The following is a 115,343-nucleotide window of genomic DNA, read 5'->3' as shown; positions in this document are numbered from 1 at the left end:
CAGATTCCTGCTCATAAAATAAATCTTTACAATAAGGTTATGGAAGAAGTAGGAATTCATTTTGAGAAAGTGAGGTTTTTCTGTGCTAATGATGAGACAAGTAATTTGATTTTACAAGATTTGAATCAGTCATCAAAAGAACATGTGAAAGCTTTATATCATAGTCAACTTCTCCATCCTATACTTAATGATTTGTATGGAAGAGGAGAGGAAAAAGAAAACATAGTACTGAACGTTAGTGATCTTATTTATATGAGGGTTAACCTTGAAAAAATTAAAGAAGTTGAAATGGAATCTTTTGATGAAGTATGGGACTTTGTGTATGAGAGCTTTTATCCTTATAAAAGCATTTGCCTCGAGCCATGTAATTGGCAATTTACTGATAGATTAATGGATTCTATATCAATCAAATATTTTAGTAAAAAGGTTAAAGATATTATTTTAATGGTTGAATCAAATTCTCTTAAAGTAATGTATATTCAGCTCAATTTTAACTAGTATACACATTAAATATTCCTTCAAATTAAAACTTGTTACCCTTATAAGTTAACTTCTAGTGATTAATCATAGTATGGAAAGGCATATTTGAATCATTTATTTTGTAAATAATATTTTGGCATTTTACTGTAATACGGAGGTTCAAACACATGTATTTAAAAAAGCTGAAAGTATTAGAAGAAAGACTCCTTACTGAAGAATACCCCTTTAATATCCCTCTATTTAGACATCTAAAGCATATTGATTTTACTAGGAATGTTACGTTTTTCGTAGGGGAGAACGGGACTGGAAAGTCGACCTTATTAGAAGCAATAGCCTATAAAATAGGATTTAGTGAAACAGGCGGAAGTAGAAATAACATTTTGAATGAACCCGAGTCTTCACGATTAGGAGAACATCTACGTCTGTCTTGGTTTCCTAAAATTACAAATGGATTCTTTTTAAGAGCAGAAACCTTCTATAATTTCGCTACGTATATAGATGAGCTACAAATACAAAATCCTGAAATTGACGTTTATAAATCTTATGGGGGAAAATCGCTACACAAGCAATCCCACGGTGAATCTTTCATTTCATTACTTATGAATAGGTTCGGGAAAAAAGGGATTTACTTGCTTGACGAACCAGAGGCCGCTCTTTCTCCTTCTAAACAGATTAGTCTGTTAAAAATAATTAGTGACCTGGAAAGGGAAGGTAGCTCTCAATTTATTATTGCTACACATTCACCTATTTTACTTGGCTATCCCAATGCCACTCTATTCAGCTTTGATGGTGAAGCTATATCTGAAGTTGAATATGAGAATACAGACCACTATCAAATTACAAAGTATTTTCTAACTAATAAAGACAAGTTTCTTAAGCAGATATTGAAGAAGTAATATGGGTAATGTAAGTCTTATATCTTTTACAACCATTCGCCTAAACAAGTAAGCCGCCATTTCTCTCCCAAAAAAGAAATGGCGGCTTAGTACGGTCATGCCTTAAAAATCAAAGTTGTCCGGATCTGGACCGACTCGATGATTTTGATTCAAAGCATCAATGCGATCCATCTCTTCTTTTGTTAACTCGAAATCAAACACGGATGCATTTTCAACAATCCGATGCTCCTTTGTAGACTTTGGAATCGTGATAACACCATGCTGGAGATCCCAACGAAGAATGACTTGGGCAACTGTTTTGCCGTGCTTATCAGCAATTTCCTGTAATACAGGGTTATCCAACAATTGACCTTGCATTAATGGAGACCATGCTTCCATTTGAATATCATGCGCCCGGCAGAAAGTAATCAATTCCTTTTGCGTCAGGTATGGATGGAATTCCACTTGGTTTATCATTGGTTTTATTTCAGCTTCTTCCATCAAATCCTCAAGATGATGGATTTGGAAATTACTTACCCCGATTGCCTTTACACGTCCATCTTTATATAGCTTCTCTAGTGCTCTCCAAGCTTCCTTATACTTACCCTTCACAGGCCAATGAATGAGATACAAATCGAGGTACTCTAATCCGAGTTTATCTAGACTTGTTTCGAAAGCAGCGAGTGTGGCTTCGTATCCCAGATCGGCATTCCAAACCTTTGAAGTTACAAAGAGGTCTTCTCTAGGTAAGTTTGTTTCTTGAATGCCTTCGTGAATCGCCTGCCCTACACTGGTTTCATTTCCATAAATAGCAGCTGTATCGATACTGCGGTAACCATGCTTAATAGCTGATTTTACTGCTGATACCAACTCCGAACCTTCTTCTACTTTAAATACTCCGATTCCAAACCAAGGCATTTTAGTGCCGTTGTGTAGTGTTGTTGTAGCTTGTAAATTTTTTGCCATTATAATAGCCTCCTATATCATTTTTTACATATACTGTGCTGAAAAAACGCTGTACAAATGATCAATAACGGAGGCTCGGTAGCCAGTATCTAACGAGCCTCTGTCTTCTAAACAAGAACGATCATCTAAACATAGAGCTTACAAACGAGCTGGCTCATTTTTGTTGGTAGTCTTATCTTTTCTTTCTAGAGCACGAGCCAAACCTGTTAAGATAACCGCTCCCAAAACCATCAAGGCTCCTACCCAGGCTGTATGAATCAGTCCGAGTTTATCAGTAACGATTCCACCCAAGTATGCTCCGATTGCGATACCTGCGTTGAAAGCTGCGATATTCATAGCGGAAGCTACATCTACCGCTTTCGGTGCATAACGTTCAGCCAACATGACCACGTAGACCTGTAATCCGGGCACGTTCATAAAAGCTAATAAGCCCATGAAGAAGATGGTTACTAGACCGGCAGCTTTAAACGGAGCGGTGAACGTTAAGATGAAGAGTACAATGAATTGTATAGTAAACATATAGAATAAGGCGGAAATAGGGTTGCGGTTGGCTGCTTTTCCACCAATGACGTTTCCAATCGCAATAGCAATTCCATATCCAAGAAGAATGATGGCAACGGTCGTTTCCTTAAATCCAGTAATATCGTGAAGTAAAGGGGATAAATAAGTAAAGACAACAAATGTGCCCCCATAGCCAATAGCAGTAATGATGAACGCAAGGAGCAATCTCCCATTAGTAACCAGTTTAAGCTGTTCTCGCAGTGGTGTTTTGGTTCCTTTACGCAGATCGGAAGGAATTAAAATCATATTGGCTATGAAAGCTAGGATGCCAATTACGACGATTCCAATAAAAGCAGCACGCCATCCTAATTGCTGTCCAATAAATGTACCCAAGGGAACCCCAGTAACAGTCGCCACTGTAAGTCCGGAAAACATAACGGCGATAGCACTAGCCCTGCGGTTTTCTGGTACCAGATCAGCGGCGATCGTGGAACCAATTGACATAAATACACCATGTGAAAATGCGGAGATGATTCGCGCTATCAGCAATATGACAATCCCATTTGCAGTGGCGGCAAGAGTATTTCCTATAATAAAAACCAGCATAATCCAAAATAATAATGATTTGCGTGGGATGCTAGAGGTTAGGGACGTTAAAATCGGAGCCCCAAAAGTTACCCCTAGCGCATATAAAGTAACGGTTAATGCTGATGTTGAAACGGATATATTTAAGTCATCAGCGATAAGCGGAAGTAGTCCCACACTGATGAATTCTGTTGTTCCAATTGCAAATGCACTTATCGCTAACGCAAGGAGCGCCAACGTGCTTTTCTTTCGATCTAATAACATTCGCTCCACTCCTACAGTATGGTATTACCGGCCGGTAGATGCTATTATGATTTATTATAATAAAAAAGAATAGTACGCACTAAAAAGTAATATATGAACCAGAAAGTAATATACTTACTAAAAAGTAATATAGGTACTAAAAAGTTCCCATATCCATGTTTAGGAGGGATAAGCTGTGATTAAGAAAAAATATAATATTTCCGTTGAAGCGACCCTAGAAGTCATCGGCGGTAAATGGAAATGTGTGATTCTCTGCCATTTAACTCATGGGAAAAAACGCACAAGTGACTTAAAACGTATTATGCCAAGCATTACACAAAAAATGTTAACGCAACAGCTTAGAGAATTAGAACAGGACGGCATTGTAAATCGGATTATCTATAATCAGGTTCCTCCAAAGGTGGAGTATGAGCTAAGTGAGTACGGGTGGAGCTTAAAGCCGATATTGGATTCCTTATGTACATGGGGAGAGAAGCATATTGTTAAGGAATACGGAGATAAATTCGCTGTATTGGAAGATAACATATTAAATAATAGGGATAAAGACATGTAAGGCATTACCTAAATAAAGATACTCTAAAAGCCTACGAAGGAATTACTCGTAGGCTTTTTCCTAACCCCTGATTATTCTTAAGTCCCCGTTTCGCTTCTGAACGGTTAGAGGTCGAAAACCCACTTATTCCACCTTCACATGAATCCAAATTTTAAAAAGGTTGTCTTTTGTCTAGTACATGTCGTGAACTGCAACATAGAATATAGCAAGTCAGACGATGGAGGTGAGACACATGAGCAAATTCCATCATAAAAAGAAGCATGTAAAGAAGAATGTAAAGAAGAAGGTAGTATTGGTCTGTAAATGCTGGGTCAAGAAAAAAAGAAAAAAACCTGTTAGAAAGCCACATCATCCTTGCAAACATTAGTATGTAAGGGCAACAGCACAACGTGGTTTTGGGTGTAAAATGTGATAGGGTATATTGCACACTTCCAAATAAAAATCATGTGTAAAACAGCGTCTCACGTGTCAAATTACTGATTGATGACAGTATGAGCAAGGTGTTTACCTTGACTATGAGAGTTGAGGTAAACACCGTAACAAAGTCTATTCCGTAATTATAGATATCTAACCAATTGAAAAGCCTGTGATTTCCTAAAATAGATGGGGATCATGGGCTTTTAGTTTTGATAACTAGTGTATGGAATAGCCAGTTATAAATCTGGATATTTTTTATGAAAAAAGTGATTATATGTACCTTAAAATATACGAAATGTACCCACTTTCAACTAAGAATCAAACCAATAAATTCTAGTTTTACCTTTAAAATACGAATGATATAACCTTTTGTTTTTATAAAATACATAAAAACACGAACGATTTAAAGTTATAATTTGAAATAGATCGGATTCTGTGATATTTTACAGTTGTGAAAATTATTTAATATGACAGAAGGAGAAATTCAGAAATGGAATGGAAAGATATTATCGCGGCATTCAGCGTTGTACTTAACGGATTGCCACAGGGTCTACTTGCACTATCTCTGGGTTTTGCTTCCGTACCTACAGCCTTAGCGTTCTTAATTGGTGCTACTGGAAATGCCATTACTGGCTCTGTAGCCGTTGTATCTTATCAAGTGGAGACGATTGCATTAGCTGGAACGCTGGGAAAAACGATGAGGGACAGGCTATCCATGATTTTTGTCGGGGGAGCAATTATGGCCACGATCGGTCTATTTGGTTTCTTAGAGAAAATCGTTCACTTCATTGGACCTGTCATTACAAGTGGAATGATGGCTGGCGTTGGAATCATGCTGGCACGAGTTTCTTGGGATATGGCGCGCAATAATATGCCTGTTGGGGTCGTTTCGATGAGTACAGGATTACTCACCTATTTTGTAACAAGAGACCTAGTTTATACCGTTACCATTTCCGTTCTTATTTCTAGTCTCATTTCTCTACTTCTTACAAAAGGTACTACTATTAAACCACTAGAAAATGATCGTTTTGCTTTTCAGAAACTATCGTTTTCCGCGAGTATTTTACGAGGCGCTATGGCGATGGTTTGTCTCAATATTGGCGCAAATATTGCTTTTGGCCAAATTAATGGTGAAATTGCCAAGTCGGATGTGAACATCGACACGCTTAGCGTGATTAGCAGTGTTGCTGATATGGTGTCAGCCCTTTTTGGTGGTGCCCCAGTTGAAGCGATTATTTCTGCTACAGCAGGTGCTCCGCATCCTGTTGCCTCAGGTGTCTTGATGATGCTAGTAATGGCAGCCATTCTTCTAGCTGGCTTGTTGCCAAAAATCGGTCGTTATATTCCTAGTGAATCTATCTCTGGATTTCTGTTTGTTTTAGGTGCAATTGTAACTGTACCTACCAATGCTATTTCCGCATTGACTGGTGGCGAAGCTTCTTCTAGCTTGGTGGGTGGTGTAACTATGGTAGTTACTGCAATTTCCGATCCATTCTTTGGGATGATAGCAGGCTTACTTATGAGAGCATTAATCAGCTTATTTGGGATGTAGGAGGGAGTATAATGGAAAAGACTTATACGCTAAAGGTCGCAGGAATCACTCGGCATTTACCAATTATTCCGATTACAGAAAAACTCAATATTGCTAGCTTTGTCATTCTAGGGGATACAGAGCTGGTAACCGCGGCAGCACCACTTCTCGCAGCAAAGCTACCTGAAGTTGATGTGATAATTACCGCAGAAGCTAAGGGGATTCCCCTCGTTCATGAGGTTTCACGCGTACTTCAGATGAAGAAGTATTATGTTGCTCGTAAAAGCACAAAGCCTTATATGCAAACACCATTAATTAATGAAGTGGAATCAATCACTACTCAGAAAAAACAGGTTCTCTGCCTTGATGGTGCAGACGCCAGTGAGATTGCAGGTAAACGTGTTGCCATCATTGATGATGTAATTAGTACCGGTAAGTCTTTGCAGGCTATTGAGGATTTGGTCATTCAAGCTGGTGGCATTGTGGTGGCTAGGGCGGCTATTCTTGCTGAGGGCGAAGCAGCCAAGCGAAGTGACATTTTATTTTTACAAGAACTTCCGTTGTTTCCTAATAAGATAGAGTAGGTAGTAGAAAATATCAATTGCATAGCGTGAGCAGGATGTTGTTTACAACGACAAGACGAAACAAATATTTGCTTTTAACCATGCTATGAAGGTGACACAAACAGAAGTTGGCAAAGGAGATGTGCTGGAGGCCTGCATCATTGGTTATAAAGATGGAAAGCTAGTGAAGGTGAGCGACATAAAGAAATAGATAATAAAAACAGCCTATTTATTCCCCAAAAAAGGTGAAGTAGGCTGTTTTTGTGTCATATGATTTGAAGTAATAAAAATAGCAAACGTAGTAATTAAGATTTCAAGATATGTGTCACATAATCTATAGCGCTTTGTTCTACTTCTCCATCTGTAAGGTGATGTTCAGCACCATAAATAGAAAATATAGGTATAAATTTCATGCCTGTATAAATGCAGGTTGCCTGAAAAGGTCTTGTCAGTTCACTCAAAGTGAATTGATTGGCTCCTCCAGCCTGATAATCAGCTTGAAGCACACCAGTTGAGATAGCGAGACCTAATTCCTTACCTTGTAGCTTATCTCCTAGAGAACCATATGCTCATCCATGGGTAAAAACATCGTCAAGCCATTTTTTGAGTAATGGGGGTGAACTATACCAATAGAAAGGGAATTGGAAAATAACACGTTCATGCTCCATCACTAGTTTTTGCTCGTGTTCAATTTGAAATGTCCAGTCAGGATAGGTTGAATATAATTGGTGGACGGTAATGATATCTGAATGTTTTGTTAATTCCTGCACCCATCTTTTATTGATGCGAGAATCTTCAATACTGGGGTGTGCGACAATCACAAGAGTTTTCATGAGTTTATTTCTCTCCTCGAAAAAGGTGTTTAGCAGAATACAGGAATGGCCATTCCGTAGCTTTATTTCTAATGCTAGTATGTAATATATGTCACAAATTAGAAAGAACGTACTTAAAAGTGCTGTAGATACTTTAATGTAATATAGGAACTTTTTTGTATGTAAGTACCTTAAAGTAACTATGGGGGCGTATCATGAAGAAATATAATTTTCCTGTTGAAGCGACGCTTGATGTTATCGGAGGAAAGTGGAAGGTTGTTATCTTGTGCATCCTTACTGGAGAGAAAAAGAGAACCAGCGAGCTTAAACGCGCAATACCTGATATTACACAGAAAATGCTCACACAGCAGTTGCGTGAGCTTGAAAGAGATGGGATTATTATTCGAACCGTATACAATCAAGTTCCACCAAAGGTCGAGTATTCCCTGAGTGGTTATGGGAAAACACTTACCAAAGTTCTTGATTTTATGTGTGATTGGGGAGGAAGTCATATTGAAAAGAGGCAACAGGAGGGGGAATCAATTATTATTACCCGTAAAAATTAGCAATATGAAAATGGTTGTAAGATAAAACATAGTTATGAAATCAAAAGATTCTTATGATTTCATTTTTTTCTCATGTCGTTATCCAGTTCATGAACAAAGCATTGAAAAATAGTCATGAGGATATCCTATTACAACCAATACGCCGAAGCATCCAGCCTTATGTCTGTAATCCATTGGGTGAAAACAAACTATACTATTCCGCCATTGAGAGCATAGCTAACCAAGGAAGTTATTAACCCAAAATTCATTCTACTTCAATGGATATTTGTATATACGAGGTTACTAGAAGAAACTATCTTCGCAAATCTGTGCCTTTTACAGTGATCTTAATCACATAGGGTGACATTTCTCACTCTATATACTGAGGTCATACCACGCAAAACGAAAGTGAGGTAATGAAGATGCTAAGTGAAAAAACGATTAAAATCATTAAATCTACGGTACCCGTATTAGAAAAACACGGAATCGATATTACAAAACGATTTTATCAATTATTGTTTACAAAACATCCAGAGCTGTTAAACATTTTCAATCATGCCAATCAGAAGCAAGGGAGACAACAGACTGCATTAGCCAATGCAGTGTATGCTGCGGCCCAATATATAGACAAATTAGAAACGATTATTCCTGTTGTAAAGCAGATTGGTCATAAGCATCGTAGTCTTGGAATTAAAGCAGAGCACTACCCAATTGTTGGAGAAAATCTGCTTGCTGCGATTAAGGATGTACTCGGCGATCTGGCTACAGACGAGATTTTGCAAGCATGGGCAGAGGCTTATGGTGTAATTGCAGATGCTTTTATCGGTGTAGAAGCTGAATTCTATAAGCAAGCAGAGCAACAACAAGGTGGCTGGGAAGGATTTAGAGCATTTAAAGTGGACAGAAAGGTAAAAGAGAGCGACGTCATTACTTCCTTTTATCTTGTTCCTCAGGATGGAGAAGCGATCGCTTTATTTGAACCAGGCCAGTACGTTAGTGTGAAAGTGGACATTCCTGGTGAAGAGAACACCCATATTCGTCAATATAGCTTATCTGATGCTCCAGGAAAGCCTTATTATCGAATCTCTGTTAAAAGAGAGGATGGCAAGCAGGATCAGCCTGCCGGTAAGGTATCTGTCTATCTACATGAACAGGTCGAGCAAGGGGATGTGTTATTGCTTTCGGCACCGGCAGGGGATTTTGTTTTGGATCAAAAAGACGATCGTCCTGTCGTCCTCATAAGTGGAGGGGTTGGATTAACGCCTTTAGTTAGTATGCTTAACACACTTGTAGAGACGAATCCTAACCGCCAAGTAACCTTCATTCATGCGGCTCAAAACGGGCAGGTTCACGCAATGAGAGAACATGTGGAGGAACTTGCTCGCCAGCACTCGCAATTATCTGTTCATTGGTGTTATGACAATCCGACTGACCTTGACAGAGCAACAAAGGCTTTTCATAAAGAAGGCTATGTAGATCTATCTACATTAGAGCAAATGGTTCCATCTAAAGATGCCAGCTTCTATTTCTGTGGTCCGACCCCCTTCATGAAGGCTTTGAACCAGACACTGAAGGAATACCAAATTGCTGAAGAAGACATTCATTTTGAGTTTTTTGGCCCTGCTGATAGCTTGTAGGACTATCAATCGGGTTTAGAGGTAGATTGAGCTCGTAACAATCTATTTACAGTCTCACGGCGAAGTCCGATAAATTGCCCGATTTCATCCTGTGTTAGCACATCCGTCAAAGTGGTGGGAGCAATATAGAATTCAAACCAGGCTTGAAGCTTTCGTAACTTATCTGCGGCCGATACTTCCGTTAATTGATCGATCCGATGCTGCATCATGCGGAGCTTTTCCTGAAGCTGTAAGGCAATCGTCCGGCATCTGTCTGGATTGTTTTGCAGCTCCTGATACCACTCCCGTGCATTGAGAACCTCGATCTCACAAGTTACAAGTGCGACAGCGGTTCCAAAATAGGGATTCGGACTAATGAGAGAATGGTGTGGGATGATTTCATTAGGCACGATGATATTAACCAGAGTCGTCGTTCCATCCTCGTGAATTCTAATAATTTTCAGTAGGCCGCTTTTCAGATGGTACAGCGGGCCCGTTTCTCCTTGGCGAAACAGAGTTTCACCCCTATGTAATCTCATAGTAACCTCCATAAGAATAAAGCGAAAGTCGGAACCCTCTGACTTTCGCTTTACTGTTTATTAATAGAGATTATAACAGGATTAGCAGATATATGAAAAATGGATGTGACGAAAAATGTGTTTAACCTTCAATTTTTCATTGCAATACGTTAAGTAAAGCTAATTTTTTACCCGGAAACCACTAAGATACATAAGATAAGTACAATAACAGCTCGAAGTGACGTGATTGGCTTATGCTTCGCCCTAATGATATGGGCGTACAAGGCGGCAATCATAATCACAATAAAAATAGAAGCCGAAAACTTCAAAGCAGCAGGTATCCAAAAGGAGGCGATTACTCCAATGAAACCGATTAATTCGCAAGTGGCTGTGACGTACATGAGCCACATTGGATAACCATAGTCATTCCAATGCTGAACCATTGTTTTTGAACTTGAAAATTTGTTGAAAATTGAAATGGAAAACAAACCAATACATACAATTTGGAAAAGTAAAATAGTGAAATGCATGATGGTGCCCTCCTCTGATAAGATAAGATGAGATGTCATTGTAGGAGAGTATACCCGGGTTTTGATTAAAAAGATGTAGTGTAGACTACATTTACAAATTATGGGGTGGTTGTATGGAAAAGATAAAATATTTATCAAGAATACAATTATTTAGTGAGCTTGAGGTAGAGGAATTAGAAAAAATTGAACCTGTTGCGCCGATTACGATTATGAAAAAAGGAACGCTGATTACAGCTCCACATCACACTCAAAAATTCTTATATCTAATCAAATCGGGAAAGGTTCGCTTATATCAGATAACGTCAGAAGGAAGTGAGCTGACTCTTGATGTATTAGGTGTTGGGCATATATTCGGGGAGGTTGGTACGTTTACAACAGGGTCTGAAAATCTGTATGCACAGACATGGGAGGATTCTCTGATCTGTACGATCGATAAAACTGAGTTCGAAAAATTTCTGCAAAAGAAGCCTGATATTGCGTTAAGTTTATTGAAATTCTGTCTAAACGTTTACAGGAGGTAGAGGAGCTACTTGAATACATGGCATATGGAAGTGTTCGAAAACGGCTTCTATTTTTATTACATAAACTATCGGATAAATTCGGAGTTAAAATATCTATGGAAGAGAGCTTGTATCATGAAGAAGGCTGGATTCAGCTTGATATAGCTGTTACGCATCAAGAATTAGCAACAATGATGGGCAGTATTCGTGAGACAGTGACGGGATTATTACAAGATTTCACAGCAGAAGGTATTATTCGTAAAGAAGGCCATCGTAAACCTTTCCAAATCCATTACTCCCGATTAAAACAAGCATTAGCAGAAGCAAGATAAAGGTAAATAACTAAATAAAGGGTGATTTTCCTTTAATTTTCATTAATAAATTACTTATTTAACAATAATTTCACTACTAATCTTTATTTATATTTACAATAATATACAATTAAACTAGAATTATAGAGGAGTAATTGAATGGAAGAGGATACCATTGGCGAATATTGTCCTGAGAAATTATGTCCTAAGGTGGGAATATGATGGAAGGAAATGGAGCAGTACTTTACTCCTCTCTAGGTGAATTAATAAAAAATAAAAGACAACAAGCAAATTTGAGTTTATCAGAATTGGGAAGGCTATCAGGTGTCAGTAAGGGCGTGCTCTCCAAAATCGAATCATGTGAAACCAAGAGACCAGAGCTACGAACCATAAAGGCAATTACAACTGTATTAGTATTGCCATATGAAGAGATTATCGAGAATTATATAGAAATACAGCAACGCGTGGAAATTTTATATGAGCTTCTTTTAGAGATGATTGAACTATCTAATACAACGTTAATTAGTAAGGTTGCTCAAAAAATTCTTGAAAATCCCCAAGAAGATACATATACAGCTTTAGAGCGTCTTTATGATCTATGCAATAGCATTACTAGCGATGAGATTAGACTTATTCTATATAGCGCTATCATTAAGTATGCTAGAGTACATGGAATACCAAATTATATAGCCAAACCGTCCTTACAAAAATACCTAATAGAGAGACAAGATTTCAAGAATTTAGAGGAGTCATTTAAAATTGGAGAAGAAATCAGTCATTATGCAGATTTTTTGTCTGAGGAAGAAAAAATCACTTTCTATTTTAGAATGGGTCTTCATGCATTTGCGATCAAAAAATATCAGCAATGTATTGAATTAACAAAAATGGGGCTTTTACGAGATCACACAATAAACGAGTTAAAAGTTAGAGCCTACCTAGCTATGATTAATGCCCTCCTATTATCAGGTAATTATGAGGAAGTAGAAAAGCATCTTTCTATCTATAAAACTTTTAATTTCCATTTTGTCCATGAATCAGCAATGTTAACTGGTGCAATCGTAAAGGCAAAGAAGAAGGACTATGAAGTAGCCATTCCATTATTACTAGATTGCTTACAAAATACGAGTGAGGATTCAAGAATTCATGCAGTAAATGAGCTAATTGAATTATATTTGCAAATGGAAAAGTTTGATTCCATTGCAGAATTAATTGCCCAAGAAGATAATTTTTTGAAGGTTGAATCGAAAACACCTTATAAATATTATTCAATGGGATTATATTATCAATATAAAGGAAACTATCAAATTGTAATCAAATCATATGAAGAAGGATTGGATAGTTATCTTGCAAGTATGGAAATATACGGAAAAATAAATGCTTATCAAGAAATTAATGAATGTATGAAAAGTATTCTCTCTTTTTATTTCTCTATCAATAAATCTATAGATTTACAAATGGTGCAGAAGCTTCAAGACGTATATAATAGGATTATACAGAATAAAGATATTAATTAGCGTAGGAGGGATTGAGATGAAAAAGGCAATTATAACGATCTTCATGACTTTAGCAATGGTAATTTCTATAGGTTCTATTGATTCTTTCTCTCATGTCGCAGAAGCTAGTAAACCCCATGTTATTCAGTATGTATATGATCCAGGATTCTAATTTCATTTTTTTAGAACGCTCCTAGGAGCGTTCTTTTTTATGAAAAAATATTGGTGGTCTATGAAACCAAAGTCATCCATCTAACTTTTTTTACACATAAATTACAATATCGATGATATGATTATAGTGATTTATACAACTAGATTAGATTGGATGGTTTTGTCATGCAAAATTATAGAATGATTGTCCTCGATTTAGACGATACATTGCTTCAAGATGATCACACCATTTCAACACGTACAAAAAGTGCACTAATGAAGGCACAAGAAGCTGGAGTAAAAGTAGTTCTCGCATCTGGTCGTCCCACTTATGCAATGACGCATATTGCTGAAGAATTGGAGCTAGAAAAATACGGTAGCTTTATTTTATCCTTCAATGGTGCAAAAATTATAAATTGGAAAACAAAAGAAGAATTATTTAGTAGCACCCTACCAGTAGAAACTGTACATGAGCTATACGATATCAGTAAAAAAGAACAAGTTGGGATTCTCTCATATGACGGGGATGATATCGTAGCTGAAACTGTTACTGCTTATACCAAAAAAGAATCTGAAATTACGGGAATGAATATTAAAGAGGTAGAAAGCTTTACCCAAGCGATTACACGACCAGTAGTAAAAGTACTAATGGTAGACGATCCTACTAAACTAGCAATTGTGGAAAAGAAACTGCAAAAACAGCTAGAGGGTCAATTGAGTGTGATGCGGTCGAAGCCGTTTTTTTTGGAGTTCACAGAAGCGGGTGTAGATAAAGGAACCAGCCTACATCAGCTTATTAATAAATTAGGGATTGAACAAGCAGAGGTTATTGCGATCGGTGATAGCTATAATGATCTTGCTATGATTACCTTTGCAGGGCTTGGTGTCGCCATGGGCAATGCACCAGATGACATTAAGGAAGCAGCTAATTATGTGACAGATACAAATATGAATCATGGTGTGGCAAAGGTTGTTGAAACCTTTATTCTAAATAAAATGTTACAAGCATAGAAAACGGTATGAATCATTTTCATGCTTATAAAAAAGAAGCGCCAAAGAACAACCTCGTTCCTTTGACGCTTCTTTTTGTTGGTAACGTTTCTGACAAAGGTTATTTTTTGAGTAGTGTTTATAGTGAAGCAATAGTAACCAAAGATTTTTTCAAGTAAAGCGCTTGTTTTCTGACGAAACAACGGCTATAACGGAAATCTCAGAACTATGACGATTTGCCTAAGTGTCCGAATCATCAATTACTTCATTAGAAAAGAATACATAGATTGCATCAATGGCCCAAGTACTGGTTTACCAAGTGAGGGAAAAAATTTTTTTCTCTTCCGATGAACCAAAGTACGAGAACTGGTGAATAAGGAGTGAAAGGGAAAACGAGGAGGTTTTTTACGTGGAGGAAAATCATCATTTTCCAATAGCTAGAGGAGGAGGGTCAGTTGGTTTTGAAGCACTTGTTCAGCCTCACTTAACTACGGCATTTCGAGTCGCTTTTTTGATCGTCCATGATTACCATTTAGCTCAGGATGCCGTTCAAGAAGCACTGTGGGAGGCGTATCAATCACTTTATCGATATGATGAACGAAAAGGGACATCGTTTCGAGCTTGGTTTATGAAAATTGTGACACATCGGGCACTTAATCTGGTGCGTAGAAAGAAAAAAACGGAGGAATACGCAGACTCCATTGATCCTGACCAAAACCCATTGGAGAGCATTCTTCAAAAGGAGAAAGAGCAACAGATTTGGCGAGCGATCCAGACGATGACGCCGAAGCATCGCTCTGCAGTTGTTCTTTATTATTACGAAGAGTTTAGTATAGCTGAAATTGCAAAAATCCTTGGTGTGTTTGAGGGAACGGTAAAGTCAAGGCTGCATAAGGCCAGAAAGCTAATCGCAGAAAAAATACAAGCTGAAAAAGAAACACAGGTAATTAACGAGATGGGAGTGATCATGCATGACTAATCTTGACAAACAGATTACACAAACTCTAAAAAAGGTAGCTGGAGAATTGGATCAGCCTACTTTTGTGATGCCTGACCAAGCGGTAACCTATAAAAGAAAAAGGTCACGTCTACTAGGTACTTTGGTATTTCCAGTCTCAATTAGCTGCGCTCTGCTTTTAACGGTATCGGTCGGTTCATATGTATCACCTACCTTTGCTGCCTATGTAAAATCGTTATTTGAAGGCAGTTCTGATAAAGAGTTGCAATATGCAGCACAGGAGGGCTTTTCACAGAAGGTAAATGCCTCTGTTACGGATCAGGGATATACTCTTGAAATAAAGGAGATATTGGCTGACCCAATGAGAATTGTGGCCGTATATTCGATCAAGGATCAGCAGAATAACTTTATTCATCCGGATAAGCTTGATATAAGTAAAGTAGAGGTAACAGATTTGAAAGGGAATGTAATTAAAGAAACTAGAATGTTTGGGATGAGTCGTAACGATGAGAAATATGGATATCTCACTCTAAAAAACCCAGGGGAAACAAAAGAACAGAAGCTTTTATTACAGTTCCAGGGAGATCAGATCGACTCTGTTAAGGGGAATTGGTCCTTAAAGATTCCTTTTGATTTAGAAAAATCAATTACGGCTTCAAAGGTGCTACCAATGAATGGGTCGTATACCACACCACAGGGGCTGCAAATCAATTTGAACAGCATTATGTATTCACCGACTGCTGCGCGTGTCGAATATGAAACGAAATGGACGGAAGAGGCAAAGAAAAGATTAGTACAGGAAAGCAAACAAGTGAAAGGAAAAATAGCTTCAGCTGCCCCTTATGTTCGCTATGATGATTATAAGTTGAATTTTCATGTTGAAAATGAAAAGGGGGAGAAAGTAAAAGATTTAACCAGAGCGCTTGATATTCCACGCAAGGCAGTGGATGAATACGGTCATTCTATCCGGAAGTATGGATTTGCTCCTCTGTCTCCTGATCATCAATATACACTAGTATTGGATTCCTTAGTAAAAACAGAACCATATAAGCTGGACATATCATTTGAGCCAAAGCAGCTTGCTGATAAACCTGTAAGAGTAGATAAGGATGGCAAAACGATTGAGATTAAGTCAGTAACCTTTGACGAACCTTTAAATGAAGCATCTCCAAAGGATGAGAAGCATGCTACTATTACACTAGATATTTATGCAAAGGATGTAACATATATTAATATAGCAGATACGATTTTCGTGGATGATGATACAGATAAAATTATTAATCGCTTTGGATGGACGATAAAAGATGAAAAGGGCAAAATATATAAGGATACAGGTGGAGATTTTAAAATGATAGGAAAGGACGAACAAGGCAGAAACCACATCCGAATGAAATTGCAAAGTTATGAAATGAAAGAACTTCCGCAAAAGATCAGCCTTACTTCCGAACTGGCAAAAAAGAGCTATGACCTGGATTGGAGAGTACCATTGCCAATGCCAAAAGAAGATAAATGAGAAATGATGGTTGCGAGGAAAATAGTTGGGGTAAGGAAAATAATACTGAAATACGTATAAGTAAGAAAATGGACAGGAAAAATTCCCTGTCCATTTTTTGTGTGATGTTTTAGATTGAATATTTGTATAAGAGGGAATGGAAATTACTACCTCACTCCATAAAAATGACAGCACGTAGGCCTAGTAGCAAAAAAGCTATTAGGCTATAAATGTATATGCACATAGTAAGTCTCAAGAGTTACATAATTGTTGGATAGAATAAATTTTTACTATAAAAAGTTCGATAATAAAAGAGAAGGGCTGGGTATACAAATACCTAAGAAAGGAGATTCATTTTTGTTTGGGTAAAGTAAAATCATATAGTTATAATTTTTACTATTTGGATAAAAATTATAAATATCGACATTATTTTATTTTATTCGACAAAATTCATCACTTTTTTTAAATTAAGTATCGTTTTTACATTGGTGCATTATATAATTAAATTAGAAAATTCTACTAGTAAGGAGAACTCCATGCGAATATTTCAAAACTTGAAAATAAGAACGAAATTATTACTCATTATTTTAACGTCTATCTTATCTTTCGTAGCTTTATCGTCATTAGGGTACAGTGGATTAAAAAAGGGGGATGAAGCGGCTTTAGGCATGTATGAAGACTGTTTGCTTCCGATTCAGTGGTTAGGAGATTTAGAATCGAATTTCTTTAGGGTTCATATGAATGTTGTGGAATATATGATTACCACTGATGAAAAAAGGAACAACGAGATTGATAAAATCATCAAGGAATTACGCGTAGAGAATGATGATTTAATCAAAAAATTGGAAAGCACCCGTATTCCAGTGGAAGAAAAAGAATTGTACGAAGGATTTAGCGCTAGTTTTGACAAGCTACGTGATCTTACAAGCAAAGCGATCTTATTGGCTAGTCAAAATAAAAACGCAGAAGCGTATGCGTATTATTTGTCTGAGCTTCAACCTTCTAGAACAGAAGCAATTGTTTCCCTTGACAAATTGCTTACCTACCTACAAGAAAAAGCAGATAAGATCCAAACTGAAAATTATAAGGAAGCCAATTTTACGGTCATCATGTTTGCTATTGTAGCCTTACTAGTTGTTATCTTTATTAGTATTATAGGCTACATTATCAGCAAATCAATAAAGCATCCTATCGATCTACTAGAAGCAGATATGAAGCAAGTAACCCAAGGAGATCTTACCATTCGCACCTCCTACGAATCAAAAGATGAGATGGGAAGTATCGTATCCTCTTTCAATAACATGTTAGAGAACCTTCAGCAGTTGATGGGAAAAGTCCAAGCAACAACAAATACGGTAATGACTTCAACAGACAATATGCTACATGAAACACAAAATGTTTCTGCTATTTCTAGTAACGCTGTAGTAACCATTGATGAAGTGAATCAACAAGTGCAGAGACAAATGTTTAGTATACAGGAAAGTGCTAAGGCTATGGATGAAATGTCAACTGGAGTACAGAGGGTTGCCGAATCTTCGTCTACTGTTGCTGAATTAGCGATAACTACAGTGGAACAGGCAAAAGAGGGCAGTCAGGTAGTGGAACAATTCATTACACAAATGGATACGATTCATAATTCTGTAGAGGAAACATCGGCTGTTATAAGCCGTTTGCTGACTAATACACAGCAAATTGATAAAGCTTTGTTGTCCATCACTGATATTGCTGAACAGACCAATCTATTGGCGCTAAATGCGGCGATTGAGGCGGCACGTGCTGGTGAATTTGGAAGGGGCTTCTCTGTAGTTGCAGATGAGGTGAGAAAACTGGCGGAGGAATCAAAACAATCGGCAAGTGAAATCAATCATTTAATCACCTTTATCCAGCAGGATTCGAAAGATGCCGTTCATGTAATGGAGAAGGGGCAGCAAGAGGCAAAACAAGGAATCATTACGGCCAATGAAGCAGGCAAAGCCTTCTCTACTATTGTGGAAGAAATAAATGAGATTACGTATCAGATTCAAGAAGTATCTGCAACAACTGAGGAAATGTCAGCAGGTACAGAAGAAATAAATGCATCGTTAGCGGAAATATCATCTACTTCTACCCAAGTAGCTGGGTCTACCAATGAAACTGTACAATCTATTCAAGCTCAGTCAGCTTCTACAAATGAAATGGCTAATCATTCTATGAGAATGAATGAGACAGTCAAGGAACTAGAGAAGCTACTAGCTCAGTTTAAGATTAAAAACTCATAACTCCTTTTATAAAAGTAGAAACAAAAATAAGCTGGCAGAATTTTGGATATGCCAGCTTATTTCTACTAGGCTTCAATTTGCTTTTTATCTCTGGGTATCCACTTCACGCAATTGGTCAAGACGTACCCAACCAGAATTTCCGTTAAAAGAGATTTGGTACCAACCGTTTTGATCAGCTACACCCTCAATCGAGCTTCCCTTTTTTATCTCACCAATTACACCATATTCCTCGCCTGGACCGGCATAAACATTGATGGATTTTTTAGAAGAGCTATTTACTTTAGCGTTTTTGTTGGAATGTGGGGGTGAGTCATTGTCCGATGGCTCAGCCTCTTCTGTTCTTGGTTCAGCTTCCTCACTTGTTTCCGTGTCCGAATCTGTGTCAGGCTCAGCTTCAGGCGGTGACGACAGGTAGTCCCTTATCTTTTCTTCATATACAAGTCCATCAGCTTCTAGCTTGAAAACTGCAACTTCATTTTCCCCTTTGCCCTCTGCATTTTCTACTATTACGGAACCTGGAGCTTCCACTGCAAATCCATCTGCGGCTATTTCAAATCGCTTTACCCAATCTTTTTTGGATAAATCAGGAACAAATCCATAATATGTAGAGAGACGATTTTTACCTGCTGCTTCCACAATAATGATGGGGGTCTCTTTACTAATTAATACATCTGAGATAGTGAGGTTTTTTAGTTTTGTATCCGAATCAAATGATTCATCTAAATACAGAACAGAATCATCATCAGGCATTTTCGCTGCCAAATGAAGATGTTGGTCTGCCTCTGAAATACCGGCTACATAAACGAGAGAACCCCAGTGCTTCTCTCCTGTGAGGACTAATCCAAACGATTTATCTGGATATTTCTCCTTCAATAGGCGAGTTGGATCATACTTCGTCCAGTGTTCTTCTAATTCTGTTACGAGCTGGGATGTATCCTGAAGACCACTTAGCTTTTGATACAGTTCTCGTGCCTTATCAAACTGGTTTGCTTTTGTGTAACGTTCCGCTTGTTTTAGCTGAGAGGTGAGATGTTGGTCAATGAGGCTGACTGCTTCAGAATCAGTAGGTAGCAGGTCACTAATCTGACGATAAGCCTTTGCCTGTGCAATAAATGTGTCTAGGTCTTTATTGCGTATCGAGCGCCTGATCTCAGAGCTAGCATACTTTTCTAGTAGAGTGATTAACCAATCAGCTTGTATATCTACTTGTTTATAGGCACGTAAACTTCTGGAGGCTGATTCAATTATCTGTTCAAAGGTATTTCTGTTTGTTAGATCTCTATATTTCTTTTGATCATAGGAACGAAATAGGGTAATGAGCTCCTGTCTCTTCTGCTTTTCCCCACCAAAAAATTCATCTGGAATGGCGACAAGGGAATGAACAAAACGTTCATCACGATAAATCTTTTTGGTTAGGTTTTCCTGCATAGATGTGGTATAGGTCTTTTTGATAGTAAGGAAATAATTTTTTACAGTAGCTTCGATTGCATGACCATCTGAAATCTGCGTGAAAAAATGTACTAGTAACTGCTCTTCTTGCAGGGATTGCTGTTTAAACGTGTGATAGGTCGTATATAACTCTAGCATATTCTCTACATTGTTATCCCCTATGGCAGAATGAATCTGTTGGGAAATGGATTCTAGTTTCAGACGAATCGAGCGTAGTGCTGACAATGGCTTACTCCATACTTCATCGCCATACGTAATAGTAGTAATAGCTTCCGCTTTAGCGAAGCTTTCTTCCGCCGCGAGTAGATTTTTCTCCTGATAGTACTTCTTTGCTTGTTCATATAAATCAATTTTTTTCAGGCTATATCTAATCTTTACACCCATGGCTACTAAAGCTAGTAGGAATAGAACTAGTAGGATATTCCGTATCCAAAGTGACCGTTGATAGACAGGGAGTAGTTTGCTAATAAATTTCTTCATAGCAATCCTTTCAGTTCGGGATCAAACGAGTAATGCTGATCCACTTGTTTCCTGGTAGCTTCATATAATTTGGCCCAATGACCATCTTGATGCGCACTAACCATTTTAGCTAAACGAATCAAACGCTCCTTAGGCAAGTATTCTATGAACTCAATAATAAAATCCTGATAGTGCTCTATATGAGCTCGTACTCGTAGGGATGCACCTGCGACCTGACCAAGGATTTGTGTACCATTACTTTCCTGAAGAATATACGACTTATTTGAAATAACATAATCTAGTACGGCTTGTTTTACTAGCCATGGCTGGACTTTTAGTACCTCATGAAGATAGGCAATAAAATGATGGTTGTAATCAGATGGAATCAGCGTATCTAACTCTAGCTCCATGTCCTTGCGCAGCACAAAGTGATTAAGATATTTAACCTTGAGAATTTTTACTAAATCAGAGTCGATAAAGTAGCCAACCTCTCGGATTTTTTCATAGGCATCCTTATATTTTTTTGCCTTTACATCAGCATCAATATCCTCTAGATGTTGATATAGAGCATTTTTTATATTCTCCTGCTCCGTGTTGATGAATTGTTCAAAATGAACATTTTGTTCGTAGGAGCCGTAACGCTTCTGCATGAGCCAAAAGAGTACAAAGAAAAGAACACCTCCACTACAGGCGAGTATCAAATTCGTCGTTGTATCAGCAAAAATGGCTCCGAGACAGACAAATAGACCAATCCAAAGAAAGCTAATTTGAACGTTTCGTCTAGTAGTGGCAGCAGAGACAGCACGGATCGGAAGGAGTGTTACCGTTTTTTCGCAAAATGGGCATTCTGTATCCCATAAGACAGAATAGGAACGACATTTTGGACAATATTTTAAACGTTCAAAGGCATGGGTTGTTTTGATCGTCTTCCTGAATTGAACACCAGTTTTTGTCTTCATTTTTGTTCACCTTCATTGTTTAACATGGCATGAAGATACTGATCCATCTCAGCTTCTGTTTTACTTTTTCGTTTAAATAGCCATAGTTGAGTGAAACGATAGCCCAGTAGTACCAAAGCAATAGCCAAAAAGATATAAGTTATCATCTATCATTCTCCAAATCTTCAATGTCGAAATATGTAACATAATAGTACATACGTCCGTATAACGTTATATGGATCTTACATTGCTTTTCTCTTTTTTATTGTAAAATATAGTGGTAATCTTGTCATATAGTCACATTCTTTGCAATAGTTGTTCAAAAATATGGGTATTTTTTACAAAAAATTAGGTAGCGGAGGTTCAATAACATGCTTCAATGTAAGAGAGTCTTTCAACATATATTGTGCGTGGGACTTCTGTTGGCTTCTCTAACCACAGGTGCCACGTTTGGTTTTGCACAGACTGGTGGAGACAAAATGGACGCTGTGTTGGTTGTAGACGTCAGCAATTCCATGACTCAAAGTGATAAAAACAAAGTAAGTAACGAAGCGATGAAAATGTTTGTGGATATGACCTCTATTCAGGGGAATAAGATCGGGGTCATCGCCTATACGGATAAAATCGAGCGGGAAAAGGCACTAGTTGAGGTTAAGTCCGATCAAGATAAGCAACAAATCAAAGCTTTTATTGATAGTTTACAAAAAGGGGCTTATACGGATATCTCTGTAGGGGTCGATGAAGCGGTAAAAATCCTAGATGCAGGACATGACCCAGCGCATTCTCCTATCGTTGTGTTGTTAGCAGATGGGAACAATTTTCTAAATAAAGATTCCAACCGTACGCAACAGATGTCAGATCAAAAATTGCAAGATGCGGTAAAAGTGGCGAAAAGCAAAGGGTACCCAATCTATACGATTGGACTTAATGCAGATGGTCAATTGAACAGAACAACTCTGCAACAGATCGCGGCAGATACGAATGGTAAATTTTTTGAAACAAGTACAGCTGACAAATTACCACAAATTTTAAGCGAGATATTTGCTAATCATTTGAAGCTGAAGGTTGTTCCTGTTAAAAGCCTTACCTCAAATGGAGCCTTTCAGGACGTAACGATCTCTATTCCTAATACCAATGTATTGGAAGCAAATATTTCTATCATGTCGAAGAATGCCGTACAGGTAAACTTGTTTGATCCATCTGGTAAGGCGGTACCAATTCCGTCTAACCAAGTCCATTTCTCGAAATCAAATGCGTATTCCATGGTTAAAATGTTAAAACCCCAGCAAGGTGATTGGAAGCTACAGGTCAAAGGAGTAGCTAAGGACAAGATTGATATTAACATGATCTTTAACTATGACTTGCAGCTCGCAATGGAGCCAATCCCTACCAAGACATATAAAGCTGGTGATGACATCCAAATCAAAGCGGAGCTAGTTAGTAATGGACAAAAAATGACTAGCACTGACCTTTACAAAAGCATGAAAGCAAAGCTGCTGGTTAACGATTTAACCGACAACAAAACAAATGAAATTGAACTAACGAATACTGGTAGTGGATTTACTGGAAAATTTACTATTCCATCCTCCCATCAATACGAGATTAAGGTTAAAGCGGAGGATAGCAGTTTTTATCGAGAAACGCAGCCTGTTACTGTGGATGCAACAAATACAGGGGCAACGGGAGCACAGCAACCTACAACTAATCCAACAGTGGAAGAAAAGCCATTCCCGTGGTTGATGACGGTTGGTGGTACACTTGGTCTGATTTTACTTATTGCGATCGTTTTATATGTACTGTCCATGTGGAAGAAGGCAAACAAAGGATTTATGGGGCAAATGGCTATCGAAATTATCAATGAAGATACAGGCGAAAAGTCGAGTCCGCAGTATAAAAAACTAAATGGTTTTAAAGGAAAGGTCAAATTGCATCAATTGTTGCAGCTTGCTCCAGAGTTTCAGGAGACAGACAAAATCATTTTTGTACCAGGCAAAAATGACACGCTTATCATTCAAAACAAATCTGAATGTCAGATTGAAAAGGCTGGAAGAGTACTAGATGCAAGTAAAGGAAGGGAATTAAAAAAGAACGATCGAATCAAGGTAACCCTTTCTGGTGTAAACAAATCAGTCTTTATTGACTACATCATCTAGGAGAGGATCGATTATATGAGAGCAGTTGTGAGAGAACATATTCAGCAGTTGGATGTATCATTAGGCGGGGGTATCGTTAGTGAGAAGATTCGTGTAGATACGATTGATAACCCTATGCTTGTTATTGGTTTAGGTGGAACGGGGATTGATGCTTTGCTCCGTTTAAAATATCAGGTTAATAGACGCTTTAAGCTACCAGTTGATTCTTTATCGAAAAAGCGGAAGGAAAAACCGGACAATATTGAATTTGTAGCCTTTGAAACGAATGAGCATGATCGTAACAAGCGCTACAAGGGTATTGGACTTGATCCCATTTCGGAGTTTGTTTTGCTTTCCAATCCAGAGATTGGTGGAGTATTACAGAACAGAAGCATTTTAGAACCGTACATTACGGATTGGCTCTCGCCTGAGCTGACGATCACAGATGGGATTAGTGGAGCATCAGGAGTTAGACAGGCAGGTCGTTTACTATTATTCACCAAAATTACACAGGTAGTCCAAACCCTTGAGAAAAAGATCAAGATGCTTACCGAGGGCACTAACAAGAAGTTGATCGTATTTATTTTAACTGGTATATCGGGTGGAACCGGTAGTGGTTGCTTCATGGATATTGCCTATATTGTTCGTGGTATTTTGGAACGGGAATTTGGCAGTGCGGGAGTAGATAAGGTTAACTCACTTGGCTATTTGTTTACACCAGATGTTAACCTGTCTAATAAGAGCCTTAGCTCGCATACGCGCGATTACATTATGAAAAATGGTTATGCAGCGTTAAAAGAGCTGGATTATTGGATGAATGCAGACGAACGTATGGATCGCTTTAAACAACAATACGGCAATGTATTAAACGTCTCTTCTCCAATGCCTCCGTTCAATCTGTGCCATCTTATTTCGGCAACAAATCTTGAAGGTAAAGCATTAGAAAATGCCTACGATTACTGCATGAATGTTACGGCAGAGAATATTACCAACTTCATGGCTAGTGAAGAAAAACGGTCAGGCGAAGAGTTTGCGATTCATGATTATATTAGTAATATTCGCACCAACATTAATCAGATGCCAAAAGCATATGCGGCCAACTACCAATACAACGTAATTGGTGCTTCATCTGCGGTACTACCGATTGAAGAGATGACTACTTATTTGGCGTATCGATTATTTAAAAAGATGGAGAATATGTTTACCGCTGCTCCTACACAGGAGGATGCAGAAAAATTTGCTCGCAAATTAGGCATTGATATCGACTCGATTTCCAAAAGGTTTGAAGAGCGAGTTCCTGAACCTATTCCAGGCTACGAAAATAGTGAGCGTCTCAGCTATACCAATGTCATTAGCCAACAGGTTGTAAGTATCGATCATGAGCTGGAGCAGGGCTATCTGGCTAAAGCGAGAGAGGAATACATCAAGTGTAAGAAACAGCTACCAGGTGAGCTGACCACTACATTTGGTGAGCTGATTACAAGAGTATTTTTACATGCACAACAAGGACCATTTTATGCATCGCGTCTGATTCATTCCGATAAAGGCTTTTCCTTACTTAAAATGGTCCTGTCTTATATCGAAAGCTTAAAATTGAATCTAGAAGGTTTCCCAAGAGAGATTGAGGGAGCGCGTGAAACAGCTAATGAGAAGCTAGGTGATGCTCGTAGTGCATTCATCTCAAAAGAAAGAAAGAAAAATAGCTATTTGGAAGCAAAAATCACCGAATACCAGCTCCTTGCTGATCATGAAAAGCTAGAGCAAATGATCGAGTTCTACGAGGAGCTATATCGTCGATTAAGTGATGAAAATAATCGGATTTATAGTGTATTTACGGAGATTTTAAATACGCTCAATCAAATCTTTGAAAAGAACGGTGACATCCTCATTAACGGTGGGGAGGAGCTGGATCGCACCGGGAATAAAACCTATTACTGGAATATTGTGAGTGTGCCTGACATTGCGAAGGTTATAGCTACTACTATTGATGAGAAGGATACAGATGATTTAATACGTGATTTCACTGCTGAATTGCTGAAACGCTCCGATAATTGGATCAAGGAAACGGAAGTGGATATCGTCGGTGCTATTTCTGACTTCTTATCTGATAAGTTCAGTGAGTTGATTACAACTTCTATGGAAGAGTTTTTGCTGATGAAATACGGGCAAGACGAAACCCTAGATCGTATCGTAGAAAGAAAAATAGCTAGCAAATTAGATGAAGAGGCCATTCCGGTTTTCCATCTCAGTAATAATCTAGGTAATATGGATTTCCCTTCGTGGGGCTTTGTTTCTGTACCACTTCAGGCTCCTTCTATTTTGAAGGGGATCAAGAACTATCAGAATACGTCAATTAGTGGCTCCCGCTTTACCGTTAAGGAGAGCGGAGTTAAAAACCGTATTTTCTGGTTGAACACGAAAAATGGTGTCCCTTTGTTTGCTTATACTCCACTAAAAGTGTATGAGGAGAGCTATGAGCGAACCATTCTTGAAAAAGAGGGGGTTGGTCGTCACTTAGTCCAATCAGAAAAGCATAACTGGGCGTACCTACCATCTCCTATTCCAGAAAAATCTTGGGGAGAAACGTATCTGAATGCTCGCGTAAAAGAGTACAATGCTAGAGTTCGTGAGCTATTTGACAGAGCTGTTCGTTTCGGATGCATCGTCGAAAAAGACAGTGAAAATAAAACAAGTAACCGATACGACTGTATCATTACAAAGCCTTTTGAAATCACTGCCTTTTTAGCTAAATACCAACTAGACAAAGATCCTTCTAAAGGTAGCCCGGGAGAGATCAAGAGATGTCTGGCTGAATTGAAGGGCTTTATGGAGCAGGGATTGGAGCAGGAGTATACAAAGGATCTGTTTGGTAGCATCAACGAAGAGATGGCCAAAGAAAATTTAATTCGCTCTCCAGAACTTATTCGTCTACTTCAGCAGGAAGTGCGTAAATATGAAGAAATCGAGAGTAAAATCAGTGAACTACAACAGATCATCCAATCAATCCAAGGTGAGGAAGAGCTGATCAATCGATTCATTGAAGCATTATACACTGGTACCATTTGTAAAAAAGGTGCGCTGTACGTGTATGATAAAGATGAAGAAGAAGAGGCTTGGGAGCCTTTCGTCAATTTGATGAAGGTGAACAAGCATGTAGAGTTTGCTATCTACAATCAGTACCGTAGCTTGGAGGGCAAACAAATGACGGCTCTTCAACGTAAAGCGAGTAAACGAAGCGACCAAATGACATCAGCGATTGATACCCAGGAATTGATTACGAAGCTGGAGGAAATCACTGCTGCTTTTCAGGAAGCGAAGAACGAGCTTGAGTACGATCGGGATGACTATGTAAATGGGGAAGACATGTATCGTTTTTATAAAAAGGTGTGGGCTAAAGTAAACGATATGCGCAAAACATTACAATAATTAATTAGGGGAGAAAAGCATGAGGGATTTGATTGAACAGTTCGCAACTCACTATGTTTCGGATTTAGAAAAACAACTGGATAGTGAGAACGGACAGCGTAGCATTCAGAACCCTGTGCTTTTTCTCTTTCTAGGGGATAAGAGCTTAGAGGCACTCCAGGCGATTTATGCTACCAATGAACAGAAGTGGCAAAATAGCGAAGGAGTGCTCTATGTTCACGCCTATTCGGAAGAAACTCTACATCTTTCGAATGTGTATAGTTGCCGATTACCACAGCCTTCTACTAATAAAAAAACAATGCGGGCTTCTCTGCATGAAATGTTTTATCAGGATGAATCATTGCTAATCGAATTAAATAAAATGATGAAGATGATAAGTGTTCGTGTAGCCGAAATGGGTAAGCTATTCACTTATCATCAACAAATTAATATCGCAGTAGTCACAAGAGCAGATGATATTGCCAATGTACTATTACCGGAATTTACGTTGCTTGTTAAAAGTTATCTTAATGAATTGTTTAAAAATGTCTCATTGGATTTGTATGTTTTGATACAGGAAAAGAACAATGGTCAGGAATTTGGATTTTCTACGTCGATAGGTGTTAGCTTCCTAGACGAATTAAATGAATACCAACAGAGTGATTACCAATTCTGTGCCGATCTTCAGATGACTGAGGATCGAGTGAAACTAGCTGTGGAGCACATTCGTTCTCCGCTCTATTCGCTTGTGTATATCCTAAGTGATAAAAATGAGCAGGGAATGTTTATAGATAACGGTAAGGAAGATAATTATGAGTTGATTAGCGATATCGTGCTGCTAAACAACAAACGAGTTGAATCGGAAGTACATGAAGGCAGTGAAAGCTATAATCGCACCCAATTTATACACAATATTACTGGAGTTACTGGACGACCTACATTTGCTTCGGCTGGACTCTCTAAAGTGAAGCGACCTACTCGCGCTATTGCACATACTGTACTTGCAAAAGTGTATGATCACTTTCTAGAACGATTAAAGCGAAATTGGACGTATGATATCTCAGAAGTACTAGAGAGACTAGAGATCACAGATTCCCACATTCTACGAAAAGTAAAGTCGATTTTACCAGATGAAAGCAAGCTGGAAGAAATGACAGGTTTGATGACTTCGGGCGTTAGCTACAAAGAACTTACAAGCATGACTCTTAAAGAGGCAGAGGTAGCACTGTTCGAAGATAGTAGTCAGACCTTTTTTGCAACGAATTTTCTGCTCGATGCTCGGTCTAAACGAGATTCGCTTCAAGACAACAATAAGCTCACTCAGCTTATTAAAGAGAGGATTCTTGAAAATCCAAAATACGGATTATATGCTGCCTATCAATTAACCTCGGGACATGACGCAGAGAAGAGCCTTGCTGGTGTGTTGCGTTCCAGAATCAAAGAAACAATTCGACAGCTAGAGTATAGCAAGGATCAGCTAGAGGATATTTATCGTCAGAGGGTTGACCGACAAGAGATCAAAACGGGTGGCCTTTTCACCCGAGATAAAGAGCGTGTACGGAATTTTATACGCCATTTTTTCCCGATGATTTATGGAAAGAAGTATGAGATTTTGGGTTTGGAAATGGAAGTAGAGCTTCTTACAGATTATGAAAAACAATTGGAAGACATGCATCAGAAACTAAAACAACAGGTCATGCAGCTAGAAGAACTCAAGGTACAAGTCAATGAAATGTCGCGACAAAGCATCCGTGAGGCGGTAGACTATCTAGATAAAAACATAGAAGAATACTACGGAGCTGTGGTACAGGAATCGATTAAAATAGTAGAAGCCAAACGTGGTGCAGGCTTTTACTTTGAGGATAGATACATGGGGAGCATCTCTCTACTATTAGATAAAGGAGTTACTGAAATGATCCAGCGGCTATGTGACATGTGCCGTAAGGAGATTATGACCAGTGAGACGTTCTCTCTTTCCTTTGAGGATGAACTCCTAGCCAGAGCGAATGTGACGGCTGCTTACGACAACAAGACTGTTTTAACCAGAGAGCAGTTATATAGAGATTTGGCTTTAGAATTGGAAAGTGGATCATCTGTCCATATAGAAGTCTTTCAATTTATGCAAAAGTATAGATATGAGGAAAAATACTTTTTTGCTGATTATACGAATGATTTTGTTCAATATGTATTTCGTACAGAGCAGGGAATACGGACTTATAAGCAAGGCTGTGTTCATGAAGCAAATAAAAGTGGAATTGAGAAAATCAAGCTCATGGGTGGTTTCGGTATTGAAGACCTCATGTATTACCGCAATAATAGGAAATATTATGAATCCTATAGGAAAAATGGCTTTTTATTTCGCCGACAAGGAGGGGGGCAATTGTCATGAGTCAAAAAAAAATAAGTCTGCTCATGGTTTTCTGTAGCTTGATTGGTGGAATAATTGGCTTTGTAGTAGGCGAGATGATTTTAAACCTTTTGTCTAATGAACTACCACAGTGGGTGGTTATGGGACTTTATTTTGGACAGTATGCTTTATTTGTTGGACTTATGTGTTTAATAGCTGAATTAATTTCACCAAAATTAAACGGGCAAGGCTGGAGACAACGCTACGTCGGATTTTCATGGAAGATGCTTGTACCAAGTACATTCATCATGCTAGGTGTAGTCGCGATGCTTTTACAATTTTTCTATGGAACTAGTTTCCAAAGGACGTCCGGTTCGAACAATATTGTTATGCTACTAGATATTTCCTCTAGTATGCAGGATTCTGATAAGGACGGTCAGCTTTTTAAATCGGCAGCCGATGTGGTCCGCAGAATGGATAACGATACAAGTGTAGCAGTGATCACCTTTAATCAACAAGCAAGCATTCTACAGCCCTTGGTGCGATTGAACAATCAAAAGGTAAGAGATGATGTTATTCAAAAACTAAATAGTCATAAAGGCCCTTCTGGTGGTACTGATATAGAAGAGGCATTGCAAACCGCGTTAAATCATATCAACAGTGAGACAAATAATTCGGGAAATAACACGGTTATCCTCATGTCAGATGGTTATAGTGATGTGGATTTAGATAAGTCTCTCCAGCCATTCAAACAATCTCAAATCATTGTTCATACAGTGGGGATGAGTACGGTTAGCGCAGACGGAACCCAGCTATTGAAGCGCATTGCAGAAGAAACCAGTGGTAATTACTACGATATTGAACATACAGATCAAATCACGGGTGTGTTCGGTAAAATTTATGATATGAGTCGTCAAGATCGTGAGCTTGTAAAGGAAAGAACAGGCACAACCGAAAATAGCCTTTTCTACGCAATACTGCGTATTGTGAGCTTACTTGTGATTGGAGCATTATTAGGTTTGGCAGTAGGGCTATTCTTTGATAACAAATATATAGCCAAGGGCTTCACATTAGGGGGAATAGTGTCAGGTCTTCTCGCTGGATTGATACTTGAGAAGGGATTGGCATCTGGTATGTATCCAGCTATGGGTGTTCGGCTTGTAGCTGACTTGCTGTTAGCTGCTGTCATGCCTTTGTTTACGATTTTTATTCCTATGCCAAACCAAGGTCTATCCCATGAGAAAAGTCGCTTTACCGGTGGTAGATATTTACCAGCAAAGAACAAGGATGCTAGACAGATAAGCAATAATAAGTTTGATAGGTAGAGTAGGAGCATGATGTGTAATGAGTAGAACGGAAGAACTATCCAATGCGCTTATTAAGGATGTCACCTCCCACATGCAGGGTAACGAATGCGTTTTAAATTGGCACTGGGCAGAATCCGTTCCCTGCGTCTACGTGTACAAATCTCGATTTGACACGCCGTTTGATCCCGACCAAATCAATGAGAAGGATATGAAGCTATATACACGTGAAGAGTACAAGGTGCATAGGGGATACCGTGAATATATCGATGGATATGGAAGATATACGTATCGAATTTTTCCGTGTCAGCTACAGAATGGCAAACCGGTTATGCTAATCCCAGATGGTGAGGATCATATCATCCATGTTAGTTCAGGTAAGGCTAAAATCTACTATTCCTTTAAAAAAGGGAAAAAATGGTTTAGCCAGTATCAAACTTTACAGATTCGCATTTTTTCGGAGATTCTCATTCCAAAGGAAGCTTTATGTTATGTGAAAAAAGAAGGCTCTCCTCCAGCGAATAAGGATGATGGTACTCAGTATGCCTTTATCCGTGATCTTGAGCCGGGAGAGAACGTTATGCCTGAAATCGAGATCAAGAAAAAAGATTACATTCGCCTCTTTTTTACAGACGGAAAAAAATATGGGCAAAGCTATGAACTGATTCCTGAATAGGAGGGAACCACGTGTTTACATTTTTGAAGAGTATGTTTGATAAAAAACAGCCAATCAAGGAACGGCTTCCTTTTTATGATATTGTTTGTCCCTATTGTTTTGCGAAGTATTCCCCTGATCAGGTAGTATTTAGAGCCACACATCATCGTGATGATGACGAAAATTACGCGTTGCAGGAAGATGAAATTCTAAATCAGTATAGAGATAAATTTGGACTTGATTCGATTGAGGAGCTGGAGGCGGTAATTGACCCGGCTACGATACCGCATGAGAATCAGCTTTATGTTGATCAGGTTTTGGTAGGGCTGACTGATCGATACGGTATGGTTACCAAACGCAGACTTTGCCCGAAATGTCATAACGAACTCCCTATTACAGCGGGGAAGGCACCAAGTAATATAATTTCGATCGTTGGTGCTTCTCAAGTGGGTAAGTCTGTCTATATGACTTCACTGATTCACACGCTACAAAATACAACTGCAAATCATTTCAACGCTGCCTGCATGCCATTAAACGCACAGATTAGTCGCAAATTCCGGGAAAATTACGAGGCGCCCTTATTTGAGAGAGGCCAACTGCTTGATTCTACTCAAAAGGAAAAGCGGCAGGAGCCATTTATTTTTCAATTTATTTTTAAAGATAGTGAACAAGCCCCGCTCATTCTGGTGTTTTTTGACGTTGCGGGTGAGGGAATGGTAGATCGTGAATATTTAGAGCTATATGCCTCCCATGTGAAGAATTCCTCAGGTATTCTATTCCTTGTTGATCCTCTGCAAATTAGAACGATACGCGACAAGATCATGTTTAATGTAGGCGATGAGCCAGGGGAGTTTACAGCGAGATATGATGAGCCACGTGAAGTTCTCATCACTCTATTTGAAAACTTTATCGGCTATGAGGAGCACAGCAAAACCAATATACCGACAGCTGTTGTTCTGACCAAAAGCGACATGCTACACATGCTGAAGGAAGACGACAGTGAGTACATTAAATCAAACAGTAATGTCTTTCGAAATTTCATTCATGAAGAGTACCTTAACACGAGTGAATTTGAAAACATCAATGGAGAGATACGTCGCTTCATTGAAAAAGTAGATCGACCCTTTAAGGATGCACTGGAGGTTTATTTCACAAATACGGCTTATTTTGCTGTATCTGCACTGGGAAGTAACCCGGTTAACCAAAAGGTGACTGGCGTAGTGACGCCTGTTCGTGTAGATGAACCATTTATTTGGCTGTTACATCAATTGGATTATATTGATGGGAGGGAGCAATAGTGGGACGGCAGCATATTCAACAGCAGTACTATACGCGAGGGCGGCAAGGGATTTTCCGCTCAAACGAAGGATACGACACCGTCTCTAAATCTGCTTCTCTGGACAATTCATTTATCAAAAAGACGCTTCATCCGTTTTGTGTCTACAATGCTCCTAAAGAGCTACAGGAAAAGGGAGAAACACAGGTAGATAAGTATCCAGAGGCACTTTTCTGTTTTCGCGCTGAATCAGGCGAAATGGTAATCGGGAAAAGCGTTTATGTAGGAGCAGACTTTACAGGACAACGGAATACATTCTTTACGCATAATTATGTGATTCCGAGTGTACAACGGGATGAATTTTGCAAAACGCCAGCAAAGATTTTTGGTATTAGTTCCTTTACAAATCATCATGAAGAAACCAATGGGAAAGAGCTGCCTGAATTAGAGGATTTGCCATATCACAATCGTAGCACTGGTGATAAAAAGCAGATTTTAGCTCGGTTAGGGATTGATGAACAAGCATTTAAACAACTGCTATTCGCTACCATGAGCTCTCTATCAACAAAGAAAAAGGTATTTATTAGCTTAGATGTTGATATCAGTGAGGCCTCTGAAGCTGCTACTCAATTAGTAGAGATTCTGTATGGGTGCTTACCTTATGAGATGCGTAGACAATTGGGGTTCCTTACCTATACAAATGAACCAGAGAGTAAAAAGTATCTTCATGTTATTTTTGTTGAAAAGGGTAGCATAAGGTCTGGTAACGGACATATGAATAAAGATTTTCTGTTTGATTTCGCAAACAAATCAATACTCCATGCTGATATTCAAGGTGAGCACGAGTATCTTACCTTTGCGTGGAATAATTTGAATGAGGCTGTTGTGCTCAAGTCGTTTTACGAATTTGCTGACGAAATTCTTGCAGGAGAGGATCTTGCTAAGAGCTTGAGCATTACCACCTATTATGAATTGTGTACGCTGTTTTTGATAGAAACAGGTAAGCTGAGTGTCTATGAGCGTAATAAAACGGCGGTATGGCAAGTACTTCTACAGTATATTCGTAATGAACGCTTGATGAACAAAAAGAGATTATTTGCGTTGTTTGGGCTTTTATTTGAGGCGGAAAAAATGGCTGTTGCATCCAAGAGTCTCCCTTCCGTCGAGCTGATTACATTGATCAGCGAAGCGTATAATGTTGTAGAGAATCAAGATTCCCGTAAAGAGATCATTATGTATCTGATGGATATTCTTCTCAAGGGGAAAAGCTCTCAACAAACAGAGTACGTTACTCAGATATACAAGCAACTCTCAGGTAATCATGAATTGTTTACATTTATGATGAGTACCATTTTGAGCTATGAAAAGGTCGTGAAGCCTTTATTTGAGGAATATGTGGCTCAGCGCTTAGTAGGCTGCTACAAACTAGACGATGTAGTCAAGGAAATGAATTTTTGGGTAAATCATGCTTCCCAAGCATTTCAAAATCATTTTTTCATGAACAGTACGGAGCAAAAACTGCTGAGCTTATTGAAAGAAGAAAAACAAAAGGTAGAAGCGACACTATCGATTCATCAAATGTTGGGTAAGTGGCGAGTAGGTCACAGCTATACGAACAGGATTTTAGAAGAGATAGACAAATGTTTACTAAAGCATCTTTCTTTGGAGGCGTTATCCAAGGAGGATGTTAGGAAGGTCGTCTCTTTGTTTGAACATAAACCGCAAAGCTTTTTCAAAGCGCTAGATTCACAGAGCGAATATAAGCTTGAGCTACTAATGAACGTCTTTTCCCTGGAGAAAGAGCCAGGTACTCCTATGCCCGAAGAGTTTTATCGGAATTGGGACAAGGATGACATCCAAATACAGCAGAAGCTGATTCGAAAGATGTTGGGCAGTCCATTAGACGAAGGTAGCTTTCCAAAGGTAGCGCTTGTTTTTTATCGTGGTGATTCCCAGAATTCACATGCGGTGTTTGATTTTGATGGTATGCTTACTTTTGTTGAGCAACATGGTGGAGACGAGACTACCTATCTGTTTATTCAGTGGTTATTGAAACAAAGGATGTTTTTGGTAGACAGAAAGCTTGTCCCTTCTTATCGTCTCGTATTGAAACAGTATCTTTTGCATGATCATGCTAAAAGGCTACGGGATAAAGAGTGGCGAAAACGTTGGTATGCCATTCGTAACCCGGAGTTTAGAGAAATGCTACATGAGGCAGAGAAGGAGTCGTCAAATGCTGTGGCGAGATTCTTTCGCCAGAACAAAGGCATGGCTGTGATTGGTTTGCTAGTGATGCTTACGGTTGGTACAGTCGGAGGTGTAATGCTTTATTCCAAAAGTCAGGCTCCTATTCCAGCGACGCTTCCTGCTACAGAAACGACGCCTGTTACTGGTGCAGTGGAGGATGTCACTCCGATATTTGTGGAGAAGGGACAAGCTGATTCCATAGAAAATACACCAATTTATATGCTTTTGCAGCCAAATGTTAAGCCGGTTATAGCGTCGTCTGTTCCAACTGAATAGAGCTAGCATACAGGAAAGAAGCCGTAGGATAAGATTAAGCTCCAGAACCCTACGTGTTACAAAGGGGACTAGTCATTTTCGACTGGTCCCTTTTTTTAATTGAAAGCTCCAATCCTCCATTATGATTCGGGATTTAATCCATGGTTGTCTTACCCCTATTTCAACTACTATTTATAATGAATGAAATGACATGGATACGTGCTAGAGAGGATGATGAGTAGATGAGAGAGACATTCATTACAGAGATCGTGGGCGATAGACAGATTATGATTTATTTGCCTCCTACTTATAAAAATGGAGGGCACTTTCCTGTGGTGTACGTACAGGATGGCAGCTATTTAGTCCATAAATGTATGAATCTACTAGAGCATCTGTTCATTACCAAGGAGCTACCAGAATTAATCTTTGTGTGTATTACACCACATAATCGTAATGATGAATACACGCCATGGCCTGCTAAAGCATTGCTTAGTAGCTACCCTGATTTTGGTGGTAACGGTGCAGAATATCTTTCTTACGTTGTTCATACCTTAAAGCCCCATGTAGATTCAATCTACCGAACAAAAGCGGAAGCGGAATATACCGGGATAATTGGCGGTTCTTTTGGCGGAATGATTTCATTATATGCCGCTTACTTGTATCCAGAGGTATTTGGACGTATAGGGTTGTTATCTGCCTCCTTGTGGTTTGAAGGCCTATTAGAATTTATCGGTGACAATCAGATCGCTTCTAGTAAGCAACGAATGTACATGTATGTGGGAAGTCTTGAAGGCATTTATAAAAAAAATATCCAGGCTAATATGGTTCCGTATACGTATAAGGCTTATGAGTTTCTGATCGGAAATGGATTTCCCAAGGAGCAACTGAAGTTCGTGGTAGAAGAAGGTGGGACCCACGACGGGCTTTTCTTTATTAAGCACTTCCCACAGGCGATGAAATGGCTGTTTACATAGTAGAAAAAAATACACCCAATAAAGTATATCGACAAGCCATGGGGGGCGAAGTCTACTTTAAAGGGCGTATTTTACTTACATGATAATGAATGAGATGAGAACCATGAACAAAAAATTTTCTGACAAGTGGTGGATTTCGGCAAAAAATTATAAGACAATTGAGAACGGTTTTCGAATATAATGAGGAAAGGCAGTTAGGAAGTAAAAAGTACGATTTGTTACGAGTTGGACGTAACGTTATATGTCGCTAATAAAGAGAGGGTTAAAACTAATCGAACCCTTTCCAGTGTTATAGTGAACTATAGATGGGCATGAATCATCTTCTCCCTTTGATTCGGAATCCATGCGTTACTGTAAAAGTATAGATTCAAAGAGAGGAAGATTACTATTAGCGTAAATCTGAAAGAACAAGTTAACTGGAGAAAGCAAATTGCCCCCTATGAAAAATCCCATATCAAGTATAGCGTACGACAGTTAATCAATACATTGATTCCATTTTGCCTGCTTTGGTATGGTGCTTATCTATGTTTATCGGTATCCTACTGGTTGAGCCTAGTATTGATTGTCCCTGCCGGAGGCTTTCTCATTCGAATCTTTATTATTTTTCATGATTGTTGCCACTACTCTTTCTTTAAAAATCGGAAAGCAAATGAGATTGTTGGTTTGATCACGGGTATTTTAACGTGTTGCCCCTATGAGCAGTGGAAGAGATCTCACTCTATTCATCACGCAACAAGTAGTAATTTAAATAAACGAGGCACGGGAGATGTATGGACACTCACGGTAGATGAGTACGTAGCATTGTCACCTAGTAAGCGATTGTTCTATCGGTTGTATCGAAATCCATTCATCATGTTTGGTCTAGGCCCTATCTATGTATTTTTGATTGATTACCGATTTAACCGTAAAGGTGTAGGGCAGAAGGAACGTTTCAATACGTATATGACCAATCTAGGCATCATTGCTTTATCAGGTGTGCTTTGCTGGACTCTTGGTTGGCAAGCGTTTTTACTCATTCAGGGACCAATCTTTCTTATTTCAGGTGCAGCTGGTATTTGGTTGTTTTATGTACAGCATCAGTTTGAGGATACGTATTTTGAACAAGAAGAGAATTGGGATTATGTAAAAGCGGCCTTACAGGGAAGTTCCTTTTACAAATTGCCAAAAGTTCTGCATTGGATTACAGGTAATATTGGCTTTCACCATATTCACCATTTGAGTCCACGTGTGCCGAACTATTACTTGGCTTCAGCTTATCAGCATAATGCCTTCTTACAGGACGTGAGAAGCATTACATTGCTATCAAGTCTGCGATCACTCCGCTTTCGTCTTTGGAGTGAGGAAAGCAAGAAATTTGTGGGATTCAAAGATATACATCACAGGATCATGAAAAATAATCTGGAGAAAACCAGTTAGTCCGTAAGAGTATCAATTAAAATCATGAAATAAAAAGCCTAGCACAGATCAATAGGTACGGGATAAGTACCTGGTTTATGTGCTAGGTTTTATTATAGTTAGGGATGTGTCTGATCTACGAACCAATCGTTATCAAGTATGTCCTGTACGCGCTTGGAGATCGTTCCAGCAGAGACATTATACTTGCTTGCTAATGCGGCCTGTGTGATAGGAATATCCGTAATCGTCGCAATCGAATATTCAATTGACGCTTCTATGATTCCAGCTTTTCGGAGTACTGGTTGGGTAGCATGAGAATATTTATGCCATAGGTTGACGGCTGCGGCAACAACGTCAGCCCCGTAATCTGCTTGCATACTCTTCACGATATTATGGGCTGTGGTTATATAATCTTCGTTATCCCATGTTAATTCTAGGTCAATATATTTATGCAACAATTGATTGGTTTCTGTTGACGATGAATGGAGGTAATTGCGTTGCTCATCTTTATGTAAACAACATTTTTTATATTTTTTACCACTCCCACATGGACAGAGTGAGTTTCTTCCGATATCCAAAATAACCACTTCCCTTTTATATACTGATTGTTAATAATATGTAGTATAACACATAGAAAAACCATTCCTCGACTGATGACGAAGAATGGTCTGTTGTTCTTTTTAAACCTGTAAGGTCCATACACCCGCACACTCTGGTACTTGAAGAAGCGATTGGCTCATCACTTTGTCTGCTACTTCCTCTCCGAAGAAAAATTCCGTCAAGTCTTTAGCTTCGTCTACACTCTCAAAATGATAATCCAATCTGATCCACGAAAACGAAAAGCCATAATCTTGTTCAAGTAATCTGTAATAATCCTGTAAAAATACGGGCGGATGAGGAGTTTCATATCCGGTCCCCATCGTTTCAAAAATAATGGCTGTACCACCAGGACGAAGGACTCGCTTCATTTCTTCCATTACATGCTTGATATTATTTTTCCAAGCAGAGTCGGTAGAATTTGCTAGATAGCCAATGCTCCAACCCGATACTAGTAGATCAGCGGAGTCATTGTCTACTGGAAGAGCACGATGATCAGCTACTTGTGTTCTCCAATTATGAAGACCGGCTTGTTTTAATTTATGTGCCGTTACTCGCAGCATGGACTCGGATTCATCGAGAGCAAGGATCGACTTAGCTTGGCTAGCCAGCACTGTGGTAAGTCTACCTGTACCTGCTCCCAGATCAATAATGTTTGTATTTTCAATCGGTTTTATTTTGTTGATTACATCATAGAGACTGGGTTGCTTTGAAATTAGTCGTTCGTATTTCTCAGCTTTATTCTTATAGATATCGGGATGATTTGGTTGTAACATGCACAGCCCTCCTAATATGTTGTAGGGCTTTAGCATAAGGCTTAACGTAACGAGAAGGTCAATACAAAACGCATCTTCAAGCAGATATCTGTTATCTGATAGGGACCGCATACATGACATAGAGTAGCTCATGTAATTTCTGATGCTTAACAATATACCCATTGGTAGTAAACCAAGCGAGAAGCTGTGCACTATTTGCGTAATATTTATCTTGAATAGCTGTATAGGTTTCCATCTTTCCCTGTTTGAGTAAAGCATCTAGGTACTGTTCTTTGTGGATTTCATTTTCAAACATCAAATCGGTAATACAGATTCGACCACGTGGCTGTAAGACTCGACGCATTTCATCTAATGCCATCATCTTTTGAGCATCTGTTATGTGGTGGAATGCAAAGCTGGTCACAATAAAATCAAATTGACCATCTAGGTATGGAATGGCTAAGAAATTACCCAGTTTCGTTTCCATCTGTGGATGCTTTCTTTTGCATTGCTTCAGCATTTCCTTTGATTGATCTACACCTGCCATTTGGATACCTTTATCAATAAAGCGTGCAGCTAGATTCCCCGTACCTGTGCCCAGATCCAATCCTTTTTCATTGGGAATAGGATCAACCCATGTAAGCGTCATCTCAAGCGCTTCCTCATAATTTTGATAGACATGAAATGTCTGTTCGTTACGTAAGACGTGCACATCATGGGTTCTAGCTTGATGGTCAAAATTCCACTTATCATGCCAGTTTTTACGTAAATCTCTTAGACGCTTAGAGCCCTCTGCCAGAGTAAAAATCTGCTCCAACGAAAGTTCCTTGTTTTGTACCAAACGCTCTATCATTTGATCGGTTGTACGAATGTTTTCTTTCAATTCCAGCCATTGTGCAAACATGACATAACGCTGTAGCTCTAAGTAATATTGAAGTTCATCATGATTGCCCTCATCAATTTGCTTCAAGGCTGCTTTTATATCTGGGATCGACATACCCACTTCTCGTAAGGCAATAATGGTTTGTAGACGCCAGGCGTCTTTTTCTGTAAAATCGCGATAGTTGTTTTCTTGATTTTTAGCTGGTGTTAGTAACCCTTTTTCTTCATAAAAGCGAATTGCTCTTGGAGAAATAGTAAGTTTTTCGGATATCTCCTTGATTTGCATCTGCGTCACCTACCCAAGATTATCAAAACAGTAACGTAAGGGGAAAGTATAAAGTATGAAAGCCCGTGAAGGTACTTCTAAGACAGGATAAGATGGTAATAGCTCCGCACTTTCGATGATAGATCGTCTACGTATCCTCTAATCTTGTAGGTTTCTTCCCTATGAATAGAGGTTTATTTTGCTTTCTTGAATAATCTTTTTATTTTTTTAAAAATATTTATAAAATTTAAATTTAAAACTGTAACAGTTTATCTATGGATTTTGTTACTATTTTGTACGATTAAAGTAGTGTACAAGAAAATTTCGATATACGGATATCAGAGAAAGTGGAGGGATTATTTTGACTTTTAGGCTTCAGTTTAAAACGATTAAAGCGCAACTGCTTTTCATTATTGGAGGGCTGCTCATTACCACCTGTGTTGGTCTTACATTGCTGGCTTATTTTACTGCTCAAAAACAAATTGAATATACAGCTGAAATGATGCTTACTCCTCTCGCTCAACAAACAGCCAATTACTATGAGGATAAGCTAAAAAATGAAGTAACGTTCATCGAGGGAGTGGCTTCCCGCAAAGAGATTGAAAATTATCAAGCAAACCCAGGAGATGCTCAAGCTAGCGTTAACAAGCTTATAAAAAAACGTGGAGCAAGTAAATGGGGAATTGCTGATCTCTCAGGAAACGTTGTCTTGGGCCCTCAATCTAATTCTAGTATTGCACAGCGAGAATATTTTAAGAAGGCACTTGTTGGTCATTCCAATACATCAGATGTGATTGTTTCCATAGAAGATAATTCATTAATCATCATTTTCGCAACCCCTATTTACTTAGGAGAAAAAGTAAATAGCGTGTTGTACATGGAGTACAAAGTTGATAAATTATTGGAAATGATCTCAGACCTTACGTTTAGCCAAACAGGTCGAGCTTATGTGCTTAATAAACAAGGAACAGTAGTAGCCCATGAAAATATGGACTTAGTCTTTGCTCAAGAGAATGTAATAAAAGCAGCTGAAACTGATCCAGCTTTACGAGAATTAGCTGAACTAGAAGAAAAAATGATCAGTGGGGTCAATGGTACAGGGTCTTACGAATATAAAGGTGTAAATAAATATGTAGGCTTTGCCCCCATTCCACTTACTGGTGGCGGACTTGCTATCTATATCGAGCAGAGTGATTTGTTAAATGGAACTGTTATCATGCGTAACTATTTATTGGCTATCTCTTCCGTCTTCTTGCTTCTTGGAGGTATTGCTGTTTATTACTACTCTTACTCTTTATCACGTTCGATTCAAGGCTTCAAACATATCTTCTCCTTCATGGCTAAAGGAGAGCTATGTACGGCTATTGATCAGAAGCTACTAAACCGTCGTGATGAAATCGGTGATATGTCACACATGTTGGAAGATATGAAACAATCCTTTAGTAGCCTAATTGGTGTGATTCAAAAGCAATCCACTGAAATTGACCGTTCTTCCCATAGTTTAAGTAATATTTCTCAAGAGATGAGTACAGCTACTGAAACTGTTTCCACTTCGATTCAAGAGGTAGCCACTGGAGTTTCCTCTCAAACAGAAGAACTCGTCGAAATTAGTGAAGTTCTGACTTCGTATGGTAAAGGCTTAGATGACATGGTAGTATCCATCGAGGATGTGGATCACAACGGGAAAAACATTCATGCAAGAGCAAGTGAAAGTAACGAAAACATGGACAAATTGATTGTATCGGTAGATCAGGTGAATCAAATTTTCAAAGAATTTATTGATAGAATCGTCGCAGCAAATGAGAATTTAAACGGCGTTCATCATATTACGACTGCTATAAATGAGATTGCGGAACAAACAAATTTACTGGCTTTAAATGCTGCCATAGAAGCTGCACGTGCAGGTGAGTCGGGAAGAGGTTTCGCTGTGGTGGCCGATGAGGTACGCAAATTAGCAGAACAATCTCGTCAGTCAGCCCAAATGATTGCAGATATGATTACCTCTGTCTCCTCTGATTCCGATCAGATGCTAGAAAATGCTAGATCGATGAGTCAGGCTATGTCTGGTCAAAAAGACGAAATGGATTTAGCGATGAGCTCCTTCCGTGAAATTATTCGTGAAATAGAGAACATCAATCCGAAGCTGGAGCAAATTAGTTACTCTGCACAACAAATGCAAAAACAAAAAGAAGATATTTTAGAAAAAGTAGAAACAAGCTCTAGCATTTCAGAAGAAGTAGCTGCTTCCTCTGAAGAAATCGCTGCGACTTCTGAACAAGCCTCTGCAGCAGCTCAGGAGGTCCATGCAACAGCAAGCTCACTTGCTGGCATGACAAAGCAAATGCAGGAGGAATTAGAGCGTTTTAAAGTGTAAGGATCAAATCGTGCTAGCTAGAAATAGACTTTTTCTAGCCACTTTAATGAATGATTACTGCGCACATGACTGCTTCTCTCTTGAAGAGGAGCAGTTTTTTTATATTTTTTGTCCATCACTTTTCCTGATAGTTTTTATTTTGTAAGCTTAAATTGCCAGTCTTGCACCACTTTATAGAATCAGGTATGATTTGAATTGTGATATTGATTATCATTATTATTAATAAATTTTAATCTAGGAGGCTTTTATGAGATTCGGAGGGTTCAAAATAGCTCGTAGGGTTATGTTTACATTTTTCCTAACAGGAGTCCTGACTGCTTGTGGAAATTCTAATACTGGCACTACCAATAACAATGTCTCTGAGACAACAGGTGAAAATGGTGTCAAAACAGAAAGTCAAACCATGTCCTACACAGCGATAAATGGGGAAATTCAAATTCCCAAAGACCCCAAGCGCGTGGTGGTTGCTGAAGAAATCTACGTAGGTGATTTTTTGGCCCTTGGCATCAAACCAGTAGGAGTCCCACAAAAGGCTTTAGATAACATTTATCTTAAAGAAAGACTAGATGGGATTCAAAGCATCGGCGATGGTAAATCAACTGAAAAGATTATGGAGCTAAAGCCCGACCTTATCATTACATTCAGTGGGGCAGAGAACATTGATCAATTACAAAAGATTGCTCCTACGGTAGCAATTGAGTACGGTAAGAAAGAAGTAAGAGAGCAGGTAAGAGAATTCGGTAAGATGACAAATAGAGAGGATAAAGCCAACGAGTGGATTGCCAATTGGGATAAAAAGGTGGCAGAAGCAAAGCCAAAGGTGAAGGCAGCTGTAGGGGATAAAACGGTATCCATTCTAAATCCCTACTCCAAGGGTATCTATGTATTCGGTCATAATTTTTCGAGAGGCGGCGAGATACTCTACAATGAATTGAAGCTAAAAGCGCCAGCTATTATTCAGAAGGAAGTAATTGATAGTGGACAAGGCCTGGGAAGCTTATCTCTTGAAACGCTACCTACCTATGCAGGCGATTATATCTTTACAAGCGCATGGTCAGGAGATGATACTAATCCTGAGGTTGTCTATAACAGCAGTATTTGGAAAGCACTACCTGCTGTGAAAAACAATCGAGTATTTACTATGGATAAAAACTCTTCTGTATTTAATGACCCAATTTCACTAGAAGGACAGCTTGATTTTATTGTCGAGAAGCTAACAAAATAATTGATATGCTGTAGCCCCAAATACACCAAAACCCTCCTTGCGCCCTTTTATGTGGACAAGGAGGGTTTTTGGTGTTTTTCTATTTTTCTTTTCTATTTACCATAATAACTTCTCAGCAGATCGGCGATTCCAAGCGGGTTCTTACGAAGGTCTTTGGCGCTAAAGAATACGTCACCTTTTACCTGAGGGAACTGAGTATTGAACTGTAACTGATTGATAATCTCCTGAGCTGATTGCCAGCCAGCCTCCTTTGTTCCCAGCTTATAAGGGGAATGCCCTACATATAGTTTCACATTGGTTCCATTCACTTCATTAGCCCACCAAGTAACTAGCTTGTCGTACTGGGCAACAGAGAAGGATAAGCTCCAGTAGATCTGTGGCATGACATAATCAATCCATCCTTGTTTAATCCATGTACGAACGTCTGCATGCATGTTGTCATAAGCAGTTACGCCAGCTTTTGTATCAGATCCGGTACTATCCATCGATTTATTGCGCCATACACCAAATGGACTTATCCCATACTGTACTTGTGGTTTAGAGCTATGGATAGATTCACCTAATTGACGAACAAATTGATTGATATTATCGCGACGCCACTCTGCTTTTGTAGCAAATGAGTTGTAGTTATAAGCTTTGAAGGTAGCGTCATCAGGGAATACCCCGTCAGATGGATAGAAGTAATCGTCCAAATGAACACCATCGATTTGGTATCGATTTACTACTTCCATAATCTCCGTGATGATTTGTTGACGTGCTTCAGGTATTCCTGGGTTAATGTATAGCTTGTTATTCGCATTAATTGTCCACTCTGGATGGACCTTCGCTACATGGTTAGCGGCTAACTGATCGGTTTTTGCATCAGTGTTAGCTCTAAATGGATTAAACCAAGCATGAAATTCCATACCGCGTTTGTGTGTCTCTTCAATCATGAAGGCCAGAGGATCATAGCCTGGGTCTTTTCCCTGTTTTCCTGTCAGGTATTTAGACCATGGGACTAATGCTGATGGATAAAGGGCATCTGCAGCAGGACGAACCTGTACAAATACAGCATTTAATCCCATTCCTTGCATAGAATCTAGCAATTGTATGTATTCCTGTTGTTGTTTCGCCATATTGCTATAGGAGGCGGTAGACGGCCAATCCAAATTATAAACAGTAGATACCCAGACACCTCGCAGAGAACGATCGGTGGCATTAGGCGATCCTGGAATAGGTGTGGAACCAGGGTTTGTATTTTCAGGACTGATGTCATTGCCTGGATACGCAGGGTATAATCCGTTTCCCGGACCTACAATATCTGGTGGCGGTCCCTGATTAGAAGTAGCTTGATTACCTGATTGTAGCGTAATAGTTTGTGTAGGTTGATCCCATGCTACTTGGAGACCCAGCTCCTGACTTACAAAACGTAGAGGAACGATAACGCGACCTTCCTTGTTTACCACTGAAGAATCTAAGTGAACTCTGGCTCCGTTTACCGTTGCATAATTTTGTTTTACAGTCATGCTTATGTTGGTTTCTGGTTTATGAATTGTCACCGTTTGCTTAGACTGATCCCAATCTGCTTGGGCACCTAGGCCTTCGCTGATAACACGAAGTGGAACCATGGTGACATTTACTTTTGGAATGATGTACGGTGGGACATCACTATTTATTCTTTGTCCATCCAGGTAGATACTGATCCCCTGGGAAGCCTGAGCTTGCACCGACTGGCCCGTCATGGGGACGCATAGTGTGAACAAAAGAAGCAGGGCGAATAACTGGCGAAGCTTCATTCTTACAATCCTCCCGAATCAATAGATTTTTTATAAAAAATGCTCTATTAGCTTTAGACGTTCTAGTAGGAAACTTTGTTACGTTCAATTACCAAAACAGGATGAAAAATATTATATAGAACATGAAATACAGAAAAGAAAGTGATTACTGTTCTACATGGATCAATATGGCAGTTAGCTTTCATTTTATTTAAAAATTCAAACAAAAAGAAAATTCTTTGTATTTTCCTGTAGAATCGGGTAGGTTCTCTTTACGATACGAAATATAAAAACATATATAAGGGGGATTCTGGTTGATTAGCTTTCATCAAGTGAACAAACATTATGGAAATTTCCACGTGCTTAAAAATATTAACCTGCACATCAACCAGGGAGAGGTTGTCGTGGTAATCGGGCCTTCTGGGTCCGGTAAAAGTACATTAGTTCGTTGTATGAATCGCTTAGAAACGATTTCAAATGGAGAACTGATTGTCGACAACATAAAGGTAAATGACAAAAGTACCGACATTAATCGGCTCCGTCGAGATATCGGTATGGTGTTTCAGCATTTTAACTTGTATCCGCACAAGACTGTGTTGCAAAACATCACATTAGCTCCCATTAAGGTGTTAGGTATTTCTGAAAAAGAAGCAAAAGAGACAGCGATGTCCTATTTAGAGAAAGTCGGAATACCTGATAAAGCGGATAAGCTACCATCCCAACTATCTGGAGGTCAGCAACAACGTGTAGCCATTGCTCGTGGTTTAGCCATGAAACCCAAAATTATGCTGTTCGATGAGCCGACATCTGCACTTGACCCGGAGACAATCGGAGAGGTTCTTGATGTTATGAAGAAGCTAGCTAAAGAAGGAATGACGATGGTCGTGGTCACACATGAAATGGGCTTTGCGCGTGAAGTGGCTGACCGAATTGTCTTTATGGATCAAGGTCAGATATTGGAGGAAGCACATCCTGACCAGTTCTTTGCTAATCCGCGTGAAGAGCGGGCCCAGTTGTTTTTAAGCCGGATATTAAATCACTAATCTTTTCGATATATAAAAGGGAAAAGGGGTAAGCAAATGAAAGCAAATAAAGTATGGAAAAGAGTATTGGGTGTAGGATTGGTAGTGATGTTGAGTGCAACGGCATTAACAGCATGTGGGTCTAGTAAACCACAAGATGGAACTGGTTCATCAGGAAAGACCGCAGCGACTGGTACAGTAGCTAAGATTAAAGAACGAGGTAAGTACGTAGTTGGGGTTAAATATGATTTGAATTTATTTGGTTTAAAAGATCCAGCCTCAGGAAATGTCGAAGGCTTTGATATTGATATAGCGAAGGCAATCGCTAAAAAAATCCTTGGCGATGAAAATAAAATTGAGTTGAAAGAAGTAACTTCCAAAACTCGTATTCCTATGTTAAAAAACGGAGAGATTGATTCCATTATTGCCACGATGACTATTACGGAGGAACGCAAGAAAGAAGTCGATTTCTCTGACGTATATTTCATGGCTGGTCAGTCCTTCCTAGTGAAGAAAGATAGCACCATTAAAGGTCTGGAGGACTTTACGAAGGGTAAAAAAGTAGTTACTGCAAAAGGCTCCACTTCAGCTAAAAATATACGTGAAAATGCTCCAGAAGCAGAAGTTCTTGAATTTGAAAACTATGCAGAAGCCTTTACTGCATTAAAAGCAGGTCAAGGTGATGCATTAACTACAGATAATGCTTTGTTATACGGGATGGCTAAACAGGATCCAAATTTCCGCGTCGTAGAGGGAACATTTACAGAAGAGCCATATGGAATTGCTTTGCCAAAGGGTGATACTGAATTCGTAGCATTGGTCAACGATCTCATAAAAGAAATGAAGCAAAATGGTGAGTATGACAAGCTGTATGAAAAATGGATTGGTGAAAAGCCAACAAATTAGACCGGTGTGACTTGAAGACTTGAATGGAATGGGCGTCCTCCCTACCGCTCATTCCTTTATGTCATGAAGATAAAGGGGGATTACATCAGAGATGATCGACTTTTCTATTCTTATAGAACACTCAGATCTGTTTATAGAAGGTTTTGGAAATACAATTAAAGCGAGTTTGTTGGCATTAGTAGGAAGCTTGCTATTAGGGACACTTATTGCAGTATTTTGTATCGCACCGATACGCCCCTTAAATTGGGTAGGGGAAGCATATGTAGAATTTATTCGAAATATTCCTCTCCTCCTGGTTGTGTTTTTATTCTTTGTGGGGCTACCTGCATTGGGGATTGTATTAAAACCATTTCTTGCTGGTACTCTGGGGCTTACAGTCTACACTGCGGCGTTCATTGCGGAAACGATACGCGCAGGGATCATGGCTATACCCAAGGGGCAAAGTGAGGCGGCACGTTCATCAGGCCTTACTTATGTACAAACAATGAGGTACATTATCCTGCCGCAGGCTTTTAAAGTTGTAATTCCACCCATGGGAAATCAGTTTATCAATCTGGTGAAGAATTCCTCCATACTTGGGGTTATTGCTGGTCTGGATTTAATGTATTTTGGTGACCTGATATCTGCTGAAACCTTTGTTACATTTGATGTCTATATATTTGTTGCTATTTTTTATCTCATGATAACTCTGCCGTTAAGCTTCCTCGTAGGATATCTAGAGCGACGCTTGGCGAGCCATAAATAAAGGGGAGGGCATATATGGATTTTATCGGGGCATACTCTCCTCAGTATCTTGTCTTTTTAGTAGAGGGATTTGGAATTACGCTTAAAGTAGCGTTCATCTCTATTGTTTTAAGCTTTGCTATTGCGATCATTATAGGAGTTTTGCGATATTCTCGGATTCCTGTTATTTCACAGGCACTTGCTACGGTGGTTGAGCTTATTCGTAATTTGCCGCTTCTGTTAATCATTTTTTTCACGTATTTTGCCTTACCAGAGGTTGGTATTAAGCTGGATAAAGTAGCAGCAGCTATCTTAGCACTGGTGATTTTTGAGGCGGCCATGCTATCTGAAATTGTTCGTAGTGGCTTGAATTCGGTTGATAAGGGACAGATAGAAGCAGCACGTTCATCAGGCATAACTTATAGTCAAACACTCTGGCACGTGGTACTTCCGCAAGCCTTACGCCGAATGGTTCCACCTATTGTTAGTCAATTTATCTCATTAATTAAGGATACGTCGCTTGCAGTTGTTATTGCACTACCAGAATTAATGAATCATGCTCAAATTATTAACGGTAGAAACGTTAACTATGTGGTACCCACCTTTTTGATGGTGGCTGTCATGTACTTTGTAGTGAATTATAGCTTGTCACGTGTCTCTAAACGCCTAGAAAATAAACATATATAAAGGAAATGGTTTTGCTGATCTCTTTTTCCTAGTAAAATAGGGGAAGGGGATTTTTCTTTTTTTTTAGAAAAGGAGGTTTTATGCGCGAACGTCTTCTGTTATTGCTGATTATTATGCTAGCGACCGCCTTTTTTGGTGAGATGAAGGTGAATCCATTTGGAGGCCCATTTCGGTTTTCTTTAGGGATTGCTGCCTTCTTCTTTGGTTTATTGTGGTTCCAGTCGGTGCCGGTATTGCTGACAGGATTGTTAACTGGTGCTTTTACTATGTGGTTCCGGGTGGGTTTGGACGTTGTGGCATACGGGGCGGTTTGGCAGGAAAGCTTGTTCATTCATGTACCTTCCGCCTTTTATTATTGTAGCTTCACGTTATTGTTTCAAGTAGTGAGAGCACGCCGTTATGTAGAATCTCCCTTGCTGTTAGGATTGATAGGAGCTACTGTAGACTGTGCTTCGAATCTAGTAGAGCTATTAGTACGCGTGATAAGTGGAGTAGCCCCTGCTATTTCGGCGGAAAGTATTTTGCTACTTTTGTTTTTTGGAGCCTTGCGTAGTTTTTTTGCGGTGGGTCTATATAACAGTTTTTCCATTCGACAAGTACGAGCGATAGGAGAAGTTAGACAACAGGAGCTAGAACGGTTGCGAATGATTAACACCGGCTTGTATGAGGAAACCTTTTACCTACGTAAATCCATGACACAACTAGAGGAGATCACCAGAGAGAGCTATCAATTATATCGGCAGCTTTTATCGTCAGAAAATACTGAATCATCTAGAGCATTACACATAGCGGAGCATGTGCATGAGGTAAAAAAGGATTCCCAACGCATGTTGGCCGGGTTGTTAAAAATTATTAATCAAAAGGAATTAGCTACTCAGCTTTCTATATCGGAACTATGTGGACTAGTTATACGCGCAAATCAGAAGTATGCAGAAATGATGGGAAAACAGATACAGTTCACCGAGAAGTGCAATGTCAATCTGTCCACTAGTCAAATCTATGAATTACTTTCTGTGTTAAATAATCTCGTAGCAAATGCAGTAGAGGCAATTCCTAATGAAGGTAACATTGAGCTTTCTGTGGGTTTGGAAGAGAGAGAGATTATTTTCCGCGTCATGGATAACGGGTCAGGTATTTTATATGAAGACCGAGAATGGGTGTTTGAACTAGGCTATACCACAAAGTATGACAGAGAAGGTAAGCCTTCTACAGGCATTGGACTTACGCATGCAAAAGGAATTATTCATAGCTTGGATGGTACGCTTAGGATCGTACATGAATCAGAGCCAATCACGCATTTTGAATTGAGAATACCAACCGATCAATTGCTAAGAGAGGAGGGGGCTTGTGCTTCGTTTTTTCCTAATTGAAGATGACGCTGTTGTACGTAGGATGTTGGAGAGACTCATTCATGAAAGTAAGCTAGGTGAAATCATTGGCCAAGCCAGTGATGGTATCCATGTTTCTATTGATCAGTTATATGGTGTAGATGTCATTTTGGTTGACTTATTAATGCCAGGGATGGATGGAATACAGACGATTAAAAAACTACAGGGAGAAGGCTTCAACGGGAGATTTATCATGGTGTCTCAGGTAGAAAACAAAGAAATGATCGGGGAAGCGTACTTACAAGGAATAGATACCTTCATTCAAAAGCCGATTAATAAACTTGAAGTACTTTCTGTATTAAAACGGGTAGCAGACCATCTCTCGTTGGAAGCATCTTTACAATCCATTCGTAAATCACTCCAGATATTAGATATCAAGGGGAAGGATCATATAAATCATGGAAACCAAGGTACAAATGCAATGCGTCTTGGATCATTTGAACAGAACCATCTGGAACAAAATGTACGCCAGCTCTTACTACAGCTAGGGATTGCGGGTGAGGCAGGAGCACGTGATCTTTTCTCGATGATTCAATGGCTGGCTACGGAAGAGCGTGGGGGCCATTTATTGAGGGACATGCAACTAAAGGAGCTATACACACAGGTGTTGCAGAGGATGTCCGATAAGATAGATGAGCAGATACTCTTAAAAGAAGTACGGGCTATGGAACAACGCATTCGCAGAATGGTGTTGCAGGCCTTTACACATCTATCCTCGTTAGGATTAACGGACTATGCCAATCCTACCTTTGAACATTTTGCTCCTCGCTTATTTGATTTCAAAGAGGTGAGATTACGAATGAAGGAGCTTGAAGCCGGAGAAAAGAATACGAAATGTCGCATAAATGTAAGGAAATTTTTATCCATTTTTTTTATGGAAGCAAAAAAATGAGGGATGTCTCCATTAAAAGAGACTTCCCTCATCCTTTATTTTTTTAGCGATTGTTATGCTAGTTTTTCTTTTTGCTTCTTTTGCCCCATTTGAATGAGGATCAGGAAGACACTAGCTACAACACCCCCAGCTAGCATTAGCATGAAGCCGCCGTCCCAACCAGAAGTGTCAACTAAAAATCCGATTACGGCATTAGCTACGAAGCTACCACCTACATAACCGAACAATCCTGTCATACCTACGGCTGTACCTACAGCGAACTTTGGTACAAAGTCAATTGCTGATAGCCCGATAAGGAATTGTGGTACATAGATTAAACAACCGATAACAGATACCGCAAGACTGATTGCTATAACGTTGGAAGATTTCCAATATACCAATGTTGCAAGAACAACACCTACCATACTAATGATACATAGTGGCATACGATTACCTTTAAACACACGGTCGCTCAACCACCCAACAAGTAGAGAGCTTGGGATAGCAGCCCATTCAAACGCTGCATACGCCATATGAGATTGTGCTTGAGTAAAGTCTTTTACATCAGTTAGATATAGAGGAACCCAGTTCAATACACCGAAACGAATTAAGTAAACAAATGCGTTAGCACAACATAGGAACCAAACAAATTTGTTTTTCACAACATATTTCATCAAAATCTCTTTAGGAGATAGATCAGTGCCATTTGATTCATCTTTTACATCATCATAGTCATTACGATACTCGTCAATTGGAGGAAGTCCGCAAGCCTGAGGTGTATCTTTACCGCAGAACCATACAAAAATGGCAATGAGAATAGCAAGAGCAGCTGGGAAGAGGTATACACCTGCTTGCCAGAAATGTGTACCGAAAATACCTAAACCAACACCAACGATTGGAGCGATGATACCGCCACCAATGTTATGAGAGCAATTCCAGATACCCATTTTTGTTCCGCGTTCTTTCTTGGAGAACCATTTTGCCATTACGATACTGCACGGAGGAGCACCCATACCTTGGAACATACCATTCATGAACAATAGAACGATAAATAGACCAAAGCTAGAGGTGAAACCAAAACAAATGTTAGCCAAAGCAGATAACAATAAACCAAATGCAATAAAGCGTTGTGTATGAGCTTTGTCTGCCAAGTTACCCATAAAGAATTTACTTACGCCATAGGTAATGGCCATAACAGAGCTTAATAGACCAATTTGAGTCGTACTAAAACCAAAGTCATTTTTTAAGTAGGTTGTAGATAGTGCGAAGTTACTACGAACTAAATAATAACCAGCATAACCGATGAAAATTCCGATCAATGTACGGATACGGAAGATCTTGTACATTTTAGCGATCATATGTTCAGGTAGACGAGGTGCAGCTGGAGCTTGCTTTAACCATCCAAACATGAATCATTCTCCTTGAGGTTGTTTTGTATCTCGTAATTTGTTCCAAAGTTTGATGATGGTATCATGCCATTTCATAGACTCATGAATCTGTATAACATCCATATTCAGCCTATTCATCTTATCTTGTTGCACGGTAGGAATTCCGTATGATACACGCTCTAATACCTTTGCTGCTTGTTTGGACAACGAATAATCGATAAATAAATCAGCAACAAGTCCGTTTGGTGCATGCTTAATCTTAGAGAGAGCATTGACAGCTAATCCTGTATCTTCAGGGACAATGCTGATCAGAGGGAAGCCAGCTTCGCGTAGCTTTCGCTGATCTCCTAGAAAGTTAATTCCAATTAAATACTCTCCAGAACTAACTAACTGAGCAGGCATGTAGCCGTTTACAGTTAGAGCAGCAATATTTGGATGTAACCGCGTAATATAGTCGATTGCTTGCTTTTCACCCAATGTTTCAAACAAGGATAAAATAAACGTGTAGGCCGTGCCGGAGTAGTTAGGGTTAGACATCACGATTTGGTTCTTATAGATAGGATGTAACAAATCGTCCCATTTTGTCGGGAATGGAAGTCCTAACGGTTCAATCTCTTTGTGCCAGCGGTCTGTGTTAATAGCTATGGATAATTGTTCGATCTCATAGCCGTACCAGTAACCATCCTCATCCTTTGTTTCCAAGGGGATGAGGGAGCCGTTTTTGCTGATAACAGACTCTGACAGCTTCTCATTTTTCATTGTGATATGAGCGTCGACCGTGCCGCCGATAACTAAATCAGCTTGAGGATTATTTTTCTCCTGTGAGACCCGGCGCAGAATATCTTCTGTAGATAGACGCATGAATTCGTACGTACAGCCGGTTTCTTGGCAAAAGGATGATAGCAACGCATTTCCTACTTCTTCACGAGAAGCAACATAGGCAACAAGGTGATGTCCTTTTAAACGAGGAATTCCATGATTATCATAGGTAATAGGATTCGCTTCTTTGGAACAACTAACAAGTAATAAAGAACAAATACTTACTAGCAAGAAAAAGAATAAATGTTTCTTCATCATAGATCAGCCTTTACTTTCTTTTATAAGAGTTCTGCTAAACGCCCTGTCATATAAATGGAATTTCCATTATCATCGCCTAAATACTGGACAATAAAGTATTTCTCATAAACGATAAAATTTAGAATATCGTTGCGGTCATTACTTTTCTGTTTTCCATTCTTATAGACGGTGATGATACCGAGCGGCTGCTGTTTCTGGAAGGTGAGCTGCTGAATCTCGGACGTATCTTTAATCTCGTACGCTTGCCTTAGTTTTTCTATTAAGAAAACCTTTTCATGAATGCGTTCACCAGAATCGGCAACCGTTTTTTTGACAAAAACGTCTTTGGCCTTTTGTGTAAAATCAGCAAACTGGTTCGATGAATAGAACAAGCGAAGCAAGTGTGTCCGAAAAGCGGATAAAATAGGAGTATCATGTTGCTGACCATACGTTAGCTCATCGAAGGTAAAAGCATTTTCTAACTGAAATGAATGCTCAACCCCATTAAGGTAACGAATCTTGCCAGAAAACATAGTCACCCTCTTATCTCCTGAAACAACGAGCGGATCATTTTCTTTTTTAATGAGATCAATATAAGAAATGATTGAGTATAGCAAAACCTCATCAGTAATGTTTACGACTCCCCATTTTTCGTGGTTAATGATAGCTTCCACAGGTAAGGAATCGCTTACTTTTTTCAACACTTCATTTTTATCTTCTATCACGACTACTTTACGATATAGACTTTCTTGCAATGAGTAGCCAAGGGAAGATAAAAGTAAAAGCATTATGATGAAAAGTAAAGCTGGTCTTAATATTTTTTTCATGTTTCTTGCTCTCCTCATAAGATACCCAACGATTATTTCGGAATTACATCTCAATTGTTTCGTAAATGTATTATTTAAGCGGTTTCAATTAGTAATATGTTCCAATCCGGCTGGAGTAGGGAAAACTAAACGCACTGTCGTACCGGTCATTTCATCAGAAGTAATATCCATGCTTCCGCCCTGTTTTGACATAAGTTCCCGGCATAGTAATAAACCGAATCCGTTGCCGAAACTAGACAGAAGGGCTTCATTTGGTGGAGCATGTTTTATTTGGTCGAGCAATTCCTCACTGATTCCAATACCATCATCGTGTATGACAAGGGTTAAGCTGTGTTCAGCTATTTCTACATGAAAATCAAGGAAGGAAGCGTCACTATACTTGATCGCATTATCTAATAGGTTTAAAAAAATCTGCTTTGTTTTATCCTGATCAGCTACTATTCTTACAGACTCGACATGATTATGAATCGTGATCTTGTATTTATTCAATCTTGGCTGGACGATAAAAATGGCTTCTTTTAAAATCGGTTGAATATCGCATATCGTGGGTGAGACGCTAAACTGACTGTTTCCATACTTAGAGGTTTTGAGCAATTCTTCCACCAGTGCGAGTAGCCGTTCGCTTTCGATAGAGATGTGCCTCAGACAATCCTTCACGTCTTGTTTATTTTCTAATCGAGGAATCAAGTTGGCGTATCCCATAATGGCAGTAAGCGGTGTCTTCAATTCATGGGTGACCCGATCCAAAAAATCCTTTTGTTTTACCTTTTCCTCCTGAAGCTCAGTTATGTGTAGCTCAATCGCATGGGCCATCACATTAAACGATTGGGCAAGCTGTTTAATCTCTTCATAGTCCTGTAGCTCGATTTTACATTGGTATTTTCCATTTGATAATTGTTGGGCCATGTCGCGTAATTTCTCAATCGGTCTACTCAAAGAAATCGCAAATCTATGGGCAAAGAGCGCCACAGCAACAAACATGAGAATACAAGAAATAATAAATGTTTTATTGAAGTTGCTAATTAATAAGTCTTCTTGTTCAAGCTTATGAATAAAGCGAACCACACCTATTACTTTTCCGTGTACATAAATCGGACTAGAGAATAGCAATACGGGTGCTGATGTGGACTTTTCTATGATGTATGCTTTTTTACCATCTAATGCTTGAACGATATCGAGATTTAAGTTTGGAAAAGCTGTTCGTTGTGTATCAGCTAGTACTTCACTATTTATACCGATGATTTGTGTACGAGTCCCTAAGCGTTTAGACAAATAAGAAGCGATTAGGGGGGCACCATTCTGCAAAGTAACAGTGACCTCTGATTGTTCTCTCTCTACATAGTTAATGCTATAGATTTGTGCCTCTACACTTAGCTTCTGGAAAGAGGTAACAGCATTTGTAAAAACATTTTTCTGTAACGTAACAATCAAGACAACGTACAACAAGAGCATGACAGGAATTAAGATAGCCAGAATCATTACATTTAAGTTTTTTTTAAGTGTCATACCCTCACCTAACAATCAATTTTATAGCCTACACCATATACGGTTTTAATTTTATCTCCGTATGCACCTAGTTTTTTGCGCAAACGTTGGATCATGATATCAACAGCCCGTGTATTGTCTGGATATTCGAACTTCCAAACCTTCATTAAAAGATCATCACGTGTAAATACGCGTTGTCTATTTTTTAGTAACAAAAACAATAAATCATATTCCCTGTACGTTAAGGTTATTTCGTTTCCGTCGAGAAATACTTTTCGCTCGTTAGGGTGGATCAGAAAGCGATCAATTTTTACATTATCATGATCTGGCTTCTCTTTCATTTTTTCCAAACGTCGTTCAATTATTTTGATTCGAAGCAGAAGCTCCGTACTATGAAAGGGCTTGGTGATATAATCATCAGCACCAAGCTGTAGGCCTAATAATTTATCATTAATTTGCCCTTTAGCCGTTAACATGATGATGGGAATGTCGCTATCCTTCTCACGGAATTCCCGCAATAGTTGATAGCCATCTATGTCAGGAAGCATCACATCTAAGATAATCATGTCCGGTCGTTGTTCCCATTGGGCTAGGGCTTCTTCTCCATTGGCTGCCACTAGTACCTGATACCCTTCTATCTCTAATGTCAGGCGCATCAGATTTTGTAAACTATTTTCATCGTCCACAACTAATACCTTCATAGCAATCTCCTCTCCAGTGAAGGGTAAGCAAGAATTCACTAGTAGTACTGTGTCAATAAGAGCCAAAAAGTAGCCTAGTTATCCTACAGGCTACTTTTTGCTTCATGTATTCTTTATTTATGGATGAGAAACCATTACTTCTAAGGAGCCAGATAGCGTATAAGCCCCAAATTTAGCTGGAAGGATAAAGTGGTCCCCCTTCTTTAATGCAAAAGAATCTCCATCTTTTTCAAGGGTACCTGCACCATCTAGCACACTTACTAGAAGGAATGCTTGATCTTGTTCAAAGGTTGCCGTGCCATTGATTTCCCATTTGTATACAGAGAAAAATTCATTCGTAACGTATGTCGTGATGGTAGCATCTTCGTTTTTTTGTACGGTAATCGTTGGATTTGTATCAACATGTGGAGCCGTTGTTACGTCAATTGCTTTCTTTAGATGCAAATCGCGTTTTTTCCCGTGATCATCCACACGATCATAGTCGTACACACGATAAGTGGTGTCAGAGCTTTGTTGTGTTTCTAGCACCAGTGTTCCTTGGCACAAGGCATGAATCGTTCCACTAGGGACATAGAAGAAATCACCTGGTTTGATTTTTACTTTACGCAAGAAATCATTCCATTTTCCACCCATGATCATCTCTTCTACTTCTGCTTTTGATTTTGCGTTATGACCAAATACTAACTCAGCATCCTCGTCACAATCAATGATGTACCAGCATTCTGTTTTTCCATACTCACCGTTCTCGTGTTCGTGGGCATATTCATCATTAGGATGTACTTGAACAGATAAATCATCATTGGCGTCAAGAATTTTGGTCAACAGTGGGAATTTTTCGCTTTGGTGATGACCAAATAATTCTCTGTTGTTCTCCCAAAGGTCTGCTAACGTTTTACCTGTATGAGGACCGTTTAGAACGACACACATACCGTTTGGATGGGCAGAAATGGCCCAGCATTCACCGGTTTTGTCAGAAGGAATATTGTATGGAAAGCGATCACGTAAGGCTGTTCCACCCCAAATGCGTTCTTGAAAAACAGGTTGTAAAAATAGCGGCTGTATATTCATTATGTTCACCCTTTTCGCTAACATATCGTATTTCTTGAGCTAAATAACAGTCTTCATTATACAAAAAAAATATAAAGGAACAACCTTATTTTAAGGAAATGTAGGTAAGTTATCATAGGTAAACCTATCCTGTGGGGTAAATCCTTCTAGTTTTTCTTTACACAAAAAAAGGTCAGCGTACAGAAATTGGTTATTTCTGTACGCTGACCCGGTAAACTAGGACCTATTTATTTCTGTAGGGATAGAATTAATATCCCCAAATCATTGTGAATAAAGTACCAAAAATGGTGACTAAGCCTACAAACAGGGCGTAACCAACATTAATATATAGCGAGTTTGCTGTTGAGCTTTCTTCATTGATATGCATGAAGACAAACAACTGCAAGGACGCTTGAATAATCGCACATACCGACAGGATGGTCATTCCTACTACTGGTGACATGTCCCAAAAGACGACGGCTAAGGCAACCAGTGAAAGGATGAGGGAAAAGATATATCCCATGACGTGACGAATCGGGAATAGCTGTTTCATATTACATCAATCCTTTCAAGTAGACAAAGCTGAAGATGAAGATCCAGACAACGTCAAGGAAGTGCCAGTATAGGGAGAAGATGAAAGTCTTGTTTGCTGTAATCTCATTTAGACCTTCACGCTTCATCTGCATGATGATTCCAATTCCCCATAATAGACCAAAGGTAACGTGTGCTCCGTGCGTGCCTAATAAGACAAATAAGCTAGATAGAAAAGCACTGGTTTGCAGGGTAGCACCTTCATTAACGTAAGTGATAAACTCAAAAATCTCAACACCTAGGAAGCCTAATCCTAGTAAAAGGGTAATGAGTAAAAAGACTAATGTAGGCTTTTTAAAACCAAGACGCATGCTGTGAATAGCTAATCCACAAACGAAACTACTGGTTAATAGGAGAATCGTTTCGATCATAACGCCATTCAGTTCAAAAAGATGAGACGCTGTAGGGCCGTGACCCGTGCGTTGCCACAAAGTAAAATATACGGCAAATAGGGTAGAGAACAGTACAATCTCGGCACCTAAGAATAACCAGAATCCAAAAATCTTTAATTGATTCTCTTCCGTACGATATTCAAGCGGAAGGGATTTATCTATTTTCATACACGATCACCCCGCAATCTTTCCTCAGTCTCGATGATTTCCTTAACGGGAATGTGTCTGCCATGATCACGTTCAAACGAGCGAACAGCTAGCATGACGATCACAAGAATTCCTGAGATAATCGCAGGAGTCCACCAGCTAAATACTAGGAAGAATCCAAAGAAGAAGAAGATTATACCAAGAATAAACGGTTGGCCGCTGTTATTTGGCATATGAATCGGTTCAATTTTATCTGTAAACATCGGTAGATTTTTCTGTTTCGCAAACCAGAAAGAGTCACGACCAGTGTGATTCGGCATCACAGCAAAGTTGTACTCAGGTACAGGGCTGTGTGTGCTCCACTCTAGCGTACGTCCACCCCATGGATCTCCGTTTAAATCGCGTGGACTGTAACGGCAGCTCCAATAGATGTTGTAAACCAATAAGATAAAGCCAAGCGTTAGACCAATTGACCCGATGGTAGCAATCATATTTAGTGGACCAAAGCCAGTTCCAGCAGAGTAGGTGTACATACGACGCGTCATTCCATTCAATCCTAGGAAGAATAGAGGTAGGAATGTCACGTTAAAGGAAATAGCAATGACCCAGAAACTGATTTTACCAAGACGTTCATTCAATTTAAAACCAAAGACTTTCGGGAACCAATAGTACATACCCGCAATAACCGCAAACACCGTACCTGGAATCAACACATAATGGAAGTGAGCTACTAGGAACATCGTGTTGTGGTATTGGTAGTCAGCACTAGCCATTGCAAGCATAACACCTGTTACCCCACCAATCGTAAAGATCGGGATAAAGGCTAGTGAATAGAGCATTGGTGTTGTAAATTGAATCCGTCCCTTACGCAGTGTAAAGAGCCAGTTAAATATTTTTACCCCTGTGGGGACTGCTATGGCCATTGTGGTGATCGAGAAGAACCCATTCACCGCACTGCCGTGACCCATTGTATAGAAATGGTGAGCCCATACTACGAAAGAAAGTAAGGAAATAGCCACCATACTGACAATCATGGAAGTATAACCATACAGGTTCTTTTTGGAGAAAGTAGCGATGATTTCACTATAGATACCGAACGCTGGTAGAATAACGATATATACCTCAGGATGACCCCAAATCCAGAACAGGTTGGCCCATAGCATGTCCATACCGCCATTAGCCATTGTAAAGAACTGACTATCAAATAGACGATCAAACATCATTAGTGCCAACGCTACTGTTAAAACAGGGAAGGCAAACATGATGATAACGCAAGTGATAAGAACAGACCATGTAAACATCGGCATGTCCATCATTTTCATGCGAGGAGCACGCATTTTCAAAATGGTTGCGGTAAAGTTAACACCGGTCATCAGTGTACCAATACCCGCAATTTGTAAGGCAATGGAATAGTAGTTGTTACCTACTGTAGGACTGAATTCTTTACTTGCTAACGGGAAGTAAGCAGTCCATCCTGCGTCAGGCGATCCACCAATAACAAAGGAGATGTTAAATAGCATTGCACCTGCAAAGAACAGCCAGAAACTAACGGCATTAAGACGTGGGAATGCTACGTCTCTAGCACCGATTTGTAGAGGAATAACAACGTTCATGAGTCCAATGATAAACGGCATCGCCATAAATAGGATCATGATAATTCCGTGTGTTGTAAAAACCTCATTATAATGCTGCGAATTTAAGAAGGTATTATCAGGTGTAGCTAGCTGAATACGCATCATTACAGCATCTACGCCACCACGGAAAAGCATGAGTAGAGCAGCAATGATGTACATAACACCGATTTTTTTATGGTCAACTGTAGTGAGCCATTCTCTCCACAAGTAGCCCCATTTTTTAAAGTAGGTTAAACCGCCAATGATAGCGAGCGTGGCAAGGACAATACTTGCCATAGCGCCATAGATCATCGGTTCACCTGTAACGAAAAATTCGTCCCATTTCATACCGATTTGACTCCTTTCTGAGCTAGTTATTTCTTATGCTGGTCGTGATTCATTTCGGAATGCTCGGAGTGCTCGGAAGAAGAATCAGAATGCCCAGAGTGCTCAGAAGAAGAGTTTGGCTCCGATTCAGTTGTTGTTCCGCCTCCATGATTATGACCACCATGGGCACCCTCAGGCGCTGGTCTAAATGTTAAGTGTGTGGAAGAATACGTTTTTCTTCCTACATGCTCCATATCAAGCACGCTATCAAATTCAGGCTCTGTCAATGCAGGAGCCGTTTGCTTTACTTCATCCACCCATTTTGAATAATCAGCAGGTGACATTGCTAGTACTTCAAATTCCATTTGTGCAAACCCTCTACCGGAGAAGTTAGAGTTTTTACCCATAAACGAACCCGGATGATCAGCGGCAAAATGTAATTTGGTAACCATGTCGGACATCGCATATTTTTGACCACCAAGCTGTGGAATCCAGAAGCTCGTGATTGGTCCATACGAATACAGACGGAATTCAATCGGACGGTTTGTAGGGATATTAAGGTAGTTAACCGTCTCAATGTTTTCCTCAGGATAACTAAAATGCCATTTCCAGTTAGAAGACGAAGCGTAAATAATCATTGGCTTTTGATCGTCATAACCTGCTGGCTTGTTTTCCACTTGATCCAGTGTTTTTACAGTAATAACTGACAAAATCACTACAATGATAATTGGAATGGCTGTCCATGTAATTTCTAGTAGTTTACTACCTTCCTCGTGAGGAGGTTCATAGCCCTCATTCGCTTTGGTAGCGCGATATTTAACTAGCATGTAAACAAACAAAACATAAACTACAAACAATACACCAGCCATAACCCACATTGAAAAAATAATGGTGTCCGATTGTATTTTGGCAACAGGTCCTTTTGGATCAAGTACCATTAATGGCTCACAACCGGATAATAAAAGAGCAAGACAAAAAAACATGAAAAGAAACGACCCTTTGTGTCTCATAAGTGACCCCTTTCTCTGAGATGTGTATTAGTCGAAGGAAGACGGGAGGATTTCTGCCCTAGGTGAAAGTCGTTTACCAATGTTCTATGAGATTACTTTCAATACGAAACCACATATAAAAATAGGGTTCCTAGCGGTATTAATAGACTTCATTTATACGGAATGTTAAATGGAACGCCTTAAACGTAAGGAAGGATTACTACAGGTGAGGCATACGCCATGTAGAATAAGTTGTGGTTTGTTGTTCAGTATGAAATGAATCATGGTTGACCTCCTAGGGTGTGAAATCAATGGTGATTGAAAACAAGAAAGCCTCATGCAATAAACCATATTGGGATATTGCACAAATGTTAAAAATAACAGTATAGAATCATTTTTGAGTTAATTCAATACGGTTTTTTTGTGGAAACAGCTTTGTGCAAAATACCTACTTTGAAGCTCTAACAATTTTGGTAATATGTTAGACAATCTGCTTATGAGCATAAAAATAATTTTGATATGTTCCCATCTACCTCGAAAAAGTAAAAGCGCTTACTGCCCAACCTTCATTTTATGCTTTCTTACCTAAATGGCAAGCACCTGATTGTGGTAGAGATGGGGCTATTACACATTAGATGTTAAAAAAATCACAAATTCGCCACGAATTGTATCAATTTCATGTCATTTTTGGCATTTTTGATTTGTGAAAAAAAGTACAAATATGTTTTTGGTGTTTTTTAGGAAAGAAAGGATTTTGATGATTTCTCTGTCAAAAATGAAATAGAAAAAATTTTTGTAACATTTGCTGATAGGTTTCGACTAAACCTTATGATGAACCAAATTACAGGCTAACGGGAGGAGTCTTAGAAAGTAAGCAATGTGCCAAAATATATGATGGGTGAGGGCGAGGCAGAGTACGATGCTAGCCGAGATGATATCTTCTATAGAGTAACTACACTAGGAGACCGTGTGAAACAATTTAACATCATTGATGCAGTAACACAATGATCGTACAATGTCTTGGCGTCACGCTACCTACTCGATTTGACGACGTTCTAGCCCAAGCTGTACCATTGAAGGATAAGCTAATGAGCAATTAGACAGCTTAGCTTACAAACTATTCAATGGGGTGGAACTATTTGTAGCGCGCACATAGTTAAATTAAAACGTAACGAGATTGGCCGAGCAGCGAATGTATTAGCAGAAGGGTTTATGGAGGACCCGCTGTATCAGCATATCCTGCCTGACAGTTCTACAAGACTGAATGTTCTACAGATTTTTTTCCAAAACTATGTTACCATGCTGTATGATTACTCCGATTTATATGCGACCTCCGATAAATTGGAAGCTGTTGCATTAGTATACAGATCGGAAAAGGCAGAAGCGTTGCCTAGATTCAGATACATGTGGGATATCTGTTTAGCTATCATAAAGTCGCTGAAAGCTAGTAGGTATATTGGATTGAGGGGATTTTGGCGGGGATTAGCTATTTTACGCTGTATGAGCTCTGCTTGGTTGTCTGTGTTTGAGGGACGAGTGTATATGCATTTGGATATGCTCGTAGTGCAGCCAGAGTTTCGCGGTCAAGGGTATGTGAGTAAAATTATGAAGCCTCTTTTAGAGGAATGTAATCAACGAAACATCGTATGTACGCTAGAAACTCAAAATCCTCATAACATTGCTTTATATGAGCGATATCAATTCACCACAATCGAAGTAATTCCTTTGCCTGAGAGTCAGGTAGAGCAGTATTGCATGGTTTATCAGTAAACATAAATCGATTTTTAGATAAAATTATAGATTAATATAGAGTTATTGCCTATTATATCTGTCGTTTGTGATGATAATAATCAAAAGCGACAGTTTTTTTTATTGTCATGGCATCTGTATAATAGGAAGCAACAAGAAGCGGATATAGAAGGTGATTAGATTTTGTTAGAATGGACAGGAGAACGTATTATTCCTAAATTGCTCAAGCCGATGAATGGAATGCTATTGGAGCATCTGGCGAGGTATTATTTTTCTACCCCGTATTGTCAGGGGAGAGTACTAGATATCGCCTGTGGTACTGGGTATGGGTGTCACATGGTTGTGAAGGAACGCAAACGAGAAGTGACAGAGATGATTGGTGTAGATGTAGATGAGGAGACCTTATTTTATGCAAATCGTGAGTACAATCATCAAAAGGTTACGTACTTACAGCATGATGCGCTCGATCCGGTGCTTCCAGAAAAATTAGGCATGTTTGATACGATTCTAAGCTTTGAAACCATTGAACATGTAGCAGATGATCAGCTGTTTATGGAAAATATATATAACATGCTAAAGCCCGGGGGTACGTTAGTCCTTTCTAGTCCATTTGGTAGAGGAAGAGGGATGCCAACTAGTGAGCCTTTTCATGTTCACCAGCTGACTCCTGAGGAATTTGAGCAACTATTTGTTCGCTTTTCTGAGGTGGAAATTTATTATCAGCGTGGATTAACGTTTGAGAAGCCGCGTGACAAAGTTCGCTATTTTATTGGAATAGCTGTCTGCAAAAAGTGATAGTCTAAAGGTTTGTTATTGGTAACAGGAAGAGGTGGCGGTTTTGCCAAAGTTTCAGTCATTAGGAATTCAGGCTTCAATAGAAAAAGCACTTCAACAGAACGGATTACATTCACCTACTGCTATTCAGGAGAAAGGGATTCCCGTGGTATTAACGGGTGTAGATGTAATTGCACAGGCACAGACTGGCACGGGCAAGACATTAGCCTTTATTTTACCCATATTACAGATGGTGGATCCTGAAAACCCGGATGTACAAGCACTAATTGTGACGCCGACCCGTGAACTAGCCCTACAAATTACTGCTGAGGTGAACAAGCTCATTTTCACACAGCCTGGCGTACAGGTGCTAGCCATCTATGGTGGTCAAGATGTGGAGCGACAGCTTAAGAAATTAAGAGGAAGTAGACAAATCGTGATTGCTACCCCTGGTCGCTTGCTTGATCATATGCGTCGAGGTACGATCAAGCTCTCACAGGTATCTCAGCTGGTTCTTGATGAAGCTGATCAGATGCTGCACCTTGGTTTTTTACCCGAGGTGGAAGAGATTATCCGAGCTACGTCGCCGACGAGACAGACATTACTATTCTCAGCGACTATGCCCAAGCAAATCCAAAGTCTAGCAAAGGGTTTTATGCAACAGCCTGTCACTATTCAGGCAAAGAGTGACAGGGTTACGGTAGCCAACATAGAGCAGCGAGTGATTGAGACGACTGATCGGGCCAAACAAGCTGCCTTACGTCAGGCTATTGATGAATGCCGTCCTTTTTTAGCGGTTATCTTCTGTCGAACCAAACGGAGAGCTACTACTTTAAATGAAGCCCTGCGAGGATTCGGTTATGCAACAGACGAACTCCATGGTGACTTATCACAAGCCAAACGCGAACAAGTAATGAAACGATTCCGGGATGCAAGTCTACAATTCTTGGTGGCAACGGATGTGGCCGCACGTGGTTTGGATGTTGAAGGGGTCACGCATGTGTTTAACTATGACATTCCGCATGATGTAGAGAGCTATATACATCGAATTGGCAGAACCGGCCGAGCTGGCGGTACAGGGGTAGCGATCACGTTTGTTGCTCCTAAAGACCGCATGTTTTTAGATATGATCGAAAAGGGTATCGGTCAGTCTTTGAAAAAAGAGACATATGGTAGTTCTTATTCTCAAGAGATTTCTCGTGATGAAGAAGCTGGATATACGGCAGACAAGAAGGCAGGACGGTCACAGAATAGACGTCAGTCAAAAGAGAGAGACGGCAACCGCGAGAAGTCAACAGGATCACGAGCTGGATCTAAGTCGGTAGCAAGATCAGGCAATGCAAAGCATAATCAGACGAGATCGGAACAAAAATCTGGAGTAAAGCAGGGAGCAAGAGCTACAAAACCAAGCTCAAGATCAGGTACGCGTCCAGAGACAAAGTCAGGAGCAAATCGATCTAGAACAAAGGCTGCAACAAAATCAGGTGCTAAACCAAACCGCCCAGCGGGTCAAGGACGGTCAACTTTAGCTAAAAAAAGAACGAGAACCAAATAATATAGAGTAAAAAGCTGTTCAGTCATCTTGCTGAACAGCTTTTTTATAGGTAAGTAAGAAACCAAAAGCTTAATACAGCATATTTATAAACATAAACGTTTACAAAGTATGTTATATAAAGTAGGATAGAAGTAAAAAAGGTATGGACGGTGTCTGTGATGGGTGAGGTGTTTGCGAACAGGAATTTTCGAAGGTTATTTTTAGGGAACTTATTTTCTGGGTTTGGGCAAGGGATGACCATGATTGGAATTGCGTGGTATATGGTACAGACAACTGGAACGGCTACTTTGTTAGGCTCAACGATGTTTTGCTCGGGTTTACTTATGTTCCTGATAGGACCATATTTGGGTACTTTAATTGATCGGTATTCACGGAAAAAAATATTGCTTGCAGAGAACATAGTGGGTTTTCTGGTATTATTTCTACTAACGATTTGGGGTTATTTTGGCGAATATACGAACGGTTCACTCATTGTTATCTATTTGGTGACCACGCTGATCTATCAAGTGCATTATCCAGCTCAAACAGCGCTGGTACAGGAGCAGTTTGAGCCTAAAAGCTATCATGCTATCAATAGCTTGCTCGAGATTGAAAGTCAGACATCTTCTGTACTTGCAGGTGGTATAGCGGGTTTTCTTTTGGGTCTGATAGGATTGCAATATGTACTATTTTTCAATGCTTTAACCTATCTTTTCGCCTTTCTCATGGTGTGCCGTATTTCTTATTCCTTTACATTGGAGAAGAATATAAGTCGGAATAATCACAAATCTTGGGTGGGACAATTTATGCAGAGCTGGCACTTTGTTCGAGAAAAGCAAGGTTTTTTCTTATTCGGAATTGCCGTGATGATACCGTTTGTAGCCGTGATGGTGACTAACTTTCTTGGGCCGGTTTTTGTCGTACAGACGTTAAAGGAAGACGTTCTGATTTATTCGTTTGGGGAAGTGACCTATTCCATTGGAGCAATAATTGCAGGTGTATACACTTATCATGTAATGAAAAGATTGGGTGAATATGCTTCTATGATTGGCAACTTTCTAATATTTGCCCTTGGTTTTGCAGGGATGATTATCTTCCAAATAGGCTGGGTTTATGTTGCGATGTATATGATCGTCGGGTGGGCCAATGCCTCTACTCGATTAATTAGACAATCACTCTATATGAAGCTTATTCCTAAAGAGCTTATGGGGCGAGTCATGAGTTTTTTTACCTTGGTTGGATTGTTCATGCGCTTGATTTTGATCGGGTTATTTACTGTTATTACCGATACAACAGGAGCCGTATTGGGACATATTATCCTTATAGGTTTGTTGCTATTGGGTGTGTTTGGAATTATGCGTTCTTTACGCCCTTTATTACAGGAATCAGTTGAGCGGTCTACTTAGAGATAGCGGTAGATATTAATCAGGAACTTTCCAGTTAAAAGCTTGACAGATGTTTATCGATGTAACTATAATCGTTACAAATTGTAATCTTACCTATTCGTTTTAAGAAAGGAAAGTAACATCCTATGAATTCTTCTTCACAGCCAGCAGCTACTGAAGCCGCTGCCAAATCAAAACGCTTATGGCTAGCGATTGTGTTAGGAGCATTATCTGCGTTTGGACCACTTTCGCTTGATATGTATCTGCCTGCCTTGCCAGCCATGGCAACCGATTTTCAAACAACTACTTCAGCTGTACAGCTTAGCTTGACAGCTTGTTTATTAGGCTTGTCCCTAGGGCAATTGTTTGCTGGACCGTTAAGTGACATTCAAGGTCGACGTAAACCGCTACTGATTGGGCTAGTCATTTATGCAGTCGCTTCGATTTTGTGTGTATTTTCTACTTCTATTTGGGCTTTAGTGGCTCTCCGTTTTATTCAAGGAGCGGCTGGTTCCGCTGGGATTGTTATTTCACGTGCAATGGTACGGGACATTTATGTAGGCCCAGAATTAACCAAATTTTTTGCCCTTTTAATGTTGGTTAATGGGGTTGCTCCTATTGCGGCTCCCATTTTTGGCAGTCAGCTCTTACTCTTTACACCGTGGGAGGGTGTTTTTGTAGTATTAGGTGCAATTGGTATTATCATGCTGTTGGTTGTTCTGTTTGGTTTACCTGAGTCATTGCCTGTTGAGCGTCGTTCCACGGGCGGATTCAAGAATACCTTGATTATATTTAAAAATCTCTTAGTAGATAAAATGTTCATGGGTTTCGCTTTGTCACAAGGTCTGGTGATCGCTGCTATGTTTGCTTATATATCTGGATCACCGTTCGTCTTGCAAAATATGTTTGGTGTATCAGCGCAAATGTTTAGTGTGTTTTTCGCTATCAATGGTGTAGGTATCATTCTGGCTAGTCAAATTACGGGTAAGCTGGCTGGTAAAATAAGCGAGAGTAAACTGATGATGAGCGGCTTGATTTTGGCAGCAATCGGTGGTGTTAGTTTACTTATTGTGATCTTACTAGGAGCAGGATTATATGCCATCTTACCTCCTTTATTTATTATCGTATCGTGTGTGGGGATTGTAAGTACGGCAGGTTTTTCTTTAGCAATGCAAAGTCAGGGAAAGGCAGCAGGCAGTGCCTCTGCCCTGCTAGGTGTCTTGTCATTAATCTTTGGTGCGCTCCTTGCTCCCTTGGTAGGCATTGGTGGAAGTGGAACTGCGGTTCCAATGGGTGTTGTAATAGCCGTAGCAGATGTGGGTGCACTTTTGTGTTATTATTTCATGGTCCATAAAGGCAAACAAACCAGCTAATTCATGTAATTTATATAAAAAAAGGAACTGGATTACGTACACATTTTGCGTACTGATCTGGTTCCTTTTTTCTGTATGGGGAAGACCTTATGATCTAGTTTGTTTGATCTGTGGCAACTCAGAGCATAATAAGCTGAGCTATTATCCAGATATTTATTATCTAACAGGAAAGGGTGGGTACCTTAGATGGACGGATCGTTGCTAATGGAATACGTATGGGTGCTACTTATATTAGTGGCTTTGGAAGGAATTCTGGCGGCTGATAATGCGCTTGTACTAGCGATTATGGTAAAGGATTTACCTGAGGAACAGCGTAAAAAAGCTTTGTTTTATGGTCTAGCCGGGGCCTTTATCTTTCGCTTTATCTCGTTGTTTATCATTTCCTTCCTAGTTGATGTGTGGCAGGTTCAGGCACTTGGTGCTGTCTATCTCCTGTTCATTTCTATCAACCACATTTTCCGTAAAAGGGGTAGGAATCCCCAAGAACAAGAGCAAGCAGATAAGAAAAAAGGAACGGGAAGCTTCTGGGGTATTGTAGCAAAGGTAGAGCTGGCTGATCTTGCTTTTGCCGTAGACTCTATCCTAGCTGCTTTAGCACTTGCTGTTTCACTACCTACAACCAATCTACCTAAGATTGGAGGAATGGATGGTGGGCAATTCTTAGTGATCTTTATAGGAGGATTAATCGGGTTAATTATCATGAGATTTGCAGCCAATTATTTTGTGGCCTTGTTAAAACGGCGGCCTGGATTAGAAACGGCGGCTTTTCTAATTGTAGGTTGGGTTGGGATTAAATTGCTGGTATACACATTCTCACATCCCAATGTGGCTCTTTTACCGGAGAGCTTCGCAACTATGAAAGCTTGGAAAATTACCTTCTACGTAGTTTTAGTAGGAATTGCTCTAGGTGGATGGTTTTTATCGAAAGAAAAAACGACAGAGCCAGGTTAATCATAAATCATGTATAATAAATGATGCCTTAGATCACTTTGAGCCAGAGATTCCTAGGCTGAAATATCTGCTATGGAAGAAGGATATATTACATGAGAATTAATAAGTTTATCAGTGAAACAGGCTATTGTTCCCGCCGAGAAGCAGACAAGCTGGTTGAGGCTGGGCGAGTCACGATTAATGGAGTGGTAGCAGAGCTAGGGAGTCAAGCTGATGGTGGAGACGACGTGAAAATTGACGGGAAAGCGTTGGGGATAAAGAAAGCAGCTGTCTACATTGCTCTGCATAAACCTGTTGGGATTACTTGTACAACAGAGAGGCACATAAAGGGAAATATCGTTGATTTCGTCAATCATCCAGAACGGATTTTTCCAATTGGGCGACTAGATAAGGACTCAGAGGGACTAATCCTGTTAACCAATGATGGCGATATCGTGAATAAGATCCTGCGAGCGGAAAACAACCATGATAAAGAGTATATTGTGACGGTCGATAAACCGATTACAGACGCCTTTCTAAAAGGAATGGCTAGCGGGGTACGTATTCTAGGTACTACAACCAAGCCTTGCCAAGTAAATCGTATCAACGAACGATCATTTCGAATCATTTTGACCCAAGGATTAAATAGACAAATCCGCCGAATGTGTCAGGTGTTTGGCTATAAAGTTCAGCGTTTGCAACGGATACGTATCATGAATATTCATTTGGACGGAATAAAAAAAGGCGGGTGGCGTGAGGTAAGTACAAAGGAATTGAATCAATTGCTACAAAACTTAACGTAATGAAGCACGTAATGAAGCACGTAATGAAGCTACTAAAACTAAAGTATGAAAAAAGGCACTTTCTTGCCTACTGCTGGTATACAAACAAAGCAGAGGCAATAGAGTGCCTTTTTCTTTTGCCTTCTCTTTAATGGGCAAGGTACGTAGTCAAAGGTTCCCACATATAGGTACATGGAGTCCCTTATTACTGGGGTTCATGTGCCTTTTTCATATTTTTGACCGTTGGAGGTACCTTTATGAAGACACGATTACTAGGCGTGCATATGATAGTCAGAAATGAAGAAGAGCTGTTGCCACGTTGTCTGGACAGTATTCGTTCCATTGATGATGAGATTGTAATTGTCGACACCGGTTCTACTGATCGAACCCGAGAGATTGCTCTTACATATGAGGCATCTGTCATTCAGACGGAATGGGAAAATGATTTCTCTAAAGCTAGAAATGTGAGTTTAGCACATGCCACTACCGAGTGATTTTTAATGATAGATACAGATGAGGAAGCAATAGCTGACATTGATAGATTGCGTGATTTTTTAAGCAAGCGGAATGTGATTTTTACCCAGGAAAAGTTTGGAAGGTAATCTTAGAGGCATTACCGCAAGAAGATGGTCTAACGTAACAAAAAAATGATGATGCGGCTTACGGTTAAAAAGGAGGGGGATTCAGTTGACACGATTAAAAATATCTCTGTGTATGATTGTTTGTGATGAGGAGGAGCACCTTGAACGCTGTTTATCTTCAGCGGCAGATACTGTCTCAGAAATCATCATCGTTGATACAGGCTCACAGGATCGCAGTATAGAAATTGCTAGGAGCTATGGTGCAAAAGTTATTTCTATACCTTGGAGGGGGGATTTCTCCGAGGCTAGAAATCTATCATTAGAATATGCGACAGAGCCATGGATTTTGGTACTAGATGCTGACGAGGAATGGGTGGTGCCATCAAAAGAACAACTAATAGAGATGATGGAAGCAGAAGGAGCTTTTGGTTACTATGTCCAATTGCAAAGCTTTGTAGGCGCTACAGGAGAAGAGTTCATAACTGATGGGGTTTGTCGTTTTTTTCAAAACGATGACCGTCTACGCTTTCGAGGAATTACTCATGAAGAGATTGCAACTTGTATTCTTGAAGTAGAACCTGAGGGAGTAAGATTTTCTCCCATGGTTGTTAAGCACTATAGCTATTTAGATCATGTTATTGCTCAGAAAAATAAAGCTGCCCGGAACGTTTCTCTGATCCAAAAGGCACTACTAGAAAAACCAGATGACCCTGTGTTGATTTACGCTCTAGGGTCAGAATTTTTTCAGCAGGAGGAGTACCAGAAGGCCAGGGTATTATTTGAAACACTGCTTACTTCCGTTCCGCATCATGTTGGTTATATGTCGGATGTATTACTAAAGCTGGCGTTTTCCTATAAAGAAATGGGAAACACGAAAGAAGCACAAAAAATTACAGAGGAAGCTTTGCGCTTTTATCCAGATTTCGTTGATATGATCGAGCTACAAGCTATTCTTCATATTCAAGAAAATCAACTAGACTCAGCTCTTGAGCTATTACAACAAGCTACCCTTTTGGGAGATGTTTCTCATAAATATACCTCATGTTCAGGCTGGGGTACCTATCGGAGCCTTTATATAAGAGGTTTACTTTACGAGAGGTTACTTTCCTATGAAAAAGCATGTCATTGCTATGAAGAAGCCTTGGCCTTTCAGCCACAGTTCAATGCCGCCTGGCAGAGATTAATCCGTATTCGAGGGGCCTTTAATCAAATTGAAGAATTAATTAATCAGCTCCAGCTATATAAAGGGAAATTGTCTACTCAGGTGCAAAGCAGCATCGTACAATATCTGATGGAAGTAAACCAACCTCAGTGGTTTGCACAATATCAGTTGTTACTGCCGGATGCATATACCCATAATCCGCTTTGGAAAGGGATTTTCCTCGCACAGCTACGAAAGGAGGAGCTTGCTTTACTAAGCGTAAGAGAAGCACAGCAATGCTTCCATTCCCAAATGCAGGCTGACAAGCAGCTTGAAGCGGATCTCTTGCAATGGGCCATTTTGCTCCAAATTGATGAATATGCGCAGGCTTACGAAATCGTCTTACGGTTAGCCCAACGGCAAAGAGGGTACCAAGCTTTATTTGGATGGAAACCAGGCCAAATCATTGTTCTGTCACGACCTATATACCAATCTTGCAGTCGGGCATTACTGGCGATAGGAGCTTGGGAAAAATGGATAGACCTGTATCGTTCTTGTTCTCCCTTAGGATGGACAGAGAATGTGAGCGATTCATTTGCAATTGCTTTGCTTCGGGCTCCACAATCTATCCAACTCCAATTTCTTCAAATGTTTCTATTGGAAACTCATTTATCTCCTCGGTTACTTCAGATTGCTGGAGTTCTTGCTATATTGTGTGAGAAATACGATGAAGCTACTACTTTGTTCGAAATGTTGAACCATAGCTCAACAGAGAAGGAACAATTAATAGCCCAGCTAGGCTTATTATATTCGCGAGCTGGGCTAGCTAAGACATGGAGAGCAGGTATTTTGCTTGAGCAATTAGATAGCGTACGGTATTTATCTATTTTTTCTTAAGGACAGCCCGAAAGCAGGTTAATGGGCTACCATACATCTGTGTTTGGACAGCATCTATAGGTTGCCCAAGAGTGACTTCTCCTGCAAAAGTAAAGCCTGACGTGTTAATCACTGTTGCCAATTGGTCAAGCAGAAGCGGTAGAACGTCACAAGTTATGATAAATAAACCATCCTTTTGGAGAACGCGGGCACATTCGCAGAAAGTTCGATACATGACAGAAAGCTCCATGTGCTCTATGACCGAGATACAGAAGATTTTAGAGAAGGTTTCATTGGAATATGGTAGCAGGGTTGATAACCTACTGACGTGTATGGAAATAAGCAGGATTTGAGAACTTTTTTTAAAAAGTAAAAAGGGAGACAAAAGCTGTTTCAATTTTGTTTTATTGGGTAAATAGGAGAGAAATCTGTACTTTCTGCTTTATATTTTGTCTAAGGATGGGAGAGAAAATGACTTTTCGTAGAAAACAATTGCTTGGCTATGGCTGCATATTGTTCTTATTACTGATTTTAGCTTCCCTGGTTATCTTTACGATGAATAGTATTAACGAGAACGTCGAAGAGATTTCGAATGATCGCTCTGTCAAAATAAAGCTGGTAAGTGATTTGCAGAGCAAGTTTTTTCATATTGACCAAGAGCTTAGCTACATCATCGCTGAGAATGATATACAGCTCATCAATCAAAAAATTGAACAAATGAATCAAAAAATACTAGATGCTAACTCTTTAATGACGGTGATCGGCATTAAAATGAATTCAGAGTCTGGTCAGCAATTATTAGCACAAATCAAAGTCCACTATACAGATTATCTCACCTATCAAAAACAGATTGTCGCCTATGTTAAAGCAGGAAATAAGGAAATGGCTAGAGCAATGTATGTTGGTGGAAAAGAAGTTACTCGTAAAAATGTTATGGAGATAACAGAAGAATTTAAGAATCGCCAACAAGAATTAATGGATGAAGCAGCTGATGAGTCAGTAAATACCTTCCATACCATGTTGCTCATCATCATTTTGAGTGTTGTACTTTGTTTAGCCCTAGGAATCGGAATTGCGAGTTGGGCTATACGTAGTACCTCCCGTAGTCTTAGTCATATTTCCAGTACAATATCCGGAATTGACTTTAAACAAGCTGAAAAATTACCTCGTATACCTATAGTAACAAATGATGAAATAGGGAATATTTGTGAATCTTTTAACGAGATGGCCTCCTCTCTTGAGGAACATACGATTAAGGTAAAAGAATTTAATAATAAGATAAAGGAACAAGGCTGGGTCAAGACTCAACAGGCTAATATGGCAAATTTAACGCAGGGAATACAAGATTTTGATTCTTTAGGACAAGAATTTATTTCTAAGATAGCTTGGATTATAGAAGCATCCTATGGTGCTTTTTATCTAGCTTTTGGGAAGGGAAGGAGCAAGGAATTTAAAAAAATTGCTTCTTTTGCATCGAGTGGCGAAGAAGTTGGAATTACTAGCTTTCGTTTAGGTGAGGGTGTAGTGGGTCAATGCGCGCAGGAAAAGAGAATGATCTCATTAAAAGAGATACCCGAACAGTACATTACAATTAAGTCTGCTTTAGGTGAAGCTTTTCCTAAACAAATTTTGATTGTTCCAGTTACTTTTGAGAATGAAACGGTTGCTGTAATTGAAATGGCTACCTTAGAGTCGTTTTCTGATTTACATTTGCAGCTAATGGAAAATGTCACAAGTCATTTGGGGACTACTGTTAATCGGATTTTCGATCGATTAGAGGTAGACCGCCTATTGCGAGAATCACAAGCGATGACAGAGGAATTACAAGCCCAATCCGAAGAGCTACAGACACAATCCGAAGAATTGCAGATGCAGACAGAGGAGCTTACTAGCATCAATGAAAGGATAGAGGAGCAGAAGCAATATGCAGAAGAGAAGGCCCGAGAGCTGGAGCAAACAAAAATAGAGCTAGAGGGGCGGACAGTAGCCCTATTGAAGAGCTCTCAATACAAATCTGAATTTTTAGCCAACATGTCGCATGAATTACGTACTCCACTTAATAGCATCTTAATCCTCTCAGAAATGCTCTCAGAAAATCTTAATGAGAAACTTACCTCAGAAGAACAAGAATATGCCCGTGTTATAAACTCTTCTGGTTCAGATTTACTCAGCCTGATTAATGATATTTTAGATCTTTCTAAAGTGGAGGCAGGTAAGCTGGAAGTTGTCTTTGAAGAGGTAAATATCAGTGAATTGCCGATGTTTATGGAAAGTCACTTTTCACACGTTGCGGCTCAGAAGAAGCTTACTTTCCATATAGAAGTACACCCAGATGCGCCCGACATTATGTACACCGATGAACAACGGCTTCATCAAATCTTACGTAATCTACTTTCCAATGCTTTCAAATTTACGGAAAAAGGCTCCGTGACTCTACAAATTAAAAAGGCAGATCCTTTGCATGTCAATATGATAATGCCAGAGGAGGATTATACAGATTACTATTTAGAGATTTCTGTAACGGATACAGGTATTGGCATAGCTGAAGACAAGAGAGAACATATCTTTGAAGCCTTCCATCAAGCAGATGGTGCAACAAGCAGAAAGTATGGGGGGACAGGTCTAGGATTATCCATTTGCCGAGAATTTGCCCGGTTATTGGGTGGCTGTATTACCTTAGACAGTGAAGAAGGGCGTGGCAGTACTTTTACGCTATATATCCCAAATATGCAGGAAGGGATGACACAAGAGCTGTTTTCGGTTCGTACAGAAGCCGCTGTAGCTAATATGGAAGAGGGTAATATAGACAGTTCACATCCCCCTGTATCTAGCACGGGGACATTACAGGTATCTGTGCAACAAAGCCAAATAATTGTAGAGCAAGATCAATTGGATTCTCCACAAGCACAAAAGCCTGCTCAGCAGGCACCAAGTATGTTCACGGGTAAGCGTGTCTTGGTTGTTGATGATGACAATCGAAATGTTTTTGCGCTCACAACCACGCTTGAACGAGAGGGCTTTCATGTTGTCACAGCTAATAACGGAAGAGAGTGTCTTGAAATACTAGAAAATGATCCACAGATGGATATCATACTTATGGATATTATGATGCCAGAGATGGATGGATATGAAGCGATGCAGACCATTCGCCAAAAAGCTGATCTGAAAAATGTCCCAATCATTGCCCTAACTGCAAAGGCTATGAAATATGACCGAGAAAAATGCTTGAAGGCTGGAGCATCCGATTACATCAGTAAGCCATTAAAGACGAGTCAACTGCTCTCAGTTATGCGTGTCTGGTTGGTGAAGTAGATGTAATAAATAGATGGAGGATAGATCGATGACTTCTTTGACTGAGGCAAATGAATATCAGATTGATGAACGAGAAAGTATTGAAATCGATCTTCTTTTAGAAGGAATCTATCGGATGTATGGGTTTGACTACCGTGATTATGTTAGATCATCCATAAGAAGGCGTATATGGAATCGTATGCTTCAAGACAGGATTCCTACTGTTACAGCTCTTTTGGAGAAAGTACTTCATGATACTAAATTTGTAGATAAATTGCTACGTGATTTCTCGATTAATGTAACAGAAATGTTTCGTGACCCTAGCTTTTTCTATGTTTTTCGTAAGAAGGTTATACCTGTTCTTCAGCAGCTTCCTGAAATTAGAATTTGGCATGCAGGTTGTTCAACAGGAGAAGAAGCATATTCCATGGCTATTCTGATAGAAGAAGAGAATCTAAGTCATAAGACCAAAATCTATGCTACAGATATGAATGAGGAAGTGTTGAAACGAGCTGAAAAGGGCACTTTTTCTTTAAAGAAAATGCAAAATTATACAAGGAATTATATACAGGCAGGTGGCAAAAAAGCTTTCAGTGAATATTACTCGACTGACACTGAATTTGCAATTTTAAACCAATCTATCTTAAAAAACGTAACCTTTGCTCAACACAATTTAGTAACAGATTGTTCTTTTAATGAGTTTCATGTGGTGATCTGTCGGAATGTCCTGATTTACTTTAATACAGACTTGCAGAGCCGTGTCTTTCAATTGTTTGATGAGAGCTTATCTACCAATGGCTTTTTTGGATTAGGAAGTAAGGAATCTCTCTCTTTTGTAAAAGAGATGGGCCATTATCAGGAGATTGAAGGAGTACGTATATACCAAAAAATGTGAATCAAGGCATAAAAGAGAGCGAACCTTCCTGTTAATAAGGAAGGTTCGCTTTGTTTGTATTTGAAAGGAGTCAGGAGGTATTATGTGATTCAATTATTTTAGGGGTTCACCTGTAAGTGCATCGATGAGGGAGACATCCCGTTGATAACTTAGTACATAATAAACCAACAAAGGAGCAGGTGCTCTTTGATCCTCATATTGTGGCCATAGATAGCTAAGCTTCATTGGATGTGATGCTACAAAGGCTTTTTTCGCTTGTTCAGCAGTAATGATTTTTTTGCTGTCAGGCAGGGTTGCTTCTGTTTGTAATGCAAAATGGAATCCGACTACTTTTCCTGTAATAGCATCTATTTGAACGGAGTAAGCTTTGTCAGCTACAGGGATGTTTTGATGAAGCTCACTGAAAGTAAGATAATATTCGGGATTTTGCCCATCTTTTTTCAGCTTACTTTTGTCCACCCATTCAGGGATTTGCTCTTTGTCCTGATCGTTCGAGAAAAGGGAGTCGAGAGAGAGCCCTTTTACTTTTGCATCTGCATATTTCTCAATAAATTGCAGAGCTGCTTTCTCAGCATCTGTAGCCGATATGGTACCCTTTTGCCCACGCTTGGAGCTATCATGTAGGTTCATTCTGCTAACTTCTCCGGTTGCCTTATTTGCGGTAATGTATACGTAAAGATTCTTATTATCATCTGTATGAGAGCTCCACGAGTATTCTACATAGGTTGTACCTGTTTCGGAGTCTTTTTCCTCACGTTCTTCATATTTCATCTTGCTCAGATCAAGACCAAATGCTGACGATGTCAAAAGCTTTTCTGCCTCTGCTTTAGATGTTACCTTCAAGGATTCTCCTTTTGCGGAGATGGTTACTTTTTTAGGGGTAAAGGATTTGAGCGATCCCCATGTAACCACAGGCTTACCTGTCTTTGCATCAATGGTTTTAACTTGTGCTGGAGCGTATGCGAGCACCGGTTTTGCTTTGGTATTGGCTTGGTCATTAGAATAGTTACTGATATAGAATAAATTCATATCTGTCTGCTTCTGAAAAGCTTCTTCAGCCTTTTCTTTACTCATTGCTTCTTTTGGATCAGGGAATTTTTTATCGTCATAGACGAGATCTGAATCCTCTAGGTAATAAGAGGTAATGTTACCGGCTTTATCTACAGATACACGGGGACCGCTTGAGAGAAGTGGAATTCCGTTGTACAAACGTTCAAATGTTAAACTTCTATGCTTCCAATCCATTCTTTTCCCGTCTTCAGTTACCATTCCATTTTGTGAGATACCGGCATGCTCACTTACCTTTAATTTCTCAAGCTCATCGCCTAGCATCGTTTTGAGAAATTCAGTTGCCTTTTCCTTGGCTAGCTTTTCAGATGGGGGAGTATCTGATACCCATTCAGAATGGTTGATAGAAAGGTCGAGTAGTAGACCGGATTTTTGATCAAAGGTCAGGGAGGCTTCCGGTTCTATTTTATCTTTAGAGCCTTTTTCGGATTGTTTTAGGAGATAGACATGGTACTTTCCTTCCTGCGTCTTACTATCAGGTTTATGAGATACAACAGTAAATGATTTTAGCTCGGGGATTGCTTTATATACCTTTTCAAGCGTTTGCTTGATAGTTGCAGGCAAGGTAGCCTGTTCCTGCTTAGTGGTTGATGTTGGTAAGCTTTTCGTTGACGTTGTGTCCGCTGCCCAAACAGGTGTAACGGATAGCATGCTAACGGCAATGAAAGTAGCTAGCACTGTATGGAGCTTCTTTGCTTTTCTCATAATAACCTCCTTTGAGTGTGGCAAGTAAAATGTTTCCAATTATAAAGACGAGAAAAAATGGAAAAAGTCACGCTTATCAGAAAAATATTGTAAAAGAATTCAAAGAGTTTCTCTACTCTATGGTTTGTCATTTCCTCAATCATTGGACAAGCAAAGAGAGTCGAATTCTGATGCTGAGGGTAATTTAGTTAGCGCGAATCATTAACAGACACATATCATCATGCTGATGCTCCTTAGCCTCAGGGGGTAAAATATTTTCTACCAGTTGTTCGGGGGTCTGGGGATGTTTGAAAAGCTCTGCCTTCAGTACATCTGTACCATCCTTGACAGTATTTTCTAATACTTCTAATAAGCCATCCGTGTATAAAACCATTTGCATACTTTTCTCATACGGAATAAGCGTTTTTTGTACCTCAATTTCTGAAAAGAAACCAACTGCACAACTACCTTTATCCAAATAATTGACGGATATATCGTCTACAATCATGATTCCCTTTGGATGCCCAGCATTGACGTATTCTACGGTCTTTTTTTCGGTATCAATGACTAGATAAATGGCCGTGAAATAGTATTGTAGGAATCGCTCTGTGCTATTTAACTGATACATGTATCGGTTTAATTCCTGGATGACTTGTTCCGGGTCTGTAATTTTCGTAATGGTATCGCGTAGAACAGATGAAATATACATGCAAACCAAGGAGGCCGCAATTCCATGACCCATCATATCTAATAAAATTACGCCATAGCGATTCTCATCAATGGATATCCAGGAATACATATCTCCAGCTAGTTCAAAGGTAGGTAGATAGGCTGCACTAATCTGAATCTGTTTATTATCGATTGGATGGCTTAATACGCTTCGTTGCACTTGTTTAGCAAGCTGAAGCTCACTTTGGATGACCTTATCACGTTCTCTATGCCAATCGCTTTCGTGCTTTAAACGTAAAGCAACACGAATACGTGCCATTAATTCGATTTTATTAATAGGCTTCATCACATAATCATTTGCACCTACGTTAAGAGCTTCTGCCATTTTAAAGGAGTCACCCATAGCCGTAACAAAAATAATAGGGATATGCTTTAATTCATCATTTTGTTGAATGCGGCGACAAGCTTCAATCCCATCTATTTCTGGCATCATTAAATCAAGCAAAATGAGATCCACACTTCGATGAATTTTATGCGGTACATCTATTTGTAGATAATCAAAAAGTTCGTAGGCTGAATGGAGGAGTTTGATATCTGTATATCCTTCACTGTTTAAAATCTTTTCAATTATGGTTAGATTAATCGGATTGTCATCCACGACGAGAATGCTCATTACCTATTCTCCTTTTTGTAAAGACAGTATAAGTACTCAGTTCATCGTATCATAGTTAGATAGTGAATGAAGCGGATATGGGTCACTTATTTCTTTACCCGTAACTTACATTTTTGAAACAGACCCATGATAAAATTTTGTCTATCTTCTTTTGATACAATAGAAAAAAACATGGTGGCAAATGAACACGAGAGCTACCGCAAAAAAGTGGTGATGATAATGCTACATCAGGCAGAGGAACTTCTTCAAAAATATTACGGCTATCCTGCCTTTCGAAGGGGACAGCAGCAGATTATTGAAAGTATTTTGACCGGGCACGACACGCTAGGAATTATGCCTACAGGCGGAGGAAAATCCATCTGTTATCAAATTCCTGCCTTACTGTTTGAGGGAATTACGCTCGTAATCTCTCCCTTAATCTCTTTGATGAAGGATCAGGTAGATGCATTGGTTAGTATGGGTGTACCTGCTACTCAGATTAATAGCTCTCTTTCCTATCATGAGGTGCAGGAAAGAATGAGTGATGCTAGACAGGGAAGATACAAATTGGTTTATATCGCTCCAGAGCGTCTTGAATCGGAACAGTTTCGTGAAATGATTCAAGAGATGCCTATTTCATTAGTAGCCGTTGATGAGGCGCATTGTGTCTCACAGTGGGGTCATGATTTTCGACCTAGCTATCTAGCGGTTGCCAGCCTTGTCCAGTCATTGCATTCGTGTCCTATCGTGGTGGCTTTGACTGCAACGGCTACACCTGAGGTAAAAGAAGATATTTGCCGACTCCTTGCTCTTAAAGAAGGTCAGGTATTCGTTACCGGATTTGGCCGGGACAATTTAATCCTGGCTGTACGAAGAGGCGAAGATAGACGCTCATTTGTCTCTGACTACGTGACAGCAAATCAGGGACAGGCTGGTATCATATATGCTTCTACTAGAAAAGAAGTGGAGAACCTCTATGAATTTTTACGCCAAAAGGGACATCGTGTGGGCAAGTATCACGCAGGTCTTTCTGAAGATGAGCGTGTAAATAATCAAGATGCATTTCTATTTGACGATGTGAGTGTCATGATTGCAACGAATGCATTTGGAATGGGTATTGATAAATCCAATGTTAGATACGTCATTCATTACAATATGCCAAAGAATCTGGAGGCCTATTATCAAGAAGCAGGGCGTGCAGGGCGTGATGGAGAACGTAGTGAATGCATCCTGTTGTTTCAGGCACAGGATATCCAAACCCAGAAGTTTTTTATTGAACAAAATGAACAAACTGATGAACGAAAAGAACAGGATTACAAAAAATTATATGCAATGAGTGATTATTGCCGAACCTCACGTTGCTTGCAGCAATATATTTTGGAGTATTTTGGTGATCCGAATGCCAAAGAGTGTGGTACCTGTGGGAATTGTACAGATGACGCAGAATTAATTGATATCACGGTAGATGCGCAGAAGATTTTTTCATGTGTAAAACGGATGAAGGAACGTTTTGGGGCTGTCATGGTGGCTCAAGTCCTTAGGGGTTCTTCCAATAAAAAGGTTCTTCAATTCGGGTTTTCGGCACTGCCTACATACGGAATTATGAAGGACTACACGGAAAAAGAGATTGTAGAAATGATTCAGTGGCTGATTGCTGAAGGATATATGAGTTTAACAGAAAGCCAATATCCGGTTGTTATGCTGGGAGAAAGAGCGGTGCGAGTATTAAAAGGAGAAGAGCAGGTCTGGCATAAACAACGTGCTAAACCGATCAAGCGTCAGGAGGATAGTCAATTGTTTGATGTCTTACGTCAGTTGCGCAAGACGATTGCCGAGCGAGAAGGGTTGCCACCTTACGTTATTTTCCATGATAGTACCTTACGGGAAATGAGTGAAATTGTTCCGACTGATAAATCTACCATGCTCACGATCAAAGGTGTGGGAGAAGCAAAGTGGGATAAATATGGCGAAGAATTTATCAAATGTGTAACCGAGTACAGTCAAAAGGTATAGCTAGAAAGGTAGAGTCAGTAGAGTGCTGATTGAACAGGAAAATGTGGGGAAATCCTTGAATTTGGCTTTCCCTACGTTTTTTGGAAGCGTAGAGAGCGCTTTTTTTTTGGAAATAAAAAACTTCATTTTTTCTTGCTCATTTTTAGTTGTAACATTATTAATATTTAGGTAGTCTACTACTAAGGCATATTTCACAATTTGATAAAAGGGAGATACTACATGCACTTACTTCAAAAAGCCTGCAAAGGTTTCTTAACAGCTATGCTTGGTTTTTCCTTTCTTGCTACAGGAGTAGCAACTCCTGCTCCTGTAGAAGCAGCAGAGAGCAAGAGTAATGATGTAAACATCACGCTACTCGGCACATCTGATATTCACGGACGCTTCATGCCGTGGGACTATGGTTTAGATGGTCCTAATCTCACTGGAAGTATGACACAATTATTTACAATTATTAAACAAGTAAGACAAGAAAATCCGAACACCATTTTATTGGATGCGGGTGATCTAATCCAGGATAACTCCGCGGAGTTGTTTAATGATCAGCCAAAATCTCCCATGATGGTAGCCTTGAACGAAATGGGCTACGATGCTTGGGCATACGGGAATCATGAATTTAATTTTGGTTTGGATGTATTAGATAAAATCGGAAGCCAATTCACAGGCACGATGCTCGCAGGGAACATTTACAAAGAGAATGGCGAGCGTTTTATGCCTGCTTATAAAATCATCGAAAAAGATGGCGTTAAAATCGGAATTATCGGGATGAATACCCCAATGATTACTGAGTTTGAAAAAGGTACTGACCATCTGAACGGGTTGGTAATTAAGAACCCGGTTGAAGAAACAAAGAAAGCAGTTAGCGAGTTAAAAGGGAAAGTAGACGTTATGATTGGTCTCATGCACATGGGGATTGAGAATGAGAATGGTATCCCTGGTACAGGTGTAGAGGATATTGCGAACGCTAACCCGGAGCTAACCGCAATCTTCGCTGGTCATATGCACAAATTGGTTAAAAAAGAAGTAATTAATGGTGTTCTAATTACAGAGCCTGATAAATATGGAACACATGTCTCTCGCATCGATCTTTCCTTTACAAAACAAGGAGATAAGATTGTTTTAAAAGATAAAGAAGCGACTGCTATTCCGGTAAAGGCTACGGATGGTACGTTTGTAACGTCTGACGCTGATTTGGAAAAAACATTGCAACCATTCCATGAATTCGCTCGTGCTGATGCTAACATCGTGATCGCTGAATTAAAGGACGGTAATCTAGTACCACGCGATGAGATTAAAGGAATTCCACAGGTGCAAGTACAAGCGACACCAATGGCTAACTTCTTTAATGAAGTAATGCTGTATTATAGTAAAGCGGACGTGGTTGCCCACCAGATCGATAATGATGATGTGAAGCTAGATGCAGGTCCGATCAAGAAAAAAGATATTGCCTATAGCTATCGCTATGCAGGTGGGGAAGTTACCGTCTATAAAATTACAGGTAAAGATCTGAAGGATTATATGGAATGGGGGGCAGGTTACTTTAACACGACTCGTCCAGGAGATGTTACCCCTAGTTTTGATAAGCAACGCCGTGCATCGAAATACAGCACGAATGACTTTTTTGGTAACGTGAAGTATGAAATTGATTTATCAAAACCAGCCGGTGAACGCATTACTAATGTACGCCGAATGGATGAAACAGCAATCAAGCCAGAAGATACAATTAAAATCGGTATGAACTCCTACCGTATGGAGGCTCTGCAAGCAAAAGGCGGGGCATTGGAAGGACGTAAATTCGATGTTCTTTGGTCTTCTAAGCAAAATGATGCGTATGGAGAAACAGGTGGGACGATCCGTAACCTGTCTATGAAATATCTAAAAGAAGTGAAAAAGGGTGTGTACACGCCAAACAACGAGCAATATTGGAAAGTGATCGGCTTTGATACTAAAGCTCCAGAGCGTGCAGATGTTGTTGAGCTTCTAAATGACGGCATTATGGAAGTGGCGAAGGATGGTAAGTACACAAACGTAGCTTCTATTAATGTAAATGATGCTGTTACGCCAGACGAAATCGCAGAGCTAGCGAAAAAAGCAAATGTAAAAGCAGATCAATTTACTGGAATGAAAACAAAAGGCGAGTTCTATCAAAAGCTAAACCAAGCTCGCAAGGCGGCTGAATCTGCAACGGATAAGGCTGTTGACAAAGAAGCCTCTAAAGAATCAGCAAAAGAAGCTGAAAAGCCAGCTCCTGCTGCTAAAGCTGAAACACCAGCAGTAACAACAACGCCTGCGGAAAAAACAGTGGTTACTCCTGTTGAGCCAACAAAACAACCAGTGGTAGAGGTCCCTGCCAAAAAGCTGGAGCCAGCGCAAGTAATCGCATCTGACAAGAAACAAGCTACTGTTACAGCATATTTTTTGAACCTGCGCACCAAGCCATTAGCTGGTTCTAAGATTATGGTAGCTGTACCGAAAAACACCGTTTTAGAGGTCGTAGGTTCTCAAAAAGGCTGGTTAAAAGTATCTTATCAAGGCAAGATCGCGTATGTTGATAATGCTTTTGTAAAGATGCTACCGTAACAAGATAAATAAAATCAGTGCCGTAGAATATGATGTGGTAGGAAAGCAGTCCGGGTATAAACCGGGCTGTTTTTTTGTAGGGACAGACCTTCTACCCGTGGTAGACGCCGTGTCCAGCTGTGTTATGTACACATAGAAATAAAGAGGTAAGTAGAATTACCTGATAGCCAAGGTCTAGAAAGGGGGATGACATGCCAAAACAAAAGCAGATAGGTAAAGCTAAGGAACGGTTCATAATTAAAGCAAGGAACGCAGCTATTACAAAAGTTACACCGAAAGAAAAGGTGACAACAAAAACAAAGGTGACAACAAAAACCAAACTAACGGGACGAATCGTTTTCCCAGACGATGCTGATTATGATCGGGCACGTGTAGAGTATAACCGTCGTTTTAATAAGTTTCCCAGAGTAATTGTGTTTTGTCAGCGTACACAAGATATCATTAATGCAATTAGGTGGGCACGTGAAAGAAAGGTACCTATACGTATCCGCAGTGGTCGCCATAGTTATGAGGGCTTTTCCGCAGTAACAGGTGGAATTATTATTGACGTGAGTGAAATGAACAAGATACGTGTAGATCGTAAGCGTAACCTTGCTTATGTACAGACTGGTGCACAGTTAGCAGAGGTATATCGACAATTATGGGAAAAAGGAGTAACCATTCCTGCCGGTACGGCGGCTGATGTGGGAGTAGCTGGGCTTACATTAGGTGGTGGAATTGGACTGCTGTCACGTCAATATGGACTTACATTGGACCATTTGCAAGCAGTTAACATGGTGGTAGCTTCCGGGAAAAAAGGTGCAAAGCTACTAAAAGCTACTCCAGGCCAACACGCTGATCTACTGTGGGCTTCCAAAGGTGGGGGAGGAGGCAATTTTGGTATTGCTAGTTCCTTTACATTTCGGGTACGTCCCATTAAGTCCGTATCGATCTACAGTATTACATGGAAATGGAAGGACTTTATAAAGGTATTTGATAAATGGCAACGCTGGGCACCAAGTGTAACCAATCGGTTAACATCTACTATTGAAATGTCTTCCAAGCAGGTAGGTACAATTGTATCCACAGGACAACTGCTAGGAACAGCGGAGGAGCTTCGCAGATTAGTAAAACCACTCCTAGACACTGGTTCTCCTATTAAAGTTAAGGTGCAGCAGGTTCCTTATATCGAGGCAGTTAAGTTCTTTGCGGAATCAGATGAGAATTTACTGCCAAAATTTAAAATAACGGGAGCATATGCCTACAAAAATCTGCCGATTCAAGGTATTAAGGTTTTACAGGATTTCCTGGCTAAAACTCCAAATCGCCATTCTACAGTATGGTGTCAAAGCCTGGGTGGAGCTGTTGGTCGTGTCATGCCATCGGAAACCGCCTACTTTCATCGAGGAGCCAGATATATATTTGAGCTTTCAGCTAGATGGAGAGAGAATACATCCCAACCAGCGAGTGTACATTGGGTCAATCGATTCCGAGAAGCACTTACCCCATATGTCTTCGGGGATTACGTTAATTTCCCGGATCTTCATATCAAAAATTGGTCTCAGGCATACTATGGAACCAATTTTGTTCGCTTAAAGCAAATAAAGAAGAAGTACGATCCTCACAATGTATTTTGTTTTGCCCAGAGTATTCCTGTGCAAAGGGTTGCGAAAAAAAGAGTGAAATAAAGCATGAAGGTTACAGTTTCCCGGAGATTTTGCTCCGGTTTTTTTTGTTCCAGTAGTTTCCGAGAAAAAGATCAATTTACCTTGAAACTTTTCCTACATTCTGTCACGATTTTCGATATAATCATAGAGATGTAGATGTGAGTAATTCATCGGTGAAAGTCAATTACGTAAGAAATGATTCTTTTTTCATACAGCAAACTAACAATCAACCATAAAGCTAAAGGAGTTAATCATGAGTATTTTAACCGTACAAGGTCTAAGCCATGGTTTTGGCGACCGTGCTATTTTTAACGACGTTTCCTTCCGTTTATTAAAAGGGGAACATATCGGGTTAATCGGTGCTAATGGCGAAGGGAAATCTACCTTCATGAACATTATCACAGGGAAGCTAGAGCCGGATGAGGGTAAAATTGAATGGGCGAAAAATGTGCGCGTGGGCTATCTGGATCAGCATGCAGTACTACAGCGTGGGATGACGATTCGCGATGTGCTACGTGGGGCGTTTCAATATCTTTTTGACATGGAAGCTGAAATGAATGCAATCTGTGACAAGATGGCTGATGCGACTCCAGAAGAGCTAGAGCAGCTGCTTGAAGATATGGGAACCATTCAGGACACGTTAACTAACAATGATTTTTATGTCATTGACGCTAAAATAGATGAGATTGCTCGTGGGTTAGGTTTAGAAGACATTGGTTTGGACCGAGATGTACAAGATTTGAGCGGTGGACAACGTACCAAGGTGTTGCTTGCCAAACTACTTTTAGAAAAACCAGACATCCTACTACTGGACGAGCCGACCAACTATTTGGATGAACAGCATATTGAATGGTTAAAGCGTTACTTAAACGAGTATGAGAATGCCTTTATTTTGATTTCGCATGACATTCCTTTCTTAAATAGTGTCATTAACCTGATTTATCATATGTCTAATCAAGAGCTGGGCCGGTATGTTGGTGATTATGATAACTTCATGCAAATCTATGAGGCGAAACAAGCTCAGCTTGAATCTGCTTATAAACGCCAACAACAGGAAATCTCTGAGCTTAAAGATTTCGTAGCACGTAACAAAGCACGTGTATCCACTCGTAATATGGCGATGTCTCGTCAGAAGAAGCTGGATAAAATGGAAGTGATTGAGCTTGCTAAGGAAAAACCAAAACCAGAGTTTAACTTCAAGGAATCTCGTGCTTCCGGCAAAGTGATTTTGGAAGCAAAGGATTTGGTTATCGGATATGACGAGCCATTGTCTCGCCCGCTCGATTTGTATATGGAGCGCGGACAAAAAATCGCTTTAGTAGGTGCAAACGGTATTGGTAAAACAACCTTAATGCGTAGTATTTTAGGTCAAATTAAGCCAATCTCCGGTGATGTGCGTATGGGTGATTACCTGAATGTCGGTTATTTTGAACAGGAGATGAAAGGAAGTAATCCTAATACGTGTATTGAAGAAGCGTGGCAGGAATTCCCGTCATTAACACAATTTGAAGTGCGTGCAGCGCTAGCAAAATGTGGACTTACAACCAAGCATATTGAGAGCAAAATTGATGTGTTGAGCGGGGGCGAGAAGGCAAAAGTACGCCTGTGCAAGCTAATTAACCGAGAAACCAATTTACTTGTATTGGACGAGCCTACGAATCACTTGGATGTTGAGGCTAAGGATGAATTGAAACGCGCCTTGAAAGCATACAAGGGTAGCATTCTAATCATTTGCCACGAACCAGAATTCTACCAGGATGTTGTGACTGATATCTGGAATTGTGAATCCTGGACGACTAAAGTATTTTAAGCGTAAGTAAGATAACGCTATAACATATGGTTTAATGAACGAGAAGCACCCTAAACCCAGCTTTGGCTCGTTTAGGGTGCTTCTTCTGTTAGTAAGACACCTATTTTTGTCTCTCATTTCCATTCTCTGTTCGTGACGTTCCATTGCTATGATTGCGGTTTGGTCTCATGCAGAATTTGCTTTGGAAAAACCGCCATTACTTTAAAGTAATCACCATCAATATCAATGTGTAATTCTCCACCCTGCAAATCCATAATACTCTTTGCTATGGCAAGCCCCAGTCCTGAGCCTTCTGTATGACGGGATTGGTCACCACGCTTGAAACGCTCAAATAACTCGCTTACTTCAAAGGGAATCTCGTAGGCAGAGACATTTTTGATCGTAAACAGCACACGATCTGCTTCCTCGTCTAGGGAGAGGTGAACACGAGTAGTAGGCAAGGAGTACTTAATTGCATTGCTAATTAGGTTTTCGAATACACGCCAGGTCTTTTTCCCATCTACATGTACTAGCATTTTGGGCTGATCGACATGAAGGCGGAAGGTTAGTCCTGAAGCAGGTATCTTATCAGTAAACTCGGCCAGTGCTTGTTTTAGGAGAGCGACAATATCTACCTGCTCTACATGCATCTCAATAGCACCACTCGCGACTTTGGATGCCTCAATCAAATCATCAATCAGTACCTTTAAACGATGGGTTTTTTGGTCCAATATGTTAATGTACTCTTTTGACTCTTCTGGAGTCAGCGTGTCCTGTTTCAAAAAGCCGACATAATTCATAATCGAGGTAAGCGGGGTACGCAGATCATGCGAAACATTGGTGATAAGCTCCGTTTTTAACTTTTCGCTTTTCATCTGGCTATCTAGCGATTTTTTTAAGCCCTCCCGCATATTATTGAGATTATGGACTAGTTCTTTAAAGTTTCCGGCCTTTGGCTCCTCGATATGCAGGCTAAGCTGTCCTGCTGCCATAAATTCTGTAGCTTTCATGATTTTGTTTAAAGTACCTATTCTACGTAAGGTAAGGGGCACTATAAAAAGAAGGTAAAACATGTTGTAAAAGAAACCCAAGAGAATAGGAATACCACCATTATCAACCATTCCCCAGAGGATTAATAGACAGCTAAAGCCAAACCCAGCTGATAATATTGCTAGCAATACCACCTTAAACAATAAGCTTTTGTATAAAATACTTTCTTGATAGATAATTTTTAGCTGATACAAACAACTTTTTTGCCATTGAATCTGAAGCTGCTCTCGATCCTTCATTAGGTACCAAGCTTCGTATATATGCAAGGTGATATAGGCAAACAGTAGTGCAAAAATCGTTAGTATAAAAACATGTGAGATGTCTGGTGGTGAATAGAAAAAAGACGTCTGGATTGATGAAATGAGTGTAATCAAACTAACGATTCCAAGTAAGAAAATACGAATATCAATCGGTATACGACGAATTATTTGTGCCATTTTTTCTATGGTGGGTAATAACTCTTGCTTTTGTTTGACTAAATAGATTCCAATCCAGATAAGTCCTACAAAACTGACGATACCTACTATACACTCTTTGATTAGCCGATCTCTGATTGACAGATAGTAAGTATAATCCGTATATATCTGATTTCCTTCACTTATGGTAGCTGGAATCATGATATAACCGGACCAGTCATGTTGTTTGAAGCGATTATGAACTGATGTGAGATGCTTGTGCTCATAAAGGTTAGAGATGGGAAATTTGGTATAATAGAGCGTTTTTGTTTTCAATTCTTCTTGATCTGGAAGACTCTCTATGTTTTTAAAGACTTCTTTGGTTTCTTCATTTTGAATATAGTAGTGAAAGCTACTATCTCGTTTAGAAAGGCTGTGCGTAAGCTCTTTAAACAACTTATCTTTTTTAAGCAAAAAGTATTTTACAAGGTCTTTTGATTCTTCTTCATATTTTTTTTGTATCTCAGCTAACTTTTGGGTTTGCCACTTTTTAATCTCTTCATCAGAGAGATAGTTCGTTTCTGCGGTATATTCAGAGTCGTAGTATCGTTTTATTGCTTGAATTTTTTCGTCTAACTCTGCTTTATGTTGACGTTGTAAATCCTCCAAGCTATCAGTAGGAAACTTTTCAGCAGTCGATTTCTTTTCATAATCTTTAAATTCCGTATATCTACGCTCCAAAAGGGCAGAGAACTGATCCAGTTTTTCTGTAAAACTATAGGTAGAAAAGTAATAATCCTTGCTTAATTTCTGTTTGTTACTTAAAACATCAATTGTAGCTAGGAGTGATAAAGACAGTAAATAAAAGCTTACTAGTAAAGCAACTAAGGGGATGTATTTACCCTTCGATTTTGTATCCAATGCCCCACACCACCTTTAAATATTTGGGCTCTTTTGGGTTGATTTCAATTTTTTCGCGAATTCTTCGGACGTGAACAGCCACTGTATTTTCCGCATTGTAGTAGGGTTCCTTCCACACTTTTTCATAAATCTCCTCAATAGAAAATACGTGGCCTTTATTGACCATTAATAGCTCAAGAATTTTATACTCCGTTGCGGTCAAACGAACTTTTTCGCCATCTACCGTTACGGTTTTTGCATTCGTATTGAGGGTCAAACCGCCGACTGTCGTTTCGCCCTCGCGTACCTTGTAATTACCTAGATTGGTATATCTGCGCAATTGGGATTTCACACGGGCAATTAATTCAATAGGATTAAACGGCTTCGTGATGTAATCATCTGCACCTACATTAAGACCTAGCACGATATCGGTATCTTCAGACTTGGCTGAAAGCATAATGATAGGAATATTCTTTGTTTCTCTGATTGTAAAGGTTGCTTTAATTCCATCCATAATCGGCATCATAATATCTAGTAGGATAAGATGAATCTCTTCTTGTTCGAGAATCTCTAATGCTTCCACACCGTTCTTCGCTTGAAAGACGGCGATATCTTCATTACGTAAATAAATCTTAATGGCTTCTCTGATTTCTACTTCATCATCTACGACTAGTACTTGATATTTGGGCATCTGTTATCCACCTTTTCTTCACGTTCCTTTCATTGTGTCATAGGCTTATCTTACAAACAACTTGTTACAAATCATTGGATAGAAATCTTACGAAAGTCTTAAGATGTAGGAATTCCTGCTGCACAAATAACAAAAACCCCTTCACTTACGTGAGAAGGGGAGCTAGATTTCTATTAGTGGCTGATTTGCCAAGGTCGTTTGCCAGGCGGCGGAGCAGGTACACCTGTAGGGAAATGAGAAGGATAGGAGTGTCTACAAGAATGTGTGGCTGAATGTTCACGGCGTACGACCTTAGGTACGGCACTTTGTTCCACACGCTTACGTAATACAGCTGAGGATGTGATTAATCCGGGGGCTGTGTACAATCTAATGGCTTCCTTCGTACAAAACGGACAATCAATTACCTCAGTAGCACGTTTCATGCTCATTCTCTCTTCAAAAGGTCCGCAATCTTGGCATTGAAAGACGTAGGTTGGCATTAGTAGCTCCTTTCTATGTATAACATAAGTGTGTTCAACGGGCGCTGTACTTCATAACATATAAGCTTGTTCACCGCGGTATAGCCCATCGTTGTTTTTAGATATTCAATCGCATTGAGGCAGGCACGGCGATAAGCAAGGTGCGCATCTAAATAATATTGTTCACCAGGATTATGACGAGGAGTAGCCTGCTCCTCCATAGGCTTGTTCAAATCTACCTGAAATAAAACTTCCGGCATAGAAGACCTCCTTTTACTGTATAGCCTTGTTATCCATCCTATGTGGACAAGGATAAAATCATTACTGATTGAATGAAATGGTTTCTGGTTTGGATATGTTGATAGATAGAGGTACAATAAAGGCTAACCAAAAGACTAGAGATTATAGGGGATATGCGATGAATAATATTTTTCTGATATTCAAAAGAGACGTAAAAAAAATTGTAACGAATTGGGCCGCTGCCATTATTATTTCTGGACTTGTTTTCTTACCGTCTCTATATGCGTGGTTTAACATTGAAGCTTCCTGGGACCCGTATGGGCAGACGAGTGGGATTAAGATTGCTGTGTCTAATCTGGATAAGGGAGCAGAACTACGTGGAAATAAACTCAATATTGGAGAAGAGATCATTGCCTCTTTAAAAGAGAATAAAAAGATAGGCTGGGTATTCACCGATGCAGATAATGCCTTGAGAGGGGTAGAGCATGGTGATTATTATGCGAGTATCACCATACCTGCTAATTTCTCAGAACGAATCGCAACAGTGTTGTCCAAAAATCCACAAAAGGCCGAAATTATCTATAACGTAAATGAGAAAATCAACGCTATATCACCAAAAATAACCGCAAAAGGCGCAAGTGGTGTAACGGAAGAGGTAAATCGTAATTTTATCAAGACAGCGAACGGCACCATTTTCCGGATTTTCAATGAGATTGGCATTCAGTTAGAGAGTGAGCTACCTACGATTAGACGATTAATTGAACTCGTATATAAAGTAGAGGGTTCTTTCCCAGAAGTACATAAAGTGATTTCTACAGCTAGTGCCGATTTGAAAAAAGCTGATGATATCTTGAATAAGGCCCAAAATAATCTACCAGTGGTGACACATCTTGCCCAAGATGCTGAAAAGCTCTCTGTGCAGGTAGGTGAGTTCCTGGACCACAGTACAGATGCGATCGGAACGTTAACACCTACGATAAAAGAGAACCTACTGGTGATTCAACAAGCCTCTGTGCTGAGCGAAAAATTATTAGGAATTCTACAGGATATTAGTTTTGTGCCAAGCTTGGCTAAAGTAGAGCTTGATCGTACTGCTGAACGTTTAGACAGAGCCATAAGCGTTACAAATCGTTTGATAGGGGTGTTTGAGCCACTATCCAATCTAACAGGGAAACGGCTGCATTTTGTCACTGATAAGCTCAAAAGTATAAAATCAACTTTTGAAAAGCAGCAGACCATTGTCACCTCCCTTGCAGATGCGATTGACCGAGGCGAAAGGCCAGCTCAACAACTAGTGGATCAGTTTATACAGCTCTCCAGAGACACCTCCCAAGCTATTGATGATCTTCTCAATCGCTTTGACACGCAGATTGAACCGCTTATTATGGAAGGGATCGAAAAAGCGAAACAGGATGCCAATCAAGCAAGAGCGGTGATCAAGGATGCAATTACTAGCATACCGGATGTGCAAAAAATCTTACAGGATGCCGCAAAGGGACTGTCTTTGGGAAGTAAGGATCTATTGTTGCTTCAAAAAAATCTGCCTGAGGTAGAAGCAAAAATTAAAGATTTAGCCAAACGGATCAGAGCTTTAGAAAAAGAGGGTAACTTAGAAGAAGTGATCGATCTGTTGAAGAGAAATGCGGAGAAGGAGAGCCAGTTTTTCGCGGAGCCAGTTATTTTGAAAGAAAATCGAATGTTCCCGATCCCTAATTACGGTTCAGCAATGTCGCCGTTTTTTACTACATTATCCTTGTGGGTGGGTGCATTGCTACTGGTTTCTTTATTAAGCGTAGAGGTTCATGATGATGAGCATGCTTTTAAAAGTTACGAGGTTTATTTTGGCAGGTATCTGACCTTTGGGATGCTAGCCGTACTACAGTCTGTTATGGTAACGATGGGTGATATATATATTTTAGGTGCCTATGTAGCAGATAAATGGTGGTTTGTCGTATTTGGCTTACTGATTAGTGCGGTGTTCATGCTGATTGTTTATACGCTCGTCTCTGTTTTTGGAAACGTAGGGAAGGCGATGGCAATCGTGCTCTTGGTGCTACAGCTTGCTGGTTCTGGAGGGACATTCCCGATTCAGGTCACACCGCCATTTTTCCAGGCTATCTATCCATATTTGCCCTTTACGTATGCCATTAGTATGATGCGAGAAGCGGTTGGTGGCATCCTATGGGACATTATCAATAGGAATATCATGATGATGACTGCCTATGCCGGAATTGCTTTGATCATTGGGTTAGCTTTAAAGAAATTCATCAACCGATCTTCAGCTAAATTAGTTAAAAAAGCTAAAGAGAGTCAGCTGATTCACTAGCACAACCTACCTAAGATAAATCAGTATGTCTCTAAAACAAATGAAAGACCGTTCCCCAGCCTTGATAAGCTCCCCTTAAAGTAGACAGGTGAAATAATAAAAACCTGCTGCTCTAAGGGGAGTTTTTTCATGCATAAAAAATGGAGTGCGCAAGAGAAATTGGCGGTGTTACAGGAAATTGAAAGAAGCCAAATAGGATTGGCGGCTGCCGCCAAAATGTATGGTATCGGAAAAACAACATTGATCGAATGGAGAGATCGTTATGAGTTAAACGGATTTGAAGGGTTGGAACATCGAATCTGTAACAGAAGTTACTCTGCGGATCTCAAGATCCAAGCGGTTAAAGATTATCTATCTGGGGCATTATCTCAAAGTCAAATCATCCGAAAGTACAAAATTGCTTGCCGAACCCAACTCCGTCGTTGGATTCAGAAGTATAATGATCATAGCAGCTTAACATCGTATTATGGGGGAGCAAAAGCTATGACAAAGGGTCGGGCTACAACATGGCAGGAACGGATAGATATTGTTCAGTATTGTCTTGCACATAACTATGACTATCAGAAGACCGTGAGCCAGTATCAGGTCTCTTATCAGCAAGTATACCAGTGGGTTAAAAAGTATGAGAATGGCGGTCAAGATGCGTTACAGGATGGTAGGGGGCGTAAGAAACCGGAGGAAGAACTAACTGAAGCGGATCGGCATAAGCTCGCCATGAAGAAGCTGGAATATGAAAATGAGCGCCTTCGCGCGGAGGTTGCTTTCTTAAAAAAGTTACAGGAGTTCCAAAGGAGGCGAACTTAGGCCAACATCGACAGGTAAACATCTATCTTGCCATACAAGCCGTTCATCAAGAAAAGGCATGTAGTGTGCAGGAATTGTGTGAAATTGCAAAGATCCCTCGGTCAAGCTATTACAAATGGCTGAATCGCAAGCCTAGTGCGCGTGAGTTGCAGAACCAACAGCTTACCGCAGCCATGGTCTCGTTGTATAAGAAGGTTGATGGTATCTACGGGTACCGTCGGTTAACCCTTCATTTGCGTAGAGAGACCGAACAACAGATTAACCATAAGCGCATACAACGCCTTATGAAGCTAAAGGGAATCCAAGCGGTCATCCGTAGAAAGAAAAAGAATTATGCACGCTCCACTCCACAGCATGTCGCTGAGAATTTGTTAAACCGTCAGTTTCATGCAAAGGCACCGAATGAGAAATGGGTAACGGATGTAACGGAATTCAAATACGGCAGAGGTCAGAAGGCATATTTAAGCGCTATTCTAGATCTGTATGATAACACCGTAGTTTCGTATGTTTTAGGACATGCCAACAATAATAATCTTGTATTTCAAACCGTCGAATTAGCCATAAAAGCGGCGCCAGGAAGCAAGCTATGCTTCATAGTGATCGTGGTTTTCAATATACCTCTTTAACTTTTAAAAAGTTATTTGCAAAGAAGATAACCCAGAGCATGTCCCGTGTTGGCAGGTGTATTGATAATGGTCCGATGGAAGCGTTCTGGGGAATCCTTAAATGCGAAAAATATTATTTACATTCATACAGTACCTTTGAGGAGCTGAAGAAAGATATTAATACCTACATCTACTTTTACAATAACGAGAGATTACAGGCAAAACTAAACGGCCTCAGTCCAATAGAATTTAGGACCAAGGCCGCTTAACGATTTTTTATTTTTTGTACTGTCTACTTGACGGGGTGCAGTTCACCTGCGGGAACGGTCTTTTTACATACAATGAGCGAGTATAATGAATCGTATCACTCACACTAATCGTGTTTTATTACTTGCTTGGAAGTAGTTCAGCTTTTGTGCTACCTACTTTAATTGATGATTCAGTAGGAATCCACATACCTGTGTTTTCATCGCGACCTTGTAGTACGAATTTAGGGTCTTGTTTTTTCATTTCATCTACAGCTTGTTTAGAGAGTTTACCAATATTACCATCTTTTAGAAGGTTTAGAATTAAAGCTAGTTTTGTATCAGGGAATTGAGTCATCATTTCGTAGTCGCCATTGCTATCGCCACCTATAAATAGAGGACCATTTCCACCGTGTTTTTTAGCAATCTCAGCTTTAATTACTTCTGTTTTTCCACCATAAACTGTTTTGAACCAGTCCTTTTTGTACACTGGCTGCATAACACCTTTTGCATCTTTCTCCAATTCCATACCGATTACGTTTTCTTTTGGAATGTTATAGCCATACTTAGGATTTGATGCAAATACTTCTACTACTTCTTTCATAGAAGCAGATACTACATAAACATCAATTCCATTAGAACGGAAGGTATTCATCATGCTAGCAACCTCTGGAGATAGACGAAGACCGGATGTATATGTAACGCTGATTACGCCAGCTTTACCGCTTAGCGTTTTTGGACTTGTATAGTTGATTTTACGGATGGAATCACCTAGACCGTAGTCATTGGAAAGCTCAGCCAATTCATGAACTTCATCAACGCTCATGTTAGTCAAGAAGTAAAGAACCCAAGGATAACCTACATCGCTACCATGAGAACCGTTGATTGCTTCGTACAAGAAGTACATTTTTGTACGGAAGTCGATGAATTGGTCAGACTTAGTTACTTCTTCTAAGGATTTTTTACCTTTGAAGCCTTTATAATTCTCATACAAGAATTTGTAGTCAGAAATGATGTCAGCAGAAACGTTTTCCATTGTGATTGTTTTGCCGTCTACTGTTTTGTATTTATCAGCAAAAGGACCCTTTGGAACGTTCATAACCAATACTTTTGCAAATTCTTCTGGTGTTAATTTGAAGTTCAAGTGATTGATTTGATAAATAAGTAGCGCTTCTTGAGTATCGTGCATGATGCTAGTGTTGTCCCAGTCAAAAACAGCATAAGGTTTTTTATCTGCTTTGTAATTAGGACTCTTTACGCCATACTGGTCGATCATTTTTTGAACAGCAGCGTGAGTTTTTTCAGCCCATTTACCTTTGTCAAGCATTTGTAATTGCTGTTGAGCAATTTGTGTAGCAGAAGCTGTTGATAACGGAGCTGCGAATGCTGGTGCTGCACCTAGCATAAGTGATAGGGATAGACCGACACTTAGCAATACTTTTGTTTTCTTCATGATTTTCTCTCCTTTATGATGTAGGTTTTCTTATAAACAATCGGGAATATCATGGATACTCCCGACTATTTGCGATGGGAATCTTGCTAAACAGAGAGTACAAATGGGTTATACCCGGAAACGGTCAATTAAGCTCGTTAATTCCTGAGATATCTGACGTAGTTCCTCAGATGATCCTTGAAGAGCCATCATTGCAGTTACCTGGGACTCAGAGGATACAGATACGTTTTGCATGTAATCAGCTGAAAGCTTAGCTATATGTGCTGTCTCATCAACAGAAGATGCAATCTCTTCACTGGCAGCGGACATTTCCTCTGAAATAGCGGAGTTATCATGAATTTGTTCCGTTATATTTTTAATTTGTTGAAGGATGCGTTGGAAAGCTTCACCGGAATCTTGTACCATTTGAACACCGTTAGAGACGCTATGGTTTACATCATTCATAGATTCCATGGCACGATTAGTCTCTCCGTGCACTTCATTAATTAAGCTAGCGATTTTACCAGCAGACTCTGAAGATTGCTCTGCAAGCTTTCTTACTTCATCTGCAACAACAGCAAATCCTCTACCATGTTCTCCTGCACGGGCAGCCTCTATGCTTGCATTTAGAGCAAGAAGATTGGTTTGGGAAGAAATGTCGGTAATCATATCTACAATTTTTACAATCTCGTTAGAACGTTCCTGTAGGACCTTCACGACAGAGAGGGAATGCTCGACAGATACACCGATGTTGCTCATTTGTTGTACGGCGTGCTGTACGGTATTATTACCATTCTCAGCTTCTTGTGTTGTATCAAGTGAAAACTCTGCAATTGAGGAGGTAGATTCAGCAATTCGTTGAATACCCAGTGCCATTTCCTCCATGCCTTTAGCACTTTCCTCTGTACGCATAAGCTGATTATCTGCGCCACTTGCTACTTCTTTTACATTTTCAGCAATCTTATCAATAGCCACTATATTACTTTCCACATGAGCAGATACCTGCTCTGAGGAGGCTACTAGCTTTTTGGATGCGGATACAATCTCTGAAATCAGATACTTAATAGATAATTGCATGGATTGCAGAGAATTAGCCAAAGTACCTAACTCATCCTTACGTTGAAGTAAATGAGGCTGTACTTCTTTGGTTAAATCACCTTCTCCAATCTCTTGCATGTGACCAATTAAGGTAGTGATTGGCTTAGAGAACTTACCAGCTAGAATAATAGATGCAACCAAAGCAATAACACCCAAAATGACACTCATGATCAAAATAAGGAAGAAGATATGATCAATGCTACTATTAAGCTCGCGTTGTTCAATAAATGAGATATATTTCCAACCAGTTTTTGGTGAGGTATAGACGTTCGTTAAATAATTTTGATTTTCCATAACGACTTCCAGTTGACCTGTCGACATTTCACTTAGTCGGGCTAATGTTTTATTATCCAAATCTTTTACGTTTTTGGAGATCATATCCGGATATTGAGGGTTAGCAAGTACAGTACCCTCAGCGGAAATCATCATAACATAACCGGTTTCTCCAATTTTCATTTCCTTCAAGACTTCGGTTAAATTCAGTAGGTTTGTATCAATACCAAAAACCCCTACTGCTTTTCCAGCCATATCGCGAAGCTGTGTAACGATACTGACTGCAATAGTATCTGTTCCTGTCAAGATATAAGGAGCAGTGATTACGACCTTGCCTGGTTCTTTCATAGCATCTGTATACCAAGGACGGTCACGTGGGTCATAATGTGAGCTCATATTTTTGACAGGATACTGTGTATAACCGCTAAACTCAGTTCCTACAAATAGCGATGAAGTGTTGGGATGGGCTTGAATATAGCGTTTAAATTCTTGGGCCAGTTCTGCTTCTAAACCACCATTTCCCATAGCATCTATTTTAACTGTCCCAGATTCATTTTTATATGACTTGATCGATGCATCTGTTTTTTTCAACAGAGAAGAGTTTGCAAGCATGAGTACGTTTTCACGGATGGAATTAAAATAAATAGATACGCCATTATCCACTTGGGCTACTTCCTTGGTGTTAGCAGCCAAGAAATCCTGATGAATCTGTCTTTTCATATCCAAGTAAACAACACTGCTAATAAGAGCAATCGGGATCGTAATGCATAGAACAAATGCAATGATTAACTTGGCTTTTATTGTATGAAACAAAGGCGTTCCCTCCCACATGCAAGTAACCTCTATCAACTTTTTCCAAATAAAAGGAAATAGAGGCGAAATTTTATTTCTGTTCTATTAATTAATCGGATAAATTCGGAATAAAATGAAGGATTATTTCGAAACTACATAGTCGTGTTAATTATTCATGAAGAATTTGTTACATTTATGAAAAGTTTTAAAACAATGATATTGGAGGGATTCTATGGAGTTTTATCGTGTAAAAATAGGTGGTTTTTTGAACTGTTTTTAAGTGGAATTTAAATTTTATATTCACAAAAAATATCATTTTAATAAATATTTTTATGGTAAATATGGTAATAAATGATGGTAAGATTCATTTTCTTAACAAAATGATGTTCTAAACTTTACAGCACCTACACAGCATATTAAAAAACAAAAGGTAAGATACAACTAACAAGTAGATAGCGATAAGGTTGGAGCCGGGGAGAAACCTCAATAGAAATTACCAAAAACTTTTTTAAAAGAAAGTGTATTGGCAGGTTCTATTTGAGGTTTTTTATTTTTGAACAGGAGGGTAAATAGCAGACATGAATCAAGCGGAGTTTTACGCCAGATTAGAAAAGCATAAAATCATTGCATCTATTAAACACCCGAAATCTCTGGAACGTGCATTGGAGGCTCCCATTAGTGCTGTAGTGCTTTCAATTGGAAATGTAAACACAATGAAACGATATGTAGATCTGTTTAAATCACACCAGATTCCAGTATTTCTGCACGTAGAACGCATGGGTGGGATTAGCTACGATCGGGAAGGTATGGCCTATATAGGAGAGAATGTGAAGCCAACAGGAATCGTTACAACGCGTAATACGCTGATTAAATTAGCCAAAAAACATGGCCTCCTTACTATCCAACGTTTGTTCTTAGTTGACAGCGATTCACTAAAGTCTGGAATTCAATCTATTCAGGAAACTCAACCAGATGCTGTGGAGATCATGCCTGCCTTACTACCGGAGTATATCATTGAGTACCGAAATACGCTTCAACAGCCAATTATAGCAGGGGGGTTGATCAAGAGGCGGGAACAAATGGTGACGGCTCTTCGGCATGGTGCCATTGCTGTATCTTTAGGACAACATCAGTTGTGGAAGGAGAATATGGGAGATGAGAAATTGCAGCACTCTTCTATTTGATTTAGATGGAACCCTGCTTGATAGCAGAGAAGGTGTGATAAATGCGGTTTACTTCACGATAGAAGAGCATTGTCCAGGCATGTTTACTAGAGATGAAATAACAGATCGCTTTGGCGAATCCTTGGAGGAATTTTTACATGAAGTTGAAATAAGAATCAACGAACAACAGGTACAAAAGCCTGAACTCCCAGACCAGTCAGAATCAAATAAAGGAAAGCTTTGGGATCGTTCAGCATATTGTAGGGATTATTTTACATACATGAAAAAACATCATAACAGCCAGATACAGTTGTTTCCATTTGTAAGAGAAGGACTAGTAGCACTGCAAAAAAGAGGATTTCAGCTTGCTGTTGTCACCAATAAACAACGCGAGTTTGCTTTACAAGGCTTAGAAATGGCAGGCATCCTGCATGTATTGGACACAGTGGTCACGCTAGATGATGTGGCACTTGGCAAGCCTTCTCCTGAGCCAATACAGAAGGCGATAGCAATTCTACGTACTACACCTGAAGAGACACTCATGATTGGTGATAGCAGGTATGATCTGTTATCAGCTAGTGCGGCCGGTGTGCGTAGCGTGTTGTTGGAGTGGTATGGAGTAGATCAACAAATGCAAGAGGAGCCTCATTATCGATTTTCAACATTCCAAATGCTTGTCGATGAACTACTGCTAGCCAGTGTGCAAAGAAAGGGTGAGTAGAGTGGCAGAAGTCGTGCTGAAGCAAGTAGTGAAATCCTATCAACAGCAACAGGTGGTAAAGGGAATGGATTTAGTAATTCCGGAGGGTTCCTTTACGGTTCTTGTTGGTCCTTCAGGCTGTGGTAAATCAACTACGCTGCGAATGATAGCTGGACTTGAGAGTGTGACGGAAGGCGAAATTTGGATAGGCAAGCAAAAGGTGAACGATGTGCCACCCGGTAAACGAGATTTGGCCATGGTGTTTCAAAACTATGCGCTGTACCCTACGATGACAGTCTTTGACAACATTGGTTTTGGTTTAAGAAACCGAGGCGTTTCTAAAAAGGAATGCAAGATATTGGTCGAGGAAATTGCTGAAATCGTAGGACTTCAAGATTATTTACATCGCAAGCCAGCCCAGTTATCAGGCGGTCAGCGCCAGCGTGTGGCATTAGCCAGAGCAATGGTTAAAAAGCCAAAGGTGTTTCTCATGGATGAGCCCTTATCCAATCTGGATGCTAAATTGCGGAATCAGATGCGCGTGGAATTAACCAGTTTGCACAAACAGCTAGGGACAACATTTGTATATGTGACACATGATCAGGTAGAAGCGATGACGATGGGCGATCAGATTGTTGTCATGAATGAAGGGGAAATTAAGCAGGTGGCCTCCCCGATCCATCTCTATCATGAGCCAGAGAATTTATTTGTTGCACAGTTTATCGGCTCGCCTTCCATGAACATTTGTCAACAGAAAAATCACGCAGGAATGATAGTAGGCTTCCGCCCGGAAAAAGTGATGATAGTGACAGAACAAGGAATGGCACAACATGAACATGTGTCACAATCACCTATTTCAGATTTCTCTAGTAAAGGAAGCATTATCTCGCGTGAAATCCTTGGCTCTGATGTCCTGTATTACGTACAGACGGAAGCAGAGAGAATCATTGTCAAAAAAGAGGCGGATCAGCTTTTTCCCATAGGAGCCGACGTCATCATATCAGTGCTCCCAGAACACCTTTATCTCTTTGATCCAGCTACAGGAATGCGAAAGAATTCCCCTCAACTACCTTATCAAAAATCAGCGATCGCAGGAGGATTGGTGTGAATGGAAAAGGTGGCTACGACACAAACCAAATCGCTACCCACTCCATCAGCCTGGTCTAGGGAACGGATGATAAAAACGAAATTTTTGGAAAACGTGCGTCCTTATGCATACATTACTCCTGCTCTGTTGTTTTTTACGCTTTTTTTCTTATTTCCGATCGGTTACATGATTTATCTTAGCTTTCATGATTGGTCACTACTAAATTTGGATGCGATCGAGTGGGTAGGTTTTGCCAACTTTCGAGAGCTACTACATGAACCAGATTTTCATCTCGTTTTCCTCAATACCATTGTGTTCACTATTGGTACCGTATCTATCAGTATTTTGTTAGCTTTTTTCCTGGCCCTTTGGCTTAATCGAACAGCTAAAATTTATGGAATTATGCAAGCCGCAGTTTTTAGTCCGCATATCATTTCATTGGTGTCAGTGTCCATGCTATGGATGTGGCTTATGGACCCGCAATACGGTTTATTGAACGCTCTGTTGGAATTTATCGGATTACCTGCTTATACATGGCTCAGTGATACCAAAAGTGCAATGATTTCACTCATTCTGGTGAGCGTTTGGAAAGGTGTAGGCTATAACACGCTAGTCTTTATTGCGGGACTGCAAAGTATACCGAGAGATCTTTACGAAGCGGCCAGTTTAGATCAGGCAAGCAAATGGAAAACGCTACGTAAAATTACCGTTCCAATGCTGTCACCTACTTTATTTTTTCTGACGGTCATTAATATCATTTCCTCCTTTCAAGTTTTTGACACGATTTATATCATGACGCAAGGAGGACCTGTTAATAGCACAAATATGCTGGTCTTTTATATCTATGAGCAGGGAATGGATTTCTATAATGGAGGGATTGCTTCAGCGGCGTCTGTCTTATTATTGGGACTCATCGGAGTTGTTACTTTTCTACACTTTTTATTTATGGAAAAACGTGTTCACTATCGCTAAAAGGGGGGATGACAAGTGAAGCAAGTAGGACATCTTTCGCTTAAAGCGATTGAATGGATGCTGTTACTAGCAGTATCGCTCGTCTTTGTCTTTCCTTTTCTATGGATGGCGTTGACTGCTTTTAAAACATTGCCAGAGGTCTTTCAATTTCCACCTACTTGGTTGCCTGAATCTTTGCAGTTTCAGAACTTTTTAATCGCTTGGAGTTCAGGACCATTCTTTACCTATCTACTAAACAGCACGTTGGTAGCGGTTGGAATTTTACTTCTTCAAATTCTAACGGCTGTGCCTGCTGCCTATGCATTTGCAAGGTATCGCTTTCGGGGAAGAAATCTTCTGTTTGGCGTAACACTGATCGCCCTTATGATTCCGCCTCAGGTTATCTTTCTACCTATCTATGTGGAGATGAGTAATTGGGGGCTAGTAAACACATTATGGTCATTGATTTTACCTTATGGGGCGAGTGCTTTTGGTATTTTTTTACTACGCCAGGCCTTTATGCAGGTACCAGACGAGGTAATTGAAGCAGCAAGACTCGATAATGCATCTGAGTGGAAAATCATGTGGACCATTATGGCCCCTATGGCAAAGCACGTGCTGGTCACATTTGGACTATTTAGCTTCATTTATCACTGGAACGATTACTTTTGGCCGCTCATCATGACCAACAGTAACGAGGTACGCACATTACCTATAGGAATCTCCATGCTTAAAACGGCTGACGGTGGTAGTCAGTGGAATGTGGTTATGGCGGGGAATATGATTTTGGTGTTTCCCATACTACTGATTTTCTTTTTTGCTCAGCGCCATATTATTAGCGCATTTGTCTATCAATCAAAATAAAAGTAAGAATCAAGGAGGGCAAGAACGTGAACGTGAAAAAGTGGGGCTTATCTATTCTCATGTGTACAGTCGGTTTGTCAGGAATGCTAGTGGGATGTGCTCAACAGAAGGCAGCAGGAACCACCGAACAGGGGACACAAGCAAAGCAGGAAGCAACAGCATCCAGCCAGCCTGTTGAGATTGATTTCTGGTATGCAGTAGGCGGTCACAACGGGGAAATGGTCCAAAAGCTTGTAAAGGAATTTAATCAAACTCATAAGGATATTGTGGTAAAGCCTTCTTATCAAGGAAGCTACTACGAGAATCATACTAAGGTACTGTCAGCGGTAACAGCAGGGAATCAACCTGATGTTACGATGGTGGAGATTGCTTCAATTGGTGCCTTTGCCGATGCGAAGGTATTGGAGGATCTAGGACCATATACTGCTGGAGAAGAAAAGAAATACAATCCTGGCCTCATGGGTAACTCCTATTGGAAGGAGAAATTATATGCCATTCCGTTTAATCGCTCCACTCCTTTGTTATATGTGAATCGAGATTTATTGAAAAAAGAAGGACTTGATCCAAATGGCCCCAAAACATGGGAGGAATTACGTAGTTTTTCTCAAAAGCTCACCAAAAAGGAAGGCGGAAAAACCAAAACGTACGGATTCTCCACACCAATTGATATCTGGTTTTATGAAGCGCTGGTATTTGAGAGCGGTGGACAAATTTTAAGTGAAGACGGCAAAAGCTTAGTCATTAATACAGAGGCAGGTAAGGCGCCTTTAGAATTTTGGATAAGCATGTTAAAAGAAGGAATTATGAAAGCTCCTCCAGGTGAGAAGTACAATGCCTGGGATGTAGCCGCGCAGGATTTCCTGAATCAGCAAGTAGGGATGATCTTTACGACTACTGGTGAGCTGAAGGGCATGCGGGAAAAAGCTAAGTTTGATGTAGGAACGGCCTTCTTGCCTGCTAATAAGAATTTCGGAGTACCAACAGGTGGGGCAAATTTAGTCATCTTACAAAAATCATCTGAAGAGGAAAAGAAGGCGGCGTGGGAGTTTGTAAAGTGGATCACTGATACCCCACAAACCAGTGTATGGTCAGCAGAAACAGGATATATGCCAGTCACATCGGACGCAATTCAGTCAGATGAAATGAAAAAAGTATATGAACAGGACCCTAACTTCCAAGTGGCTGTGAAGCAGTTAGAGTATGGTAAGGCACGTCCAATGGTACCAGGCTATAAAGAACTACAGGAAGTCATCATGACAGAAATTCAGCGCGTAATTTTAGGTCAGGCTAGTGTTGACGAGGCCTTATCAAAAGCTGTGGAAAAAGGTCAGAAATTATTGAAGAAATAGGGAGAGGAGATCTCATATGAGCTACTGCATGGCACATCGGGGTTGGTCAGGAAGAGCACCTGAAAATACTATGGCAGCTATTAAGCTGGCTTTAGCAGAACCGGGTATTCAGGCGATTGAGGTAGATGTACAGCTATCAAAGGATGGAATCCCTGTGCTCATTCATGATTTCACACTAGACCGTACCACAAACGGGTCGGGGCCAGTCAAAGATCATACGTTTGAACAGCTTCGTGAATGGAGCGCAGGAAGCTGGTTTGCTGAGGAGTTTTCCAATGAACAGATTCCTGCCTTAGAAGAATTGTTTCAAGCTGCATCACAGCATACTTGCCGCCTTAATGTAGAGCTAAAGACAGCAGGAAATTTATATCCGCTTTTAGCTGAAAAGGTCGTGGAGCTGGTAGAAGCACATGAGCTAGCTTCACAGGTTTGCCTCACCTCTTTTGATCACGAGATCATAAAAAGAGTCAAAGAGTTACAGCCTTCGATTAAAACGGGATTGATTATAACAGGCAAACCAGTTCTGTTGCGAGAACAGCTAGCAAAGACAGGGGCAACCATTCTTTCTATGGCTTATCCATATCTGACAAAAGATTTTGTACAAATGATGTTGGAGGAAGGATTCGAAATATTTGCTTGGACGATTGATGATGAGAATGAGATAGAGCGAATAAGCGAATGGCATCCCAATATATATATTTGTACAAATCATCCTGACCGAATGCTTTCCTTAGCACGCTGAACGAGAAGAGACGGAGAAAATAACTGAATAGAAGGATGAACCAAAAGGAGCAGTTACATGTAACCGATGTAACTGCTCTTTTTATTTTTTTGATAGATATTTATAAAAACGTACTTTTTGGAAATGATAATTTTTATGCTTCATGATTATATTTTAGATTTTTTAACTATTAATAAAAAGACAAAAATATTTTGATTTCGTTATAGGAATAGATCGAGTCCTCCTATATAATTTACAAGGGGAAATGCATGAATCTTTGTATATTTTTTAATTTCAGGAAGGAGAATTTCTTTTTATGGGAGCGGATTCAAAAAAACTCCGATGGTATAATATTGCGTTAATGGCGTTTGTAGCAGTATGGGGATTTGGTAACGTTGTTAATAACTTTGCCAACCAAGGATTACAAGTCATTACCTCTTGGGTTTTGATTATTGCCTTATATTTTATTCCTTATGCATTAATGGTAGGGCAATTGGGTTCCACCTTTAAAGATGGTAAGGGTGGTGTTAGTACATGGATTAAGGAAACGCTAGGGGCTAATGTTGCTTATTTGGCAGCGTGGACCTATTGGGCTGTTCACATTCCATATCTAGCACAAAAACCACAAGCTATCTTGATTGCGCTAGGTTGGACATTTACAGGTAGTGGTAAGGTACTCGACCAATATTCTACCTTGGTGATTCAATTAGCCTGCTTAGTGATCTTCTTATTCTTTGTATGGATTGCTTCTAAAGGTATTTCGTCCTTAAAGCGCATTGGGACAGTTGCCGGTATTTCTGTATTTGTGATGTCCTTGTTGTACATTGTACTAGCTGTTACTGCACCTAGTTTAACTGGTGTAAGTGTAGCAACAACCAATATGACAGTTAGCACGTTCATTCCTGAATTTAATTTTGCTTATTTTACTACCTTATCCATGCTAGTCTTTGCGGTAGGCGGGGCGGAGAAGATTGCCCCTTATGTCAACTTCACTAATAACCCAACTCGTGAATTCCCTAGAGGAATGTTGATTCTGGCGATCATGGTTGCGGTCTGTGCCCTGTTGGGTTCATATGCAATGGGGATTATGTTTGATGCGAATAATATCCCTGCAGACTTAAAAATGAATGGTCAATATTATGCGTTCCAAATGCTAGGTAACTACTATGGAATTGGTAACACGTTCTTAATTCTATATGCAATTTCTAATACATTGGCCCAAATTTCAGCATTGGCCTTCTCTATTGATGCGCCATTGAAGGTGTTACTATTAGATGCTGATGAAAGATACATTCCAAGAAAGCTTTTGAAAAGCAATGACAAGGGTACCCCTACTAATGGTTATATCTTAACTACGATTCTAGTGGGTATTCTAATCGTTGTACCAGCCCTAGGTATCGGTAATATGAATACATTGTTTAACTGGTTGTTAGACTTAAACTCTGTAGTTATGCCGCTTCGTTACCTATGGGTATTCGTAGCGTATATTGCTGTAATGAAAATGGCTGATAAATTCACGTCTGAATATCAATTTGTGAAAAATAATAAGTTTGGTCTGCTAATTGGTGGTTGGTGCTTTGTCTTCACTGCCTTTGCTTGCTTGATGGGGATGTTCCCGAAAGTACCTGCTTTTACATCAGAATGGTATTTCCAAATTACGCTTAATATCGCGACTCCGTTCGTGTTGCTAGGTCTAGGTCTGATCCTACCATCGATTGCTAAAATGACAAATAATAAGTAATCGGAAGAATCCATCCTGTGTTTATACATGGGGTGGATTTTTTTATGAAGCACGTCATGCTTTTGTCAAAAAGAGAGAACGGGCACGAGTAAAATGTCAGTACAATGAAGGGGAGGATAAACATCGAAAGGGTGTTCTTGATGGATCAACAGCTGAGGAATATAGAAGATCATGAGCCGAAAAATCAAATGCCCGTAGCTTTTTTAGAGCAAATGGAGCTCACAACAGATTGGCTACATCGGAGAGGGGCTTTTCTAACAACGCAGGTAGGAAAAGAGATCAACACGATGACAATTGCCTGGGGTAGCATTGGTTATTTATTCGGAAAGCCAACGTTGACAGTTATGGTACGTAAAAGTAGACATACCACCCAGCTCTTACAGGCTTCTCAAGAGTTCACGGTCAGTGTTCCTTTTTCAGATGATATGGGAGAAAAGCTTTTTGCCTGTGGAACACAATCAGGTCGTACGGTGGATAAAATCTCCACTTGCCAATTAACTCTGTTAGACTCGCAGGTCATTGCAACACCTGTGATCGGAAATTGCGAGCGTTACTATGAGTGTAAGGTGATTGTAGCCCAAGAGATTACTGCGCCTGTTCTTTCTCAGGAAATAAGGCAGGAACATGTGATAGAGGGTGATCCTTATTATTGTTATATCGGTGAGATCGTTCATTGCTAGTAACAAGGAAAAAGTTATTTCCACGAAATGTGTTAGAGAGGTACTGGATTTGTCGCGGGAGCACCCCATAAGGAAGGACGAGGCAGAGTGTGCCTGTGGAAGGTGAACGTGGTAAAGTAGATTTCGGAATGTATTCATAAAATTTCTGAGATGCTAGAAGAAAGGTGGTTCATATGCAACAATCCATCATTGAAATTAGTAAAAGTGTGCTACAAAGCTCCTTGGGAGTAAAAGCTGGTGAAACTCTTCTAGTTGTAACGGATGACTCAAAGAAACAACTGGCGGAAGCTCTCTATGAGGCAGGAAAAGGTCTAGGAGCCCAAACCCTACTAATGGTTATGCAGGAGCGTACCAAATCAGGGGAGGAGCCTCCTGAAGCTGTAGCTATCGCTATGACGAAAGCTGACGTAGTTATTGGGATTACCGAGCATTCTCTGACTCATACGCATGCTAGAAAAAATGCGGTAGCAGCAGGAGCTAGGGTGGCCACGATGCCTGGAATAACAGAGGACATGTTCTTGGCAGGGGCTATTGCGGCCGATTATGGAAAGGTAAAAGAGCTGACTGAAGTAGTAGCTAGCATGCTGACAGAAGCTAAACAAGTGAGAATTGACAAAGCGGGTTATTCTCTAAGCTTTTCCATTGAACAAAGAAATGGGATGCCAAGCACCGGTGTGTATGTTAATCCGGGAGAATCAGGTAATCTGCCTTCCGGAGAGGCTTATATCGCTCCTCTAGAGGGGACAGCTACCGGGCAAATCCTCGTAGATGGTTCCATTGCTGGAATCGGTAAATTAACAGAGCCTGTCTTGCTTACAATCGACAAAGGACGAATTATCTCAGCAGAAGGCCCAAGCGGGAAACAGCTTTTGGAGTTGTTGGGAGATGGAGATGGCCGATTATTAGCAGAGTTTGGAGTAGGGACAAATGATAAAGCTCGTATTACTGGAGTAGTTTTAGAGGATGAGAAAGTATACAGCACAATTCATGTAGCTTTCGGAAGCAACAATACCTTTGGTGGAGTTATATCAGCTGGTGTACATATTGATTGCGTTGTTATGCAGCCAGACTTCTATTTGGATGAGAAGCAAGTAATGGAACACGGTGCATTGCTTGGTTTATAGGTTGGAAAAAACCTTTCATAAAGAGAAAAAGAGCGTTAGCTAGGTGGCTGACGCTCTTTTTGCTGATCACTTATGATTAGCTAGATCCAGACGTAACAAGCTACTTGATCTATCTCTGTCTACATTGCTTGCAATCCAGCCTGATTCAAGAAGTTCCAAGGCTTGTTGTAATGCGGTTGGAAGAAGAAATCGACAAATGCAAGCTGGTCAATTGTCATGTGATTTTGGATGCAAACAGATAAGGTATTCATCGCTTGCGTCAAATCAGCTTTGGACATGATTTGGGCTCCGACGATGCGACGAGAAGTCTCTTCAAAGACTACTTTTAGTAAAACCTTTTCATGCTCTGGCATGAATTCTGGTCGATAGCTGTCTTCGATTGTGACAGTCTTCACATTCATAGCTAAGTCTAAAGCGGCCCCTTCTGTTAATCCAGTAGAAGCGATGTTATAGTCATAAATTTTAATCCCAGAGGTTCCTTGTGTGCCCATATAAGCCATTGTAGGTGTAACTAGATTCTTCGCAACTAATGTACCCATACGTACGGCATTAGTAGCAAGAGGTATATAGGCGTGTTGCCCGGTAGGATTGTAGCGAATCGCGCAGCTGTCACCAGCGGCGTACACATCCGGTTTGCTAGTTTGCATATATTCATTCACGATAATGGCCCCATTACCCAACATATCTACTTGTCCTTTAAGCAAACTTGTATTTGGACTAAAACCAATACACAGAATCACCAAGTCAGCCTGGTATTCGCCTTTTGTAGTGATGACCTTTGCCACTTTACCGTCTACGCCTTCAAATCTAGTAACAGTTTGCCCTAAAGCAAGTGTAACACCATGATCCTGCAATTCTTTTTCTGTAACTTGAGTGAATTCTTCATCAAGGTAACGGTTTAAAATCCGATCAACACTATCGATGAGAGTCACTTGCTTGCCATTCATTTCAAAGGCTTCAACTAATTCAATCCCAATGTAGCCGGCACCTATGACCACCACATTTTTAGCTGTTTTTGCTTTTTCAATAATGGTATTGGAGTGATTAAAGTTCTTGGACAATACGATATTGTCTAGTTCAATACCATCTAAATTAGGCATGATTGGCCAAGAACCAGTAGTAACAATTAATTTATCAAATGAATCTATGATTTCTTCATTTGTATTTAAATTGCGAACGACCAATGTTTTTTGGTCAGTATCAATCGAGATAACATCGTGGCGCATATTCGTCACCACGCCCAACTCAGCTAATTTCTCCGGAGAGGAGTAGAACAATCCTTGAGGGTCTCTCACTACACCACCTACATACAATGCAATCCCGCATGAAAGAAAGGAGATATTATCATTTCGTTCATAAACGGTAATGCGAGCATCTGGATATAACTTAGCAGCAGTAACAATAGCGGCAGTTCCGGCGTGTGTGCATCCAATAACAGCAATTTTCATGGGTAGTCCTCCAAGTAGTTAGGATTTATGTGCAAGTCTGTTATTTTCTTTTATACAATTAACACTGTTGTAATAGTGTTTATGAGGTTTATTATAGAGGCGTCCTACTGAAGATGACAGTGAACGTTTTGTGAATGTTATCACATTCACAAACGCTTCTTTTTTATACGATCTCGACATGGTACAAGTGGGTAAAGAACCGTATACATACAAGAATAAGAGCAGATGAAAACATTGTTGGAGACAGAGTAAGAAACTCTCTTATTATTACAGAAATTCCTTCAAAAAAATCATAGTGTGAAATTATTCACATACATTAAAAAATCTACTGTATATACTACCATCGAAGGATAACGTTATTGCTTTCATAGTAAAGAGAGAAGTAAAGAGTAATGAATATCCATTTATCAAGTGGTAGAAAAAAGGGAGGATTCAACATGAAGAAATGGATGTCTCTTATGATGGCTGCATTCTTGGCAGTTCCTGTGCTGTCTGGATGTGGGAGCTCAACAACTCCGGGTGCAACGGAAGGCAAGGCAACAACTGAGGCAGCACCTCAAGATGAAAATACGGATATTGTAGTAATTGGTGCAGGTGGTGCAGGTTTATCAGCTGCGGTAGAAGCCACAAATGCCGGTGCCAAAGTCATCGTACTAGAAAAAATGCCGATGGTTGGTGGTAACACAACTCGCGCTACTGGTGGATTAAATGCAGCAGGAACGGAAGCACAAAAGGAAAAAGGGATTGAAGACAGCCAAGAGCTGTTTTACAAAGATACAATGAAGGGTGGATACGATAAAAATAACCCTGAGCTGGTAAAGATTCTGACAACACAAGCAAAAGATTCTGTGGTTTGGTTAGAATCAATGGGAGCTGATTTATCTGACGTTGGCCGTGCAGCTGGAGCAAGTGTAAACCGTATTCATCGTCCAACTGGCGGAGCGGCAGTAGGCTCTAATGTTGTGTCTACTTTAAAGAATCAAGTGAAAGAAAAAAACGTTGATGTCCGTGTCAAAAATAAAGCAGTCGAAATTATAAAAGATCAAGAGGGTAAAGTTACTGGTGTGAAAGCTGAGAATAAAGATGGTAAGGCTTACACGATTAACGCAAAGGCAGTCATTTTGGCTACAGGCGGTTTTTCTGCTAACCAGGAGATGGTTATTTCTTATAAACCAGAGCTCAAAGGATTTGCTACAACGAACCATCCAGGAGCATTGGGTGAAGGTATTAGATTAGGCGAAAGCGTTGGTGCAAATTTAGTTGATATGGCTGAAATCCAAACACACCCAACTGTTGTTCCTGAAAAAGGTGTGATGGTAACAGAAGCTGTTCGCGGAAATGGAGCTATTCTAATCAATAAAGATGGTAAGCGTTTCATCAACGAGCTATTAACTCGTGACGTAGTGTCTAAAGGTATTTTGGATCAAAAAGATGGAGTAGCCTACCTGTTCTTTGATGATGGATTGAGAAAAGGTCTAAAAGCAGTAGAAGAATACTTCAACATGCAGTTGGTAACAGAAGCTGATTCTGTTGAAGAGCTGGCTGGTAAGATCGGTGTAGATAAAGACGCTATGATTAAAAGCGTGAAAACATATAATGATGCGGTAGTAGCGAAACAAGATAAGGAATTTAAGCGTGATGACCTACCTCTTCAATTAAATCAAGGTAAAGTATATGCCGTTCAAGTAACTCCTGCGGTTCATCACACTATGGGTGGCCTACAAATTAATACAAATGCGGAAGTAATGAATAAAGAAGGCCAAGTAATTAAAGGCTTGTATGCAGCCGGAGAAGTCACAGGTGGTGTACATGGTGGTAACCGCCTAGGTGGTAACGCTATGGCTGATATCGTAACATTCGGTCGCATTGCAGGACAAAATGCAGCAAAGGCCGCGAAGTAATCTTGTAAGCAAGACATGAGGAGAGAATGATTATGAAAAAACTATTTTATCTAGTAGCTCTGCTAGCGATGGCGGCGTTGATGCTAGTTGGTTGTGGAGCAACAGATTCGACCACTGCTGATACTGGAGCATTTAAAGACGGTACATACGAAGGTGCGGCTCGAGGTGCTAGCAGCGATATTAAAGTAGCTGTAGAAGTGAAAGCAGGCAAAATCGATGCCATTAAAATCCTAGAGCATGAAGAAACTCAAAACCTGATTGAGGCTGTTATGGAGAACACCATCCCCGAAATCATTGAAAAACAAAGTACAGAGGGTGTGGAGGCCATTTCTGGTGCATCTAAATCCAGTAATGCTGTAAAAGAGGCTGTAAATCAAGCATTAGAGAAAGCTAAGAAGTAATAACAGCAAGACAGAGATAAAAGAAAAACTCGACCAGTAGAATGTATGAACCAGTGAGTTATCAGCACAAATCGCCTTATCTGTTCGGGTGTATCAATGAATTTCGTTACTCATCTGAGAGCTTTTTTGGAGTAAAGCTCTTACGAAGAATACAGCAGTCTGTAAGCCGTTCCTGTAGGGAGCGGCTTTTATTTATGAAAATAGTAGCCCTCATGGTGTTGATCTATATCGTATGTGGTTATGCCTTATAATTGACTCCTAGCTAGCCCATCTTTACAATAATATGCGTAAACGTTACATATTGGAAAAGAAGAAGGGATGATCGAGATGGAAAAAATACACCACATTATCATTGATACCGATCCGGGAATAGATGATGCTGTCGCAATCGCAGCTGCTCTGTTTCATGATCAGATAGATGTGAAATTAATCACCACAGTTGCTGGCAATGTGTCGTGTGATAAGACTACCAATAATGCCTTAAAGCTTCTCGAATTCTTTAACAGTGATGTACCGGTTGCCAAGGGAGCAATCAAGCCCCTCCTACGGACACTAGAGGATTCTAGCCATATCCATGGTAACTCTGGGCTAGATGGATATGATTTTCCTGATCCAAAGAAGGAACCACTTGGTATTCATGCTATTGAGGCAATGCGTGAGACCATTTTGAATAGCGAGGAACCTATTACGCTCGTTCCTATTGGCCCTTTGACCAACATTGCTCTCCTATTATCTGTTTATCCAGAATGTAAACAAAATATCAAAAGAATTGTGCTAATGGGTGGTTCAGCTTCACGTGGCAATCACTCTCCTGCGGCAGAATTTAATATGTTTGTTGACCCGGAAGCGGCTAAGATCGTTTTACAATCGGGGATAGATATTACAATGTGTGGTTTAGATGTAACAAGCTTAGCTACTTTGACTAAGGAAAACGTAGAAGCTTTGAAAGAGAAGAATCGAACAGGAGAAATGCTCTACGGTTTATTCCAGCATTATAGAGGTGGAAGCTTAGCGACTGGTTTACATATGCATGATCTCTGCGCTATTGCTTATCTAGTAAAGCCTGAGCTTTTTGTTACAAAGGAATGCTTTATAGATGTAGAAGTAAATGGGAGCTATTCTGCTGGGGCAACTATCGTTGATCTGAAGGGTTATTATCAAAAACAAGCGAATGCGAGAGTATGCTTGGAGATTCGTGTAGAGGAATTCCGCGAGTGGTTTATGGAAATATTTACTAAATCAAATGTTTTATAAAAAGCTAAATAAGTAAATAAAAGAGGACACTACTGCTAGTAGTATCCTCTTTTTGTGTATATTCGTATGTTCTCAATTCCTATTGCTAGGAGACCTCTTTTACTTTATTAGGATCTCGTTCCCAGCATTCAGCATTTACTAGACCTGGAATAGAGTCTGAATAGAAGACCGGGTCTCGACCTGCTTTTCGCTGCTGAACATAATCGGTTAGAGCAGCAAATGCATATTTTCCAAGCAGGAAAATAGCAATCAGGTTAAGGAAGGCCATCATCCCCATAAATAAATCAGCTAATGTCCAGACTATATTGTTTTGTGCTAGCGATCCAAACATTACCATTCCAATGACGCAGAGTCGATAGAGAAGCGTCCACGTGCGAGATTCACTGCGAATAAAATCGATGTTTGTCTCACCGTAGTAGTAATTACCAATAATGGAACTATACGCAAAAAAGAAAACAATTACGGCAACAAAGTAAACAGCCCAA

94 protein-coding genes and 4 pseudogenes (2 of these 98 running past the window's edge) are annotated in these 115,343 nt (G+C 39.9%); 64 read left to right on the top strand and 34 right to left on the bottom strand.

What is annotated here, in order from left to right:
• Together BrL25_RS09860 and BrL25_RS09855 are read left to right on the top strand one after the other, a co-directional pair.
• Positions 1 to 498, top strand: partial view of a hypothetical protein gene (locus tag BrL25_RS09860; protein WP_018671183.1) — the 3' portion only. Its footprint begins 183 nt before the window's first position; only the last 498 of its 681 coding nucleotides appear in the window; the start codon falls outside the window, past its left edge; its stop codon occupies positions 496 to 498.
• A 149-nt stretch (positions 499 to 647) separates the two neighbouring features.
• A complete protein-coding gene (locus tag BrL25_RS09855; RefSeq protein WP_018671182.1) occupies positions 648 to 1,376 on the top strand; it encodes an AAA family ATPase in 729 nt (242 codons plus the stop codon).
• 102 nt (positions 1,377 to 1,478) lie between these two features.
• On the opposite strand, the gene BrL25_RS09850 is transcribed toward BrL25_RS09855, so the two are convergent.
• Both BrL25_RS09850 and BrL25_RS09845 read right to left on the bottom strand, forming a co-directional pair.
• Positions 1,479 to 2,321: an aldo/keto reductase gene (locus BrL25_RS09850; protein WP_018671181.1), complete on the bottom strand. Its 843-nt coding sequence runs from the start codon at positions 2,319 to 2,321 to the stop codon at positions 1,479 to 1,481.
• Positions 2,322 to 2,459: 138 nt separating this feature from the next.
• The gene (locus BrL25_RS09845; RefSeq protein ID WP_018671180.1) at positions 2,460 to 3,671 is read right to left on the bottom strand and encodes an MFS transporter; all 1,212 of its coding nucleotides are present in this window, start codon (positions 3,669 to 3,671) and stop codon (positions 2,460 to 2,462) included.
• 178 nt (positions 3,672 to 3,849) lie between these two features.
• On the opposite strand from BrL25_RS09845, the gene BrL25_RS09840 reads away from it, so the two are divergent.
• The 3 genes from BrL25_RS09840 (at position 3,850) to BrL25_RS09830 (ending at position 6,756) form a co-directional block, all read left to right on the top strand.
• Complete coding sequence (locus tag BrL25_RS09840) at positions 3,850 to 4,224, top strand: winged helix-turn-helix transcriptional regulator (RefSeq protein WP_035312030.1); 375 nt, start codon at positions 3,850 to 3,852, stop codon at positions 4,222 to 4,224.
• 907 nt (positions 4,225 to 5,131) lie between these two features.
• Entirely contained in the window at positions 5,132 to 6,193 is a 1,062-nt protein-coding gene (locus BrL25_RS09835) for a guanine permease (RefSeq protein WP_018671177.1), read from the top strand.
• Positions 6,194 to 6,204: 11 nt separating this feature from the next.
• On the top strand, positions 6,205 to 6,756 hold the full coding sequence (locus tag BrL25_RS09830; RefSeq protein ID WP_018671176.1) for a phosphoribosyltransferase family protein: 552 nt from the start codon (positions 6,205 to 6,207) through the stop codon (positions 6,754 to 6,756).
• A gap of 284 nt (positions 6,757 to 7,040) precedes the next feature.
• Here BrL25_RS09830 and BrL25_RS09825 read toward each other — a convergent pair.
• A pseudogene (locus BrL25_RS09825) lies at positions 7,041 to 7,568 on the bottom strand (NAD(P)H-dependent oxidoreductase).
• A 194-nt stretch (positions 7,569 to 7,762) separates the two neighbouring features.
• Here BrL25_RS09825 and BrL25_RS09820 point away from each other — a divergent pair.
• Both BrL25_RS09820 and hmpA read left to right on the top strand, forming a co-directional pair.
• On the top strand, positions 7,763 to 8,113 hold the full coding sequence (locus tag BrL25_RS09820) for a winged helix-turn-helix transcriptional regulator (protein WP_018671173.1): 351 nt from the start codon (positions 7,763 to 7,765) through the stop codon (positions 8,111 to 8,113).
• A 401-nt stretch (positions 8,114 to 8,514) separates the two neighbouring features.
• Positions 8,515 to 9,729, top strand: a complete 1,215-nt coding sequence (gene hmpA / locus BrL25_RS09815) for an NO-inducible flavohemoprotein (RefSeq protein WP_018671172.1) — start codon at positions 8,515 to 8,517, stop codon at positions 9,727 to 9,729.
• A 5-nt stretch (positions 9,730 to 9,734) separates the two neighbouring features.
• On the opposite strand, the gene BrL25_RS09810 is transcribed toward hmpA, so the two are convergent.
• Positions 9,735 to 10,247 (bottom strand): Crp/Fnr family transcriptional regulator, encoded by a 513-nt coding sequence (locus BrL25_RS09810; protein ID WP_018671171.1) that lies wholly within the window; start codon positions 10,245 to 10,247, stop codon positions 9,735 to 9,737.
• Between the two features lie 167 nt (positions 10,248 to 10,414).
• A complete protein-coding gene (locus tag BrL25_RS09805; protein WP_018671170.1) occupies positions 10,415 to 10,756 on the bottom strand; it encodes a DoxX family protein in 342 nt (113 codons plus the stop codon).
• A 113-nt stretch (positions 10,757 to 10,869) separates the two neighbouring features.
• Between BrL25_RS09805 and BrL25_RS26510 the strand changes: the two are divergent.
• From BrL25_RS26510 to BrL25_RS09775, 7 genes and pseudogenes are all read left to right on the top strand, one after another.
• Positions 10,870 to 11,588 (top strand): annotated as a pseudogene (locus BrL25_RS26510) (Crp/Fnr family transcriptional regulator).
• A gap of 197 nt (positions 11,589 to 11,785) precedes the next feature.
• Positions 11,786 to 13,081 carry a helix-turn-helix domain-containing protein gene (locus tag BrL25_RS09795; protein ID WP_026315119.1) on the top strand — a complete coding sequence of 432 codons (1,296 nt, stop codon included), beginning with the start codon at positions 11,786 to 11,788 and terminating at the stop codon, positions 13,079 to 13,081.
• A 16-nt stretch (positions 13,082 to 13,097) separates the two neighbouring features.
• On the top strand, positions 13,098 to 13,232 hold the full coding sequence (locus tag BrL25_RS26240) for a hypothetical protein (RefSeq protein WP_018671168.1): 135 nt from the start codon (positions 13,098 to 13,100) through the stop codon (positions 13,230 to 13,232).
• Positions 13,233 to 13,396: 164 nt separating this feature from the next.
• Positions 13,397 to 14,221 carry a Cof-type HAD-IIB family hydrolase gene (locus tag BrL25_RS09790; RefSeq protein ID WP_018671167.1) on the top strand — a complete coding sequence of 275 codons (825 nt, stop codon included), beginning with the start codon at positions 13,397 to 13,399 and terminating at the stop codon, positions 14,219 to 14,221.
• A 388-nt stretch (positions 14,222 to 14,609) separates the two neighbouring features.
• Positions 14,610 to 15,179 (top strand): RNA polymerase sigma factor, encoded by a 570-nt coding sequence (locus BrL25_RS09785; RefSeq protein ID WP_018671166.1) that lies wholly within the window; start codon positions 14,610 to 14,612, stop codon positions 15,177 to 15,179.
• Positions 15,172 to 16,671: a DUF4179 domain-containing protein gene (locus BrL25_RS09780; protein ID WP_018671165.1), complete on the top strand. Its 1,500-nt coding sequence runs from the start codon at positions 15,172 to 15,174 to the stop codon at positions 16,669 to 16,671. The genes BrL25_RS09785 and BrL25_RS09780 overlap by 8 nt, the downstream gene beginning before the upstream one ends.
• A 515-nt stretch (positions 16,672 to 17,186) precedes the next feature.
• Positions 17,187 to 18,908, top strand: coding sequence for a methyl-accepting chemotaxis protein (locus BrL25_RS09775; protein ID WP_018671164.1), 1,722 nt, complete (start codon positions 17,187 to 17,189; stop codon positions 18,906 to 18,908).
• An 84-nt stretch (positions 18,909 to 18,992) separates the two neighbouring features.
• Here BrL25_RS09775 and BrL25_RS09770 read toward each other — a convergent pair whose 3' ends face one another.
• From BrL25_RS09770 to BrL25_RS25150, 3 genes are read right to left on the bottom strand one after another with little or no spacing between them, the layout of a single operon-like run.
• A complete protein-coding gene (locus BrL25_RS09770) occupies positions 18,993 to 20,837 on the bottom strand; it encodes an SH3 domain-containing protein (RefSeq protein WP_018671163.1) in 1,845 nt (614 codons plus the stop codon).
• On the bottom strand, positions 20,834 to 21,775 hold the full coding sequence (locus BrL25_RS09765) for a hypothetical protein (RefSeq protein ID WP_018671162.1): 942 nt from the start codon (positions 21,773 to 21,775) through the stop codon (positions 20,834 to 20,836). Before BrL25_RS09765 ends, BrL25_RS09770 begins: the two co-directional genes overlap by 4 nt.
• A complete protein-coding gene (locus BrL25_RS25150) occupies positions 21,772 to 21,921 on the bottom strand; it encodes a hypothetical protein (protein WP_018671161.1) in 150 nt (49 codons plus the stop codon). The genes BrL25_RS09765 and BrL25_RS25150 overlap by 4 nt, the downstream gene beginning before the upstream one ends.
• A 204-nt stretch (positions 21,922 to 22,125) precedes the next feature.
• On the opposite strand from BrL25_RS25150, the gene BrL25_RS09760 reads away from it, so the two are divergent.
• The 9 genes from BrL25_RS09760 to desA all read left to right on the top strand — a co-directional run bounded on the left by BrL25_RS09760 (position 22,126) and on the right by desA (position 37,765).
• Complete coding sequence (locus BrL25_RS09760) at positions 22,126 to 23,907, top strand: vWA domain-containing protein (RefSeq protein ID WP_018671160.1); 1,782 nt, start codon at positions 22,126 to 22,128, stop codon at positions 23,905 to 23,907.
• Between the two features lie 15 nt (positions 23,908 to 23,922).
• Complete coding sequence (locus tag BrL25_RS09755; RefSeq protein WP_018671159.1) at positions 23,923 to 27,312, top strand: tubulin-like doman-containing protein; 3,390 nt, start codon at positions 23,923 to 23,925, stop codon at positions 27,310 to 27,312.
• 19 nt (positions 27,313 to 27,331) lie between these two features.
• A complete protein-coding gene (locus BrL25_RS09750) occupies positions 27,332 to 29,680 on the top strand; it encodes a hypothetical protein (protein ID WP_018671158.1) in 2,349 nt (782 codons plus the stop codon).
• A complete protein-coding gene (locus tag BrL25_RS09745; protein ID WP_018671157.1) occupies positions 29,677 to 30,963 on the top strand; it encodes a vWA domain-containing protein in 1,287 nt (428 codons plus the stop codon). Before BrL25_RS09750 ends, BrL25_RS09745 begins: the two co-directional genes overlap by 4 nt.
• Positions 30,964 to 30,982: 19 nt before the next feature.
• Positions 30,983 to 31,618 (top strand): hypothetical protein, encoded by a 636-nt coding sequence (locus BrL25_RS09740; protein WP_018671156.1) that lies wholly within the window; start codon positions 30,983 to 30,985, stop codon positions 31,616 to 31,618.
• A gap of 11 nt (positions 31,619 to 31,629) precedes the next feature.
• Positions 31,630 to 32,895 (top strand): TRAFAC clade GTPase domain-containing protein, encoded by a 1,266-nt coding sequence (locus BrL25_RS09735; protein ID WP_018671155.1) that lies wholly within the window; start codon positions 31,630 to 31,632, stop codon positions 32,893 to 32,895.
• Positions 32,895 to 35,396, top strand: a complete 2,502-nt coding sequence (locus tag BrL25_RS09730) for a GAP1-N2 domain-containing protein (protein ID WP_018671154.1) — start codon at positions 32,895 to 32,897, stop codon at positions 35,394 to 35,396. The genes BrL25_RS09735 and BrL25_RS09730 overlap by 1 nt, the downstream gene beginning before the upstream one ends.
• A 221-nt stretch (positions 35,397 to 35,617) precedes the next feature.
• Positions 35,618 to 36,349: an alpha/beta hydrolase gene (locus BrL25_RS09725; RefSeq protein ID WP_018671153.1), complete on the top strand. Its 732-nt coding sequence runs from the start codon at positions 35,618 to 35,620 to the stop codon at positions 36,347 to 36,349.
• A gap of 387 nt (positions 36,350 to 36,736) precedes the next feature.
• Positions 36,737 to 37,765, top strand: coding sequence for a Delta(5) desaturase DesA (gene desA, locus BrL25_RS09720; protein ID WP_026315117.1), 1,029 nt, complete (start codon positions 36,737 to 36,739; stop codon positions 37,763 to 37,765).
• 98 nt (positions 37,766 to 37,863) lie between these two features.
• Here the strand turns inward: desA and BrL25_RS09715 are convergent, their stop codons facing one another.
• From BrL25_RS09715 to BrL25_RS09705, 3 genes are all read right to left on the bottom strand, one after another.
• Positions 37,864 to 38,331: a YecA family protein gene (locus BrL25_RS09715; protein ID WP_236847646.1), complete on the bottom strand. Its 468-nt coding sequence runs from the start codon at positions 38,329 to 38,331 to the stop codon at positions 37,864 to 37,866.
• 93 nt (positions 38,332 to 38,424) lie between these two features.
• Positions 38,425 to 39,117 (bottom strand): class I SAM-dependent methyltransferase, encoded by a 693-nt coding sequence (locus BrL25_RS09710; protein ID WP_018671150.1) that lies wholly within the window; start codon positions 39,115 to 39,117, stop codon positions 38,425 to 38,427.
• A gap of 91 nt (positions 39,118 to 39,208) precedes the next feature.
• Positions 39,209 to 40,264, bottom strand: a complete 1,056-nt coding sequence (locus BrL25_RS09705; RefSeq protein WP_018671149.1) for a methyltransferase domain-containing protein — start codon at positions 40,262 to 40,264, stop codon at positions 39,209 to 39,211.
• Positions 40,265 to 40,604: 340 nt separating this feature from the next.
• On the opposite strand from BrL25_RS09705, the gene BrL25_RS09700 reads away from it, so the two are divergent.
• Together BrL25_RS09700 and BrL25_RS09695 are read left to right on the top strand one after the other, a co-directional pair.
• On the top strand, positions 40,605 to 42,617 hold the full coding sequence (locus BrL25_RS09700) for a methyl-accepting chemotaxis protein (protein WP_018671148.1): 2,013 nt from the start codon (positions 40,605 to 40,607) through the stop codon (positions 42,615 to 42,617).
• A gap of 247 nt (positions 42,618 to 42,864) precedes the next feature.
• Positions 42,865 to 43,842 (top strand): iron-hydroxamate ABC transporter substrate-binding protein, encoded by a 978-nt coding sequence (locus BrL25_RS09695; RefSeq protein ID WP_018671147.1) that lies wholly within the window; start codon positions 42,865 to 42,867, stop codon positions 43,840 to 43,842.
• A gap of 92 nt (positions 43,843 to 43,934) precedes the next feature.
• Here BrL25_RS09695 and BrL25_RS09690 read toward each other — a convergent pair whose 3' ends face one another.
• Positions 43,935 to 45,617 carry a family 10 glycosylhydrolase gene (locus BrL25_RS09690; protein WP_018671146.1) on the bottom strand — a complete coding sequence of 561 codons (1,683 nt, stop codon included), beginning with the start codon at positions 45,615 to 45,617 and terminating at the stop codon, positions 43,935 to 43,937.
• A gap of 293 nt (positions 45,618 to 45,910) precedes the next feature.
• Here BrL25_RS09690 and BrL25_RS09685 point away from each other — a divergent pair, with 293 nt between their 5' ends.
• The 6 genes from BrL25_RS09685 (at position 45,911) to BrL25_RS09660 (ending at position 51,214) form a co-directional block, all read left to right on the top strand.
• Positions 45,911 to 46,639, top strand: coding sequence for an amino acid ABC transporter ATP-binding protein (locus BrL25_RS09685; RefSeq protein ID WP_018671145.1), 729 nt, complete (start codon positions 45,911 to 45,913; stop codon positions 46,637 to 46,639).
• Between the two features lie 36 nt (positions 46,640 to 46,675).
• Positions 46,676 to 47,524, top strand: coding sequence for a glutamate ABC transporter substrate-binding protein (locus BrL25_RS09680; RefSeq protein WP_018671144.1), 849 nt, complete (start codon positions 46,676 to 46,678; stop codon positions 47,522 to 47,524).
• Positions 47,525 to 47,615: 91 nt separating this feature from the next.
• Entirely contained in the window at positions 47,616 to 48,269 is a 654-nt protein-coding gene (locus tag BrL25_RS09675; protein ID WP_018671143.1) for an amino acid ABC transporter permease, read from the top strand.
• 14 nt (positions 48,270 to 48,283) lie between these two features.
• Positions 48,284 to 48,934, top strand: coding sequence for an amino acid ABC transporter permease (locus tag BrL25_RS09670; protein WP_018671142.1), 651 nt, complete (start codon positions 48,284 to 48,286; stop codon positions 48,932 to 48,934).
• Between the two features lie 80 nt (positions 48,935 to 49,014).
• Positions 49,015 to 50,304 (top strand): sensor histidine kinase, encoded by a 1,290-nt coding sequence (locus BrL25_RS09665; RefSeq protein ID WP_018671141.1) that lies wholly within the window; start codon positions 49,015 to 49,017, stop codon positions 50,302 to 50,304.
• Positions 50,282 to 51,214 (top strand): response regulator, encoded by a 933-nt coding sequence (locus BrL25_RS09660; RefSeq protein WP_018671140.1) that lies wholly within the window; start codon positions 50,282 to 50,284, stop codon positions 51,212 to 51,214. Before BrL25_RS09665 ends, BrL25_RS09660 begins: the two co-directional genes overlap by 23 nt.
• A gap of 53 nt (positions 51,215 to 51,267) precedes the next feature.
• On the opposite strand, the gene pgtP is transcribed toward BrL25_RS09660, so the two are convergent.
• The 10 genes from pgtP to qoxA all read right to left on the bottom strand — a co-directional run bounded on the left by pgtP (position 51,268) and on the right by qoxA (position 61,777).
• Complete coding sequence (gene pgtP / locus BrL25_RS09655) at positions 51,268 to 52,602, bottom strand: MFS transporter (RefSeq protein ID WP_018671139.1); 1,335 nt, start codon at positions 52,600 to 52,602, stop codon at positions 51,268 to 51,270.
• A 3-nt stretch (positions 52,603 to 52,605) separates the two neighbouring features.
• A complete protein-coding gene (locus BrL25_RS09650; RefSeq protein WP_026315116.1) occupies positions 52,606 to 53,655 on the bottom strand; it encodes an ABC transporter substrate-binding protein in 1,050 nt (349 codons plus the stop codon).
• A 23-nt stretch (positions 53,656 to 53,678) separates the two neighbouring features.
• Positions 53,679 to 54,464 (bottom strand): DUF3919 family protein, encoded by a 786-nt coding sequence (locus BrL25_RS09645; protein WP_018671137.1) that lies wholly within the window; start codon positions 54,462 to 54,464, stop codon positions 53,679 to 53,681.
• Positions 54,465 to 54,548: 84 nt separating this feature from the next.
• Positions 54,549 to 55,970 (bottom strand): sensor histidine kinase, encoded by a 1,422-nt coding sequence (locus tag BrL25_RS09640; protein ID WP_018671136.1) that lies wholly within the window; start codon positions 55,968 to 55,970, stop codon positions 54,549 to 54,551.
• An 8-nt stretch (positions 55,971 to 55,978) separates the two neighbouring features.
• The gene (locus BrL25_RS09635) at positions 55,979 to 56,650 is read right to left on the bottom strand and encodes a response regulator transcription factor (protein ID WP_018671135.1); all 672 of its coding nucleotides are present in this window, start codon (positions 56,648 to 56,650) and stop codon (positions 55,979 to 55,981) included.
• Between the two features lie 117 nt (positions 56,651 to 56,767).
• Entirely contained in the window at positions 56,768 to 57,718 is a 951-nt protein-coding gene (gene manA / locus BrL25_RS09630) for a mannose-6-phosphate isomerase, class I (RefSeq protein ID WP_018671134.1), read from the bottom strand.
• A 247-nt stretch (positions 57,719 to 57,965) separates the two neighbouring features.
• Positions 57,966 to 58,250, bottom strand: coding sequence for a cytochrome aa3 quinol oxidase subunit IV (gene qoxD / locus BrL25_RS09625; protein ID WP_018671133.1), 285 nt, complete (start codon positions 58,248 to 58,250; stop codon positions 57,966 to 57,968).
• 1 nt (position 58,251) lies between these two features.
• On the bottom strand, positions 58,252 to 58,848 hold the full coding sequence (qoxC, locus tag BrL25_RS09620; RefSeq protein ID WP_018671132.1) for a cytochrome aa3 quinol oxidase subunit III: 597 nt from the start codon (positions 58,846 to 58,848) through the stop codon (positions 58,252 to 58,254).
• On the bottom strand, positions 58,845 to 60,788 hold the full coding sequence (gene qoxB, locus BrL25_RS09615; protein ID WP_018671131.1) for a cytochrome aa3 quinol oxidase subunit I: 1,944 nt from the start codon (positions 60,786 to 60,788) through the stop codon (positions 58,845 to 58,847). Before qoxB ends, qoxC begins: the two co-directional genes overlap by 4 nt.
• 26 nt (positions 60,789 to 60,814) lie before the next feature.
• The gene (gene qoxA, locus BrL25_RS09610; RefSeq protein ID WP_018671130.1) at positions 60,815 to 61,777 is read right to left on the bottom strand and encodes a cytochrome aa3 quinol oxidase subunit II; all 963 of its coding nucleotides are present in this window, start codon (positions 61,775 to 61,777) and stop codon (positions 60,815 to 60,817) included.
• An 858-nt stretch (positions 61,778 to 62,635) separates the two neighbouring features.
• On the opposite strand from qoxA, the gene BrL25_RS26235 reads away from it, so the two are divergent.
• The 10 genes from BrL25_RS26235 (at position 62,636) to BrL25_RS09565 (ending at position 72,902) form a co-directional block, all read left to right on the top strand.
• A complete protein-coding gene (locus BrL25_RS26235) occupies positions 62,636 to 62,764 on the top strand; it encodes a hypothetical protein (RefSeq protein ID WP_018671129.1) in 129 nt (42 codons plus the stop codon).
• Positions 62,765 to 62,968: 204 nt separating this feature from the next.
• Entirely contained in the window at positions 62,969 to 63,526 is a 558-nt protein-coding gene (locus tag BrL25_RS09605) for a GNAT family N-acetyltransferase (RefSeq protein WP_018671128.1), read from the top strand.
• Between the two features lie 162 nt (positions 63,527 to 63,688).
• On the top strand, positions 63,689 to 64,300 hold the full coding sequence (locus BrL25_RS09600; RefSeq protein ID WP_018671127.1) for a class I SAM-dependent methyltransferase: 612 nt from the start codon (positions 63,689 to 63,691) through the stop codon (positions 64,298 to 64,300).
• A 43-nt stretch (positions 64,301 to 64,343) separates the two neighbouring features.
• The gene (locus BrL25_RS09595) at positions 64,344 to 65,834 is read left to right on the top strand and encodes a DEAD/DEAH box helicase (protein WP_018671126.1); all 1,491 of its coding nucleotides are present in this window, start codon (positions 64,344 to 64,346) and stop codon (positions 65,832 to 65,834) included.
• A gap of 158 nt (positions 65,835 to 65,992) precedes the next feature.
• Positions 65,993 to 67,219, top strand: coding sequence for an MFS transporter (locus BrL25_RS09590; RefSeq protein ID WP_026315114.1), 1,227 nt, complete (start codon positions 65,993 to 65,995; stop codon positions 67,217 to 67,219).
• 125 nt (positions 67,220 to 67,344) lie between these two features.
• Positions 67,345 to 68,571 carry a multidrug effflux MFS transporter gene (locus tag BrL25_RS09585; RefSeq protein ID WP_018671124.1) on the top strand — a complete coding sequence of 409 codons (1,227 nt, stop codon included), beginning with the start codon at positions 67,345 to 67,347 and terminating at the stop codon, positions 68,569 to 68,571.
• A gap of 186 nt (positions 68,572 to 68,757) precedes the next feature.
• Complete coding sequence (locus BrL25_RS09580) at positions 68,758 to 69,522, top strand: TerC family protein (protein ID WP_018671123.1); 765 nt, start codon at positions 68,758 to 68,760, stop codon at positions 69,520 to 69,522.
• A 92-nt stretch (positions 69,523 to 69,614) separates the two neighbouring features.
• Positions 69,615 to 70,304 carry a 23S rRNA pseudouridine(2604) synthase RluF gene (gene rluF / locus BrL25_RS09575; RefSeq protein ID WP_018671122.1) on the top strand — a complete coding sequence of 230 codons (690 nt, stop codon included), beginning with the start codon at positions 69,615 to 69,617 and terminating at the stop codon, positions 70,302 to 70,304.
• A gap of 236 nt (positions 70,305 to 70,540) precedes the next feature.
• Positions 70,541 to 70,777, top strand: a complete 237-nt coding sequence (locus tag BrL25_RS09570; RefSeq protein ID WP_018671121.1) for a glycosyltransferase — start codon at positions 70,541 to 70,543, stop codon at positions 70,775 to 70,777.
• Positions 70,778 to 70,970: 193 nt separating this feature from the next.
• A complete protein-coding gene (locus BrL25_RS09565) occupies positions 70,971 to 72,902 on the top strand; it encodes a tetratricopeptide repeat-containing glycosyltransferase family 2 protein (protein ID WP_018671120.1) in 1,932 nt (643 codons plus the stop codon).
• On the opposite strand, the gene BrL25_RS25595 is transcribed toward BrL25_RS09565, so the two are convergent.
• Positions 72,889 to 73,116: a hypothetical protein gene (locus tag BrL25_RS25595; protein WP_018671119.1), complete on the bottom strand. Its 228-nt coding sequence runs from the start codon at positions 73,114 to 73,116 to the stop codon at positions 72,889 to 72,891. The genes BrL25_RS09565 and BrL25_RS25595 overlap by 14 nt on opposite strands.
• Positions 73,117 to 73,266 (bottom strand): annotated as a pseudogene (locus BrL25_RS26505) (hypothetical protein); the annotation flags it as partial. It abuts the gene before it with no gap.
• An 86-nt stretch (positions 73,267 to 73,352) separates the two neighbouring features.
• On the opposite strand from BrL25_RS26505, the gene BrL25_RS09555 reads away from it, so the two are divergent.
• Positions 73,353 to 76,193 carry a response regulator gene (locus BrL25_RS09555; protein ID WP_018671118.1) on the top strand — a complete coding sequence of 947 codons (2,841 nt, stop codon included), beginning with the start codon at positions 73,353 to 73,355 and terminating at the stop codon, positions 76,191 to 76,193.
• Between the two features lie 28 nt (positions 76,194 to 76,221).
• A complete protein-coding gene (locus BrL25_RS09550) occupies positions 76,222 to 77,067 on the top strand; it encodes a CheR family methyltransferase (RefSeq protein WP_018671117.1) in 846 nt (281 codons plus the stop codon).
• A 93-nt stretch (positions 77,068 to 77,160) separates the two neighbouring features.
• On the opposite strand, the gene BrL25_RS09545 is transcribed toward BrL25_RS09550, so the two are convergent.
• The gene (locus BrL25_RS09545; RefSeq protein ID WP_018671116.1) at positions 77,161 to 78,840 is read right to left on the bottom strand and encodes a YcdB/YcdC domain-containing protein; all 1,680 of its coding nucleotides are present in this window, start codon (positions 78,838 to 78,840) and stop codon (positions 77,161 to 77,163) included.
• A gap of 184 nt (positions 78,841 to 79,024) precedes the next feature.
• Positions 79,025 to 80,161 (bottom strand): PP2C family protein-serine/threonine phosphatase, encoded by a 1,137-nt coding sequence (locus BrL25_RS09540; RefSeq protein ID WP_018671115.1) that lies wholly within the window; start codon positions 80,159 to 80,161, stop codon positions 79,025 to 79,027.
• A 219-nt stretch (positions 80,162 to 80,380) separates the two neighbouring features.
• Here BrL25_RS09540 and recQ point away from each other — a divergent pair, with 219 nt between their 5' ends.
• From recQ to BrL25_RS09515, 4 genes are all read left to right on the top strand, one after another.
• Positions 80,381 to 82,153, top strand: a complete 1,773-nt coding sequence (recQ, locus tag BrL25_RS09535) for a DNA helicase RecQ (RefSeq protein WP_018671114.1) — start codon at positions 80,381 to 80,383, stop codon at positions 82,151 to 82,153.
• Positions 82,154 to 82,372: 219 nt separating this feature from the next.
• A complete protein-coding gene (locus tag BrL25_RS09525) occupies positions 82,373 to 84,730 on the top strand; it encodes a 5'-nucleotidase C-terminal domain-containing protein (RefSeq protein WP_018671112.1) in 2,358 nt (785 codons plus the stop codon).
• A 191-nt stretch (positions 84,731 to 84,921) separates the two neighbouring features.
• Positions 84,922 to 86,397, top strand: a complete 1,476-nt coding sequence (locus BrL25_RS09520) for an FAD-binding oxidoreductase (protein WP_018671111.1) — start codon at positions 84,922 to 84,924, stop codon at positions 86,395 to 86,397.
• Between the two features lie 232 nt (positions 86,398 to 86,629).
• Positions 86,630 to 88,186, top strand: coding sequence for an ABC-F family ATP-binding cassette domain-containing protein (locus BrL25_RS09515; RefSeq protein WP_018671110.1), 1,557 nt, complete (start codon positions 86,630 to 86,632; stop codon positions 88,184 to 88,186).
• Between the two features lie 146 nt (positions 88,187 to 88,332).
• Here BrL25_RS09515 and BrL25_RS09510 read toward each other — a convergent pair whose 3' ends face one another.
• From BrL25_RS09510 to BrL25_RS24775, 4 genes and pseudogenes are all read right to left on the bottom strand, one after another.
• Positions 88,333 to 90,531 (bottom strand): sensor histidine kinase, encoded by a 2,199-nt coding sequence (locus BrL25_RS09510; RefSeq protein ID WP_018671109.1) that lies wholly within the window; start codon positions 90,529 to 90,531, stop codon positions 88,333 to 88,335.
• Entirely contained in the window at positions 90,509 to 91,201 is a 693-nt protein-coding gene (locus BrL25_RS09500; protein WP_018671108.1) for a response regulator transcription factor, read from the bottom strand. Before BrL25_RS09500 ends, BrL25_RS09510 begins: the two co-directional genes overlap by 23 nt.
• Positions 91,202 to 91,374: 173 nt before the next feature.
• Entirely contained in the window at positions 91,375 to 91,680 is a 306-nt protein-coding gene (locus BrL25_RS09495; protein ID WP_018671107.1) for an FmdB family zinc ribbon protein, read from the bottom strand.
• Between the two features lie 54 nt (positions 91,681 to 91,734).
• Positions 91,735 to 91,847: pseudogene (locus BrL25_RS24775) on the bottom strand (acetamidase/formamidase family protein); the annotation flags it as partial.
• Positions 91,848 to 92,077: 230 nt separating this feature from the next.
• Between BrL25_RS24775 and BrL25_RS09490 the strand changes: the two are divergent.
• From BrL25_RS09490 to BrL25_RS26500, 4 genes are all read left to right on the top strand, one after another.
• Positions 92,078 to 94,225: a YhgE/Pip domain-containing protein gene (locus tag BrL25_RS09490; protein WP_018671106.1), complete on the top strand. Its 2,148-nt coding sequence runs from the start codon at positions 92,078 to 92,080 to the stop codon at positions 94,223 to 94,225.
• 129 nt (positions 94,226 to 94,354) lie between these two features.
• Positions 94,355 to 95,029, top strand: a complete 675-nt coding sequence (locus BrL25_RS09485; RefSeq protein WP_018671105.1) for a helix-turn-helix domain-containing protein — start codon at positions 94,355 to 94,357, stop codon at positions 95,027 to 95,029.
• A gap of 20 nt (positions 95,030 to 95,049) precedes the next feature.
• Entirely contained in the window at positions 95,050 to 95,655 is a 606-nt protein-coding gene (locus tag BrL25_RS09480; protein ID WP_236847664.1) for an IS3 family transposase, read from the top strand.
• Positions 95,616 to 95,903 carry an IS3 family transposase gene (locus BrL25_RS26500; RefSeq protein ID WP_099327242.1) on the top strand — a complete coding sequence of 96 codons (288 nt, stop codon included), beginning with the start codon at positions 95,616 to 95,618 and terminating at the stop codon, positions 95,901 to 95,903. Before BrL25_RS09480 ends, BrL25_RS26500 begins: the two co-directional genes overlap by 40 nt.
• Positions 95,904 to 96,021: 118 nt before the next feature.
• Here BrL25_RS26500 and BrL25_RS09470 read toward each other — a convergent pair whose 3' ends face one another.
• Positions 96,022 to 97,332 carry a haloacid dehalogenase-like hydrolase gene (locus tag BrL25_RS09470; RefSeq protein WP_018669629.1) on the bottom strand — a complete coding sequence of 437 codons (1,311 nt, stop codon included), beginning with the start codon at positions 97,330 to 97,332 and terminating at the stop codon, positions 96,022 to 96,024.
• Positions 97,333 to 97,440: 108 nt separating this feature from the next.
• On the bottom strand, positions 97,441 to 99,495 hold the full coding sequence (locus BrL25_RS09465) for a methyl-accepting chemotaxis protein (protein WP_236848102.1): 2,055 nt from the start codon (positions 99,493 to 99,495) through the stop codon (positions 97,441 to 97,443).
• Between the two features lie 557 nt (positions 99,496 to 100,052).
• Between BrL25_RS09465 and BrL25_RS09460 the strand changes: the two genes are divergently transcribed.
• The 10 genes from BrL25_RS09460 to BrL25_RS09415 all read left to right on the top strand — a co-directional run bounded on the left by BrL25_RS09460 (position 100,053) and on the right by BrL25_RS09415 (position 109,854).
• On the top strand, positions 100,053 to 100,658 hold the full coding sequence (locus tag BrL25_RS09460) for a glycerol-3-phosphate responsive antiterminator (RefSeq protein ID WP_018669631.1): 606 nt from the start codon (positions 100,053 to 100,055) through the stop codon (positions 100,656 to 100,658).
• A complete protein-coding gene (locus BrL25_RS09455) occupies positions 100,630 to 101,358 on the top strand; it encodes an HAD family hydrolase (RefSeq protein WP_018669632.1) in 729 nt (242 codons plus the stop codon). Before BrL25_RS09460 ends, BrL25_RS09455 begins: the two co-directional genes overlap by 29 nt.
• Before the next feature lies 1 nt (position 101,359).
• The gene (locus tag BrL25_RS09450) at positions 101,360 to 102,445 is read left to right on the top strand and encodes an ABC transporter ATP-binding protein (RefSeq protein WP_018669633.1); all 1,086 of its coding nucleotides are present in this window, start codon (positions 101,360 to 101,362) and stop codon (positions 102,443 to 102,445) included.
• A complete protein-coding gene (locus BrL25_RS09445) occupies positions 102,446 to 103,396 on the top strand; it encodes a carbohydrate ABC transporter permease (RefSeq protein ID WP_018669634.1) in 951 nt (316 codons plus the stop codon).
• A 57-nt stretch (positions 103,397 to 103,453) separates the two neighbouring features.
• On the top strand, positions 103,454 to 104,239 hold the full coding sequence (locus BrL25_RS09440) for a carbohydrate ABC transporter permease (RefSeq protein ID WP_428829390.1): 786 nt from the start codon (positions 103,454 to 103,456) through the stop codon (positions 104,237 to 104,239).
• A 32-nt stretch (positions 104,240 to 104,271) separates the two neighbouring features.
• Entirely contained in the window at positions 104,272 to 105,588 is a 1,317-nt protein-coding gene (locus tag BrL25_RS09435; protein WP_035311771.1) for an ABC transporter substrate-binding protein, read from the top strand.
• Between the two features lie 16 nt (positions 105,589 to 105,604).
• Complete coding sequence (locus tag BrL25_RS09430; protein ID WP_018669637.1) at positions 105,605 to 106,330, top strand: glycerophosphodiester phosphodiesterase; 726 nt, start codon at positions 105,605 to 105,607, stop codon at positions 106,328 to 106,330.
• Between the two features lie 295 nt (positions 106,331 to 106,625).
• Positions 106,626 to 108,050, top strand: a complete 1,425-nt coding sequence (locus tag BrL25_RS09425) for an amino acid permease (RefSeq protein WP_018669639.1) — start codon at positions 106,626 to 106,628, stop codon at positions 108,048 to 108,050.
• Between the two features lie 140 nt (positions 108,051 to 108,190).
• Positions 108,191 to 108,730, top strand: coding sequence for a flavin reductase family protein (locus BrL25_RS09420; protein WP_018669640.1), 540 nt, complete (start codon positions 108,191 to 108,193; stop codon positions 108,728 to 108,730).
• 173 nt (positions 108,731 to 108,903) lie between these two features.
• A complete protein-coding gene (locus tag BrL25_RS09415) occupies positions 108,904 to 109,854 on the top strand; it encodes an aminopeptidase (RefSeq protein WP_018669641.1) in 951 nt (316 codons plus the stop codon).
• Between the two features lie 119 nt (positions 109,855 to 109,973).
• Here the strand turns inward: BrL25_RS09415 and BrL25_RS09410 are convergent, their stop codons facing one another.
• The gene (locus BrL25_RS09410; RefSeq protein ID WP_018669642.1) at positions 109,974 to 111,302 is read right to left on the bottom strand and encodes an FAD-dependent oxidoreductase; all 1,329 of its coding nucleotides are present in this window, start codon (positions 111,300 to 111,302) and stop codon (positions 109,974 to 109,976) included.
• 437 nt (positions 111,303 to 111,739) lie between these two features.
• On the opposite strand from BrL25_RS09410, the gene BrL25_RS09405 reads away from it, so the two are divergent.
• The 3 genes from BrL25_RS09405 to rihC all read left to right on the top strand — a co-directional run bounded on the left by BrL25_RS09405 (position 111,740) and on the right by rihC (position 114,858).
• On the top strand, positions 111,740 to 113,203 hold the full coding sequence (locus tag BrL25_RS09405; RefSeq protein WP_018669643.1) for a flavocytochrome c: 1,464 nt from the start codon (positions 111,740 to 111,742) through the stop codon (positions 113,201 to 113,203).
• 32 nt (positions 113,204 to 113,235) lie between these two features.
• Entirely contained in the window at positions 113,236 to 113,604 is a 369-nt protein-coding gene (locus BrL25_RS09400; protein ID WP_018669644.1) for an FMN-binding protein, read from the top strand.
• Between the two features lie 327 nt (positions 113,605 to 113,931).
• Positions 113,932 to 114,858 (top strand): ribonucleoside hydrolase RihC, encoded by a 927-nt coding sequence (rihC, locus tag BrL25_RS09395; RefSeq protein ID WP_018669645.1) that lies wholly within the window; start codon positions 113,932 to 113,934, stop codon positions 114,856 to 114,858.
• Positions 114,859 to 114,943: 85 nt separating this feature from the next.
• Here the strand turns inward: rihC and BrL25_RS09390 are convergent, their stop codons facing one another.
• Positions 114,944 to 115,343 carry the end of an alanine/glycine:cation symporter family protein gene (locus tag BrL25_RS09390; RefSeq protein ID WP_018669646.1) on the bottom strand. 1,031 nt of this gene lie beyond the right edge of the window, so only the last 400 of its 1,431 coding nucleotides appear in the window; its start codon lies off the right edge, out of view; it ends in the stop codon at positions 114,944 to 114,946.

It is taken from the genome of Brevibacillus laterosporus DSM 25, assembly GCF_002706795.1.
GTDB classification, from domain to species: Bacteria; Bacillota; Bacilli; order Brevibacillales; family Brevibacillaceae; genus Brevibacillus_B; species Brevibacillus_B laterosporus.
This window is presented reverse-complemented; position numbering and strand designations above follow the sequence as displayed.

What these genes read in the sequence shown, in the direction of transcription:
- BrL25_RS09645 (WP_018671137.1), bottom strand. Translation starts at nt 54,464, where the DNA reads ATGAAAAAAATATTAAGACCAGCTTTACTTTTCATCATAATGCTTTTA.
- BrL25_RS09515 (WP_018671110.1), top strand. Translation starts at nt 86,630, where the DNA reads ATGAGTATTTTAACCGTACAAGGTCTAAGCCATGGTTTTGGCGACCGT.
- BrL25_RS09745 (WP_018671157.1), top strand. Translation starts at nt 29,677, where the DNA reads ATGAGTCAAAAAAAAATAAGTCTGCTCATGGTTTTCTGTAGCTTGATT.
- BrL25_RS09415 (WP_018669641.1), top strand. Translation starts at nt 108,904, where the DNA reads ATGCAACAATCCATCATTGAAATTAGTAAAAGTGTGCTACAAAGCTCC.
- BrL25_RS09845 (WP_018671180.1), bottom strand. Translation starts at nt 3,671, where the DNA reads ATGTTATTAGATCGAAAGAAAAGCACGTTGGCGCTCCTTGCGTTAGCG.
- BrL25_RS09570 (WP_018671121.1), top strand. Translation starts at nt 70,541, where the DNA reads ATGAAGACACGATTACTAGGCGTGCATATGATAGTCAGAAATGAAGAA.
- hmpA (WP_018671172.1), top strand. Translation starts at nt 8,515, where the DNA reads ATGCTAAGTGAAAAAACGATTAAAATCATTAAATCTACGGTACCCGTA.
- pgtP (WP_018671139.1), bottom strand. Translation starts at nt 52,602, where the DNA reads ATGTTTGGATGGTTAAAGCAAGCTCCAGCTGCACCTCGTCTACCTGAA.
- BrL25_RS09755 (WP_018671159.1), top strand. Translation starts at nt 23,923, where the DNA reads ATGAGAGCAGTTGTGAGAGAACATATTCAGCAGTTGGATGTATCATTA.
- BrL25_RS09810 (WP_018671171.1), bottom strand. Translation starts at nt 10,247, where the DNA reads ATGAGATTACATAGGGGTGAAACTCTGTTTCGCCAAGGAGAAACGGGC.
- BrL25_RS09640 (WP_018671136.1), bottom strand. Translation starts at nt 55,970, where the DNA reads ATGACACTTAAAAAAAACTTAAATGTAATGATTCTGGCTATCTTAATT.
- BrL25_RS09790 (WP_018671167.1), top strand. Translation starts at nt 13,397, where the DNA reads ATGCAAAATTATAGAATGATTGTCCTCGATTTAGACGATACATTGCTT.
- BrL25_RS09585 (WP_018671124.1), top strand. Translation starts at nt 67,345, where the DNA reads ATGAATTCTTCTTCACAGCCAGCAGCTACTGAAGCCGCTGCCAAATCA.
- manA (WP_018671134.1), bottom strand. Translation starts at nt 57,718, where the DNA reads ATGAATATACAGCCGCTATTTTTACAACCTGTTTTTCAAGAACGCATT.
- BrL25_RS09525 (WP_018671112.1), top strand. Translation starts at nt 82,373, where the DNA reads ATGCACTTACTTCAAAAAGCCTGCAAAGGTTTCTTAACAGCTATGCTT.
- BrL25_RS26500 (WP_099327242.1), top strand. Translation starts at nt 95,616, where the DNA reads ATGCTTCATAGTGATCGTGGTTTTCAATATACCTCTTTAACTTTTAAA.
- BrL25_RS09490 (WP_018671106.1), top strand. Translation starts at nt 92,078, where the DNA reads ATGAATAATATTTTTCTGATATTCAAAAGAGACGTAAAAAAAATTGTA.
- BrL25_RS09830 (WP_018671176.1), top strand. Translation starts at nt 6,205, where the DNA reads ATGGAAAAGACTTATACGCTAAAGGTCGCAGGAATCACTCGGCATTTA.
- qoxD (WP_018671133.1), bottom strand. Translation starts at nt 58,250, where the DNA reads ATGAAACAGCTATTCCCGATTCGTCACGTCATGGGATATATCTTTTCC.
- BrL25_RS09835 (WP_018671177.1), top strand. Translation starts at nt 5,132, where the DNA reads ATGGAATGGAAAGATATTATCGCGGCATTCAGCGTTGTACTTAACGGA.
- BrL25_RS09635 (WP_018671135.1), bottom strand. Translation starts at nt 56,650, where the DNA reads ATGAAGGTATTAGTTGTGGACGATGAAAATAGTTTACAAAATCTGATG.
- BrL25_RS09650 (WP_026315116.1), bottom strand. Translation starts at nt 53,655, where the DNA reads ATGAAGAAACATTTATTCTTTTTCTTGCTAGTAAGTATTTGTTCTTTA.
- BrL25_RS25150 (WP_018671161.1), bottom strand. Translation starts at nt 21,921, where the DNA reads ATGATAACTTATATCTTTTTGGCTATTGCTTTGGTACTACTGGGCTAT.
- BrL25_RS09820 (WP_018671173.1), top strand. Translation starts at nt 7,763, where the DNA reads ATGAAGAAATATAATTTTCCTGTTGAAGCGACGCTTGATGTTATCGGA.
- BrL25_RS09750 (WP_018671158.1), top strand. Translation starts at nt 27,332, where the DNA reads ATGAGGGATTTGATTGAACAGTTCGCAACTCACTATGTTTCGGATTTA.
- qoxB (WP_018671131.1), bottom strand. Translation starts at nt 60,788, where the DNA reads ATGAAATGGGACGAATTTTTCGTTACAGGTGAACCGATGATCTATGGC.
- BrL25_RS09545 (WP_018671116.1), bottom strand. Translation starts at nt 78,840, where the DNA reads ATGAGAAAAGCAAAGAAGCTCCATACAGTGCTAGCTACTTTCATTGCC.
- BrL25_RS09850 (WP_018671181.1), bottom strand. Translation starts at nt 2,321, where the DNA reads ATGGCAAAAAATTTACAAGCTACAACAACACTACACAACGGCACTAAA.
- BrL25_RS09855 (WP_018671182.1), top strand. Translation starts at nt 648, where the DNA reads ATGTATTTAAAAAAGCTGAAAGTATTAGAAGAAAGACTCCTTACTGAA.
- rihC (WP_018669645.1), top strand. Translation starts at nt 113,932, where the DNA reads ATGGAAAAAATACACCACATTATCATTGATACCGATCCGGGAATAGAT.
- BrL25_RS09710 (WP_018671150.1), bottom strand. Translation starts at nt 39,117, where the DNA reads ATGTTACAACCAAATCATCCCGATATCTATAAGAATAAAGCTGAGAAA.
- BrL25_RS09775 (WP_018671164.1), top strand. Translation starts at nt 17,187, where the DNA reads ATGCGAATATTTCAAAACTTGAAAATAAGAACGAAATTATTACTCATT.
- BrL25_RS09690 (WP_018671146.1), bottom strand. Translation starts at nt 45,617, where the DNA reads ATGAAGCTTCGCCAGTTATTCGCCCTGCTTCTTTTGTTCACACTATGC.
- BrL25_RS09540 (WP_018671115.1), bottom strand. Translation starts at nt 80,161, where the DNA reads ATGAGCATTCTCGTCGTGGATGACAATCCGATTAATCTAACCATAATT.
- BrL25_RS09705 (WP_018671149.1), bottom strand. Translation starts at nt 40,264, where the DNA reads ATGCAAATCAAGGAGATATCCGAAAAACTTACTATTTCTCCAAGAGCA.
- BrL25_RS09425 (WP_018669639.1), top strand. Translation starts at nt 106,626, where the DNA reads ATGGGAGCGGATTCAAAAAAACTCCGATGGTATAATATTGCGTTAATG.
- BrL25_RS09430 (WP_018669637.1), top strand. Translation starts at nt 105,605, where the DNA reads ATGAGCTACTGCATGGCACATCGGGGTTGGTCAGGAAGAGCACCTGAA.
- BrL25_RS09520 (WP_018671111.1), top strand. Translation starts at nt 84,922, where the DNA reads ATGCCAAAACAAAAGCAGATAGGTAAAGCTAAGGAACGGTTCATAATT.
- BrL25_RS26240 (WP_018671168.1), top strand. Translation starts at nt 13,098, where the DNA reads ATGAAAAAGGCAATTATAACGATCTTCATGACTTTAGCAATGGTAATT.
- BrL25_RS09400 (WP_018669644.1), top strand. Translation starts at nt 113,236, where the DNA reads ATGAAAAAACTATTTTATCTAGTAGCTCTGCTAGCGATGGCGGCGTTG.
- BrL25_RS09445 (WP_018669634.1), top strand. Translation starts at nt 102,446, where the DNA reads ATGGAAAAGGTGGCTACGACACAAACCAAATCGCTACCCACTCCATCA.
- BrL25_RS09795 (WP_026315119.1), top strand. Translation starts at nt 11,786, where the DNA reads ATGATGGAAGGAAATGGAGCAGTACTTTACTCCTCTCTAGGTGAATTA.
- qoxA (WP_018671130.1), bottom strand. Translation starts at nt 61,777, where the DNA reads ATGAGACACAAAGGGTCGTTTCTTTTCATGTTTTTTTGTCTTGCTCTT.
- BrL25_RS09740 (WP_018671156.1), top strand. Translation starts at nt 30,983, where the DNA reads ATGAGTAGAACGGAAGAACTATCCAATGCGCTTATTAAGGATGTCACC.
- BrL25_RS09460 (WP_018669631.1), top strand. Translation starts at nt 100,053, where the DNA reads ATGAATCAAGCGGAGTTTTACGCCAGATTAGAAAAGCATAAAATCATT.
- BrL25_RS09455 (WP_018669632.1), top strand. Translation starts at nt 100,630, where the DNA reads ATGAGAAATTGCAGCACTCTTCTATTTGATTTAGATGGAACCCTGCTT.
- BrL25_RS09605 (WP_018671128.1), top strand. Translation starts at nt 62,969, where the DNA reads ATGGAGGACCCGCTGTATCAGCATATCCTGCCTGACAGTTCTACAAGA.
- rluF (WP_018671122.1), top strand. Translation starts at nt 69,615, where the DNA reads ATGAGAATTAATAAGTTTATCAGTGAAACAGGCTATTGTTCCCGCCGA.
- recQ (WP_018671114.1), top strand. Translation starts at nt 80,381, where the DNA reads ATGCTACATCAGGCAGAGGAACTTCTTCAAAAATATTACGGCTATCCT.
- BrL25_RS09440 (WP_428829390.1), top strand. Translation starts at nt 103,454, where the DNA reads ATGCTGTTACTAGCAGTATCGCTCGTCTTTGTCTTTCCTTTTCTATGG.
- BrL25_RS09420 (WP_018669640.1), top strand. Translation starts at nt 108,191, where the DNA reads ATGGATCAACAGCTGAGGAATATAGAAGATCATGAGCCGAAAAATCAA.
- BrL25_RS09680 (WP_018671144.1), top strand. Translation starts at nt 46,676, where the DNA reads ATGAAAGCAAATAAAGTATGGAAAAGAGTATTGGGTGTAGGATTGGTA.
- BrL25_RS25595 (WP_018671119.1), bottom strand. Translation starts at nt 73,116, where the DNA reads ATGTATCGAACTTTCTGCGAATGTGCCCGCGTTCTCCAAAAGGATGGT.
- BrL25_RS09770 (WP_018671163.1), bottom strand. Translation starts at nt 20,837, where the DNA reads ATGAAGAAATTTATTAGCAAACTACTCCCTGTCTATCAACGGTCACTT.
- BrL25_RS09670 (WP_018671142.1), top strand. Translation starts at nt 48,284, where the DNA reads ATGGATTTTATCGGGGCATACTCTCCTCAGTATCTTGTCTTTTTAGTA.
- BrL25_RS09405 (WP_018669643.1), top strand. Translation starts at nt 111,740, where the DNA reads ATGAAGAAATGGATGTCTCTTATGATGGCTGCATTCTTGGCAGTTCCT.
- BrL25_RS09780 (WP_018671165.1), top strand. Translation starts at nt 15,172, where the DNA reads ATGACTAATCTTGACAAACAGATTACACAAACTCTAAAAAAGGTAGCT.
- BrL25_RS09760 (WP_018671160.1), top strand. Translation starts at nt 22,126, where the DNA reads ATGCTTCAATGTAAGAGAGTCTTTCAACATATATTGTGCGTGGGACTT.
- BrL25_RS09500 (WP_018671108.1), bottom strand. Translation starts at nt 91,201, where the DNA reads ATGCCCAAATATCAAGTACTAGTCGTAGATGATGAAGTAGAAATCAGA.
- BrL25_RS09765 (WP_018671162.1), bottom strand. Translation starts at nt 21,775, where the DNA reads ATGAAGACAAAAACTGGTGTTCAATTCAGGAAGACGATCAAAACAACC.
- BrL25_RS09485 (WP_018671105.1), top strand. Translation starts at nt 94,355, where the DNA reads ATGCATAAAAAATGGAGTGCGCAAGAGAAATTGGCGGTGTTACAGGAA.
- BrL25_RS09725 (WP_018671153.1), top strand. Translation starts at nt 35,618, where the DNA reads ATGAGAGAGACATTCATTACAGAGATCGTGGGCGATAGACAGATTATG.
- BrL25_RS09470 (WP_018669629.1), bottom strand. Translation starts at nt 97,332, where the DNA reads ATGAAGAAAACAAAAGTATTGCTAAGTGTCGGTCTATCCCTATCACTT.
- qoxC (WP_018671132.1), bottom strand. Translation starts at nt 58,848, where the DNA reads ATGAAAATAGATAAATCCCTTCCGCTTGAATATCGTACGGAAGAGAAT.
- BrL25_RS09555 (WP_018671118.1), top strand. Translation starts at nt 73,353, where the DNA reads ATGACTTTTCGTAGAAAACAATTGCTTGGCTATGGCTGCATATTGTTC.
- BrL25_RS09550 (WP_018671117.1), top strand. Translation starts at nt 76,222, where the DNA reads ATGACTTCTTTGACTGAGGCAAATGAATATCAGATTGATGAACGAGAA.
- BrL25_RS09805 (WP_018671170.1), bottom strand. Translation starts at nt 10,756, where the DNA reads ATGCATTTCACTATTTTACTTTTCCAAATTGTATGTATTGGTTTGTTT.
- BrL25_RS09675 (WP_018671143.1), top strand. Translation starts at nt 47,616, where the DNA reads ATGATCGACTTTTCTATTCTTATAGAACACTCAGATCTGTTTATAGAA.
- BrL25_RS09665 (WP_018671141.1), top strand. Translation starts at nt 49,015, where the DNA reads ATGCGCGAACGTCTTCTGTTATTGCTGATTATTATGCTAGCGACCGCC.
- BrL25_RS09410 (WP_018669642.1), bottom strand. Translation starts at nt 111,302, where the DNA reads ATGAAAATTGCTGTTATTGGATGCACACACGCCGGAACTGCCGCTATT.
- BrL25_RS09695 (WP_018671147.1), top strand. Translation starts at nt 42,865, where the DNA reads ATGAGATTCGGAGGGTTCAAAATAGCTCGTAGGGTTATGTTTACATTT.
- BrL25_RS09590 (WP_026315114.1), top strand. Translation starts at nt 65,993, where the DNA reads ATGGGTGAGGTGTTTGCGAACAGGAATTTTCGAAGGTTATTTTTAGGG.
- BrL25_RS09580 (WP_018671123.1), top strand. Translation starts at nt 68,758, where the DNA reads ATGGACGGATCGTTGCTAATGGAATACGTATGGGTGCTACTTATATTA.
- BrL25_RS09495 (WP_018671107.1), bottom strand. Translation starts at nt 91,680, where the DNA reads ATGCCAACCTACGTCTTTCAATGCCAAGATTGCGGACCTTTTGAAGAG.